This window comes from Ochrobactrum sp. BTU1, from assembly GCA_018798825.1.
Classification (GTDB): domain Bacteria; phylum Pseudomonadota; class Alphaproteobacteria; order Rhizobiales; family Rhizobiaceae; genus Brucella.
Genome location: CP076356.1, coordinates 1 through 115,343, shown reverse-complemented (window position 1 = coordinate 115,343; position 115,343 = coordinate 1). Strand labels below are relative to the sequence as shown.

Here is a 115,343-nt window from a genome sequence, read left to right as displayed (position 1 = left end):
GGAACGGCGCCCCGAGGCGATTGAACGCGTTCATCGCGGCGATCGTAATAGTGAGATCGACGAGGTCCTTCGGTTCGAAGGCGGCTGAGGCGGCGGCATAAGCCTCGTCGGAGGCATGGGTCTGGCTGACATTCGTAACTTCTTCGGCCCAAGCGAGTGCGGCCCGTTCCTGGTCGTCGAACAGATGGGGCACCTCGTCCCAGACCGGGAGTAGAGTGATCTTGTCTACTGACATCGTTTTGCGCAGATCGCGGCTGTGCATGTCGATACAGTGGGCGCAGCCATTAATCTGAGAGACACGCAGAAAGACGAGATGGATCAACTCTTCCGGTAGATTCGTCTTGGCTGTGACGTAGTGATGGATCCCGTAAAGCGCCTTTGCACCTTCGGGTGCGACTTGGGACCAGTTGATTCGGGACATGTTGCATTCCTTTCTTGAGGGCGCGACTCTGCGTCCGCCGGAGAGCCGCCATTACTTATTCAAAGATTAAGAAGGATCAGGAATCGTGTCGTCCGACTACGGCTTGCGCGGGGTCGTCAGGTCGGTATCGTCGGAATTGACGACAAAGACCGCGAGGAGTTTCGCTGGCTCTGTCTTGCTGGCATTGGCGGAGACGTCGTGCAGGTCGCCGGGAAGTTCCGTGAAGCTCTGGCCAGCAGTAAAGGTTTTCACCTCGCCACCGTTCACCGCACTCAAAATTGCCCCTTCGAGGATCGTTGCGTAGATCAGGGCAGACTTCGCATGTGTGTGCGCGGAGCTATAACCGCCGGGGCCATACTCCACTAATGCAGCTTTGATGCTTTTGCCTGGAACGTCTGGAAGAGGATGCTCGTAGACCAGGGTCACCTTGGCGTTCTTCGTATCATATGCGAGTGCAGTCTTAGTGACGTCATGAGCCTGAGCTGTGGCCAACGATGCTGCGAGCATAGCGGCAACATAGATGAACTTCTTCATGATTTTCTCCTGTTTTGCTGTTGGTTAAGCGGTAAGCCATTCAGCGATCGTCACCCGGCCTTCAATGTAAGCTCCGCTTGGGACGAGCGATCCGTTGATGACAGGGGCGCCGAAGTAGTCGACTTCCGCGTTCGCTTCGACGGCAGGAACGTCCCCCTTTGCCTCGAGATACGTCCGGATAAAAGATTCGAACGATGCCCGTTCCGGCCCAGCAAGATCGATAATTCCGTTCTTCGGTTCGCCTAGTGCAGTCTCCACCAGAATGGCGGCGACGTCGTCGGCCGCGAGTGGCTGGAAGTCGATGTCAGGCACCTTCACCCCGCCGTCGACTGTATAGGCGCCTGCCAGCGTCTCGATGAACTCATGGAATTGCGTCGCCCTAACGATGGTATAACCTTGGCCTGAGGTTGCAACGCTCTCCTCCTGCACCACTTTGCCCGCCATGTAGGGATTGGCGGCAAGACCATCCGCGTTGACGATCGAGAGGACGACGTGATGGCGCACGCCCGCGGCCTTTTCCGCGCTGGTCAGGTTCCTGCTTGACGTCCCGAAGAAATCGACGAGTGCTTCCTTGTCAAAGGACATTATGTTCGACACATCAATGACGGCGTCGGCGTCGGCGAAGGCTTCTACCAGTCCTTCTCCCGTATAGGCGTTGATGCCGTTGCGGGAGCTTGCGATGACGGCGTTTTGGCTGGCGTCCTGCAGCAGCTTCACTACCTTTGATCCGATTAGACCCGTGCCACCGATCACGACGACCTTCTTCATCTTGGTCATGATATTTTCTCCTATGACGAGGCGCGATTGCCCGTCTTGCGTTCGTGGAGTTCAAGGAAGGCGCATCCGCGAGCGGCGATACCGCCGTCGTCGTCAGCACCGAGACCCGCCAAAAGGTCCGCGACCGACACCTTGGCGAGCTCTGCACGATAGGCCCTCTCGGCCTTCAGCATCGCAGCGTTGATCTGGCAGGGCTTTGTGAAATAGCGCTGCGGCAGAGGGTTCGGCCCCCGCTGGCGGATCTCGGCGCACCGAAAGGCGGGGGCCGGCCCCTCGACCGCGAGGACGATGTCCAGGAGACTGATGTCACCAGGCGCCTTTGCCAGCCGATAGCCCCCTTTCGGCCCCGGTGTCGTCGCGACTATCCCGGCGCCAGAAAGCGCTTGCAAATGCTTCAGCAGATAGCTCGTCGACACGCCGTGGAGTTCGGCCAGTGCTGCCGCCGACAGGACGCCGTCGTCGGACAGCCCCGCCAGAAATGCCGCACAGTGGATGGCCTGCTCGACGCCTTCGCTCAGTTTCATGTTGCATCTCCTAATCGTAGATATAATTTATCTATGATTAGGCTCGTTGTCAATACCTGTTTAGATCGAACGTGTTGATCATTGAATTACCCGCCTTTCGGATAGTAGCGAGTATGATGATCGGTGCCCCCAACGTATATGCAACCTTCTCGAAATGAAGCTGGGCGCCGTATTTCCAGTAGGTACTGACGTTGTGGTGAAGGTTCCGGGAGATGCGTCGGTCATCCGAGTAGCCTTGACTGCATCTTGAAAAAACGCCCATACGCAAAACCTCCGCCCCTCCGATCATTCCACGCAAGACGAGAAGGGCAGCACGGGGTGAGATATCGAGCTTGCGGCGATCATGCTGGCTGAAACCAATGGCCTCGCCAGCACCAGTTCAATGAACCCGGCAGACTTGACGAGGCGCGACGGCCGGTAAGCCGCCGCCCTAACATCTGGCGCGCTAGCAACAACTGGTCATGTTCTTTGAAACCGAGGTCGATCCCGGCAATCAGCCCGTCAAGACTGGCGCGTAGCTGGGTTTCGAAATCGCGGTGCCCCCGCCGATCAACACGAAGAGTTTTCAGGCAGCCCATATTGAACGCCAGCAAATGTGTTTGGCTTGTCAACCCATCGCAGGCAATAGTCAGGGCGTGATCGGTTGAGCGGATATCGCGCGCACCTTCTGTAGTACCAAGTCCTCGATCTCAACCAACTCCTCATTGAACCACAGCGATGAAAAGGTCTCGACAAACCAGAACTCTTCGATGTTCCCTCTCTCCACTGGCGACTGCTCAAGTCCCTCATCGAGACGCGCGAGAGCAACACCGACGTCGAAAGACGGTCGCATAAGTAATTGGGCGGAATATTTGTTAGCGGCTCATTTGTTTTTGACGTGGATTCAGAAATGCGTGACATAGTGTGCAGCAATCGTGGGACTAATCTCCGATCAGTATACTTTGAACGGCTAATGAGCGCGGGCAATTGTAAATCCTAGGCGACTTTAACGACCGCTTCCGACCTCATTCCGGCCCTTTCGGTTGCGCCACCGCCTGCTCAATAGCGGACGAGCTAAATGGGCTAGCTGCTAAAGAATGCGTCCTCAGCCTCGTAATCGAATAATGGAACTGTATAGCCAGCCAGAACCGGAAACCGCTTTTGCCACTTTTCGTCTGCCGAGTTTCTAAGCCACTCGCAGGTGGCAAAAACTGAACGCGCATAGTCGGTCGCTGGCGTGTATCCAATCTGCCGTGCGGCTTCAGTGCTCAAAGTGAATGGGGCGGGCACCGACCATGGTGTCCAACCAATGGGGGAGCCGAGACGTGGATCGCCCATGTTAATCGGGACCAAAGTCCCATTCCATCCCATGGCTGTGGCTATATGAGAGCCAATTTCATTTACAGTCGGAGCGATAGGGTCCGCGATGTTGAGTGCTGCGGTCGTATGGAAACGACTTTGTCCATTGAAGCAAAGCGGTATGACTACGCGCCCATCCATCATGCGTTTCACAAACCACCATTCGCGGGGGTGGGTGGAATGGGTGCCGTGGATAGCAGCAGGACGCAGGATCGTGACAGGTTGCTGTGCAGCGTCGAGAAGTCGTCTTTCTAAAGCGACCTTTTTTGTCGAGTAGTTTTCGAGGCCTGGCTCGACTGTGGGCTGTTTCTCCGTCATTCCGTCTGGAAGATCGGGAAAGCCGTTTTCCCGGGCTTCATCAAGCGTCCTGCCCGCTCCATCGCGATAAACGCTGGAGGACGAGATCACCACGAATTGCCCAACCGACGCCTCAATGTCGAGCAGTTGGTTTGCGTGGGTCTCGTCGTATGCCACGGTATCGATCACGGCATCCGCACCTTGGCCAATGGACTGCGACAAGGCACCGGGTTGATCTCGGTCTAAAACGATTGCCTTGGCATTGCGGCCTAAAGCGACATCGGGAATATATCCACCTCGACTCGCAAAGGTGACCGCCCAGCCTTCCTCCAGGAGCTTCAGGCCAATCGCACGGCCAATCTGTCCGGTTCCCCCTATAATGAATGCCTGCTTTGCCACGTTGGTCTCCGCAAATTAGGTTGGTTTCGGATACAGTAACAACAGCAGCTTTGCACCGAAAGGTCTACAACCTGCCAGTCTGCAATCCACCCTCTGGCAGACATCCTACCAGGGACGCAAAATCTGATCAGACCGTTGAGTGCGCGCGAATTTTAGCCTCAACAGTTAACGGCGCAAATTTTTAGGGAGTGCTTTTGCTTTTGATTCCAAGTCAAGAATCCGGAGCGCGCGAAATTGGTGTCCGTCTGCCAGGTTACCAGTAAGGTCGTTAGCGATCGCACCCTGACTATGACAAAAATACTCTGTCATACGTTGAAGGGACCGAACCGTCGACTCTGCAATCAGAGCATAGCTATCGCACTGCATTTCCTCACAAAGGACCTAGGTTGGCTTTGTCGCAAAAATTCAGTTCTGCCGAGTTATGTCCCGATCGGTGCATGTAACTCAATGAGGTGGAAGCGGATGACGGTGAATTTCAAAGGTGCTCACTTTCCCAAAAGTGTCATACTTTACGCTGTTTTCTTCTATGTCCGTTATTCAGTTTCCTATCGTGATCTGCAGGAGATTTTGGCTGAACGTGGTGTAGACGTTGACCATGCAACCTTGAACCGCTGGGTTGTTCGTTACTCGCCACAGATCGCAGAACAAGCACAGAAGCGTAAACGTCGAACGCTTGGATCCTGGCGCGTTGACGAGACCTATATAAAAGTCAAAGGCACATGGACCTATCTATACCGGGCCGTTGATCGTGACGGACAAACTCTTGATTTCATGCTTTCCGAACGCCGAAATCTCGGCGCTGCGAGACGTTTCTTTAAAAAGGCCATTGCAAGCAACGGCGCTCCGCACAAAATAGTCATTGATAAAAGTGGAGCCAATCTGGCCGGAGCACAAGCTGTAAACACAATCCTGAAAATCACGGTCACGGGCAAGATGATCGAAATTCTGCAAGTCAAATATCTGAACAACATTGTTGAACAGGATCATCGTTTCATCAAGCGGATCACCAAACACACATTGGGCTTCAAGGCGTTTGACAGCGCATCAGCAACGATTGCTGGCATCGAAGTGGCTCATATGATCCGCAAGAAGCAATTCGCCAACAACAACCGCTCGCCATTCGAAGTGTTTGCCGAACTCGCAGCATAATTGCGCCCACAGATAAGGCCGTCGTTAATCAGCTAAAAAATTTGCGACAGAGCCCTCGCCGGTCGCCCGCCTGCCTGAAGCAAAACGGTCCTGGTTGCTGAGCGAGATCGGACGCATCGTGGACGAGGAATTCGGCGCGCACGTTCGCCGGAACTTTGTCACGGCGATTTACCTCGCCCGCAAACCTGAAGAAATGTCGCGGAAATTGTGACTTTTTACTGTAAATATCGTGAACTGAAGTCACTCTCAAATTGGTGTCGCAAATATCGGTCGCAAAAGCAAGACTGAAGGGGGTATTTTTGCGACAGCATTTTGACGGACATCACTTTTGGGTCTACGCTATAGAGACGGTGCAAAGTTACATCCAAACTCCTTCACAATAGGGTCGGATTTTATCTAAAGTGACGCAACCAAAGCACAGCCACCCTTTTGTTACACCGTGATGGCCATTTTCGCAGCTTCGGGCCGACTGGGCCAACCTGTTTCATTATTCCATTGGCAAGTTTAGCAGGTTGGCCCAGTCAGGGCCGGTTCTGTTTGTGAAACCCATTTTAATTAATTGATCCAGTGCTAGTCTTACTTCGTATGGCATGGTTTGTTCTATTTGGAAGCCCTTTGATGGATATTCTAAGATACGAATGGTATCCCCAACTAAACCATGAATGAACTTTTCAAATTTGATATCTTCGATATATTCTTCAAAACTTATCGACTGTCCACTAACTAGCCAGGACACTTCGTCCCATTGTCTCTGGGCTGTCGCTAGTGAGCGGCGTTGCATACTCGGTGTATGAACGAGTTGTCCTGAAACAATCACAATCCCAAGTTTATCAAGTAGTATTTTGCTTTCTAGTATATTTGCACCGGTGTTTCGTGCGCGATTTTCCACTAAGATTAAATTGTCTGGGCAGCCAAGTTCAATCATTATGCGACGAAAAACCTCGGCCTCAGTGCCACCAAATGGCTCTGCTCTATTAGAGACTTCATGGCTTACGCCGCCTGTTACGATAACCCATCGATACTTATACATCTGCACCAGTTTAGCAGCATACCTTGGAACTCCAAGATCATTGGTTCCCATAACAATGAGCGCATCTGCACTTTTCGGTTTTACGCTTATATTATTATAATCCCAAAGTATTTTAGCCAGATCGTAAATGTTATTGTTCATGGCAATTATCCAGGCGTAATAGTAATTAAACGATCATCAAGCCAATTTACACCAGAATAATCGCTTTGCTGTCTCAATAGTTTCGTAAAATTCATCTTCTGTTTTCGTCATAATAATTGCTACAATGCACCAGTTATTCCAAGAATTGTGTTCAAAGAATTGACCTAATTTACAATGAATATCAACATCAACAACCCCAGGTAGCATCAACAATTCTGCTTTGGAGATATGGTCTACAATAACGCCGGAATCAAAAGGCCTTAGATCGACATAACCAGTAAATGCCCCTTCGATTATTGTAATTACTGGTGCACCATCAAACTGATTAATCGCCGCTCGTAATTCAAGTTGTTTAGTCCCCTCGCCCAATACGGCCTTAATAGCGCTACTGCCCCCCCCACCTGGAGGGCGAGCGCCAACCTCACCTAAAATAAATTTATTATCATGGTGAAAATATGGTATTGTCACATTGATTTTTCGTCAATCGATTTGCGATAGTCGGGTAGGATGAACAGCTCGTCGCCGACCTACAAGAATCATCGCTTCCCTATTGAAATCGTCGCCCGCGCAATCTGGCTATATTTCCGGTTCAATGTGAGCCTGCGCGAAGTCGAGGAAATGATGCTGGAGCGCGGTGTGGCAGTTTCGTATGAAACAATCCGCCGATGGTGTAGGTCGCACGGTTCCATGTTCACAGCGCGGTTGCACCGCAAACCGCCTTCTTCCAGCGACGTGTGGCATCTCGACGAGGCCGTCGTTCGGATCGGAGGGAGAAAAGTGCTGGCTGTGGCGCGCCGTGGATAAAGGCGGGCGGATACGTCCTGGATGAAATCGTTCAGGTTAGCCGCAACGCCAAGGCAGCCAAACGATTGCTGGTCCGTTTGCTGAAGAAGCAAGGCTTGGCGCCCAAGCGCATCATCACCGACAAGCTGCGATCCTATGGCGCCGCCAGGCGTCAGGTCATGCCCGCCGTTGAGCATCGCTCTCATAAAGGCCTGAACAACAGGGCCGAAAATTCGCATCTGCCCTTTCGAAAGCGTGAACGAACCCGGCAAGGATTTAGGACGATCAGATCGCTGCAACAATCTGTCTCGATCTTCTCAGCCGTCCGAAACCATTTCGTTCCCGCCAAATCAAATCGCCCCGCTGCCCAGATCCGATCCTTCCGTCAAACTGCAACTGCCCAATGGAGGATGGCCGCGCTGCAACTCGCCTGAAATCCACCTTGCGGCTTCCACGCGCCCGCATGGCAAACAACGTGACAGCACCCCCGACGGGTATTCAGAGGTGAACCTTTGCCGCACCTATTCCATCTCCTGCCGAAGCATTTACCTTAACACGGAGTGCTATGAGCAATGCGGCAAGCAGCATCACCAGGCTGCCACCTATGAACACACCAACAATGCCGCTCAAGCCGAACATGAGGCCTCCGGTTGCAGCCCCGGCAGCGATCGCCCCTTGCACCGAGGCAACCACCATTCCACCGGCGCTTTCCGCCTGATCTGGAACAGAACGAGCAACCCAGGTCGACCAGGCGACGGGTACACCGCCGAACGTCAATCCCCAGAAAGCCACGAGAAGGGCCAGCCCAAGGCCCGAGACAGGCAGGAAGACAAGAGCGAGACCCGCGATGCCAACAAGCATTGGCATGAGCACAAGCGTCAGGTGCAAACTACGCTCCATCAACCAGCCTCCTAGAAGAGTACCAGCAAAATTTGCTATTCCAAAGCCGAGCAGCATCAACGCCAGCGCATCCGGACCAACGCCAGCGGTGCTTTCAAGAAATGGCCTTATATAAGTGAACAGCGCGTAATGCCCGGTGTGCGCGAGAATGCAGCCCAGCATGCCAATCGCAATGCCCGGACGCAGCACGACGTCGACCACCGTTCTGAGACGAGCCGTGGTTTTGCGAGGCGCAAGCCGCGGTAAGGTAAAAAGTTGAAACAACAGTGTTGCGACCCCAATAGCCGCTGCTGCATAAAATGCGCTACGCCACCCGAATAATTCTCCCAGATAGCTGCCCAGCGGCACCGACACAACGGTCCCCACAGCAATGCCGCTAAAGACGATAGAGAGAGCACGTGGAAGGAGTTCAGGAGGCACAAGCCGCATTGTGACAGCCGCGGCCATAGCCCAGAAACCACCAAGAGCAACGCCCAGAAAAACTCGCATGATCAATAGAATTGTTATGCTAGAGGAGACAGCCACCAGCAAGTTGGAAGCAATCATCAACGTGGAAAAGGCCAGGAGAACCATGCGCCGGTCGACCCCTCTTGTCAGAACCGGTACAAAAAGACCGGAAAATAGCGCCACCACTGCGGTGACCGTAACGGCTTGCCCTGCCAAAGCCTCAGACACACCAAGCTCGGCAGCCATGGGTGTCAGCAGGCTCGCAGGCAAATACTCTGCCGTAAGCAGACCGAATACGCCCATTGTCAGCGAAAACACTGCAAGCCACGAAGCAGATACCTGGTCTTCATGGGTTAGGCCATCAGGCCCTGTGCTTAATGCTGAGCAGCAAGTGATATCAGACATCTAGGATCTTTCCATTTTCAATCAGTTTGAACCGGAACCTAGACATCAATCATCGGACGATCTATGTCTAACAGACCTGAATATTTGATTGAAACTCCTGACATGACTTTCCAAGACTCCTTCGCGTTATCCTCCGACCTCGTAAGCGAGTTGCTGTCCGGGATGCGACTGCGCGGGGTTCAATATCGCCGCATCCAGACCGGGCCAGAGTTCGGCATGAGTTTTGATGCCAGACCCGGTTATGCCTATTTCCACTATCTCGCCATAGGAACAGCACTGCTAAGAGGCGCAGATGGACGGCTTCAAAGGCTATCGGCAGGTAACGCCGTTCTCATGCCTCAAGGCGGAGAGCACGCGTTGCTGTCCTATGATAGTGTCCCGGTGCAACCTATCGACAGCTTTACCACAGCCCCTCTTGGCGACACGGTTAGTGGGGTAGACACCTGCCCGAGTACCAGCACGATACCCAGCGCCATTCTATTTTATGGCTGTATGGAGTTCGATCTGGGCGGAATGCAGGGGCTTGGTCCGCTGATGCCGCCCTTCATGCTGGCGGATGCTCATAATGGCCGTTATCCCGGACTGGAACCCATTTTCACCAGTATGAAGAATGAAATCTGCTCAGGCCGGATCGGATTTGCGGGCGTACTCGCACGACTGGCCGAAGTTATGGCCGCCATGATCGTGCGAGGCTGGGTGGAATGCGGCTGTGAAAATGCCTCAGGTCTCGTGGCTGCCTTGCGTGATCCGCGTCTGGCGCGCGCTATTCTTGCACTGCACCGAAACCCTGGTCATGACTGGTCGGTAGAAGAGCTGGCGGCTGAATGCAACATTTCCCGATCTGTTTTTGCTGGGCGCTTTCAATCTACCATCGGTATTCCGCCGCTTCGCTACGCTTCCGAACTTCGGATGCGGCTTGCCAGCCAATGGCTGAACCGCGACAGGTTGTCGATCGACACTGTGGCGCACAAACTTGGTTATAATTCTCAAGCTGCTTTCAGCCGCGCATTTAAACGTATCACCGGCCATCCGCCAGGCGCGAGCCGACAGCTAATGGCGAGCTCTAGATAGATGCGTCCCAAACGTTTTTTACCAGTGGACACATGCACAATACGGCCAGAACCAACAAATACAAAATCAACTGGATCATGTCCCCTCCTCACTGTTAACGTCATGCCAAAGGGGTTCCATTCTCGCAACCGGAATGTCGCAGCTGATTAGCTCTTGCATACAGTTTGGGCATATTTCGACGAACTCATTTTTCCGTCAAAACTCGTAGCACATAACGAGGATTAGAAGACCCCATCAACTTAAAGGCAGACTTCGTGCGAATGCCAGGGCGCCCAATCAATACGGATGTTTACGCCTATTAAACCCGATGGATGAGCAATGGGGTTTTAAGAATTCATGTCCTAATTTTTTTCCGCCGTTGATTAATTGCCAGTCAATAATCATGGCTCTAACACACACGATACATATCTTAACGCGCCTAAAATTGAGCTACATATATTTTGCCTTGGGCTCCTCCCGCTTAATTTTCCCGTCGCGAAACTTTCTGTAAGTTTTTTTAACTATCGTTCGTGTGTCCCAAAGCCAGCGCTTAGTACGGTTTTAGCTCGGCATACTCGCCTGATGAATGGGAAGTATGGGCCTTCTGGGGTGGTGTTATTCGGAACCACACGGCGTACAGCGCAGGCAGGAAGAGTAGGATCATAACCGTTCCCGCTGCCGTTCCCCCAATCAATGTGTATGCCATAGACCCCCAGAACACTGAGTGGGTCAGTGGTATGAACGCCAGGATCGCTGCTAGCGCAGTCAGGATAACTGGTCGTGTCCGTTGCACTGTCGCCTCAATGACAGCGTGGTAGTCATCAAGCCCAGCCGCTTGGTTCTCCTTGATCTGCTCCGTCAGGATCAACGTGTTGCGCATCAGAATGCCAGCCAGCCCGATCAACCCGAGAATGGCGTTGAACCCGAAGGGTTGATTGAACAGAATCAATGTCGGAACCACCCCGGCAAGACCAAGCGGTGCCGTCAGCATAACCATTGTCATAGTCGACAGACTGCGAACCTGCATGATGATGACGATCAACATTGCAGCAATCATCAGCGGGAAAACCTGAGCGAGAGCGACGTTGGCTTTTAGTGATTCCTCGATGTTGCCACCCATCTCGATACGGTATCCAATGGGAAGCGATGCTATTAATGGCTGCAGTGCCTTCATCACCTGTTGCGAAACTTCTGGTGGCTGCGTTGCCTCGTTGATATCGGACCTGATGGTTATCACCGGGGTACGGTCACGACGCTTTAAGATCGGCTCCTCGAAGCGGATCTCGGAATGCCCGATCTGATCAAGCGGAACTTGTCGACCATCTCTGCTCATCAACGAAAAGTCAGCAAGTCGTGAAGGATCAAGGCGGTTCTCGCCAGCACTGCGTGCAACGACAGGCACGTTGCGGATGTTGTCGCGCACCTGGGTGACAGGAATGCCGCTCAGAAGCAACTGCATCTGTTGTGCCGCCTCCGATGGTGAGAGACCGATCAGACTGAGCCTTTCCTGGTCGGGGAAAAAGCGCAGCACAGGCGTGCGGTTGCCCCAATCCCTGTTGGCTTGGCGTACATTTGGAACAGTCTTCATGATTGCCAGAGCCTGCTCGGAAATCTTGTAGAGCTCAATTTGGTCGGGGCCAATGATGCGGAACTCGACCGGGAACGGCGTGTAGGGACCGAATACAAGCTGGGTCACACGCACGGATGCCTCGGGAACGAGGCCCTCTGATACGGCCCCCCTCAAGCGGTGCTTAAGTTCTTCTCTAGCGTGGGCATCGGGCGTGAGCACAACGATCTTGGCGAAGGCTGGATCGGGCAATTCCGGGGCCATGGCGAAGAAAAAGCGCGGGGCTCCCTGCCCTACATAACTCGTGACAATATCTGTCTCGGGCTGAGACTGTAACCAGCTTTCAATCTTCTTCACCGCGGATGTCGTCGCCTCGATGCTCGTGCCCTCTGGCATGCGCACTTCAACCAGCACCTCCGGGCGATCTGATGTCGGGAAGAACTGCTGCTTTACACCACCCATTCCCACGATCGAAACGGCCATGCAAATGCCTACCACCGCACAGACCACAAATTTGTGGCGAACTGCGAACTCGATGATAGAACGCAGACGACGGTAATTGGGCGTGTCATAGATAGCATGATGACCGCCCTCGACGGGCTTGATATCTGGCAGCATCTTGACGCCAAGATAGGGTGTAAATGTGACGGCGACGATCCAGGATACGATCAAGGCGAAACCGACGACCCAGAAAATATTACCAGCGTATTCGCCGGCGGTTGATTTTGCGAATCCCACCGGCATCAGTCCGATGATCGTAACCAGCGTGCCGGACAGCATAGGGGCTGCGGTATGGCTCCAGGCATAAGCGGCCGCCTTGATGCGGTCCATGCCCTCCTCCATCTTCACCACCATGACTTCGATAGCGATAATGGCGTCGTCAACAAGGAGGCCGAGGGCGAGGATCAAAGCGCCGAGCGTGATGCGGTCGAAGAAACGTCCGGTTTCCAACATGATCAGGAAAACAACCGCGAGGGTTAACGGCACAGCAAGCGCCACCACGATGCCGACACGCCAGCCCAAGGCGACCAAGCTGACGAACAGCACAACGCCGAGCGCCATGGCGAACTTGAGCATGAACTCGCCGACGGCCTCGTCAATATTGACAGCCTGATCACTTACCTTGGTGAGGGTCATGCCCAGTGGCAGTGTCTGTGCAATGGCGGCAGAGCGAGCCTCCAGTGCCTTGCCGAGATCAAGACCATTCCATCCCGCCTGCATGACCGCGCTTAGCATGATCGTCGGTTCGCCCTCGTGGCGGATGACGTAAGTGGCAGGGTCCTGATAACCGCGCCGAACCTCCGCAAGGTCGGAGATCTTCAATGTTCGTCCAGCAGCGACAATCGGCGTGTCGGCAATCGCCTGAACGCTGTTATATGCTCCGTCGAAACGGATAAAGACCTGTGGTCCTTTGGTGTCAATCGATCCCGCAGGCGTGACCGTATTTTGTCGCTGCAACGCAGAAGCAATATCCTGCGCAGATATCCCGAGAGTTGCGAGTTTCGAATAGGAAAACTCGACAAAAATCTGCTCGGGGCGCTCGCCGACGATGTTGATTTTCTTCACGCCTGGCACGTGCAGAAGATCCTGGCGAATGGTCTCCGCTTGTCGGACAAGATCGCGCATCGGCATGCCCTTTGCCTTCAGGGCGTAAAGGCCAAAACTCACGTCTGAATACTCGTCGTTGACGAACGGGCCCATGACACCTGGCGGCAGATTGCGCGCTTCGTCGCCAAGCTTTTTGCGCGCCTGATAAAACTCTTCTGCGACGGCACTTGCAGGCGTATTATCCTTGAGCGTGACTGTCAGAAAAGCGTAGCCGGGTCTGGTCGTCGTTTCGACGCGGTCATACCATGTGAGTTCCTGAATACGCTTTTCGAGAGGCTCCGCGACAAGGTCCTGCATTTCACGCGCAGTGGCACCTGGCCAAACGGACGTGACCGTCAATGTCTTGATAGTGAACGACGGATCTTCGGCTCGTCCCAGCTTGATAAAAGCGTAGGCGCCAGCGACTGCCAGCAGCACGATAAAGAAAAGAGTTATGGCGCGCTCACGCACTGCGATAGCGGAGAGATTAAAGCTCATTATTTTTTCACCTCGGGCTGCGAGGCAATCCTAACGCTCCCACCATCATCCAGAAGATGCGCGCCTAGAGCGACAATCTGTTCTCCAATGTCAATACCAGTGACAAATGCCGCCTCCTCACCAATTTGGCGGACCTTGACCGGTGTGAACTTCACCGTGGATGTGGAGCCGTTGACTACCCACACGCCTGTGCGATTTCCGTTGTCGAGGATTGCTCCGACTGGTACGGCGACTTCCTGCTCGCGGTCAGTATCCACAATTTTTATGGTAACGGTCGAGCCAAGCGGGGCTGACGCCGCATCGCCCTCAAGAATGTAGCGCGCCTCGTAAGTCCGGGTTTGTGGATCGGCTGAATCGGAAATCTGTCGCAGCGTGGCCTTGCCACTGAGACTTCCGCTGCCATAGATTCTCGCTTGAGCTTGGGAGCCGGGAGCCGGTCGCTGCGTCTCAGGAAGCCAGACGACGGCCTCGCGTGGCCCGGACTGCGCCAGTTGAACCACGCTCTGTCCGGCTGCCACGACTTGTCCCGGGTCTCCTAATGTCTGAACGATGGTTCCATCCGAACCCGCGAACAGGACCGCGTAAGCTACTTCGTTTTCCGCGACCTTTGCGGCAGCTTCAGCAGCTGCGAGCTGCGCCGTTGCCGTATCCAGAGCCGTCTTCGCCTGCTCATAACGCTGCGGAGTTGCCGCAAGACCATTTTTTACCAGCACTGCGTATCGTTTTTCGTCAGCCTGCGCCTGAATCACAATAGCGCGCGCTGCAGAAACCGTGTTTCGCTTGGCGGTTAGCGCTAGCTGGAGGTCAGTTTCGTCAATGCGCATCAGCGCCTGACCCCGCCGGACCTGCTGCCCCACGTCCACCATCCGCTCAACGATCTTGCCGGGAACGCGGAAACCAAGATTGCTCTGGACACGGGAAGCGACAGTGCCTGTGAAGGAGCGCTCGGCCATTCCGGTGGCCTTTACCTCAGCAACCCGAACCAAGGGGAAAGCCGTCCTTGGATCAGCGGCCTCCGCTTCCCGCTTTGGTACTTCCAAAACCACAAAAAAAGCCGCGGCAGTGGCTGCGGCCACAGTGAGACCCGCAATGGCCCAGACTTGTTTGCGTTTCATTTCTTGGTTTCTCTTCATAACCAGCAATCCAGACAAATTAGATTGCGACCTAACTCTATTTATGATATAGATGTCAAACGAAATCTAATAGGAGGCCGTTATGAGAGTGAGCCGCGTACAGGCCGAAGAGAATCGCGAAACAGTGATCAACGTGGCCAGTCGACTGTTTCGAGAACATGGTTTTGACGGGATCGGCCTGAAGGACCTCATGAAAGGTGCGGGCTTAACGCAAGGTGCCTTCTATAAGCAGTTTGCATCCAAGGATCACCTTGCTGCACTGGCATCTCGACGCGCTATGGAAAGCGCCACCCGCAGGTGGTCTACAGCTGCGGGTGAAAATTCAGACCCTCTGGAAGCTATTATTGAGTTCTATCTTTCGCGCGGACATCGTGGCGAAAAGGCTGACGGTTGTCCTTTGGTTGCATTGGGAGCAGACGCGGCGCGTCAAAGTAAAGATGTTCGGCAACCATTCGAGGACGGAATCAGGGCTCATTTTGAGGTTTTGGACGAATTGATGCACGAGACCGACACGTCAAATCCGAGCAGCAAGGCAATCGCTATTTTGTCCCTTATGGTCGGTGCTGTCACGATGTCCCGCCTCATTGAGGATGAGAACTTGTCGCAAAATGTTCTCGATACAGCCGCTAACGAAGTGAGGCGCCTTGCAGGTGGCAAAGGGGATGACGAAGCTTGCTCCCATAAATGAGAGAGGGCTCCATTATTCCGTTCAGCTCATGAGCCGCAGTAGCGCTGCAGATCGGATACCGCTCCAATAGCGCTCTTGCAGCCCGAACTAACGCTGCATGTTCTAGGGCACGCTCCCGGGCCGATCTTCCCCCGGCAGTAAGAAAAAATGCGAAAATCAAAGAAAACAAAGGCGGAAAACCTATGCGTAGGATCGTTGTAACAGGAATGGGAGCTGTCAGCCCCCTTGGAGCGACTGCTGATATTTCCTGGTCGCGTCTACTTGCAGGACAGAGCGGAATCCGGCGACTGGGAGATGATGTCGTCGCTGATCTTCCGTCTAAGATCGGCGGGATAGTCCCCTCAATCGCGGATGATGCTGAAGGAGGCTTTGACCCGGATACAGTCCTCTCTACCAAAGACCAACGCAAAGTCGACAGGTTTATCATCTTCGCACTCGCCGCAGCTGAAGAAGCGCTCGCTCAGGCGAGATGGAAGCCGACCTCAAATAAAGAGAAACTACGGACCGCGACTATCATTGCGTCCGGCATAGGTGGGTTTCCCGCGATAAGCGAGGCAGTCCGTACCGTCGATCAACGCGGTGTCCGCCGTCTTTCGCCCTTCACTATTCCGTCGTTTCTCGTCAACCTCGCAGCTGGGCAAGCGTCGATCCGTTTTGGCTTTAAGGGCCCCATTGGGGCACCTGTGACGGCGTGCGCTGCAGGCGTTCAGGCTATCGGCGATGCTGCCAGAATGATCAGGGCAAATGAAGCAGACATTGCGCTCTGCGGCGGAACTGAAGCCTGCATTAACACTGTTAGTCTCGGCGGTTTTGCCGCGGCACGCTCTCTTTCGACCAGCTTCAATGACACGCCGGGCAAGGCATCGCGGCCCTTTGATGCCTCTCGCGACGGATTTGTTATGGGCGAAGGAGCGGGCATGCTGGTTATTGAAGCACTCAGCCATGCACTTGCTCGCGGTGCGACGCCAATTGCAGAACTCATCGGGTACGGAACAACAGCCGACGCACACCATATCACCTCTGGCCCCGAGGACGGCAATGGTGCACGCAGAGCCATGGAGATCGCCATTGCACAGGCTGGAATAAAGCCCGGCGACATCGGCCATCTGAATGCGCATGCTACCTCGACATCAGTTGGCGATTTGGGCGAAATCAGAGCCATCAAGAGCGTTTTTGGCTCTAACAATGCCATAGCTGTCAGCGGGACGAAATCGGCGACAGGCCATCTCCTGGGCGCGGCCGGGGGGCTTGAGGCCATTTTTACAATTCTGGCGCTTAAGGATCAAATCGCACCACCTACCCTCAACTTAGTTAACCCGGATCCAGAAGCCAGTGGCTTAGATTTTGTGGCAAACCAATCACGCCAGATAGCCGCTGAATACGCGATATCCAACGGTTTCGGCTTTGGTGGAGTTAATGCCAGTGTAATTTTCAGACGTTGGGGAAGTAGCAGCCACTAGGTTCTCATATGACCTACCTTAATTAGAGAAGAGGTAGTCTATATGCTTTGATAACCAGTCGAGAACGCTGACTCTCGTGCAAATCTGTAGAAACAGGAAGCAGCGTAATCAGATACCGTCACCAATGGCATGATGCAGTTGGGATAGCTTCTCCACAAAATCTTCATAAAACAAAGTCGTCATTTCAAATGGCCTCGGCGTTTAGTATTTTGGCAAGTATGACAACTCGTCGTCTGCTTCCGTTTCCGCTTGTCGATTTTCTGTAAACGAATTGGCATCGACGAGATGAATTCCGACTTCGCGCGCAACCAATAGAGCCTTCCCCAGTTGGCATGTCGGCTTCCCGCTTTCCAGGTCGATAATAAAGCGATCTCCCGTGCCGGATCTCCCCGCGAGGTCTGTTTGCGTCCATCCGAGAGCCTTGCGCTTTTCGCGAACCAATGCTCCTAAGTCTGCAGCTGATTTAATCAATCGCATTCTCCTTTGCATATTTTCGTAAGGGATTATTCAGGCTACATCAAGGAAAATAATACCGATCGGTAAGATCCAATACATGCGGACGCGAACTTACCGCTCGGGAAGCCATAGGCCAAAGCTATAAGAATATCACCGCTCAGTAAGATTTCACCGGAGCGCAGCGATCATCAGATCACAAACCGGATTTCGAAAGCTGGCAACGTCAAATGTGCTTCATCAACTCGCTATGAGTTCAACATCGGTGGGTTACTTCCGATTTAGATTTTGCGTCAGGAATGCGTGACATAGTGTGCAGCAACCGCGGGACTAATCTCCGATCAGTATAGTTTGAACGGCTGATGAGCGGGGGCAATCGTAAATCCTAGGCGACTTTAACGGCCACTTTCGACCCCACTTCGGTCGTCTGTGGTCACATAAATATAGGCCGAAAGCCGCCCTAATTCTCATCGAGTTTCCAATCGGCAGACCTGTGCCCTGATCCGCAACTTTTAGGTCAGATCGCAGTGCAGTCTCAACGACGAGGCAGTGAAGCCGATTGTTTTGTAGAAGGCCTGGGCGTCAGTCCGGCGGAGTGCCGTCGTCAATTCCAGGACCTCACATCCAGCGTTCTTTGCCAGCGTAGCGCCTGCTTCTACAAGTTTCCGGCCAATACCTTTTCCTCGAGCTTGCTCGTTGACGACAAGCGTCGTGATTCTAGCGACCGGCGCTGGAGAAAAGAGCATTGGCGTCACATGGAGGGCGATCAGGCCAAGAACGCCTGCCTCATCTAACGCCAATAAAATCGGATCACGCGAACTTTTCGCGAGCAAAAACATCCGGTCGCGCAACTGCTTCGGCTCGACCTCGTACCCAAGCTGCATAAGCAAGATTTGTATTGCCGGATCATCACCCAGTTGCGGGGGGCGTATCTCTATCAATCTAGAACTCCGAAATTAATGCGACTGATCAGCAGCGGCTTGCCCAACGTAAAGAGGGACTAAGTTCTGATCATGAAGAGATTTTAGTCATAAGCCGCCATTCCGCAACCCACCCCATGGCAGACAGCCTGCCCGGGACGCAAAATCTGATCAGACGGCTGGGAGCGCGCGAATTCCAAACCTCGATAGTTAACGCGGCAAATTTGTAGGGGGTCCTTTTGCTTTGGGTTCAAAGTCAAGGACATGCGTGTCTTGTCTCCAGCAGTTATACCGGGCCGAGATTGCAGATTGCCAGTCTGAAATTAAGTAATGCAGATTTTCTAACGTCTTTCTGATTTTGACGTAGAGTCAAGAACAGTCGTGATTTAAACCAATAATTTCAAGATCTTCTGGTTCCACACCGCCAGTCAAAATCTCGTCAGTCTGAACGAAAATTTTTTCCGCAAGAACATGATCTGTAGAGAACATACTAAATAGTCGATCTTATTGTTTTGAGGTGTAAATATAAATTATGTAACCTTGGCTGTTGAGGGTCGCATTTCCGACTTAACCGCGCAAAGTTCATCAAGATATCTAGAGACGCCTATGTTAACGCTTTAATGCCGCATTCCGTGGTAGCTTCAGACGTCGACGCCCCCGGTTTATTTCGATAGTTGACAGGATGCGTTTTGAGCTTGTTATCGAGTTTGATCGTTATAGCAATAAAGTAGCCGATTCAAATAACTAGATGCTCACGCGCTTTTGTCCGAGCACTTTATTGAACCAAAAGACTACGGACCACTGCAAGCCAATAACTAACACCGAATGGGATAGCGTCGTCATTGAAATCATATTCTGAACTATGGAGCGGTGCGCTGTCTCCATTTCCAATAAACATGAACGCCCCTGAAACTTCCCGCAATATGAAGCCAAAGTCTTCAGCTGCCGTTGTGGGTTCGAGATCGACTGTCACATGCATTTTAGCCGATGCCAACTCAGCAGCTTTGATGGCAATTGCTGTTTCTATTGGATGATTGATCGTCGGTGGATAAGGAATACAACCTTCTGGACGCAACGCCTCAATCCGCAGATCGAAACTGTTGGCGACTTGATGACAAATGCTGTTGATTTCACGATGAATGGTTTCAGCCACGGCATCAGAAAACGTTCGGATATTGCAGCGCATCTGAACAGTGTCAGGAATAATGTTCCACGCCTCGCCGCCATTTATGGAAGTGATCGAAATAACAGCAGGTGTAAGAGGATCGAGCTTTCGGGAAACAATGGTCTGCAATAAAGTTATCAGGTAAGCGGCCGCTGTAATCGGATCCCGCCCACGGTGGGGTTGCGCTGCATGGGCGGCTTTGCCTTCAATTGTTATGAAAAGCGCGTCGGCCCCCGCCATCATGGCTCGCGGCGTGATACCGAACGACCCAATCGGCATTCCGGGCCAGTTATGCAAACCGAATGCTGATTTAACCGGATACCTTTCCAACAGACCTGCGTCGATCATGGCTTTCGCGCCGGCCCCGCCCTCCTCGGCTGGCTGAAAACAGAATATAATCGTTCCGTCAAAGTTACGACTTTCCGCGAGCAATTTTGCAGCTCCTAGAAGCATGACAGTATGGCCATCGTGCCCACAGGCGTGCATCTTTCCCGTCGCTTGAGATCGATGCGCCACATTCGTCTTTTCCAGAAGAGGAAGGGCGTCCATGTCCGCGCGAAGCAAAATAGACTTATCTTTACAGCTTGCCGGGCCCTTGTAACCGTGCAAAACACCGACAACTCCGCTCGGTGCGAGATCCCTCTCGATCCTGTCAAAACCAAAGCGATGTAACTTTTCCTCTACGAACCCAGCCGTTAAAGGAAGATCGTACATGAGTTCTGGATTGCGGTGCAGATGATGGCGCCATTGGGTCAACTCCTCAACCAAATCAGGATGATCCGCTATCACATTTATAAACATGAATAGATACTCCCGGTATCAACCGCCATATTGCTGTACCTGCGTATGTCTGAAGTTCCGTCCAGATCGCGAAACCCCACCGACACCACTATGCAGCGTTTCATTCAGCAATCTATGACGACATCGCCAAGCGGTGTTGCTTGGCAGAGCATGACGCGTCCACGCGCGAGGATCGGTTCCTCGCCTATAAGATAATCAACTTTGCCTTCGACGATACGCTGCACACAGGATTGGCATTCCCCAGTGCGACATGAGAACGGCACATCAATTTCATGCGCGAGAGCGAGGTCGAGCAGAGTTCCGCTTTCCGGTTTCCACGTGAGCTTCTGGCCCGAAAGGGCAAATGTCACTGAACAAGGAGCGCGTGTGGCGACAGTTTGCGACGCTAAAAGTGTGGGGCCGCCATTTTTTTGCTCAAACGCTTCTTTCTTGATGCTGGCAGGTAATGCGCCTAAAGCATTCAAACCTTCACTTAATTCAGACATGAAAGTATCAGGACCGCAAATATAAAAATCGGCTTTTGCGACAGGCGTCAATTGCTCAATGATACTGGCATTGAGCCGACCGTCATGATGACAAACGTCGCCTTCTTCCGGTTTGGAATACGCTGTGAACAGACGAAGCGATGGGTTAGCGTCTGCCAGACGCTCTATATCCTCTTTGAGGGAATGGTGTTTCCCGCTCCGCGCTGCATGCACAAACCATATCTCGCGACCCGACTGCTCCCTTGCAAGTTTTTCGGCCATTGGCAAAAGCGGCGTTATCCCAACCCCTGCACTAATCAAGACAACCGGACGCAAAGGCTCGCTCTCCAAAACGAAATGTCCCGCCGGCGGCCCCAGCAACAATTCGTCGCCAATGTCTATCTCGTCGTGAAGCATATCTGAGACACCATTATTTCCGATCCGGCGCACCGTAATACGCAGTGAGTGAGCTTCCGGTGTGCCCGAAATCGAATAGCAACGCTGGCGAGCTATCCTGTGATCACCGTCCCTGGGTAGCGAGACGGTTACATACTGGCCCGGCGCCACGTGACCGATTGGAGCGCTATCGACTGGTTTCAAGACGAAAGACTCCACATCTGCGCTTTCACGCTTGCGTTCGGCACACCAAAACTTTCGCTTGCCGGTCCATGCGGTGGGACGGGCATCCGCCCATATCCGAGATCTGGTAAAGGCAGCGGAACAATGAAAATAGATTTCCTCGGCAGATATGCTCAGCGCTCGTTGTTCATCGATATCATTGTTTGTTTGTCGATAAGCGCCATTCAGCCTTATATTCTCGCATCGACCCGGCTCCGCGGCCAGAACGGCATACTTGCCTGAATGGAGTATTGCTTTTCCTTGTGTACCATGACGGCCACTCATATCGAGCAGGAAAGATTGTCGATTGGTGGTGTAGTCGGCATGCAGAGGCGCGCCACCGACCAGTTCGATCACGATCTCACCGCTTTCGGTCTCATGAGCAAAGACGATGAAGGTCGCCTTGTCGATAAAGGACATAAAACCGGGGCCTGCTATATTATAGGCCTTGGTCTGCACAATTGGGCTCGGCGTCCCGTAAAACTCTCGTAACCCGGTTTGAGCAAGACGATGCTCGGATTCGGTGTCTCGAATTATTGGTCCGTTCCCGTTCTCCATCTGCCATTTGCTGTCACGTGTATAAATATCCAACACATCGAGCGGCGGCTTCCGTTCGGTTGGGTCAGTCCAGAATCCACTCTTGCGAAATGCATCGCTTTGAATGAACTCCATTCTGGACGGCTTCAGCACCATGATGCTCAAGGGGCGATTGTCGTCAGCAGGAAACGCTGCAATATCGTCCTCACTTTGCGAGAAAGTGGCGTGGGCAATGACGTGTAGGTAAACATCCGTTTGCTTGTTGAGCAGCACAAGCGCCACATTGGGATTGCTCAGTATGTTACCGATAGTATCAAGTCGTTTATTCCCGACGTAATCAGGAAGCAGAAGGCTTCCATCCGCACGTATCCTGACAACACAAGGCTGGCCGCCACGGGGAGAGACGTCCATCGCCCCCTCAGCACTGCGGGAAGCGATGAAAAGCAAAGTGGCTTTCTCGATAAAGGAGCGCTCAGTGTCGTTCATATTTGTGTTCTCCTTTTTTCGTCTTCGATCGGCCTGTTCCCGACCGCGAGTAGCCAGTGCTCGTGTCAATCAGGCTACAGAGCTGCTTCGCCCACACTGCGACGGTCGAAGAAATCTCGTCCGGGAACCGCATCCAGCAGACGCCGTGTATAATCGGCGCGCGGTCTTTCGAAGAGGTCCAATGCTTTAGCCTCTTCGACTACACTGCCTTTTTGCATGACCACGATGCGGTCAGCGATTTCCCTAGCAACCCTCAGATCATGCGTAATGAACAGCATTGTCAGCCCCATTTCCGCCTTCAGCTCGGACAAAAGCTTGAGGACTTGAGCCTGAACGGAAACGTCGAGCGCGGAGACCGCCTCGTCTGCAATCAAACAGACAGGATCAAGCGCCAGCGCGCGTGCAATACAGATTCTCTGCCGTTGCCCACCGGAGAACTCATGGGGATACCGATCCAGCGCATGCGCTCCCAATCCCACTTTTTCCAGCCAATGTGTAGCGGTAGACAACGCCTTTGAACGAGGGGCTCCGAACGCCATCGGGCCGCGTATAATGCTTTCGCCGACCTTCAATCTGGGGTCCAGTGACGCATACGGATCCTGAAACACGATCTGTACTTTGCGCCTGAACTGGCGCAGATCTTCTCCACGCATTCTCTGCACGGGTGCGCCGTCGAAAATAATCGAGCCATCATCCGGCTCGATCAAACGCAAGACCATTCGTGCGAGCGTGGACTTGCCTGAACCGCTTTCACCCACGACCGCCAGCGTATCACCTTTGTTCAAAACCAAATTGAGATTATCTGCAGCGACTACGCGTCGAGGTGGTGCAAACATATCCTGTTTGGTCACGAATACCTTTTGCAGGCCATTGACCTGCAATAGCGGCTGACTTTTGCCCTCTACTGAACGCACCGATCCACGCCCTGGAACAGCGTCCAGCAAATCTCTTGTATATGAGTCATTAGGCGCATTCAGAATCGTGGCTGCCGGTCCCTGCTCAACGACTTTGCCATGACGAAGCACAACAACACGATTGGCTATATCGGCGACCACGCCAATATCGTGCGTTATAAACAACACTCCCATGTCGCGCTTTTTTTGCAGGTCGACGATCAAATCCAGTATCTGTCGCTGCGTCGTCACATCCAATGCGGTTGTCGGTTCATCCGCGATCAGCAGCTTCGGGTCATTGGCGAGCGCCATAGCAATCATCACGCGTTGACGCTGCCCGCCGGATAACTGGAAGGGGTAAGCGGATAGAAGCTGTTGCGGATCGGGCAAACCAACCTGCCCAAACAGCTCCAAAACGCGCGTACGGGCTTTATTCGAGGGCATCGGCGTATGAACACAAACAGCTTCCGCGACCTGCGCCCCAACGCGTTGTAGAGGATTGAGCGCAGTCAGCGGTTCCTGAAACACCATAGCGATCCGGTTGCCTCGCAAGGTCCGCATTTCCTTCGGCCCAAGGTCAAGCAGATTGCGGCCCTCAAACCTGATCTCGCCTTGCAGAGCCTTTACCTTGGTCGGAAGCAAGCCCAAGATCGCGTGGGCGGTCATCGATTTACCGGAACCGCTCTCACCAACAAGACATACGATTTCGTTTTTGTTGAGGTTGAAACTAACGCCGTCGACAGCATGGCTGCGATCGGCGCCCGTAGGTAGACCGAGCACAAGGTTTTGAATGGATAGCAACGGTTCGCTCATGCTCTGGATATCCTCGGATTGAGTGTATCGTTCAGCGCTTCCCCGACGAGATTGATTGCAACCACGGTTAAAAGGATTGCAACACCGGGAAAGACGCTCATCCACCACGCCTGCCGAATGACGGTTCGACCGGCGCCAATCATATAGCCCCAGCTCATCAGATTGGGATCGCCTAACCCCATGAAGGATAATGCAGCCTCGATCAGGATCGCCGCCGCTACTGTTAGCGACGCGGCGACTATGATAGGCGAAACGGCATTTGGAAGAATATGCCGGACGACGACAGACAGCATGGACTGTCCCTGGCACCGGGCGGCTTGAACGAATTCACGTTGTGAGATTGTTTTCACCTGCGCTCTCGTCAGTCGCGCCAAAGGTGGCCAACTCACCAAGCCAATCGCAAAGATGATTGTGGAGATCGAAGGAGTTAGAATAGCGACAAACAAGATTGCAAGCACGAAGCTTGGTATGGTCTGAAATATCTCCGTGAACCGTACAATAGCCGTATCGAGCATACCGCCAGCATAACCCGCGACACAACCGAGTATCACTCCAATACCAAGTGCGGTTAGAGTGGAGGCCAATCCTATCAGAATGGAAACGCGTGCCCCATGTACGATGCCTGCCGCTACATCCCGCCCCAACGTGTCGGAGCCGAGGAGCATGCCGTTCTCTCCGGGCGCGCTGAAAGGCACACCAGCCATATCCCATGGCGAAGCCGGATAAAACCACGGTCCAACGACGGCGACCAGACAGATAAAGCCTAGAAGTATGAGGCCAACGAGGCCTGCCGGCCTGCTCATGAATGTTCGTATGAAATCCCTCATAGCGTTTCTCCTATCGGCCTTTCACACGAGGATCGATAACCCGATGCAGAAAATCGGTCAGTAGATTGGTCGCGATAACCAGCATCGACATGATCAGAAACAATCCTAGCAAAACGGGATAATCGCGCGCGGTCACCGCATCGTAGGTCAATCGCCCAAGACCTGGCCAAGAGAATACTGTTTCCACAACCACGGACCCACCGATCAGCGCGCCCGCCTGCAATCCTGCGAAAGTCACGACGGGAACGGCGGCGTTGCGCAACATATGGCGAGACAGGACTTGTGCTTCATTCAGACCTTTTGCACGTGCGGTTCGCACATGATCTTCGTGTGAAACTTCGATCAACGAGGAGCGCATCAGTCGGATGTAGACGGCCATATAGATTGCGGCCAAAGTAACCACGGGAAGAATGGCGTGGCGCGCCACATCAAACACATATTGACCCGTGGTGAAACTCGAAGCGCGAATATTCGCATAGCCAAATGCCGGTAGCCATTCGAGTTGAATCGAAAAGACCAGTACCAGCATCAGCCCGAGCCAAAAGACCGGCGTCGCATAAAGAAGCAATGAAACCAGCAAGATCGCAAGATCACCCCACGAACCATTCCGCTTTCCGGCGATTGCACCGAACAAGACCCCGCCAATCAACGAAAGGAAGAAAGCGGAAAGTGTAAGCAGCAAGGTTGGTCCCAACCGCTCGGCAATCAACTGACTGACGGCTGCCCGCTGCCGATATGAGTAACCCAGATCGAATTGCAGAACCTTACCGACATAGGTCACGAGCTGGTTAAAAAAGGGCTGATCGAGACCATAATCAGCTCGGATCTGCGCGATGAATTTAGCGTCCGCAGCGCCGGATTGACCGGCGATCACCGATGCGGGATCTCCCGGCGCTGAATGAATGACGGCGAAGTTTATTATCGCGATAACGAGGATCGTAAACACGATCCCCGCCAGTTTCGCCAATAATCGGGAAAGAACGAACATTAGCTTGTCTTTAGGGTTTCTGTTGGCTTTTGGTGCGTGGAACCAAGCAATTGGTCGAGAACACCGAGAAATATTCCCGCCCCCTGGGGGATCAATTCATCCGGAAAATCATAATCCGGATTGTGGACCATGGGATGATCCATTCCGGAGCCTATAAACAATAACGCCGATTTTGAACAAGATCCGAACAATCCGAAGTCTTCCGCGCCCCTGATAGGCAGGTAATCCGTCACCCGGGACAATGCCATGCGTTCGACCGCATTGTCGAAAATCGCTGCGGCGTCCTGATCATTCACACAGGCTCTAAAGAAATTGTGTGTCGAATAATCCAGCATCAGTCGCTCCTCGGCGGCAATCTTGCGCGCCATGTCGAGCGTTTCTTCCAGAAGCCCCATGATGGCGTCGCTTTCAGGCGTGCGAAGGGTGATGCGTATCTCTGCATTGCCCGGTGTAATGCCGAAAACGCGTTTACCCATTTCTACGCCAGTCACCGTCAGGCGCCGGAAGCCCGGCTCGACAGTCTCCCCGGCTTGAAGCCGTTGAAGAGCCGCGATGATACGCGACACCGCCATTGCTGGCGAAATGCCCGCTTCGGGCACGGAGGCATGAGAAACCTTACCCGTCAGCTTGATACACAGCCCCATCGACGCACAGGTGATTTGCCCCGGAGCTACTGCGATATGCCCCAGCGGCAAACCCGGCATGTTATGGATAGCGAAAGCATAGTCCGGCTTGATTGACGCAAACTTGGGATCGGCAATGACCGCCTCCGCGCCATGTGCGGTTTCCTCTGCCGGCTGGAAAAGCAAAATGGCCCGACCGTGTAATGGCTTCTTCCGGTGCAACTGACGGGCAACAGCTGCCATCATTGTCATATGGCCATCGTGCCCGCACATATGCGCCTTTCCATCGTTGCGGGATTTGTAGGGAAGATCGGAGATTTCCTGGATCTGCAATGCGTCAAGCTCGCAACGCAGTAACACCGCTGGCCCGCTTTGCTCACCCTCATAAACCAACGCCACACCGTGACCGCCCAAGTCAGTTATCACCTGATCCGGCTGGGTGTCGGACAGGAAGGATACCACCTCTCGTGCTGTTTCGACTTCCAAACCCGAAACTTCCGGGAACTGATGCAGCTTATGACGCCAGTCACGCAAAACAGCGATTTCTTTATCGTCAATAGGGGATAACATTGACAACAGCCTTTCATCTGGCGGCCGCTTACGACCACCCTCAATCTGGAATCATGTCGAGAACAACACTGGCGGTGTGTTCCGCTCAGGCTCTCAACGGGCGACTCTAACGGTTAGCTCGTGGCGAAACTGACCGTACCGAAATTGGAATTGACGCCAGTGGCTGAGGCCGCCACTTCTTTCAATCGATTATCATAAATCGTCGGGTATCTTTGTTCCGCCAGCCACAGGACGGGCATTTCTTCTACAAGAAGTTGTTGAACCTCGGTGTAATAGGCTTGGCGTTTTTCGGAATCCAGTTCACCTGCCGCAGCCTCGAACAATTCATCAACCTTCGGGTTGGAGTAACCCGATGTATTGGAGAACATGACGCCTTTGCGGATATTTGACGAGATGTAGGTGCGGGCTACTCCCAGTGCGGGATCGCCATTTTGATAAAGCTGGTTGCCGCTGATATCGAAATCACCATTGCTGACGCTCTCAACCCAACCCGCCAGATCGTTGCTCTGCAACTCGACCTTGATACCTGCCTTGGCGAAAGACTGTCGCACATATTCCGCGATGCGGGTCCACGTCTCACCAGCAGGCACCATTGTGAACCTGAGCGAAGCTCTCACGCCGTCCGAACCTGCCTTCAGACCCATTTCATCCAACAGTTGCGTCGCCTTCTCGACCGATGGTTCATAAGTCGGCACATCGGCGCTATAAAACCGCATCGAAGATGAAATTGGGCCCGTGGCCGCTTTCGCAAGCCCAAACAGGATGCGGTCGCGCACGAACTCCCGGTCGATCAGATGCATCAGCGCTTGCCTGAAACGCTTGTCGTTCATAGGTGGACGGCGACAATTCAGTTCGATCCACAACATCGGCGAGAAATACTCGTAGCCGTCAGTCGTCATCTCAAGATGCGGCAGCGCGGCCAGACGCGCCACATCGAAGGGTTCAATGTCCTGCCACTGCGCCAACTGAGCATCACCCTGCTCCATTGAGACGCCACGCGACGCGGCATCAGGAATCACACGGTAATAGATTTCGCGCAGTTTCGGTTCGCCTTGACGGTAATAGTCTTCCACCGCAGTCAGGTGAATATGTGAACCCCGCACCCATTCCGAGAAACGGAAAGGACCTGTGCCGATAGGAGGTTGTTCCGCGCCTACCTTGCGATAATCCGTTCCCTCAAGCTGATGACGCGGCAGCATTGGCGCTGAAGCTGTCTCGAATGCCATCAGAAACGCAGGAAAAGCCTTCTTGAGTGTGAAAATCACCGTGTAGTCGTCGGGTGCCTCAATGCTTGCGCAGCGGCTGAAAACATCGCGCGCGCGTGGATGAACCTCCGGCAGAAACGTCTTGCAGGAAAAGACAACGTCTGCAGATGTGAACAGCTGACCGTCGTGCCATTTCGCATTTTTTACGAGATGAAAGGTGTAGGTCAGACCATCCGGCGAAACATCCCATGAATCTGCCAGCAAAGGCTGCGGTGTCAAGTCCCTCGAATAAGAAAGCAAGCCTTCATAGAGTTTTCCAGCTACCACGCCGGTGGGGGTCTGCTGGTTCAATCCAAGGTTCAAAATAGGCGGCTCCGGATAAACAATGGAAGTAAGCGTTTCGCCGTTCGCCTGGGCATAGGCACTGCTGCCCGTCACCGCACAGGCGATCGTTGCAGCCAAAAACAGATTAAACTCTCGCCGGTTCATGTTCCCTGTCACTTTATTTCTCCTATTGAGCGGCTATTGAGATGTTGCGCCAAATCAGATGTCGGACGTGTTCTGCGCAACAGGTCCTATTTCGTCACCAACGGGCATTGCGAGTTGACCAAGGGCTGAAATGCCTTGTCAGCGGAAACTCTAGCCAGCAATTTGTAGTAGTCCCAAGGCTCTTTGGATTCGTCCGGCTTTTTGACCTCAAACAGATACATACCGTGCATCATGCGACCGTCCGCACGGATGGAACCATCGTGGTAGAAAACATCGTTGATCGGCAGTTCCCTCATTTTGGCAACCACCTGTTTGGTATCATCCGTACCGGCTTCTTTGACTGCCTTGAGATAGTGGAGCACGGATGAATAAACACCCGTCTGCAGCATGTTCGGCATTGCCTTTCTTTCCTCGAAAAAGCGCTGCGACCATGCACGTGTTTGTTCGTTCAAGTCCCAATAGCTGGCCTCGACAATCGTCAGACCTTGCGCTTCTTCAAGACCCATTCCATGAATATCGTTGATGAACCCACCAAGCGTGGCGAGCTTCTGTCCCGATTGGGTCAGCCCGAATTGCGCAGCCTGCTTGACCGAGTTGATCGTATCTGCACCGGCATTCGCCAGGGCTACCACGTTGGCGCCTGACCCTTGCGCCGTAAGAAGTGCTGACGCAAAATCCGCAGTCCCGATAGGCAGACGGATACTACCCACAACTTCACCGCCCCTCGCCTTGACGAGATCGCCTGTCTCCTTTTCCAGACCGTGACCGAAGGCGTAATCGGCAGTGATAAAATACCAATTCTTCAGCCCCTGATCGACGAGAGCCTGACCTGTTGTATGCGCAACCGCGTAAGTATCGTATGCCCAATGCACAACGTAAGGACCGCACGCATCATTCGTTATGCGCAACGAACCGGGAGAACTCAGGACAATAAGCTTTTCCTTCTGCTTCGCGACTTCCAAAGCCGCAAGCGCCGGTGACGATGACGCGACATCGAGAATTGCATCAACCCCATCTTCGTCGAACCACTTTCGAGCGATCGCACCACCGATGTCAGCCTTGTTCTGGTGATCTGCTGAAACAATCTCGATTGGCATTCCCAAGACGGAACCACCAAACTCCGCAACAGCCATTTTTGCAGCTGTGACAGCACCCATGCCGGTAATGTCGGCATAGACACCACTCATATCCTCAATGAGCCCGATACGCACGACCTGATCGCTGATCCGATCTTTAGCGAAGACGTTGGATGCCGCGAGTACTCCCGTCAGGAAGACTGCACCATTTGCAAGCTTCTTAAGTCTATCAACGCGCATACTGTTCCTCCCATATTCTAGTTATTAATCGGCAACACACATCGAAGTTTTTCGGATTTTCGTCGCAAGCTGCTCCGCCCGCTCCAAGGCCGCAATGTCAAGACCCGTCGAATCGCCCTTGTTCTCCAGATGATTGACCAACAGCAATGTGCTCAGATTTCCAGCTGCTCCCGGTGCGTATGGACATCCCCCAAGACCGCCAATAGCGCCGTCGAAAACACGAATACCGTGTTCAAGCGCAACATCGATGTTCTCAAGTGCCCGACCATACGTATCGTGAAAGTGGCAAGCGAGTTGTTGCGGTTGAAGTTTCTGGCCGACAACCGATAGCAGCTTATGAACGCTATCTGGCGAAGCTCGCCCAATCGTATCCGCCAGAGAGATTTCGGTGCAGCCCAAATCCGCAAGTTTGCTTGCGATATCCGCGACCGCGTGCGGCTCAACCGCGCCTTCAAAGGGGCATTCGACGGCGCAGGAAACGTATCCACGCAATCTCACGCCTCTGTCACGCGCCAGATCGGCAACCGGTTGAAACCTCTTGATACTCTCATCTATTGAGCAGTTTATGTTCTTTCTGGCGAAGCTCTCCGAGGCGCTCGTAAATACCGCAAGTTCCTCGACACCTATCTCCAACGCGGCATGGGCACCACGCTCATTTGGTGCCAACACCGACCGGACCAATCCTTCCGCTGGAGGCGTCCCGCGCAGTACAGCGTCATGATCCGCCATCTGCGGCACCCATTTCGGGGAAACGAAAGCCGTAACTTCCAGCCGCGTCAACCCGGTCGTACGCAGACAGGAAATAAGCTCCAGTTTCTCCTTCGTCGACACGATACGCTTTTCATTTTGCAAGCCATCGCGGGGGCCGACCTCAACTATCGTGACGTCAGCCATCAACTATCCTTTCCTCGCGCGGCAAAAGCCGCCAAGCTCTTCTTGGCTTCGTCACTGGTAAAGGTACGCTGCCCAATTCTGGCTTCCTCGCGGAAAGCATCGACGATAGGAAAATCCGGCAATGTTAGTGCCGCTTCCTTTATGGCCTGTACCGCAGTTGGACTGAAGCCGGCCAGTCGTCGGGCGATATCAAAAGCGGTTGCCTCAACCCTATCGGAAGGTTCGATACGATTGACGACGCCCCGTTCACGCATATCCAACGCAGAAAAGCGTTCCGCAGTGAGCATTATCTCCATTGCATGCGCGTATCCGATCTGACGCACCAGGCGGACCAGAGTGCCACCCGCCGGAACGAACCCGTGCCGGACCTCAGGAAGCTCAAACACGGCGTCCTGCGAAGCTATCCGTATGTCCGTAGCCAGCATGAGTTCGAAACCTGCACCCATGCAAACACCTTGGACCGCGCTTACTATCGGCTTATTAAACCCCGCATACTTGATATGTGCCGGGTCCCAGGCCGAAATATCGAACCGATCAGATGCTAGAGCGGGAATCGATTCCTTGAGGTCCGCGCCTGCACAAAAGGCGCGCGTTCCCTCGCCACACAGAACTACCGAATGAATTTCTGAATCTGTATTGGCGCGCTGAAAAGCGGCGCCTAGATCGTCATACATCGACAGCGTCAATGAGTTGAGTTTTTCGGGCCGGTTAATCCGGATGATCGCAACGTGATCGTCCTTCGTGAAGTCGATCGTCCCCATCAAATTGCACCTTGATCTTTCAATCGGGCCACCTCTTCGGGTGAAACGCCCAGAAGTTCTGTCAGAATACGGGCGCTGTGCTCTCCGGGAGACGGAGCCTCCTCATACCGGATACTATCCATGCCGGAGAGCTTGATTGGCAGCCCAAACATTTTGACCAGCTGGTCCCCCATGGGAACGTCAACAATCATCTCACGCGCTGCAATATGAGGATCTTCGACAACCTCTGCGATGGTCTTGATTGCACTTAGGGGAACCCGGTCTCCCGCCATCTCCTCAAGCTCGGATTTTGTATATTGACTAAACCATTCATTGAGGAGCGGCTTGACGACTTTCTCCGAAATCTTTGGATCGAACCGCTTCTCCATTGTGTCGATTTGCGGGTCCCTGGCTTTTTCAGGCTGGCCGAACAGCTCACACGTGATGGACCAGAATTTGTCTGTGTAGCCTCCAAAGAACACGTAACCGTCCTTGCAGGGAAACTGACCATAAGGGCTAACGAATGGATGATCATTACCCAGAGGCTCGGCCACTTCTTTTTGAGTCGTGTAGCGAACCACTGCATTTTCAGTCAGAGTCAGGATAGAATCCTGTTGCGACACATCCACGACCTGACCCTTTCCGGTTTTTTCAGCTTCTCGCAGAGCTGCTACTGTCCCGATAGCGGCGTAAAGCGATGCAGCCAGATCGCCGATGATAGTGCCAACTCGTACGGGTGGTCGATCAGGATAGCCATTCATCGACCACAAGCCACCCGCTGCCTGGCCGGTATTGTCATATGCAGGCTTCGATGAATTGGGACCCGACCGGCCGAAGCCGCTAATGGCGGTATAAACGAGCTTGGGGTTGATGGCGCCGAGCGTTTCGTACCCTAACCCCAACCTGTCCATGGTGCCGGGACGGAAGTTTTCGATCAATATGTCCGCCTGCTCAACCAATTGTTTGAGCAGGCGTTTACCGTCTTCGGATTTCAAATTGATCGACAAACCGAGTTTGTTGCGATTGTACTGTGAGAAGAAAGCGCTTAGCTGCGCCTCCCCAGAAGATACAAATGGTGGGAACGTCCGAGCATAATCCGGTTCGCTGGGATGCTCTATCTTGATAACGGTCGCACCCATGTCCGCCAGGAGCATCGCACAAAACGGCCCCGCGACGACCCGTGTTACATCGAGAACGATAACCCCCGACAAAGGGCCAGTCCTCTTAGCAAGAACAGGGCTGTTTTCTCGATCAGTACTCATTGGGGCCTCCATATCAGCCAGGCGCGTATCAAATTGGTCCCTGGCTCGTTGCACTTCGCACCATTTGCATGGATTCGTCTGTCCACGCCATCATGCGTTGCGCATGCTTTCGAGCAATTCTTTCGCACGGTCCACACGGACATCATGGTCAGCGGCGAGAGCGGCTGCGACCCTGTCAACTTCCTCGCCAATCGCTCCGGCAACAATTGCAATATTGCGGGCATGCAATGCCATATGCCCCTTCTGGATGCCTTCCGTGGCCAGAGCCCGAAGCGCGGCCATATTTTGTGCCAACCCGACTGCCACCGTGACTTCGGCAAGTTCCTGAGCGTTCTGCACGCCGAGAATTTTTAGCGCCGCGCGAGCGGCGGGATGCGTTTTGGTGGCGCCCCCTACCAAGCCCAACGCCATAGGCATTTCAAGTGTGCCTATAAGGTTCCCCGCTGCATCCATTTCCCATCGCGTCAGCGAAGTGTACCGGCCCGAGCGCGATGCCCATACATGAGCTCCAGCTTCAATCGCACGCCAATCGTTTCCGGTAGCGACAACGATTGGATCAATACCGTTCATTATCCCCTTATTGTGGGTGGCGGCGCGGTAGGGATCGACAACGGCAAAGGCACAAGCCTCAACAATACCTCGTGCGATTCTCTCGCCGCCATATTCGGGGGTTTTCAATGCTTCCGGCGTCAGGGACACCATTGCACGCGCTAGCCGTAGATCAGCGTAATTGGAAAGAATACGGAGTCGGACCTCACCGCCGGTTATTTTTTCGATCAGCGGCGCCACGGTTTCGGCCATTGTATTGACCGTGTTCGCACCCATTGCGTCGCGAACATCCACAATCAGATGAACGGCAACCATAGGGCCGACTTGCGTGTCCTCAAAGATATGAACTTCAATATCTTTGCAACCCCCACCGAGCGAAATCAACACCTTGTCCTTGGCGTTGGCCGCAGTAATGATCGCCTCACGCTCCTGCAGCACCCGGATTCGCGCGCTATACGGATCGCTCAGCTTCAGTACCTGCACCTGGGCTCGCATGAGTGGGCCAGTACTCGAGGTCTGGAACCCACCGCATTTGCGCGATATCCGCGCCATATAGGACGCAGCCGCGACAACCGATGGCTCTTCTACTGCCATCGGGATAAGATAATCTCGCCCGTTTATGGTAAAATTTGTGGCTATACCTATCGGCAGTTCAAATACGCCGATGACATTCTCGATCATCCCATTGGCGAGATCGACCGGCAGGCCAGCATGTAAGAAGACGTCCGCCTCCTCATTAGAGAGCGACACTGCATCCGCGACTTTGGCCAATCGTGCGGCGGGAGAGAGATTCCGCATATTCTCCAAACGAGAATTAATGTCCTGTCGCGATGCTTTCACGTTTAAATCAGCCAATGCTGCCTCCCGGAAGAAGTTCCTCTTGAAAGTTTTATGGGCAATTTGTTACCCTTATGAAAAGGTACAGTTTTTAATTATTGTCACCAACTGTACCAGCACGGAGATAGCATGCCCTTTACAAATGGCTCGAGCACCTCTGCGGTCACGCTTGTGGAAACAATCACCGCCCGTTTGAAGGAACAGATAGTTTCCGGCGCTTTGCCATATGGATGTCGGCTGCTTTCCGTTCGCAAGGCGGCGGACGAATTCAATGTGTCGAAAAATACGGTTGTGGAGGCTTACGACCGGCTTGTCGCCGGAGGGTTCATTGCCGCACGCAAGGGATCTGGATTTACGGTTGTTTTCGAGCCCGATACGGCAAATAACCAACGCCCGAAACATGTCGCGGAAGCAGTGGACATCGCTTCTCTTCTTAGCGCTCAGCTTGATCAGAGCTTTCAAATTCGGGTAGGAGACGGACGACCGCCGCCAGCATGGACAGAACAATCGGAAATCAAACGTCACCTCACCATCCATGACCGGTCATTGACCACCGATTCCGATGCCTACGGATCAGCGCTGGGTTTTCCGCTGTTAAGGCAAAAGATCGCCCATCGACTGAAAAACCAGCACATTCGCGCAGGCGAGGAAAATGTATTATTGAGTTTTGGCGCCAATCATGCGCTGGACCTTATCATTCGCGGACTTCTATCAGCTGGGGATACAGTCCTTGTTGACGATCCCGGTTATTACCCACTGTTTGCTAAACTTGCCTTGGCGCAGATACGTATGGTGGGTGTACGACGCACACCCGAAGGACCGGACGTCAATGACTTTAACGAGAAGCTCAAATCAGAGCGACCAAAGATGTTCTTCACCCAATCGCTGGGGCATAATCCAATGGGCGGTTCGATTACCTTACCGGTCGCCCATGCGGTACTTGCCGCGGCGAGTGCCCATGATATCCTGATAGTCGAAGACGATCCATTTTGTGACTTGCCGCTACCGGCACATCGCCTGGCCACTCTTGATCAAGTCAATCGCGTTATTTCGGTCGGGACATTTTCGAAGACATTGTCAGCAAGTTTGCGTTCAGGTTTTATCGTTGCGCGGGAGGATATCATCGCGGCGCTGACCGAATTGAAGATGCTGACCACAGTCAACAGTTCGGGCCATATCGAGCGATTGCTTCACCGAGTGATTGCGGACGGCCATTACGACCGGCATTTGAAACGCCTTTGGCAGAGGATTGAGACGGCTTCACACGCATTCCAGCATAGAATCGACCAAGCCGGCTGGCAATGTTTTGCAGATAGCGTTGGGGGGTATTACAGGTATCTACTTTTACCGGCAGGCGTCAGCGATATCGAATTGGCCCGAGCGGGCGCTAAGGAAAGCATTTTCATAGCACCCGGCAGCGTGTTTTGTATCGACAAACAAAACCCCCTGGGGAGAGGCATCCGAATTAACGTGTCCCGAGCACAGGACATGAGGTTTTACGATTTCCTGTTGCGAATGCTTTGATTCAGGGGAAAAACAAGACTGAGTATTTTAGATAAAAGATCGGTTTTGTTGCAAATTAGCCTTACAAGTACGCTTTATTTTCTTGATTAATGAAACACGCTATTGTTGAAAGCGCGGTAAAGCTGGCATTGGATGGCGGTGTCGACATCATCGAACACGGCTATGGTATTACGCCTGAAACGCGGCAGCGACTGATGGATGAGCGAAAGACCGTGGTGACGACATTGTCGCAGATTCACTTCCATTGGCAGACCTATGAAAAATTCCATTATCCCGATTGGGAGAGAGCCGTTTACGAACGCCACTGATGGTTTGGATACCCCTTCCCCGATCGTAGGCAGATAAGGCATACTGCGGGCGCGGGGCTAATCTGGCACAGGAGACGTGTTCATGGAAAGCGCCGCAATAATTGATATTGATCTCGCTAAGTCTGTATTCCAACTGCATGGAGCAGATACCACTGGCAAACCCTTGTTTCGGAAAAAACTGACGAGGGATCAGTTGAGTGTTTTTTTCAGGCCAGTCGCCGACAGTAGTAGCGATGGAGGCTTGTGCCTCCGCGCATTATTGGGAGCGCAAGATTGGTGCCCTTGGCCATGACGTCAGGCTCATTCCACCTATCTACGTTAAGCCCTTTGTTAAACGACACAAGAATGATGCCGCTGAAGCGGAAGCCATTAGTGAAGCCGCTATCCGGCCAAGGATGCGGTTCGTTCCGGTTAAGTCTGCTGAACAGCAGTCAAGGGCAATGGTCTTTAAGACACGAGATCTTCTGGTTCGTCAAAGGAACCAGATCGTCAATGCTTTGCGCGACACTCGATGGAATACGGGATTGTTGTACCTGCGGGCCTTACTTTTGTGCGCAGGCTTGAACGCGAGATAGAGGATCCCGATACCTCATTGCCTTTGCTGGTTGTAGAGCTCGGGCGTCTACTTATCAATCAGCTCGAAAGCTACAATACGAAGATTGCTGTTGTCGGGCGACAGACGAAGGAAGAAGCAAAGCGTGACCCAAAGGCGCTACGGCTTCAAACTGCACCAAGCATTGGCCCTGTCGCGCCATGGCTATCAAAGCTTTCGTGCCTGATATGAACAGCTTTCGCCGTGGCCGCGATTTTGCAGCGTGGCTTGGCCTTGTACCTTTGTAGAAATCGACTGGCGGCAAACAGAAGCTTGGCCGCACTTCGAAAATGGGGCAACGTGACATCCGGCGACTACTGAACATTGGAGCTATGACCCGCATTCGATGGGCCATCAAGAACGGAGCCCCTGAAGGCTCATGGCTTCAGAAAATGCAGCAACGTAAACCACGATTGCTCATCACTATCGCCTTGGCAAATAAGACCGCACGAGCGATCTGGGCGATGATGACAAAAGGCGAAGGATATCGGGGAGAGCATGTTTCGGCTTAATATCGAAACGTAAATCTCCGATTATGTGAGGAGGGCGCTGGAAAGTATGGGCAAACAGATCGGCAAGATCGAGATCAGGTAAACCAGGCATTCCAAAAGTGCTTCGCGCTTGCGCCACTGATATGGACCTGACCTTCGCATCGCCATACCGGCCCGCGGCATGAATGGCCGCTTCAGCGGAGGCCTGACACATGACCGTAACCGATCTCACGTTCGAGCAATCCCAAAATAATCCTTGCATTACCGGGGGTATCCACGCATGGGAATATATGCTCCGTGATTTTCAACTTGGCGTGCAGAGCGGTGTACGATTTGCGCTTGGTACGGATTTATAGGTTGCCCCACACATCCTCTTTGTGAAGCTGCGATGGAATTCGTGCTGGCTGCCGAATGTGGAATGACGGAAAGGCAAGCGATTTACGTTGGCACTGCCATTGCCTCAGAAGTATTGGGCACAAATATCGACACCGGAACGCTGGAGACTGGAAAATTAGCCGATATCATCGCTGTGGAAGGCGATCCTACAACTGATATAACGAGACTCTTTTCGACTTACTTCGTGATGAAAAACGGCAAGAATTTCGCCAGTAAATATAGTAACTTATTTGTTGGAACACAAAGTGCGACTAAGGCTTAATTCCAGACTTGCGGCATTGATTAGGTTCGACGTTTGATAATTTCTCGATCGAATATGGTCTCTTTTCCATTCCGGCTGTCACTATGCGATAGCTGGATTGACCATTGCCAATTGGGATGCTTATCACCAGATGAGCACCCCATATTGTCCGGATAACAACTCTATTCAATTTGCTCTAGGTAACCCGACAGCTTCGAACAATATATGGCGCGATTAGATCTTGGGAAATGTCTATACCCAGACCAGGCGTACTGGGCACTGGCAACGTGCCATCAGCCCCGACGCATGGACGCCCCACCAAATCCAGAAGAGGATTTGGACCGACATCGTATTCCATGAACGGAAACGCAGTTCTGCCTCCTCGGTAGGCCGGGAGTGTCGCGGTCAGATGCAAGGCTGCCTGGAAATTCACGATGCTACCCCAAACGTGAGGTATAAGCGGACGACCATAAACGTCCGCCAGAACTGCGACCTGCGCGACACCACTCAAACCACCACAAATGGCAATATCCGGCTGCAAGATATCCATTACGCCTTCCGCCAAGAAGGGCATAAAATCTCGTGCCGAAGCAAAAGTTTCTCCGCCCGCGATAGCACATTTGAGATGCGCCGCAGCCTGCTTGTACCCCGTAAGATCAACTGGCGCTGTCGGCTCCTCAATCCAGAGCGGTTGAGCCTCAGCAAGCTGTTCAAATGTCGAAATCGCATTGCGGACAGTGATTGACTGGTTGAAATCAATCATCAAGTCGCCGTCGCCGCCGATCATTTTTCGAACAGTCAGGGCTGCACTCGCGTCGTCTGCAGGACGATAGCCGCTCCGCAGTTTAATCGACTTGAAGCCATCGGCGAGGTAGCTTTCCACATCACGCTCGAAATCCCGATAAGGGTGCCCGCCGGGCTTAAAGAAAGGCCCGCTCGCGTAAGTCGGCACCCGATCCCGGCGCGCGCCACCCAACAAAACATGGAGAGGAATACCTTGCTGCTTGGCAGCAAGGTCGTGAATTGCCATATCGAGAGCCGATATCGCCATCATGGCGACACCGCTCCTCGTTTCGAATGCCCGGCACATATCCTGCCAGATACGACGATAGTGCTGCGCATCCTGTCCAAGTACATACGGGGCCAGATTGACTTCGATCAGACTTGCGACTGCGGTTGGCAATGCCCAGGTTTCGCCCCAGCCACTATCCGAGCCTGCTACCACTTCTACAAGCAGCGTTTCTCGCCGGTCGAAGAACACCTTGGCATTACCGATCGGTTCAGCGAGGGGTGCACTCAGATGGTAAAGTCGAATTTCGTTGATTTTCACGCTTTTTCTCTCGTACCGTGTTGAGCTTTCGACGCGTGCAGCATTTCACGCATGGACTTGCCGAGGATCAGAATAGTGCCTGCGGTCACGAGCATCGCAAATGCAAGGAACAGCAGTGAGCCTTGGAAGCCGCCCGTTGTATCCCTGACCCAGCCAATGATTGTCGGACCAAAGAAGCCACCGGTGCTCCCTACCGAATTGATCAATGCGATCCCGGCGGCGGCTGCACCTCCGGTCAGCAAGGTCGAGGGGAAAATCCAGATATTCGGCGATGCTCCACCGATACCCGCCGCGCCGATGGTAAGACCGATGAGGTTGACCACGGGCGATGTAGCAAAAGCGGCCAGCGCAAAGCCGAAAGCACTGACGATGAATGGCCCGGCTGCATGCCACACGCGTTCGCCGGTACGGTCAGCACTGCGACCGACAAGAATCATGGCTGCAGCCATAAAAATCGACGGGATAGCGACGACGAAGCTCGTTTGCAGATTGCTCAGACCGAATGATTTGACGAATTGCGGCATCCAGATCGCAATACCGGTTGTTCCCATGACCAGACCCACTGCGATAAGGCACATGAGAAGAACACGCGAATCGCGAAGGGCTTTGCCAATAGTGAATTTCTCGGTCGCTTCGCGTGCCTCGCGCTCTTTGGCGATGCGGGAACTCAGTATTTTCTTCTCGTCAGGTGACAGGAAAGTGGCTTTTTCAGGTGAATCCGGAAGCCAGAAGAAAACCACGAAGCCCATCACGATGGCAGGCATCGCCTCGATGACGAACATCCACTGCCAGCCGCTGAGGCCTGCAACGCCATTCATATATTCGAGAATAAAGCCCGACAGCGGCGCACCGATGACGGAGGAAAAAGGCACCGCAATATTGAATGTCGCGAACATGCGCGCGCGATATTCTGCCGGGAACCAGAGCGTCATGAAAAAGATGATGCCCGGAAAGAACCCGGCTTCTGCAGCACCCAACAGAACGCGGACGACATAGAAACTCGTCGGGTTCCAGACGAAGGCAGTTGCGGCGGAAAGTATTCCCCAGGTTATCAGAATTCTGGCAATCCAGCGCCGCGCCCCAACTTTCGCGAGAACCAGATTACTCGGCAGTTCAAATACGATGTAGCCGAGAAAAAATATACCAGCGCCGAAGCCAAACTGGGCTGCCGTGAACCCCAGATCCTGATTCATGGTCAGCGAAGCGAACCCGATATTCACCCGATCCAGGAACGCCGCAAAGTAACATATCATGATTATGGGCAGGATTCGCCACGCCGCTTTTCTAATGACCGCGTTTTCAGTTGTCATTGATGATCTCCTCCTGAGACAGAAGCAGTTCGATAGCAACTATTGCCATAACTGATCAAATCTGAATATCTGAGGGACCAATATCAGGATTTTAAATGACGCGACTGACATTCTCTCAGCTGGAAACATTCTATTGGGTTTCACAGCTTGGTTCCGTTCAGAAGGCAGCCAATCACCTGAACATTGCGCAGCCAACGGCTTCGTTACGGTTGAAGGAGTTACGCGACGCTTTACGGACAGAGCTATTCGAGCGGAGCGCCAATGGGCTGACGGTAACCCCCGACGGCAAGAGCTTGCTTCCCCATATCTCCGCTATCATGGGTGAAATTGCAGAAATCCGGCAGAAAAACACTGCATTGCCTCTTATAGGGCCTGTGCGCGTGGGTCTGGCGGAAGGTTTCGCGGTCAATTGCCTTCCCCTGCTACTGGATACGTTGCGGCGGGAACATCCGCAACTCATACCGGAATGGAGCATATCCATCAGCACCGGTCTGGAAGCTGCAATTTTGGAAGACAGGCTTGATCTGGCCGTTATTCTCAACCCGACAGGGCATGAGAAGATGACCCTGCAACCGCTGGGCGTGCAACCCACCACATGGGTCATTCCTTCGGCGTGGCATATGTCTCAGCCGGTGACGCCAAAGGATTTATGGTTGCGCCCTGTCGTCACCAATCCCGCACCTTCCGCGATGTATCGACAGGTGGCCGGATGGTTCGCCACCGAGGCGCTGTTTCCCGCACAAGTTAGCATTTGTACCAGCGTTGCCGTGATCGCAGAACTTGTCGCCGGAGGATTGGGCGCGGCGATACTCCCTGTTCGCATGGCGGAGCGATATGTGAAGGACGGCGGAATGCGCATGGTCGCAACCGATCCGCCCGTAGAGAACGGTCGCCTTTTCATCGCTTCCAGAACCGGCGTCGAGGACACAAAGGTGATCGCCGTAAGCCGGATCATCCGCAAGATCATTCAGGATCTCGATTATGTAGGCATCGGCACCAGAACCCACGTCTAAGATCGTGCTGCTTGGCTACCGATTCCTGAAATCAAGTCAGGATTCTAAATTGATAGCGAAGAAGCCTGGTTGATCTGATTGCCAGTCAAGAATGCGGTGTGCGGCGACGGATTGCATTAGCGTAATCTCGTCCGAACTTCTCAGTCCATTCGCGCACCGTCTTGTGGGTAAGGATGATGCCTCATGTGCCAGCCTGTCTCGACCATACGAAAACTGTGCGGAAACCGGTCAGCGATAATCTCAGGCGGGAAGCGATGGCGGTGATAAAGCGATGGGCGACTTTCGCGAATGCCTTCTTCCCGGTTCAGTTCAGAAAGGACTGAAGGTCACGCGCACCGTGCAGGATGCGCAGCACTTCGATGCGTTCTCATTGTGCGTGAAGAAGGCAAGATAGCGATGATGGCGCGCGGCAATGGCGCTAAAGATGAGCGCTTCGAATTCCGCGAAAAAGGATAGCGCCCGATCCGGGTTGTCTATCGCGATGTAATCGCCGATCTCGATAAGGTCCGCCTGTGCGGCTGGACGAATGAAGAGCGTCATTGTCAGGCCTTGGTGTAGCGGGCGCGCAGGGCTGCAAAGACTTCTTCAGCGGGAATAGCAGGACCGCTCTCCAGCCCTGCCCGAATAGCTTCCCGCAAGGTTTCAAGATCCCGACGTTCGGTGTCGTGCGCACGCACCCAGTCGCGCAATGCCTCGCGGATAACTTCGCTTGTGGAGGCGTATTCGCCGCCGGCAACGGCATCGCGCACTGTGGTTGCCATTTCTGTGGGCAGTGTAATGGTTAAACGTTCCACTGAGGACATGACTAAGCTCTCTTTACGCATATTTTATCATACTTAGTAATCAGATGAACCGCAAACAGCCGTCATAATAGCAGCAGTGGTCAGCTGGGCCTGGGCCGGCAAGCGGTTCCTGGGCCTTTGGCCCGCGCCGTGTAACTCTAAATTCGTTTTCAGTGCAGGCAGCGCGAAAACCGTAGAAATCGAAATGACATATAAATTCAGCTTCGGATTATTCGGGATCACAGAAGAGGACGGTGATATTATCGCAGTGCTATGATGCGCGGTCAAAAGGGCGTCTCAGGCCCGAGGGTTGAGTAAGTTTTCGTTATCCCGGAGGCAATGGCGATTTAGATAAACTACATCGTCGGGTTCTGCATAGCGCCGAGCACTGTGTGCGACCAAATGGTCGTCCACACAAATATGTCACCAGAGGCAATCATCATCGGCTTACGGCAGACCTGATCGAAGCGGTAAATGCTCCGGGGGTCCGAGGGAAATCTAATGTCAGGTTTCCGAACTAGGGTATGAGTCAAGAAAGCCCCCTCGCCCTAAACGGCAGCAAAGGGGCCGGAAGGAGAATGTCCGCTCATCTCGCAAGAGTCATGGAAGCGGATATCATGCTTTAGTGGAATTGAACTACTGCTGGCGAGACGGTCATTGCGAAACGGCAACAACAACCTTGCTCTTGGCCCGCCCGGTCTCGACATAACCCAAGGCTTCTGGCGTCTGCGCAAAGGGATACACCTTGTACACGATCGGACGAATGGGGCCAGCGTCGCTCAGCTAGGAGATCTCCCTCAGTTGCTGCCCTTCGGCGCGCATCTCTGCGCCTGCGTGTAGATCCCGGCGTGTCCTGATAGCCCTGCCACTGCTGAGAAATTTGGGTTGCTTCGGTAATGATCAGGCCAGCCGAGGCGCGCTGGGCATAATACTCGGGGGTCAGGGTACCGGGCACGAAGCCCGCGCCTGCACCGTTGCGTGTGAGCGGCGCAATGACGACCCGGTTTGAAAGGGGATGTTGCCGAGGGCGGCGGGTTCGAAAAGAGGGCTGCGGGTCATGATGTACCTTTGATGTTTCTTCTGCAGTGGGGGCTTGCTGACTGGAGATGCTCAGGCGGGAGTGCGATAGCGTTCGGCGGGAAGCGCGTTGACAAGGTTTCCGAGCATCGCTTTGCGGGCTCCATCGAAAGCGTCCCACTGTCCGCCGTCGTGCAGCGGCGGGATGGTGACCGGCTCGCGACTGTCGAAGCCGACCAGGGCGGCATCCACCAGATCGCCCACTTCCATGACATTGCTCATGGCGTTCACGTCTGCGCCGACATGATCCCAGATCTCGGTGCGGGTCGTGGCGGGAAGTACGGCCTGGATGTACACGCCCTTAGGCCCGAGTTCATGTGCCAGCCCCTGCGACAGGAAGAGCACGAAAGCCTTCGTCGCACCGTAGACGGTCATGCCGAACTCTGGCGCTAGACCGACGACCGAACCGATATTGATGATCGCGCCCTCGCCTGCCTTGGCAAGACGGGGAGCAATAGCGCTGGAAAGTCGGACGAGTGCGGTCGCATTGAGCGCAACGAGCTTGGTCATGTCATCGACATTCTGGTCGACGAAGCTTCCGCCGATCGCCGTTCCGGCATTGTTGACTAGGACGCCGATGCGCGCATCGTCGCGCAGCCTCGTCTCGACCTTGGCAAGATCAGTCGCCTGGGTGAGATCGGCTTGGAGGATATCTACCGTGACTCCCGTTTCCTGGCGCAGGCGGCCCGCAAGCGCTTCCATGCGCACCGCGTCTCGGGCGACCAGTACGAGATCATGGCCGCGGCGCGCGAACCGTTCGGCATAGGTGGCGCCGATGCCCGTGGAGGCGCCGGTAATGAGGACTGCGGAATCTTGGCTCATCGGATTGCTCTTTTCTGTCATTGATCTTATATACATGACGCTCATCATGAATATATTTAAATATGATGGTCATCATGTAAATGTCAACGGGTGTTGCGGAGAATTTTGAAAATGAAGGTCAGCCGAGAACAGATGGCAGAGAACCGTCGCCGGATCCTGGACGTCGCCAGCCGGTTGTTTAAGGACAAGGGGTTCGATGCGGTGAGCGTTGCAGAGGTCATGAAGGCAGCGGGCCTGACCCATGGCGGCTTCTATGGACACTTCACATCGAAGGACGACCTGGTTGCGCAGAGTCTGGCGCACGCGCTTGCAGCAGACAGCGTCGGCAATGGCGAGTTCAGCGATTTCATCCGGTCTTATCTAGCGCCTCGCCATCGGGATAATCCCGGCAATGGATGCCCGACGGCGGGCTTGGCCGCTGCCATTCGTCACCAGACGCCCGCAGCGAAAGGCGCCATGACCGAAGGTCTGCGGACACAGATTGCTCGTATCGAGCAAGCACTTCCGGACGACGGCGCGGTCGACAAGCGCCGGGCAGCGATCGGAAGCTGGGCGGCAATGATCGGAGCCGTCATCCTCGCGAGAGCGGTCGATGACCCCGAATTGTCTGATGAGGTTCTTGAGCAGACCCGCGATTGGATCGACACTCAGGTCGAATAAGAGCATGAGAGGCGAATTTCGAGTGCCTAATCTACGTCTGCTTGGTGGATACGCTCGAACTTCAATTGACGCCAGAAATGAAGGCGCGAAGCGGACATTAAGTGTACCTGAAATCTCCGCCGCGAAGGTCAGCGTCGGAAGCGGTGTAGAGTCCATAAAACTTGATATACGCACATTACAGGGCGGTTCATTCACTAAGCCGCCCCTGGTGGGGCTATCGCCTCCACGACCCTTCCGGAAGTTCCTTGTCCCGTTCGGCCGCAGCGATTGCCGAGATCAAGCGATCCTTATCGAGTGGGATACAGTAAGCGGGCTTGGCCCGCTCAAAACGCCAGCTATTGGCAAGGGGACCGATATCCGCGGTATCGAACCCGAAGTCGGCTTGTAGGGCGGTCGCAATCGCCTTGGCGGCTGCATCGTCACCCGCAATCGGCAAGGCTCGCTTGGCTCCGTCTGGAAGTGCGACAGGATCGAGAAGGTCTTTCGCCAGAATGGCGTTGAACACCTTGATGATCCCAGCGCCTCGGAAATGACTTGCGATCATTTGCGACGTTGTCGTTTCACGTCGGTCAAGCACATCAATCCTGCCATCCCGATCCGGGTAGTAGTTGTTCGCATCTATGACGATCTAGTCATTAAGGAGCTGTGGCGCAAGCTCAAACACTGCCGCAAACGCTGAAGCGTAAATCAGGTTCATCGTCATAGCCGTAACAATTCCATGGCGTCCATTGATTTTCGACTCACCAACGTAAAAGTCACCGCACCACTCGTCACTGCTTCTCAGATGTCAATTGCATGATAAGCAGAACGACCGCTTTAAACTACGTGACAATGCTTCGAAAACAGGAGACGAGACAACCAAAGCGGACCAAGTAGGTCTCTGTCATCTTGAATCATTTCTGCCACTTGTGTCAGGCAGGCGGTCCAAAAACTCGAGATGATTTCGGCAAGGTAGAATCTGATACCGAAAATCCGCATAGTCATGTTCGCACTGAGGGTGGCAAGCGAATAGACGGCGCCTTAGTATTACCCTCTACTCAAATTTTCCGAAGCCTCGTTTTGGAGGTCTGCAGGACTTTCGCGAATGCTGAAAGACGGCTGTCACGAGCGTGACTATTATCATTTTAGTCAGAATAAAGAGAAGATCATTATGCCGGCGAACACTATAAGCAGCACGATGTAAAACGGACGAAATAGATAGAAACGCTGCCAATTCGTGAGGCCGAGAGCATTGATGTAAACCCGCTCATCAAGCTTCAGATTGTCCGCGCCGCTATCGACGGAAAAATCACCGCCGTTACTCTTATAAAATCGGTACTCCTTGATCTGCGCGACAATTTGGTGAGCCGCCAGAAGAATGACCGCCACAAACGCGGCTGAAAAAATCAAGAATTCCAATAATAGCATAACTCGAAAACGCCTCTTTAATTCGCAGGGCAGGGATAAATAGCAGCCAGCGCCTCAATCACCAATGTAGATGCTCTCCTTTTAAGACGCTCCGTCGTGATGCTTCGAAGATGCATGTATACGGCATCTGTAAGCTCATGGGGGAGAACCGATCCGGCCCCACACCAGCCTGTCCCGCTGGTAGCATCAGCCACCCCAGCTATATAAGCACTACCACGAGCGCCCGACGTTATACGACCAGCCTCACTCTGCAGAGCGCCATCATCGAACTTTCCTTCGATCGCCTTGACCAACTCAGTCCCGTTGATGATCCAGTCGCGGGCCTGATCGTTGTCAGATTCTGCCGATGCAACATTGATGGCCAGCCCTATCGACAGTATAGCCGCCGGAAAAGTTGCCCGCAATCGGTACGCTGCTCTCATCTTCCGCTCCCTTGATCTGGCGGCACTGGCGCTGCTCGAACGCAGGCGGTTATCGGCGTGAATGACCCAATGCACGCTGGAACGGGCAACATCAGATCGTGTATCGCTCATAGGCTTCGAGCAGAAATTGCTTGCCTTTCTTGGTCAAGCGCGACGCGTCAACGAATAAGGAAAACGAGTCGGTCTGATCCCACATTTTGTCGATTTGGGCGATCATATTTTTGCTCCCGAACACGACGTGAAAGCGCTCGCCAGCGGGCAACCAAACAGATAGCGGGCTTGGGGAGAACTCCAGAATGACGTCCTCATGGAAAACTTGAAAAAGACTGTCCCATGCGCAAACCGGATCAATGCTGATGGTTTTCTCCGGCTGCTTGCCGAACTCGGCATGATGGATCAAGACGTACCCTCCGGGGATTCCAGCAATCCTTGCCAGGGCAAGAAACGCAGCCCTGTCGAGAACATCAGGGAACACCCGAGATTCGAGCCTGCGCGCCAGAAGGAATGCAGGGCGCAGAAGGCGCTTCTCATCGAGCGCGTCATCAAACAGCGTATCCACTATATTGCACCATACCTCTTTGACAGCGTTTACCGCAAGACTCCCCAAGACCGTCTCAAAACTCCGAGGGCCTGACAATCCGGTTTCGATCTTCACATGATCTATGGATCTGCTTAATCATTCTCGAAGCATTCAGCGCGATTGGCGCGGCTATAACTTCACCGCACCATTGAGATAGAGGTCTTCACCTCGCTGCAGCGACGTGAAAATGAAGTCGTCTTTTCTGAGAAAGCTGTTGAACCAGCCTAAAAGATCATCTTTGGTCGACGAGTTGCGATATCCGATCAGCTTGACGGTCAGGGGAGCACTAAAGGCTATGTCAAAGGCAGTTGCGAACTGGGTGGTGCCTGAAAGCTGAATCGAAAACATGCCACCACCATCGTGGCGGATGGAAATTTCCGCACGAGCGAAAAACTCATCGCTGTAGGTGGTGATAAGACCTGGGGCTTCCCACCAATCTTCACTCGTCAAAGCGTTTCGAGTTCCTTCTCCCTGGAAGTCGGCCCGGATTTCCTGGAGGCTGCGATAGTCACGGTTCTCGAAACGCCTCAAAGGTATTTTGAGCCACTGTGTATCCAGACCCGGGTTCAACCACTGGGAGACGTCATCCTCGGGGTCATTGTTGGGATCGAAGAAGAATTTCGGAGATTTCACTTCTAAATCCAGCACCACGTAGTCATCCAGCTCCTGACCATGCCAAGATCCACTTGAGGCCCGCAAGGTGATACGTGGCTCTTCAACTGGAAGGTCGAGCGGATAGCTCTGATAAACAAGCTTAAAATGTCCCATGCGGTTCCCGGTCTGAAAACTCATTGTGGATTCGTGAAGATAGCGGCTGTTGCTATACATTACTATGACACATCTTTCTGCAACAGACCGCTCGCAATTACTGCTTCTGCCGGAAGCCGCCGATGATTATATGGGACCGGATATCCCGGTCCGCTTCATCGAGGTTCGTTGACGGCCTCGATCTCAAGGCTGCCGGCTTCGTGCGGGTTGTCAGCCTGAAGCGGTTAGGCCCCTCTCCACCCCATTGCGAGACGCACTGACAATGTCGCCTCTCGAGGGCATTATGAAAGAATGTAGCTTCGCGATTTCGTTGCCGATGATTGGTCGTGGTTGCAGGAATGGTTCAAGGACAAGCTCCTAAATGTGCCGCAGCATCAGTGGCTTCGGCTTCCACCACCAGATAACCGCAAAACGGATTTTTGGCTCCGCTATGCACTGCCTCGTTACTCGCGTTGTCTTCCCCACCATGCCGCCCATTGGACTAATCTTTCGCATCGACCGCATCCAGTTCGGCTTTTGGCAACCGTCGAAAGGATGCGAGGTCTTCAGGCTTCATCGTGTACACAGCAAGAAGTTTCGGCACCGGTATTCCTCCCTAAACTTTAAACGCCGTCAGTCTAGCTTTGATGCGCGGGAAATAACACCGCATCAATACTAACGAAGCCATCCCGCACCGCGTGCCTTTGCGTGGGGACTTTGGCTTGATCGAGCGACGAACAACAAATTCCATTAGTGGTTCCCGGATCCGGCAAGGGCCGTGAGGACTCCAGCCAGGGAAGCAGCTGCCCCATTCGCCGTCGGAAATTCCCACCTCCCCTCACCGGGCGACCTTGGCGGTGCGATCATCTGTTGACAAGCTGACGCCGCCATTACGCACCACGCGCACCGTGCTATTCTTCTGGCGTGCCATTAGACAGGCCTGCATGAGATTCCGATCCCATCCACGAACGCAGCTCGGTTCTGTTTAGCAGAGCCTTTCGGTGGCTCCGATTGCATTTTCTATCGGCATAGGTAAACGGGGCAAATTTGGTGGCCAAGATCCTGTTTCTGATCGAAGTCAAGATTCTTGGCGACGACTCCTCCTCAGGAGCAATATCCGCCATCGTTCTCCAAATTGGCATTCAACGCCTAACTGGTAGAAATAATGTCTGGCCATTCCCGTGCACCATGGAGTACGCGGAGGATACGAACCGCCGATTGCGTTACAGCATAAGCTGCGACGTATGGGGTACCGTTTATCACCAGTTCCCGCGTCCCAGCAATTCTGCCAACCCGACCACTCGTCAGAAAATCAATTAGGCGACGAGCAGACGCGACTATCCGTTCGTCGACCATGATTGCAGATGAGGGGTTATCCGCCTCAATAAATGTGAAGATAGCGTTTCGATCTGATAACGCAATGCGGACCAGGTGAGCTTCACGACTTGAGCGCCACTGCTTTAAGGCGCGCTGCTGCGCGTCGTTTTTCGAAATGAACCGTGACTTCATCATCCGAGATGTCGGGTCGCGTGTCGTTAAGCGCTTCAAGAACTTTGCTGCGAAACCAAGCATCGTGCGCTTCGCTGCCTGATATAAGTTCGAGCGGTAATGCCCCTTCGTTCGCGGTCCGGGTGAGTAAGATACGAACTACGTCCGACACCGTAAGACCCATACTTTCAAGCACCGCGGCGGCACGATCTCTAACTTCGGCATCAATGCGGGTTTGAACGAGTGCGTTAGAAGCCAAAAGTTTCTCCAAGTTAAAGCTTGATTGTAATGCATATGAATTACACAGTCTATAGAAGATTTCTGTGAGCGCCAAGCTGCGGCGTTTTTTGCCTTGGAATGTTACGCCCCACTTTCCCTCGTTTCTGCCCGGTGTGCTGATTACCGGTCAGAAACATCGGTTCCTTTTAAGCGGGCATGAACTGGCGGATCTGAGAAAGGGGTAGATTTGGTGGCATGAACTGATCCGTTATATGCGCTGTCCGGAAAAATTGTGACGTAGAGTCAGGAATGCGTGACATAGTGTGCAGCAACCGCGGGACTAATCTCCGATCAGTATACTTTGAACGGCTGATGAGCGCGGCCAATCGTAAATCCTACGCGACTTTAACGACCGCTTCCGACCCCATGTCGGTCGCTCACTCCCAGCGCCGAAATGACTGCTTCGAGATTCCGTTTATTGCTTACCCCAAGATGTTCTCCTAAGGTTCCATACGAATCTGTCAGAGGGTGTCCGTCATGTCGAAAGCCAGCTCGCGGGGCGAACCCGCCGATCACATTTGCCTGGCGGTCAGCGTGATCATCCTGACCGTGCTTGCGCTTTCTTTAGGCGATGCGCTGATTAAAATAACAAGCGGCAGCTTTGTCATCTGGCAGATTTTCGTGATCCGTTCGCTGCTCGCGATTCCAGTCCTGCTTCTGCTCCTCATTGCCACATCGCCTGAAAGGCTTCAGTTCCAGGATGTTCTCGGTTGGGTGTTACTGCGTAGCCTGATGCTGGTTGGAATGTGGATCTGCTATTATCTTGCGCTTCCGAGGCTGACACTTTCGGTCGCAGCAGCATCCTACTACACGCTTCCCATCTTCATAACACTGTTCTCAGCCATTTTTATTGGCGAACGAATTTCCGGGCTTGGCTGGATTGCCGTGTTTGCGGGGTTTCTGGGTGTCCTGCTGATCTTTCGGCCCAGTGCGGGGGATTTCAACGAATATACAATCCTCCCGATTGTGGCTGCCATGCTTTACGCCGGAGCCATGATCCTCACGCGCACCAGATGTCGGAAACAGCACCCTATTGTCCTGGCGCTCGCGCTGAATATTTGCTTTGTTATAGTCGGCGCACTAGCCGCCGGGGGGGGGCAATCTACTGCCAGATGCCGCGCGGCATGGCTTTTTGTTGGCACCGTGGGCTGCGATGGGGCAGGCCGAATGGATTTCGATTGGACTACTGACAGCAGCTCTACTTATCGGCAGCATCGGGGCAGCTGTCGCCTATCAGAATGGACCGCCATCCGTGATCGGAACTTTCGATTTTGCGTATGTGGGGTTCGCCGTAATCTGGGGAATGATTTTCTTTGCCGAGGTGCCAGATGTAACCTCGACGCTCGGTATAACCCTTATCGTGGGAGCCGGCATTCTGTCTTTGAGGCAATGACCGCTTTGCCAGCATTGCCGTCGTTCTCATCCAGGAATACTAATGGCAGCTAACCACCCCATGTCAGACAGCCCACAAGGAACGCAAGATCTGATCAGACCCTTGGGTGCGCACGAATTTCAAGCCTCGATAGTTAACGGGACAAATTTGTAGGGTTGCTTTTGCTTTTGCTTTTGATTCGAAGTCGAGGACATGCGTGTCTTGTTTCCAGCAGTATACCGGGCCGAGTTTGCAGATTGCCAGTCAAGAAAATGAGGATAGGCATTAAGCTATGCGCGCCAAGACATCCTCGCATCCCGAGATCTATTAAGATCGGCCGTGACCGAATAAGTCACTATGCATCAATTCCCGCCGACAACCTTAATAGTATCCTTAGCGGCCTGCACAGCGCTTCAGTGCAATGCATGTTCTTTACGTATTAGTCCAACTGCAATGGCCATTTCTGAGCGCCATGGAAAACAGTAATAATTTCCACTACCCCGGACTGTAGCCGGTATACGATAATATACGGAATGTCTCCCAATGGATATTCGCGAGTGCCTTTTATACGCCCCACCCGTCCCATTGAAGGATAACTTGCTATATTATCGACGGCCAACACAATCCGCGTTACAATTTGAGCAGCAGCATCGGGATTGTCTTTTGCGACATAGTTACCTATCTGGTCGAGTCGACGAATGGCGCGGCGCGTCCAGCGTAACGTCGAAGCACTCATGCGCTGCGGCCGGTTTTTACGTACTTTTCTATTACGTTGCCTAGCTCTTCCGCAGTGGCGAATTCTTGGCGATCAGCTTCAGCCAGCCCTGCATGAATCTCCGCCAATTGCCACTCTTCCCGAGCCACATAGTCTTCAATGGCTTGTGCAGCCAGATATGCACGTGATCTATCAGACAGCGCAGCAATTTTATCAAGTTTTCTGACGATGTCATCCTGAACACGAACTGTGAACGCAGCAGTCATGATGCAACTCTCCTTGGTTCACTTAGATTATCTATGAACCATCACGGTTCGTCAAGACAAGCTCGTATTGATGCGCTTCTCGCAATCACTCGTATTTGTAATTTCCACATAAAAATCGAGAGCGTTCGAGGCTTGAGTGTCAGTCAAGATTCTCGGAGACTTCTCACGCCACCAGCAGTTTAGTCCCTCGCCTTGAAGTATGCTGCATATTGTCGGAATTTATCTATCAGCCTGAATTCTTCGTAATTCTTCACTCCGACAGTCAAATCGGCAAACTGAACGGGCGCGCTGTAGTTTAGATCAAATGCAATATCGCGTTCCAGGGTTTCTGAGAGTTTCTATGCGCTTAGTGAGAAATGATCCATTTGCTGCTAAATCTAATTTCGTTGGAAGGTAAATCAACGAAAGGCTGGATGGCACAAAGCTTCCTGCGGATCGAACGTCACTTGCGCCAGCCATGCATAACAATACCAGTATCATCGTCTTGGCATTACCCAAACAGCAATGACAAGCATCAGCAGCGTGGCAGAAATTATGCTCTCGATTGTATAGAACCAATGCATGCTGAACTCGTCCACTTCAGTATAATCTAAACTTCAGTGCTTCACGGAAGCTGTGTGGGGTGTTGGCCATTCGTCCTTCCCATCCCTCACTTACGTCTGTCTTTTAATGATAACAAATCGGACTGCGGCCACCAGGACGACTATACGCGCTTCGTCCACCACACAGACGACCATTACGCATCAGATCATACGGGCAGTCACAGGTCCCAACATAAGCAGAGCGGACAGGTTGCCCGGACCGCCTTACGAGAACACCGCGCGCCGGTGGCGTTGGCGCATTGGTCATTGGAGCGCGCGCGGTTCTTGTTTCGGTGGCAAGTTGCTTCTGAGATAAGTATTTTTCTGAAACCCAGCCCACATGATTGGCGTAGGAGACACTGAACCAGCCGCTTCTGTAATTCAGAACCTTCACAGTCGCACCCCGGCTCATTGTCGTAATAATCTGAGCCGAAGTCGATGGCTCAACCCGCATGTTCACACGGCTAATCGCATAAAGCCACGTCCCAACAAAAGGATTTTGATTGGTCGCCTTTGCTCGCTCATCTGAGTTTCGATGGGATGTTGTCTGCAAAAAGCCAAAAGCCGCTTCCTGTTGTTGTGAAGCCACGGGCTTTTGTGATTCACTGGAAGGAGAAACAGGAACAGGCGGCGACGCCGGCCTTGGCGTGTCGTCGCCAAACACCTTCACAATGATAAAAATGGCTGCAGCGCCAATGATCCAGTTTTTAGTTTTCGACACTGACAATTCCCCAATCCCCAACCGGATCAAAGCAAAATTGTCAGTGCCTGTCGAGTTTAAAGCTTTGGGGCTGCCTCACGCATCAATCCGCATCAGAGGTTCCGGGCTTAAGCTCGTTAAATTTCGCAGCCATTGTCGGATTACCACGCGTGAGGCACTTGACCGTCAGATCCTCAGCCTTGTCATATACGAGTCGAAGATTATTAGCTGACTTGTGAAGTGCCTCTTTCGTCTTTTCCAGATCTTTGATGGCTTCATCAATCCGTTTGGCTGCTTCTTCGAAACCATCTGAAGCCAGACGCCAGTTTCGCCCGAAAGCAGATTTGAAATCTTCAACTCGACATCTTCGGCAGAATGGTGGAATGGCGTGAAACCATGCGAAGTCCATCCTTCTTTATGTTGGATGGGTATTTCGCAGCTCCATCAGATGCCTGGCCAGATTCGCCTGACCGAAAGGCAGATACCATTGAAGCATAGTATCGCGACCAGCTATAATCTCCTCACGAGATCGCAGGAGTTCGAAGGCGGCTAATCTGATCCCGGTAATCGTGGCTCCCCTCTCGATGCTCGAACCATCGCGCATGGTAAGCAGAAACGCGGTTTCACGCAACGACCGCTTCTGACGCTTTCCAGCCGAGCGCGCCTCTTAACAAAGGGCGCAGTCCCTATCCTATCCTGCTCGTGTAGCATTTCATGTCTTTTCGCGACCCGCGCTTCTCTCCCGGATCGGCACTCAGCCCTCCCATGATGGGTACCTGTAGATGAAGTGATCCAATCTATGCTGCATCCTGATGACGGATCATCGGTATAAGCGACGCCGCGAACTCACATCACCACCGTCCGGGAAGGACGTTTTCCGCTGCTGCACGGAAATCTGCGCGGCGAAGGCCTTTTTGATTGCCAGTTCAACCGATCCGGATATCGCATCGTCCCGACGCTCGAAGGAAAGCAGTAACCCGTCAGTGCCGATGACTGCGGTCGAGCATGGAACATTCAACGCGTTGCCTTTGGATATTGATGTTTCAATCATCTGTCGGTGATGTGAAGCCGAAAGCGTTTGTTTTAGGCAGGTCATTTCACTATACATTTTCGGTGGCGACCGCCGTTTGTTGGCGGCCGTCCACAATGCTGAATGATTACGATGCCCTGATCCGCGTCTGGCTCAAGGCGGTGAGTAGTGCTTCGGCAGCCTCACCGGAAGACCCAGGGTTCTGCCCGGTGATGAGTTGGCCATCCACGACTGTGTGGACGCCCCAGTCCTTCACCTTGGAAAACACCGCACCTTGGGCGATGAGTACGTCCTCGACCAGGAAAGGGACCACCTTGGTCAGACCAACGCCTTCTTCTTCAGTGTTGGTGAAACCTGTGAGGTAGCGTCCCTGAGCGAACGGCGAACCATCGGCATTCTTGACATGGCGCAGTACACCAGGAGCATGGCAAACCAGAGCTATGGTCTTGCCGGCAGTGATGAAGGATTCGATTAACGCGATGGAATTCGTGTCTTCAGCCAGATCCCACATCGGGCCGTGACCGCCTGGATAGAAAACCGTGTCGAAGTCCTTCTGGTCGACGCTGTCGAGGCGCACCGTATGGGCGAGCTGCGCGTTCGCATCAACGTCTGCCTTGAAGCGGGCTGTCAGTTCCGTCTGAAACATCGGCTCGTCACTCTTCGGATCAAGCGGTGGCTGGCCGCCTTTTGGCGAGGCGAGCGTGATCTCGGCGCCAGCATCCTTGAAGACGTAATAGGGAGCGGCCAACTCCTCAAGCCAGAAACCGGTCTTGCGTCCGGTGTCGCCGAGCGTGTCGTGCGAAGTCAGTACCATGAGAACTTTCATCGTCTTATCCTTTGATGGTCGCGGCCAAATCGGCCTGCCTTGTCGATCAGCGCTGCTGGCCTTTCGATGAAGTGATCATGTCATCTGCAGAGATATTTTAGAAATTTACTTATTGGATTTTAGATATTCACACGGCATTATATCTAGATGAAATACGATCTGAACCTTCTCCCCGTGTTCCTGGCCCTCATGGAAGAGCGAAGCGTTACGCGTGCCGCCAGCCGTCTCGGCATCACACAGCCCGCGCTGTCGAATTCGCTCAACCGGCTGCGTGACATGCTGAAAGATCCACTGTTTATCCGGGAACGGTACGGAATAAGGCCAACACAGCTTGCCGAAGAGATCGTGCCAACCCTCGAGGCAGCCCTGGCACAGATCGACAATCTTGTCGTCCATCAGCAGGGTTTCGATCCGGCAAGTGCGGAGCGGTTGTTCCTGATCGCGCCGAACAGTTACGTAGAATTGGTCCTGATGCCGGCGCTTGTAGCGAGGCTGCGGGAACATGCTCCAGGGATCAAGCTTCGCATGACCCCATACGGCAACGATCTGGCCGAGACCGGCGTCATCTCAGGGACGACCGCCATGGTGCTGGGACGGGTCATCGAGCCGCCGGACAACCTCGTCGTCCAGCATCTGATGGACGATGGGCTTGCCTGCATTGTGCGCCGTGACCATCCGGACGTTGGTGATAGACTAACCCGAGAACGCTATGAGAGCTTTAAGCACGTTAACGTCCTTCCGCCGGGTCGCATTAAGGCTGGTGTTTTCCAAGCCCTCGGGCAACAAAACCTCAAACGTGAGGTCGCCGTTTCCGTGACGCATTTCCTCGCAGTTCCCGAGATGGTCGCTGTGACCGACTACTGTGCTACGCTTCCACGGCTGATCTGCCGCAGCCTCGAGCGTGACCCTCGTCTGAAGATCATTGAAGCGCCTGTCGATCTCGGAACATTCCCGGTCGAAATGGCCTGGCATGTGAGATATCGCCACGATCCCGCACACAGGTGGCTCAGAGGCGTGTTGAGTGAACTCGCCAAAGACTTGGTCCCCTCCTAGAAACAGGCGCTGCGTTTCACAAAAAGCGATACAGCATTCGCATTGAACCAAATTACACCACCGCCCCGTGGTAGAAGCGGAGATCTCAATCCTGGCTCTTAAAAAGAAGTTTATCAGCTGTAAGGCGAGTACGCCGACGGCGCTATAGCGCGCCGAGGGTCGGTGGCTCCTTTGTGTCAGTGGCCGATGACCTGCCCAGTCGAGAGCCGAGGGCCCGGTGTGAAGCCGCGATACTTGGCTGACCATGCGGTGAAAAATCCGACAGTCAGGAATGCGGTCAGTGCCCATGGAAGCGACGAAGCACCCCATGTATCGAGAAGCAGGCCGCCGATCACTCCGCCTCCTGCGATCGCTCCGTTCCAAGCAACAACATTCATTGACAATGCTACGTCCGCTCCGTCACCGGCGGTGTCAGCCAACGCAGTTTGAAGGAGTGTCGCGGCCCCTCCAAAAGTGACGCCCCATATCACGACACCTATGAAAAGAACCACTGGAGAATCTACCCATACTCCGAATGCGATTGATGTAGCAGCAAAGGCGAGCAGGCTCGTGAGGACCGCCTTTCGCAGATAGCGGTCTACGAGTTTGCCAGCAATCCAGATACCCATTAATGCAGCCACGCCGAATGCAAGCAGTACAAGGTCAACGCGATCTGACAGTCCCGCTTGCACGACGAAGGGTGCCACGTACGTATAGAGAATGTTGTGAGCGAGCATCCATGCGATGACAACGCTCAACACCGGACGGACCCCAGTTGTGGTGAATACACTTGCAAGCGAGAGCCCTTCGCCTCGTAACTGACCAGGATAGTCAGGGACCTTAGCGACAACCCAGACGATTAGTATGAGCGTCAGGAGTGACATGATTGCGAAAGCGGTGCGCCAGTCGGTGAGTGTTCCGAGCCATGTTCCAAGCGGCACACCTAACGAAAGTGCAACAGGAACTCCCACCATCGCAATCGCCATGGCCTTGCCTTGACGGTCTGGCGAGACCATGCGACGCGCATAGCCTGCAAGCAGGCTCCACGCCAAACCTGCGGCAACGCCGGCAAAGAACCGTGCCACCATTGTCAGGCAATAATTCGTTGAGAGCGCTGTGATGGTGTTGAAGATCAGAAAGCCGATGATTGTCAGGAGGAGAACGTTGCGTCGGCGCCAGCCACTCGTAGCTATCGTTAGCGGAATAGCAGCGACCAGAGAGCCGATGGCATAGGCTGTTATGGTCTGCCCCGCAAGCGACTCCGATACACCCAGGCCCTCACTGATCTGAGGCAAAAGGCCGGCGGGTAAAGCCTCTGTGACGATACAAACAAAGCCTGTCATAGCAAGGGCCAGCAGGGCCGCGACCGGCAATCGTTCAGTTTCGGTTGTAGCCTTCGCGGCCATTGGGAACCTCTTTATATATATGGATCGATCGATCCATATATCGCAAACATCTATCCCTTGGCAACAACTTATGGATCGAATAGTCTATAAAAAGACAAGGAGACTTTGATGGTTCGAACAGGACGTCCGAGAGAATTCGATAGAGACAAGGCACTCGACGCCGCATTAGCGTTGTTTTGGGAACATGGGTACGAACCAACGTCGCTTGCGCAGCTCAAGACGAGTATGGGAAACCTTTCCTCCGCCAGCTTCTATGCGGCGTTCGGTTCAAAAGAGGGTTTGTTTCGAGAGGTCGTCGAACGGTACCAGTCCACTTACGGCCAAGTTACAGCGACCCTGAAAGATGAGACGTTGCCTCCCCGGGAAGCGATAAGACTTGCCCTGATACGGTCTGCTGAGATGCAGACTGATCAGAGCCACCCGCCCGGCTGCCTGATGATCCTCGGCGCCAACAATTGCGCTTCGGAAAACCAACATATCGATGATCTTCTTGCTGCTGATCGAGCCAGAAACCGCAAAGATATCGAAGATTGTATTCGCCGCGGTGTTGCCGGCGCAGAGTTGGCGACAACCGTCAACGTCGAGGCGTTGGCCACAACCTTCCACACGTTTTTACTCGGCATGGCCATGGAAGCGAGAGATCAGATTGATCCAAAAAAGCTCCGCTCCTCCGTCGAGGCCATCATGCTCCTATGGGATGCAAACCGCGCTCGTTAGATTTTGGGCTCCATGTTTCTTGCGAACAAAGAAGCTGCTTGAATTTCTTTGGTACCATGCGCGCCTTGAAGGGACATGAGCCCGAGACCCGCCGTCCATTGACACCAAGACCATGATTATATGCGATGATCTCCTTTATTATATATAGAAAGGGCACTGCACGCGTCGCGACATGGATCTGATACGAGAGTTGATGTTAAGGCTTGAGGCCGTGCCCCTGCGCACCCGTGTGACCCTTCATGTAAAACCGGATGAGCCGGAAGTTGCGGTGCCTGGCTACGACACCGATGCGATCGCCTATCACCTCACGCTTATCCGCGGCGCCCGGTTTATCAAAGAAGCCAATTTCCGCGCTATGCACGGTATCGGTTTCAGTGGCTTTACGTCGGAGGGTCACGACTTCATCGATAGTGTCCGAGACCCCGAGAGCTGGCAAAAGACCGAAGGCGCACTTAAAGAGGCCGGCGGACTTTCCCTCGATCTCGCCAAGGCTTCAGCCAAAGGGTTTATCAAAAAGAAGATCGAGCAGCACACGGGGGCACCACTTGAACTCTGAAATCGCTCTCGGGGGTGGGCAATATCGATCCGAAGGTCGAGTGAAGGTCCGGTCTCAGGTTTGGCAAGGAATATGTGGCGGCAAAATTTCAGTTTTACGCTTTCCGCATTCTGACAGGCACCGTAACGTTAACCTGCTTACGGACATATCCCGGACTTTGAAGCTGCTTTTATGCAGATTACAGGCCAGCGATATCGCGCCAGATAGTATTGGCGGTTTGGCGCAGCTCGCGGTGAATGGCAGAGGTGAAGCGGTCACGGGGGAAATGGTGAAGGTTGTAGATCGGGTCGTGAATGGATGCGAAACGCTGCAAGTGTCGTACTGACTTGAAACGCTTCATGACCCGTTCTCGTCGTCTTATGGGTTGATGAGAATTCTCAGCCCGATTGTTCAAGCCCTTATGCTGGCGATGATCACAGAGCGTGAGGCCGATCTCCCGATTGGCAGCACCATAAGATCCCAGTTTATCCGTGACCATGACGCGGGGAACTGCGCCCTGACCTGACAGCAACTTCCGAATGAAACGCCTCGCAGCCCTGGTATCGCGACGCTTCTGGACCAGCACTTCCAGCACAAAGCCATCCTGATCAACGGCGCGCCACAGAAAGTGCCGTTCGCCGTTGATCGTCACGACAGCCTCATCAAGGTGCCATTTGTCGCCAAAGCGCGGTGTGCGGCGACGGATTGTATTGGCATAGTCTCGTCCGAACTTTTCAGCCCATTCGCGCACGGTCTTATGGGTGACGATGATCCCTCGGTATGCCAGCATGTCCTCGACCATGCGAAAGCTCAGCGGAAACCGGAAATACAGCCACACTGCTTCAGCGATAATCTCAGGCGCAAAGCGGTGGCGGTGGTAAAGCGAGGAGCGACGGTCGTGCATGCCCTCTTATCCACTGCTGAGATTTACATCAAAGTTAACGTTACGGTGCCCGTAGAGGTAATAGGCCTGCGCGGTATTTCGCGCAGGTTCGATTAAATTCCGGTTTAGAAGGGCAAGTTTACAAGAGCCCTCTTCATCTGCCTTATTTTTTGGGCTTACTAGGTTTGAGGGACGGTGTATTCCCCGGTGTGCTTTTATTGTCACGTCGGCGCTGATCTGGTTTTCCCGTTGATTTTGCTATCGGCTTTGGCCCTGGTTTAAGTGCCATGAGTACTCTCCTTTTTTGTCTACCAATTATGCGTGCGCGACCTTCTGTAATGGGTCTTAGGGCGCAGCAATACTATGGAATAGTCCGCACTATTTCTGGTTGAAGTCAAGGCCAAATGGATATTCATAAAACAGTAACACCCCCAAAAATCGCTAGGCCTAGCCGGAGGCACTTTGCCTAACGGTCCCTATGGACCGCGGTCTGGGCGATCGGGTTATTACGTCTGAACGAAGATTCTGGGCTCTTGCTGTCGGCCTTGATTCCCGTCAGTCTCAGACGGTCGCATTGATTGAGTGCTACCGACGGTTTCAGGCGTATAGTCTGCTCCCTGCGCTATCCTTCACTAACTGGGCGGCATACCTTCCGGCAGCTTCCGACCGCAATGCGGCCATTCAGGGAGCTTTGGGGTTTCCCGAAAGCTGCCATTTATAGTCGCAGTGAACTTAATTGAGACATACCTTATACGTGTAAACTCTGGCTCAGGTAGTCTCGTATCTCAAACAAGTTCACGCCAAAGCGTTCCGCGTCACCCGGATGAACGACAATTGTTAGTTTGTTAGAAAAAACTTTATCCTGTGAGGCGTCCGCAAATGACTGAGCAATCCTTTCCACAACCTTTTTGCGGGGTAGCCCGACCCGACCCCGTCCTGTCCCAAGAATTGCGATTGAAATGTCTCCTAGCTCGCCTCTCTCAGCAATAAAGGTCCATAACGCCTCAAGGGATGTGTCAATCATCCGCGGCGTCGATTTGGCCGTACCTTCGTTATTCAGTTCAGACATGGCCATTAGATAAAATGTTTTGCCGTGCGCGTTGACTTTGGCAACAGTTCCAATCGGATAGCGCCGAGTTTTTCCGCGGCCACCGGGGTGTTCCTCGAATTCGACTCCTTTCAGTGAGACTGAAATTTGCTTGTCCAATTCGGCCGTATTCCCCTGAAAAAACTTGTTGGTGAACTTGCCTTGCAAGCTGTCGGGGCTGATCAACCCGCTAGAGATGTCAGTATCGAAGGTCGTGTTGGTGCTAATCACAATGTTGGGATTGGGGGATTCCAACAGATCGCCAACTAGAACCTCGAAGCTGAAATCTTTCTTCGGAATTCTATAAGTCACACGCGAGACTGGTCGGCGCGATGCAAGAGCAGCTACGACGGAGAATCCAATGATGACAAAAAAAGCAAAGCCGCTGTACTTGTCACGGGTGTACATACCGAAAAAATCCAGCATCTCGAGCAGCAGATAAATGCTTCCCGTAATTGCTAGAGTTCTGCCAATACCGGCCATCGAAAACAGGGCATAACGCCAATATGAAAAAGTTCGGATGGAACTGAATAGGTACTTCACAGACTATAGACCCAAGCTCTTGTAAGTTGTCTCTGTGTACTGAAATGCGCCAGTCTTTTTTTGTTTGCGGTACGAGAGATGATCGGCTGGCCAATTTTTCATTGCATACTCGATGATCTTCGCTCCGAACGGCACATAAACGGCCAGTTCTGGCTTCATCGCTGGGGGACAGCGGTCATCGATAACTCGGCTGCTATTGAGATTGACGCCAACGATGGGCAGGTCGAGCCTAACTGCAACCTCAATTTCCCATTTCACGAACTTGGTGAGCAGTTTGGTCTTTTCCCCAATGAGGACAACCAAGAGTTTGGAATTAGCGAAGCGTTCACGCAGTTGCCGCTTGATGCTTTCCTCCTGACTGCTGTCACGAGCAGAATTTAGGTCGTGAGCGTTGTAAAAAGTAAAATTGAAATTCTCATTTTCTGCCCATGCGGTCATAAGCCGATAGTATTTCATGTCTGTATCGCCATCGAAACAGATATAGGTCTTATTTCTATAAGCCATTTGCGCCCCCGCGTTTGTGGTAAAGGCATAATGGCATGACTGAAGTTAAACGCCAATACTTCTTGTTTCCGCGTGGATTATACCAGCTAGTCTAGGTACATCCGCCTTCTGCAAGAGCTTTCTCAGAGCCGCCAGTCGCCACCTATCCTTTCACGAACATTGAAAGCATGATCTCTGGAACGAATGCTCTTGGGTAGCGCAGGTAGGCTACGTGAATCTCTACATTGAAGGCGCAAAGCTGTCGTTACAAACTGGATAATTGCCACTCCGCTCCCAAACCATAGCCGACCAAACCGAATTTGCAGTGAGCGGCAGCTTCACTGATGATTGCGAGCTTCATTTTAGTGATTGAGACTGCTTACATGCAGTTAGCCCCTTCGTGAAACGGTAGCCCTCCCCCGCATGATATTGTCAACGCACACGACTGCCTGTCGGAGAAGATAACCTCGACTACCGGCTGGATGCGCCGGATTTCCGGGTAACCGGGGCAGATTGTTTGGCGGTTATATGAGTTTGATTTAGAGTCAAGAGACCCACTCGCCGTGAACGGCAGCAAAGGGGCCGATGGCCGACTGTGCGCTGCTAGGACATCCAACACCGAAAGCGGACGTCAGAGTTTTTGCCGCCAAGGTCTGGGATTGGCCCGAAGCGGTCATCTACGACGTAAATCCGACTCGTCACTAACATCACTGGTCATGTCTTCGACAATTCTTGATATCAATCAGGAGCAAATTGCCCAACAGACGCTTTACCGACAACAATACCGCTAAGTTCTCTCGTCATAACATTCTCAAAGATTTCGACGACTTTGGCAGGCGTATCAGGTGAATGGTGTTCAAATAGAAGCGCGTCGTGCATGGGCAATGTTATTTTGACGTCAGACAGATGACTGACCTCTAAAAGCGCCTTCTTAAAGATGAGTGAAGCCGTTCCCTGCACTACTTGGCTCACGGCTGAGCGCTGTTCCTTAGCGGTTAACTGACCAGTTTTGGTTCGCTCGTAATGATTTCCTAAAACTGTCGTGATGCTGCTGCTCTTCAGGAACCTCGTCCACACGGATTTCTTCCAATTCTCAAATACTGGAAAGAGACTGAAAGCAGCTTTGGCGTTCGCCCGTTCCGCGCCGAGAGAGACAGCGGCGTCGACGAGTGCTCTACGGCTCATCCCATAGGCATATGAAAGAAACAGCTGTTTCGCAGCTTTCCTATTTTCCGGGAGCTTCAGATGATCGGTAGCGAACAGGGCGTACATGTCACCTGTGCTGTATAGTAATTTAAGCTGAGGGTCCTCCGATAAAGCCGCCATTATTCCGACTTCATATTGGTCGTAGTCCACGTACGACAACGTAGCCCCCTTAGGTGCAATGATAATCGATCTATATTTCTTAGAAATGTTTTGTAGGGCTGGACTGCGTAGTTGAATGCGAGACGTGCGTGATCCGAAAACGTCTATGATGGGCCGTGTACGCCCGTTGAACACCGCAAGCGAAGAAAGAACTTTTTTGGTGTCGTCAAACTCTCGGAGGTTCAGCGTGTCTTCACCGAAGTTTCCTTCATGTGGCAGGAATTCCAAGACATATTCAGGTGAAACGCCTGCTAGATCAAATCCGGTTCCAAGAAGCCGATCTTCAATGTCTGAGATTGAAGGCGTTTCGAGCGGCATGTCGTGCTTCGCGGAGTATTTTTTCAATGAAAGGAAGTAGTCAAAATCCGCTTCTCGCCGCTTTCTTGACAAATCAGTTGGATCGATCGTTATGCCAGCCGCCATTGATTTCTGAAGTACCCGGTATATGGGAACTTCTACGCTACTAAATCGCTCCCATTCGCCATTTGCTTTTGCCTGTTCGCAAAGCGACACGAACATTTTAGCCATAGACTTGGCTGCCGGCTCAGCAACAATCGTGTCGAATTCAACCCCCTTGTTAAACATCTTCCGGTACGCCGAACACATCTCGGTACTCGCGCCAAATTTTGCAAGCTCGACGCTGATATCCATCTTTTCGCGGGCCACCCGGTCCTCAGGGTTTCCACTTATTGTAATCCGGAATTCGTCAAGATCGACAATTGAACGAGGCAGGTCGCCAGCCGCGTCGTAGATGACGTCACGAATGATCCAGAAGTCATGACAGACCGTCGTTCCGACGTAGCTGACAATTTCCTTCGGTGTCGTCGCAACCAAGTTCTCTTTTAACCAATAGAACTGGTCCGCACCTCTTCCGGTAAAATCTTTGATGAATAGTAGTATGGCCCAGTCGGTATCAATCATATTCGCTGACCTCGTCCACGAGGTTTAAAAGATCAGGCTGCTCCCGAACGGCGAACGGCAGACCTTCTTCATTATGATGCTTCGCTGCCCGTCCCGCGGTGCCCAAAAGTGACGTGGGTACTTCGCCATATAGCGATTTTAGAGTTGTATCTGGTAAATTCGACGATGCAATAAGCAGATACCGTGAGTTCTGATATGGAAGTAATGCGGAGAACGCCCCTACGGATCGCTCGATCAAAGTGGTCTCGTTCACGCACCGAAGCCAAATGAGAATAGCAGCGGCCTCGCCAGACTTCATGTCTTCTTGAAGCTTTCGATCGGCCAGTTGAACTAGGGCATCGGATCGATGCCGCTTAGATGCTAGAAGCAGCCAGATGTTGTAGTTCTGCCAGTCATGAATAGCACCTTCGCCCGATGTCAGAAAAGACTCCAACGCAGGAAGGCAGCGTCCATCCTTGTCAAGAACAGATATGAGACGGCAATACTGATCTGTTGAAACTGCATGTGATGAAAGCGTCTCCGACAGAGTCGCGAGCAGCGCGGTTGATAGTGGGTCACTTACATCGAACAAGCCGGATTCCACAATCTGAGCCACTCGGTTAACAGCGAACCGGAACTGGCGAGATTGGGAATCGTTGTTGACGATACAGGACGACAAAATCTCAAAAATATAAGTCACTGATTTCGTAACGAGCCTGCGGCTACGGGATTGCCACATGTGGTTGATCGCAGTCGTTGAACTGTCTTGCGAAGGAAAATACTCAGCTATCTTCTCAACGGAGGCGTCGGGCGAGAGTATCTCCGTCTTGCTCGCGTTAATGTTCATCCCGATCGCACGTAATTCCCTTATCAACGCTTGAAGCCCCCGACGGCACTCCAATTCAGAATCTGCGATGATTCTGATATCGTCGACATAGCGGTAATAGTCATAGCCCTTGCTGGCCATTGCGCGGTCAACGTTGGATAAAAGAATGTTTGAAAGGAAGGACGAGGCGTCGCGGTTCTGCGGAAGGCCGTGAGAGCCGCTATAAGTCCATTGCCCGAGCAGTCGCTCCAGTGTTCCGATCGCATTTCTAATTTGAAGCTTTTCCGGGCCTGTCGCTTGCAGACTAACAATCGCTTTCTCAAGTTCTTTGATTAGTTCCGCGCGCGATATATTTTCGAAAAAGTTGCTGAGATCGGTGACGAGAAGAAATTTCCCTGAGCCCACAAAGGTATGAGTTACCCCTTCAAAGGTGAACCAGCGGCTTATTTTTGGCTTGAAAAGATACTTCTTTTTTAGAGGCTTCGGATCGTAACGGTAACTTAAAACCCTGTGGCTGATCAGCTTATCGTAATAGGGGATAAGAAATGTGCAAATCGCCTGATACACGAAGCGGTCGAAAAAATCTGTTTCGAGACCGTAACGCTCACCGTAGCCTTTTTTGGGAATGTTTCGGACAATGCTTTTCGTGCCACGGTAGACACCGTTCCAATCCTGAAGAAGCGAAATGATGATCCGTTTCGCATCGTCCTTGTTGCTGAAAATATCCTCGTATTGAAGGCAGTCAGAGTACCAATCGTCGCGCATGTCCTGCCGAAGATGGCCTAGAACAAGATCAAACTGTATCGGAAATCCTAAGGCCTGACCTGTCTCCCAAAAAGACGCGCTAAGCACGTACTCTTCGCCTGTTGCTGCTTCATTATCTCGCAATGTTATAATCCCCGCTCTACCTAGGGCTGTTTAATCATAATGTTGCCTTAGAAGCTAGTAACTTAGGTAAGGCCGATGTTTGACATCGTTTGGAGTTCGCCCGCCAATGCTTCATGGCTGCTATTGGCGGGAAGCGGAAGACGGCAGTTGGCCCAGGGCGGACGTTACAAAGTCGATTTCCAGATGGTACATTCTATTTTAAACTGCAACATGCCAATTAATTCATGTGGTTAGCCATGGAGGAAATTGGATGCCGAATTGCTATTCGCAAATCACTTTGCGTGAACGTCGTCGTCTTTTCGAACTTAAACAGCTTAAAGTCCCTCTCGGCGATATTGCGCGGCTGATGGGTCGTCATCGCTCGACAATCTATCGCGAGATCAAGCGCAACAGCTTTCGGGATACTGAGATACCAGACTATAATGGCTATCATAGTGTTGTTGCCGACAACATCAGCAAAGACCGCAGAACACGGTCGCGTAAGCTCAAACGTTACCCGGAACTGCGCAAGTTCGTCATAGAACAATTGGAAGCCCATTGATCGCCAGAACAGATCTGCGGCAGACTGGTTAGCCCTGGTCTAAGCGCGATACGGAAACTGATCGCTTTCATCGCAGTTCTCGCAGTGTTTCGTATTTCGCGTTTAACCAAATGTTGGAATCTTCTCTATGGACGGCTCTGCCATATGTGACTATTGACAGCTACGCTTTGTGACATTGCGATGCTGGGATCTGAGGCCATTCACCACATCAGCCCAGTGTTGCGCAAGCACAGGTGGACATAGTTGCCCATACCCTTCATGGCGTCCGCAACCCTGCTCCACTAATTGCCGCCCGGTGCGATTACCTTGACCTGCATTTGATCCAGCTCCGCAAGAGGAAAAGGCCGCCCATCTCATTTATGACCGGAAGATTACGCCGATCAGTAAAATGGTAAAGTAGCTGCAGAGTGCAACGCGCCCCGCGCCCGCTTCGAGAACTGAACCGGTTCGTGGTATCAGCGCTCGCCTATACCGAACTTGGCGGTGGCTGAAGATCTGGTGCTGGCGGCTGGCCGCTAGGCGTTTCTAGTCTAGGAAGTAGGAAAGTTCCTTTAATGAACTGACGACCACTGGTGTCTTTGAGCGAGTCAGGTAGCCGCACATTCCCGACCTAATGCTGAAATTTCAGGCGGAGTAGAATGTTATCAAGTTCATCCGGCGCCGCCAAAAAGCTTTGAAACCCGTTGTCCCAAATTGCTGACGTTCCATCCGGTGAGAGCGTCCAGTGATCGCCGACACGCTCACCACCAAAAGGCCCCCTAGCATGAACACGCAGCTCGTGAAACAGAAGGCTCTCCTTACGATGATAATCGAAAGCTGTTGCCGTTAGGAAGTGACCGGTCCAGTAATCGACGAACAGCAACGGTACAACTGGGTTGAGCGATCGGGCTTCGCGAAGCCAACTGTTCAGGTGGAGGTCGGTAAGGCCTGAGCCGACTACGTATATGACATCTGCCTGCATGAGATCGGTCGCCAACGAAGCATAAAAGTGGGACATCGGGCGCTGCTGCAGCCGCGAGAGCTTGTCGAGCCCGGTTACTACCGAAGTCCGCATGACTTGAGTGCCATCCATGCGTGAAACGTCACTGCCGTCGAAACGCGCATGCTTGCGAGCCTCAGCCCGCGAATGAAACCAGTAGAGGTCGCCGATCTCGCTCTTCTCGGGCATTGGATGCGGGAAGCCAAAGTGGACGGAGCCATGCAGGTAGAAGACGCTAGCGTCATCGCGCCTGTCCCAGAATTTTCGGAGCTCAAATGGCTGCGGGCCAGGCACGGCGAGGTTGGGAAAGCCGGTGTAAAGATCCGGCACCGCCTGCAGAATGAAGTCATCGTAATTGGTGGTGTAAATCCGCGTCACATGCGTCCGGCGAATTTTCTCGAGAAATTTCGATAGGGGGGCTAACGAGAGAGGATTATCGTCACAAGCGGCGGAGAACTGGTGGTAAATGACTTCGGTGATCTTTCCGCAGAGCGCGCGAAGAGCCCATTCATCCAGTGGCTCCTTCAGCGCCGTAAAGGCGGGAAGGAGCGGGCGAAACTCGTTCATCGCGCCGTCAGAGTGGGAGAACATGTAGCTAAGTTCATGTGCGCAGTGGTAGATATGTTCAAAATTTACATCGTCCGGACTTTGCAGATAGGTTTGCAGACAGCCCTTGATAATCTGGTATGCTTTGTCTCCTCCGCACGCCTTCATCCACTCGTCCGCCACAACCTGCGCTTCTATTTCGGCAGTGATAGCCGCCGTAGACGGCGCCTTGTACTCCACCGACGCTCCTGCTCCGAACAGTAGAACGGCCCTCTTCGTCATCGTTTTCTCCTCATAGTTACTAACTCCAGTTCCCGCCGAGAAATCGTGCCGCTCATCCGGCTGCCCGATCATTCTACGTACCTGTCGTTCACGCAATCCGAAGGGCATGCGCGAAACCGCCTAACGCTCGAATCTGGTCAATTATTTGCAGGGGCAGATCTCCCTTCAGCATCCAAACCCGTCCGACCTCCACTGCCGCAGAAACCAGCAGAGCTGGAAACACGTTGATCGTGGCGTCTTCTCCGTGCGTCGCTTTTATCCGGTCGAACAGTTTGCGAAGCTCTCACCTGAAACGGGCGAGGTCTGCTTGGCTACGCATAATGTCATTGTGCGGCGACGAAGTCGCTATTGACCATACAGCCGTCTCCTGGCCAAGGACAGAAAAGTTTCTCTCCTCCCCGATTGACGTGCTGATCCCAAGACTGAGTGCCACCGTCAGATAGATCGCCATCGGTACCGTCGTTCGATATTCGATCGGCGGCGTGTCGTTCTGCCATTTCCAGATTGACGGTTCTCGATCCCACCCTTGATTCTGTCAACGAATTGACGCAGGAGATTGGTTTGTTGTATCTGCCAAAATGCCTGCGCCTCGGGGAGATTTGGACAACGAAAGCCAGCAATGGGTCGACTTCTTGCGGCAACCTGCAAAACCGCTCATTAGTTGCCGGCTGCGCTTGGAGCAGAGATGATGAAGTTGGACTGGCGTGTCCGTCCGTTCTACAGCACTCGCCATGCCCGAAACCGCCCCCTGCCGGTCATTTCGCGCAGATTAAGTTCTTCGACGAGACGCAGGGCGGCACGGGGCGTGATGTCGAGTTCTTTGGCGATGAGGCCAGTCGAAACCAACGGCCTGGCCAGCACCAGTTCAATGAGTCCCGGCAAATTGGACGTGGCGCGCCGTCCCGCAAGGCGCCGTTCCAGCATCTGCCGCGCCAGCAGCAGCCGGTCATGTTCTTTGAAGCCGAGCTCAATACCGGCCATCAGCCCTTCAAGACTGGCAAGAAGCCGGGTTTCGAGACTGCGATGACGCCGCCGTTCAACACGGATGGTTTTCAGGCTGGCATTGATGGACAGAAGATGCGCCTGGGTGGTCAGCCCGTCGCGCCGCAGCAGTGAGGCTGCCAACAAACGACCCAACCAAGGCGCGCGCTGCAAAACTGCGAGTTCGTTCCAGGCATCGAGCGCTAGGATGGCCCGCAGCACCGGCGGCAGATCGCTGATAGACCGCAACACGGTTCGCCATTGCTCTAACCGTTCCTCTTCATCCCAATCGGGATCGCGGATCAGCGGGTCAGCCTCCGGCTTCTGCGACCACTCTGGCTCCTTCACCTTGGCCAGAACCGTTTCGGACCGTGCAAGCACCGCGTCAATGGCGTCGAGATCAATGCCAGGCAGGACGAACTCGTCATCCAAGTGATCTTTTATCCCCTCCCCGTTCCGATCCTGCCGATCGACTGCCTCATCGTAATCTGCAGTACGCTTCCTCTCCGCGACGATGCCATCATCCCCAAGAGATGCTGCTGGCCCCGCCTGCCGCAAACTGCGCAAGCCATTCGCACTCAGCGCCCAGTCTGGCGACTGCGCGACAATGCGCCGTCGGGTCTGCAACACGTCCCGGGCAATGGTCAGTTGGTGGCTCGGCGAGCGGATATCGCGGGCCGCCTCGTGCAGGACGAGATCTTCCACCTCGACCAGTTCACCATCCAGCCACAGCGAGGCGCAGGCATCGGCAAAATGAAACCGTTCGATCAGCCCCGCGCCGACTGGCGAATGGGCAAGGCGCTCATCGAGAGGTGCCAAGGCTTCACTGGCCCGGGCCATTGGCTGTAGCAAGGTCTGAAGAGGCAAAGTGTCGAGGTCGTAACGCATTGAATTTATAGTAAATGAACTGTTAAACGGACACCAGTGCTTATTTAATGTCCGTCACTGGGTAAGCCGTTTGGATGTGCCAATACCATCCGATAAGTACCTCTTATCGGATGTTAGCCATCTGATGTAAAACAATTGCCATCTAAGCCGCTAATTGCTATATAATCTGCAAAAGCAATGAGGAATGGCAATGTCTGAACCACAGCTGTCTGTGCGCAGCTCCAAAGCACGTGATCTCGCCCATGCTCTGGCCAAACGCACTGGCCAGCCGATTAATAAGCTCGTCGAGCGGGCGCTGGAGCGCTACGATCAGGAATTGCGCCAGCAGCAGGCACTCACCCCTATGGATGCGCTTCTGGATCTCATGGCAGAAGGCCGCCGGGATGTGCCAAAGGGTACGACCTCTGCACATGATGATCTCTACGATGAGCACGGATTGCCACGATGATCGCCATCGATACGTCGATTATCCTGGCGATGGCGCTGGGGGAGCCGGAAGCTATATCCTTTGAACGTCTGGTGCGGCGTGAGGCTGTGATTATCGGTTGGCCGACGCTGTTGGAAACCCGGATGGTTCTAACAGGCAAGGGATTTCAGAATGCCGCTGCAATTATCCACCAGCTCGTGGATTTGCCAAACATCACTGCAATAGCTTTCGATCAAGCGCATTATCGCGCCGCTGAACAAGCATTTGATCGATTTGGCAAAGGACGCCATCCGGCTGCGCTGAACATGGGCGACTGCTATTCCTATGCTGTGGCCAGTGTTGCTAAAGCACCGCTGCTGTTTAAAGGACAGGATTTCGGGAAAACCGACCTTAAACTGCACCCTGAATCTTCCACATTGTAGCGATGGCCAAAGAAAAGCCGATCGAATGGCGTTCCCAGCAACTTGATACGTTTGCAGCTGTCTTGCCGATGAACCGGCGCGACATGCTGGCCGGGATATTGACGGATGAGGATGTCGAGACGCTCCGGCATCTCGTCAATGAAGGCATGGGCGAAAACACCCTGCGCGCGCTGACTTCGGATCTGGCCTATCTCGAAGCCTGGTCGATGGCTGCAACCGACAGCCCCCTGCCCTTCCCCGCGCCCGAAGCCCTGTTGCTGAAATTCGTTGCCCATCATCTCTGGCGGCCGCAGCAGCGCGAGATCGAACCCGATCACGGCATGCCGGCCGACGTGGAAGAGGAATTGCGCCAACAAGGCTTTCTGCGCGTGTCGGGGCCACATGCACCGGCTACCGTCCGCCGCCGCCTGGCCAACTGGTCGACGCTGACCCGCTGGCGCGGGCTGGAAGGCGCGTTCTCGTCACCGTCCATCAAATCGGCAATCCGGCTTGCGGTCCGTGCCATCAACCGGCCGCGCAGCCGCAAGAGTGCCAATGCGATTACCAGCGATATTCTGGGCAAGCTGCTGGCGACGTGTTCCGGCGAGGATCTAACCGCATTGCGGGATCGCGCTATCCTGATGGTGGCCTTTGCCTCGGGCGGGCGCAGGCGCAGCGAAATCGCCGGTTTGCGCGTAGAACAGCTCGTCAAACAGTCGCCCGTCACTGATGAGGACGGCGCTCCCCTGCCCTCTCTTGGCATCCATCTCGGCCGCACCAAAACCAGTGGCGCTGATTACGATGAAATCGTCTATCTGACCGGCGGACCCGTCGAAGCCCTGACCCGCTGGCTGGAAGCAGCCAAGATCGACAAGGCCAGTGTGTTTCGCAAAATCGATCGCTGGGGCAATGTTTCCGTACGAGCGCTCGAACCCAGCGCCGTTAACCGGATCGTCAAGCAACGCGCGCAAATGGCAGGGCTTAAGCCGGAGGAGTTTTCAGCGCACGGCCTGCGCTCCGGCTATCTCACCGAAGCGGCCAATCGCGGCATCCCCCTGCCGGAAGCCATGGAACAATCGCGCCATCGTTCCGTGCAGCAGGCCTCCGACTATTACAACAACGTCAAACGGCGCAGCGGGCGGGCATCCAGATTGCTATAGGCCCGAGCCTCCATTGCGGAACTGATCCGCTCATGTCGAAAATGGCGTGGGATGCCGTCAGTCGGTTTGCGAGCAGCGAGAGGGTAGACGCAGCCTGTAGTGCCGCAAAAATCTGTCATGTAAGTCGGATATTCTTGCTCGACTATTGCGACAGAAATTCGCGTGAGAATGCAAAGTTCGGGATTTCCGAGACAAACTCGCTGCATACCGAACGGAGTTAGGCGATCGTGCCGGAAAATCCATTAAATTGCCGGGGATCAAACGTTTAGTTTTGCGGTGAACGGAGTAGGCAGAACTCTTCGCCCCGGAAACGAAGCGCAACATAGCTACATTGGTTCATATGATCGATCAAACAGATCTGTTCGGGTGCTGACATTTCTTCCATCGTACAACGCTCTTTCGCACATGTCTGACTATAAATCTGACCGGTGGGAACATGCGCGACGTACAGCGAGGTCTTCTGTCCCTTCAGGTTGAGCTTTTCATATGCTGCTTTCAACCTTTCAAAAGCCGCACGATCTTGTCCCACAGGGTTAAGGGCGATTCCCATCTCGCCAACCTCGCCGACCATCCTCATGTAGCGCAGATGCTCCGATTCAGAACAAACAAGTCGATCAGCCTTCGCGGGGATCGAATACGTCAAGGCAATGGCACTTAGGATAACCGCCATCTTCCGCATAATTTCTCTTTCCGTTAGTGCTTAAGGGCCATGTAAATTTTGGTTTTGCTGTCAATTTTCTATCTTTTTTGCCGCGGAAATCTCCAACATCGGCGCCAACTCTACCATCTTAGCGTTCACTTCATGGAAAGTCATTCATAACGACAAACGGTCGCAAGGGGGGCGGAAGCTCTTCGGCAGCTTTGGGGTGTGAAGAGGCTAGTAAGCTTTCAAACAGACTAAACAAGAAAGCAGCCGTTGGGCACCGCGGGATCCTCATGATGCCCACTAAGTCCTACAGCCGCCTTTTGCACCAAAACATTTTTGATTTCAGACCACCAACTTGTCCTGAAAATCGGGATATATGCGGTATCAGGCCGTCAGGAAACATGGTCAGGCCCGGAACCGTTGGCGATATTCTCCTGGCGACAGTCCAACAATGCGAACGAAGATTTTGCTGAACGCACCGGGATCAGAATAGCCGACCTCCCAAGCGATGCGTTCAATGGGAGATTGGCCGAACTGCAAAAGCTCCTGGGCCTTGGCGACTCGTAAGCGTTGAGCGTAGTCGGTGGCGGTCATACCAGTGGCTTTCTGGAAACGACGCAGGAAGGTGCGTTGTTCCAATCCTGCCTGTTCGGCCAAGATCGCAAGTCGTGCTTCTTTGCCACCATTCGCCTGAAGAAAATGCTGGGCCTTAAGGATCGCTGCGTCCCCATGGGTCAGCCGTGGAGCGAACCCGCTATAATAGCGCTGCTCTCGTCCCGGTGGATCAATCAGCAGCATTCGTGCGGTCTGTGCCATTACCACAGGACCAAGAAAACGCTCCACAAGCTTCAGGCCAAGATCGGTCCATGCCATCAGTCCACCCACCGAGATGATATCACCACCGTCGATGATCAGCCGATCTGTATCGAGCGACACATCAGGGAAGCGATTGCGGAAGGCATCGGCAGAACCCCAGTGGGTTGTGATCGTTCGTCCGCCGAGAAGCCCGGTTTCCGCCAGAAGAAAGGCTCCGGCGCAGAGGGAAGCCAATACCGAACCCTCACCATGACGTGTGCGCAGCCAGCGCGCAAGCGGCGTGGCAACTTCTGCCGATATTGGTGGCTCCAGCGAAGGCGGCAGGATCAGCACGTCGCAAGGACCTGCGACCTCCCCGCTTGCGTCGGGCTCGCTTTGGAAAACAATATCGGGCTCTTCATCGCCCTCGAGCTGCAAATGCAGCACTAACAGACGCGGGGTAGCGGAAACGACATTATCAGCCAACCGGCAAGCGACCTTGAACAGGTCGGTCAATCCTAGCACAGCCGACGTCTGCGCACCTGGGTAAAGCAGGATCCCTATCCGCACATGTGCCATTGTCGATATCGCCCTTCATTATGTCGTTTTCGCCAATTGCGACAACACTCACCTGAAACGATCTTTGGCGCAAGCAACAACTAACTCTGAAAGGATTTTTCGACATGTCGAAGCGCGCTATTCTGGTCGTTGACCTTCAAAATGAATATTGGCCATCGGGCAACCTCCCGCTTCATGGCATCGACGCCGCAGCCACCAATGCCGCAAGCGTCATGGCTCATGCCCGCGCAAAAGGTGATCTGGTCATTAACATTCGCCACGAGATGCCCGGAGCACAACTCTTCGTGCCCGACAGCGACGGTGCCAAGATCAATCAAGCCGTGCTGCCGAAGGATGATGAGCCCGTCATCACCAAGCACTTCCCTAACTCCTTCCGCGAAACCGGGTTGAGCGATCTGCTCAAGGAAAACGGCATTGAGGACGTCGTGGTCGTCGGCGCGATGAGCCATATGTGCGTCGATGCGACGGTGCGCGCAGCCAACGATCTGGGCTACAAAACCATAACGATTCACGATGCCTGCGCAACGCTTGATCTGAACTTCGACGGTGTCACCACTCCGGCGGCACAGGTGCACGCGGCGCTGATGGCAGCGCTTTCCTTTGGCTATGGCGAAGTGATCTCCACCGACGCCTTCCTCGCTCGCTAACGGCCTGTTCGGGAGAAGACTATCATGACCACACGCAGAGAGCTTTTTGCCCTATCGGGTGCTGCGCTTGTCGCCAGTGCCTTTCCGACAAGCGCGCAGGTTACCGCCACGCCGCAGGGCAGTGTGAAAATCACGCAGATACGCAACGCAACGCTCCATATCGCCTATGGCGGCGTTCGCTTTCTTGTCGATCCGATGCTTTCGGACCGTCACGCCTGGCCGGGTTTTGAAGGCTCGGTGAACAGCGAGGAGCGCAATCCCCTTGTGCATCTTCCGATAACGAAGGAAGAAATCATCGACGTGGACGCGGTGATCGTCACCCATCTGCACGAAGACCATTGGGATGAAGAAGCGGGCAAGGTTCTGCCGAGGGCGCTGCCGATTTTCGCGCAGAACGATGCGGATGCTGCAACCATCCGGGGACAGGGGTTCTCCGATGTGCGCGTGCTTTCGGACACGTCCAGCTTCAAGGGTGTACAGCTCATCAAGACGGACGGCCGTCACGGGACCGAGGCGCACTACGCCAAGATCGGCAACCTTCTCGGTGAGGCGTGCGGTGTCGTGTTCAAGAAAGCCGGACTAAAGACCGTCTATCTGGCTGGCGACACGATCTGGCACGAACGGGTAGCGACAGCTCTGAAAACGCATCGTCCAGATGTGGCGATCCTGAACACCGGGTATGCGATGGTCGTAGGGATCGAGGGCGGCATCATCATGGGAACGCAAGATGTGCTTTCGGTCCACAAAGCCGTCCCAGAAACCCTCCTGATCGGCAGCCATATGGAAGCAGTGAACCACTGCACTGTGAGCCGGGCTGACCTACGGGCGTTTGCCCGGATCAACGGTTTCGCCGACAAGCTGCGCACTCCCGGTGATGGGGAAACCATTATCCTTTGAACGGATTAATCGACAACGCAGTGTTCTAGCTGCATTGCCGATCACGCGAAGCGGGCTATCCAGGCTGCTGCCTCGAAAGAGGAGGTTGCGGAAACAATCATGGTGTGCATAGCGCTTCGCGCCGGAGGAGGTATCACACATGGTTGACAGGCGATAAGGAGCATTTCTGACAGGAAATGACTGTCATCAAGTGCTTCAAAGCTGTGGCATCGGGAGATCCCTTTAATCTACGAAAGAGCGAGGCTTCGATTACGAACACGGTAAGCACCGGCACCAAAGCGAGTTTCCCGCTTGCGGAGGGTGTGCAAGCCGTATTTGGCGTATAGTGGCTCTGACTTACTGCTACCGCGAAAATGCCCGAAACTTGCGACGGATGCCATTCAACAAGGTGGCAAGGTCAGCTAAGCGGACCGCCTTAACAAGGCAACGGCGAGAATCTCGGATAGTCAATGTAACCCTCTGGACCTTCGCCGTAGAACGTATCCTTGTTCGGTATGTTCAGGGGTAGGCCCTGCTGAAGGCGTTCTGCAAGGTCGGGAGTGGCGATGTAGTCGCGCCCAAATGCCAGCGCGTCGGCAATGCTGGCTTCGATAAACCGCTCGCCGTCTTCCTGGGACATAAGTTCGTTGGCAATGACCGGGCCACCAAATCGGCGCTTGATCTCGCCGAGCAAACTGTCTTCGGCTTCGATCTCACGGACAAAAATGAACGCGAGCTTCCGCTTCGCTAGTTCGTCGGCGACGTGACCGAAGATCGCGCCGGGATTGCTGTCGCCCATGTCGTGTTCCTCGCCACGAGGCCGGAGATGCACTCCCACACGATCAGCACCCCACACCTCGATCACTGCATCCACGATTTCGAGCAGGAACCTGGCGCGGTTCGCCACCGAGCCGCCATATCGATCGGTTCGCTTGTTGGTTTTGTCCTGCAAAAACTGGTCGATGAGATAGCCATTGGCCGCATGCAGTTCGACCCCGTCGAAGCCAGCCGCCTTCGCCCGCTCGGCGCCCCGGCGAAAATCCTCGACGATCCCAGGAATTTCTTGGGTTTCCAGCGCACGTGGCACCGGATATGACCGCTTCGGCCGTAGCGACGAGACATGCCCAGCCGCGGGGATCGCACTGGGTGCTACCGGAAGTTCGCCATCGAGGAGTTCCGGGTCGGAGATGCGGCCAACGTGCCACAGCTGCAGAAACATGCGGCCACCAGCTTCGTGAACCGCTTGGGTGACGTGTTTCCACCCCTCCACCTGTGCATCATTCCAAATGCCGGGTGTGCCCCAATAGCCGACACCTTGAGGAGACACGGAGGTCGCTTCACTCAGGATCAAACCAGCTCCAGCCCGTTGCCGATAGTATTCCGCCATCATGGCGTTCGGAACGCGCTCGACGCCAGCGCGCTTGCGGGTGAGCGGTGCCATGATGATGCGGTTGGGCAAATCGAGAGCGCCAATCTTCAACGGAACGAACAAACGGGACATCTATAACTCCTTTGGACTGAGAGCAGATATAACCGCGCGCAGACATGGCGACAATTGCGCAATTGTTCGCCAAATCGTATACTTGAGGATGTCAATCGAGGCGCGTAGGATGGCTATCACAAACACTTTCGCTGGCGTCGAAGTCTTCATCAGCGCGGTAAGATCCGGGTCGTTCACTGCGGCTGCCGCTCGGTTTGGTATTACCAAGTCAGCCGCCGCCAAATCGGTGGTGCAACTCGAAAACCGGCTTGGCGTCAAGCTGCTGCATAGGACGACACGGCGGCTGTCACTGACACCGGAGGGCGCGGCTTATCTCGAGCAAGCCGAGGCCGCACTTGATCAGCTACGTTCGGCGGAGGACGCTGCCCGCTCGAAGGCAAGTACGGTGCGGGGTATACTCCGTGTAGATATGCCGGCGGCATTTGGTCGTCTGGTCGCCATGCCGGTCCTACTGGATATTCTCAGGGCACACCCCGATCTACGCCTGGCAGCGAGCTTTTCGGATCGGATCATCGATCCCGTGGAGGAAGGAGTGGATCTGTGCCTTCGGTTCGGCGAGCTGCCGGATCGCGCCGACATCGCTGCCCGCCCCCTAGGATCACAACGCCTGCTTCTTTGTGCAGCGCCCAGCTATCTAGAAGCGCACGGTGTGCCGGTGAACCAGAATGACCTGCATCGTCACGCCTGTATTTTGGGAAGCCAGCCTGAGCGACCAACTTCCTGGCGCTTTCTCGACGAGGAGAACCGTATCCTGTCTTTTGACCCGCCGGCAACCTACCAAGCCAGCGATGGCGAGGTTATCATCGCAATGGCAACAGCAGGCTTTGGCTTGTGTCAAATGCCGCAGTCACTTGTTCAGTCTTGCATCGATAGGGGTGAGCTGGTCGTGGTGCTACCGGATCGTTGCCGTGTGCGGTCTCCGTTCAATGCGGTTTGGCCAGCGACCCGCACCATGCTGCCGAGGGTCCGTGTTGTAGTGGACGAACTCGTTCGTCGAGCTGGCGCGGGAACTCTGTAGGGCCGGCGCCATCGCCAATTGGATTCTGCTTCAAAAGCAACTGACAGCGAGCCCGAACGTCTCGAATTAAGATCGAAGGCTACTGTCCGGCCGACGCGAAGCAACCACCGCAATTTTTTATGCGGGAACCGCCTGTAATCGCCTTCAGCAGGACAATACCAGAGAAGGAATTCTCGCAGATCATCCGCCAGTCGGATAAATAGCTGACGGCCTACCTCCGGCCTGCCCGAACACTTGCCCGGCGCCCACTTTATTGTCGCGGTGCAAAGACCAGCACAACAGCAATCAGAACTAACAGCGGGCCCATCCACTTAAATTGCCGAACAAGGTGATTGAACCGTTCCTGATGGCTGTCGAATTTGATGTGGCGAAAGCCGACCAGACTCATCCATATGCCCGCAGCAAACATTATCACCTGATCAATGTATTGCACACCACGTCCTCCTCCCAGCGCGTTGAAGGTATCCATCACCGACCACCTTAAACGAGGCGAGAGCGATTTACATCGTCAGGTTAAACAGCAGATGGGCGGAGCAGTTCTTGACTATCCGTCAGAGCTCACAGACGGCCGCCGTCTGGAACCCATGCGCGTTGTTGGCAACCTTAGTTCGGAAAGTACATGATTATATTGGTTATCGGAGGCGATGTGTACGCGGAACTTGTACGTGCTGTAAAACAATGGTATCAATGGCGTACGACCAATTTCGGAGGCCCTGATGCCCCAGACAAGCTACAAGATCAGCGAAGCCCGCAAGAATTTCGCCGAAGTCCTTGATCGCGCCAACCAGGGCGAAGAGATCATCATCATGCGTGGCAACGAAGTTTACGCCCGCATCGGTCCAGCAGCGGACGGTGGCAAGCGCCCTTTTGGCCTGTTGCGCCATCGTCGCCTGCCCGACGACCTGTTCGATACAGTTGATGCAGAGCAGGCGGCGATCGATGCCGGAGACTGGAATGATGATACCGGCGTCTGGCAAGGCAAATCCAACAATAGCGAAAACACGCAATGAAAATCCTGCTCGACAGCCACGCCGTCTACTGGTGGACAATCGGTAGTGATCGCCTGTCCACAAAGGCACGATCGCTGATCGAGGACAAGGCAAATGCTATCCTCGTCAGTGCGGTCACGTTCTATGAGCTGGAGAACAAGATGCGCCTGAACAAGCTTGATCTCAAGCCCCAGGAACTGCGGGCAGCCGTCACGGGAAGCGGCCTGCAAACACTAGCCATCACCGATCTGCATGCCGAACTGGCAGCAAATTTTGATTGGGAACATCGCGATCCGTGGGACCGGATTCTTGCCGCTCAGGCGCGGCTTGAGCACTGCACTTTCATCTCGGCGGATCTGGCGTTCGACGCGATTCTGCATGAGCGCGTCTGGTAAGGGTAGTGGCGGTGAAGGTATTCGTGGACATTGCCGAGGCAGCGGAGCGATTTGACGAACTAATTGACTTCGTTTTGCGCGATGACGAGGTTGTCATCTGTCGAGCTGGCGATCCTATCGCCGCGATCGTGCCAATTTCGCAGAACGGCCAAGGTACATGGGATGAAGTCTGGGCGCTGGCGCTTATGGGAAGGCCTGCGTACACGCACCAGGCTTCGAACCATGATGAACTATATGACGAGAACGGACTGCCGAAATGAGCAGCTCGTCGTCAAGTTCGATTGAAAAACGCACCGAGACTTTAGATACGATTGCCGCTGTCTTGCCGATGAACCGCCGCGACATGCTGGCCGGCATTTTGACCGATGAAGATGTCGAGACGCTGCGCCATCTGGTCAATGAAGGCATGGGCGAAAACACCCTGCGCGCGCTGACTTCGGATCTGGCCTATCTCGAAGCCTGGTCGATGGCTGCAACCGGCAGCCCACTCCCCTTTCCGGCACCTGAAGCCCTGGTGCTGAAATTTGTCGGCCATCATTTGTGGCGGCCAGAGCAACGCGCGGTCGATCCCGGTCACGGCATGCCGGCTGACGTGGAAGAAGGATTGCGCCAACAAGGCTTTCTGCGTGTATCCGGGCCGCATGCACCGGCAACGGTCCGTCGTCGTCTCGTCAACTGGTCGACGCTGACCCGCTGGCGAGGTCTGGAAGGATCGTTTTCATCGCCGTCCGTCAAATCGGCAATCCGCCTCGCGGTGCGCGCCATCAACCGGCCGCGCAACCGCAAGAGCGCCAATGCCATTACCGGCGATATTCTGAGCAAGTTGCTCGCGACCTGTTCCGGCGAGGATCTGACCGCTTTGCGCGACCGAGCTATCCTGATGGTGGCCTTTGCCTCAGGCGGGCGCAGGCGCAGCGAAGTCGCCGGCTTGCGCGTAGAACAGCTTGTCAAACAGGTGCCTGTCGCTGACGAAGATGGTTCCTCCCTCCCCTCTCTTGGCATCCATCTCGGTCGCACCAAAACCAGTGGTGCCGATCACGATGAAACCGTCTATCTGACCGGCCGGCCCGTCGAAGCCCTTAACCGCTGGCTGGAAGCGGCAAAGATCGAAAATGGCAGTGTGTTTCGCAAAATCGATCGTTGGGGCAATGTTTCTCTACGAGCGCTCGAACCCAGCGCCATCAACCGGATCGTCAAGCAGCGTGCGCAAATGGCAGGGCTTAAGCCGGAGGAGTTTTCCGCTCATGGTTTGCGCTCCGGCTATCTCACGGAAGCGGCCAATCGCGGTATTCCTCTTCCGGAAGCCATGGAACAATCGCGCCATCGCTCCGTGCAGCAAGCGTCCGACTATTACAACAACGCCAAACGGCGCAGCGGACGCGCGTCAAGGTTGATTTGAAAGTCCAGCCCAGATGTCTGACATCGGGGTTGAGAGGCGACCATCCGCACGTGGCCCGACCACGTGATAGCTTTCAATGAACAATTTGGAGCCATCGTCATTGGTTTTTGAACGAATAGTTCGGGCCTTGCTCAGCCAGGTGAGACCGATCCAGGCAGACGCTCAGTCCTTGGATTTGCCGTCTGAGTGCATGGATGCCGCGTTCTCAGATGGTGCCCCTGAAAAACCGGTGCCTCGACCATGCGCACAAACCTCATTCAAGAATCCGTTTAAAGGGGTCCTTCTTAGATATCGGCTACATCGCGCAGCCGTACGCCGGAGTAGTTGGCCGCACTCAATGCATCAAACATGGCGCGGTCGCAGATGGGAGGTGCTCCCATGCGATCCTGGCGGAAGATATGGGCATCTCCCACAACATCCGGTTTGAACACCAAGCTGGCTCCGCCGACGAGGCTATAAAGTTTCTCGTCCTCGCCGGTCTGATAATTGTGGTCGAGCTTGATCCTTACGCGAGAGGAGGCTTCATCCAGGGCATCGAGTCTGCGCAGCACATTGCCTAGGTAGTACTGAGGACCGAGGCTCCCGTCAGCAAGGCTGAAGTCGCATGCCATAAATGCAAACGCCTCGGCGTCCATCTGCTCAAACAGTTGCTTCAAAGGCTCCGACACAATCCATATGCCAGCGAATTCTTCCAGATCGCGTGGCATTCCGCCCTTCTCCGGTACATGAACCAGGTGGGGACGCTCCGGATACTGATCTGGCATTCCGTTAGGACGCGAGACGACATTCATCCCCGGCTGGACCAGCTTCTCTTCGTTGGCGATTTCTATGCCGGGGACCCTGCCGTTGCCCAAGAAGCCGGCATCGACTAGGAAAAATTCGCCCTTATGAGATGCGGCTGCGACTGAAATTTCAATGGCGGTCGGTTCGTTCACGGTGGCTTCCATCATAGATTCGGGGGGCAGAACGGGAAAGCAGTTGAGCCGATGCTAGCCCGGCTTTAGTGCAGCCACAAGTTCTGTCGAAACGGTGCTCACGATACTTGATCCACGTGAGTCTCGGGGGAGTTCGGAACAATGGTCGACAAGATGCTGGCTACACTGTCCAATAGAGACATTGACCCATGCCATCGTTCTCAATGACTGCGGCCACTCACTTTCCGATGAAGCCGATATTGTGGAGCATATCACCAGGATGGTTGCAGGATATCTTGGTACAGCACAACTGCCTATCCGCACTATTCTGCAAGAAGCAGGATAATCTCAAAGTTTGGAGGCCGGCGCTTTGGCAATCTCACACAAGCCGCCCGCAACGGCATTCCCTGTCCGAGTTTATGCAGCAGTCGCAGCATAAATCCGTCAATCACGCAGCGCACTACTACAATTATGCTGAATGCAAATCAGGAAAAGCGGCAAGGCTGATCGTATGAGTTGATCGGTAGTCGACGCAGTTCAGAAATCCCGTTTTCCTTTCGCTGGAATTTGAGGATGTGCCTCAGTTTCTGCTGGCCGTCCACGTTTGCCAATTGTCGAGCTTAGACTTAAACAGCTTAAACAATAGCTGGAGCGCAACTTGAAAATTATTGCCGTTGATTTTGAAACCGCAAATGAACAGCGGGGAAGCGCCTGCTCAGTGGGCTTGGCATGGATTGAAAACGGCCGCGTTATGCGTGTCGTCGAACGATTGATCCGCCCCAAAGAGATGCGCTTTTCTTCTTTTAACATCGCCATTCATGGCATTAGACCGGAATATGTCGAAGATGCGGCTGAATTTCCTGAAGTTATGAGTGAGTTTGCCGATGATTTCTGCGGCGCAACAATGATTGCGCATAACGCTTCATTTGATTTCAGTGTCTGGCGTGCGTGTCTTGATCAATACCGACAGAGCTATCCCGCGCTTCAATATCTTTGCTCGGTCAAAATGGCGCAAAAGGTCTGGCCCGATCTGTCGTCACATAAATTAAATGTACTGGCCAGTTATTTGGGATTGAGCTTCAAACATCATAATGCTGCCGAAGATGCCACCATTTGTGCAGAGGCTTCAATTGCCATGGCCAAGGCGCTGCGTGTTACAACTTTGCTCGACGTTCCTGCTCACATCGGTATGAAACCTGGCCGACTATTTGCCGGAGGCTATGAGGCATGCACATGCCGAAAACGGTAAAATCGCTTACGAAACTACTGACTAGTTACGTCACAAATACCCATTTTCGGTCGTTTCGAGCGCTCCTGTAATGAAAACAAGAAGACTAATCAGGCAGATAATTTCAGGTGATGTGGTATGAAAGCCGCATGAATTTCTGGACACCAGCCGATGTCCCTAGACTGGTGAGATGCAATGGTAATCGGGCTATCTGCTGTGCCTATTCTCTCCGCTAGAAACAATGGGTACGACTGGAGCGTCGCCGACGCGAAACGACAATTCTCCGAGCACGACTGCGGCGGCACCCAAGCCTATGGCGAAAAGGCGTGGCGACGAGGCTCAATCCTGAAGCTATTAGGGATGCACCTAGCCCTGCAACCTGACCCAGCGGGCGCCTCGCCATGGCGTTGAGATTACCGATCAGGATATCGAAACCCTGTGCCATCTGGTCAATGAAGGCATGGGCGAAAACACCCTGCGCGCGCTGACTTCGGATCTGGCCTATCTCGAAGCCTGGTCGATGGCTGCAACCGGCAGCCCACTCCCCTTTCCGGCACCTGAAGCCCTGGTGCTGAAATTTGTCGCCCATCATCTGTGGCGGCCAGAGCAACGCGCGGTCGAACCCAGTCACGGCATGCCGGCCGACGTGGAAGAGGAATTGCGCCAACAAGGCTTTCTGCGCGTATCGGGGCCACATGCACCGGCAACGGTCCGTCGTCGTCTTGCCAACTGGTCGACGCTGACCCGCTGGCGCGGGCTGGAAGGATCGTTTTCATCGCCGTCCGTCAAATCGGCAATCCGCCTCGCGGTGCGCGCCATCAACCGGCCGCGCAACCGCAAAAGCGCCAATGCCATCACCGCTGATATTCTGGGCAAATTGCTGGCGACCCTGTTCTGGTGAGGATCTGACAGCGCTGCGCGATCGGGCCATCCTGATGGTGGCCTTTGCTTCCGGTGGCCGCCGCCGCAGCGAAGTAGCCAGCTTGCGGACGGTACAGCTTGTCAAACAGGTCCCTGTCACCGATGCGGAGGGCTCCCCCCTCCTTCGCTCGGCATCCATCTCGGACGCACCAAAACCAGTGGTACCGATCACGATGAAACAGTCTATCTGACCGGCCGTCCTGTCGAAGCCCTCACTCGCTGGCTAGAAGTGGCAAAGATCGAAAATGGCAGTGTGTTTCGCAAAATCGATCGTTGGGGCAATGTTTCTCTACGAGCGCTCGAACCCAGCGCCATCAACCGGATCGTCAAGCAGCGTGCGCAAATGGCAGGGCTTAAGCCGGAGGAGTTTTCCGCTCATGGTTTGCGCTCCGGCTATCTCACGGAAGCGGCCAATCGCGGTATTCCTCTTCCGGAAGCCATGGAACAATCGCGCCATCGCTCCGTGCAGCAGGCATCCGATTACTATAACGATGCCAAGCGGCGCAGCGGACGGGCATCGCGACTGCTTTGAGGCCCTTAGCGAACGGTTGGAAGTTTGATTTCGTTCAATCTGGAAAGCCCCGAATTGACCATCAGATATTCATCTAGCTGCGGATCTTCCATATATCGCATTTGTTCGTCCAAAATGTCGTAGTCCCCTCCAATTTCTTCTCGCAAAAGCGCTGGTAATCTGTCCACATTCGCATGGAAACGATCACAAAGGGTATGAGACCACAGGCTTGGATCAAGCGGATACATTGGGTTGAGATAACCGGAGTGTTCGAAATCCAGTTGATCGCGCAAAGTTTGAGCCGTTTCAGAAAGTTCTACGCGGGCAGGTTTTCGCACTCGACTGTCAAGATCAAAGGATGCCCCATCGACAGTCCCCACGTCGAGCCTATCACGTGTTGCAGCATTACCTGTCCATAGACAGCCTCCTGCACCATAATCAAAGAAGAACCTGAGTACACTTTTCGCCATGACATGGTCATAGCAGCTTCGGGAACGTCGGGAAATGGAAGCTTCCCTGACTGTCGCTGAGGAAGCCCCAAGTGATCAGTCTGGTTTCAGTTACCGCCCAAAAGATCGCCAGCGTGGCGCATGATTGGCATCGAGGGTTGTTTCCGACCCCCGTTTCGGCCGTTAGTGAGGCCGGGCCTCCTCCTTGGAAGCGGACGTTGAATCCATAATCGTTTCAATCCAAGCACCGTGTGGGTCGGTCCACGCCGTGGGTTGATTATTCACTGAAAGCAGGAAGGCACCTTTCGATGGAGCATCTGCGGAGGCGAAGCCAAAATGCGATATGACGCTCGGTGCCTCGTTGCAGATCCAGATGTCTGACAGCGCGGAGACTAGGTTGGCAAACCTCATGCGGTCTTCGTTGCTTGGGACGTAGGCGAGAACGGCGGTATGGAAGACGACCAGCGTGGCGTCTTGCGGTGCTTGACTGCACAGAGCTTCGAACTCTGGTCCCAGGAGATCACCCTGTACGATCGTCGGCCTCTCCTCTGCCACGATACCTAGTGCCAAACGAAGCCGGTTGCGGCGCTCTTCCTGTTCGGGCCAGATAAGCGTCTCGAGCCATGCGGCCTCCTCTGGGTCACCAGCGTCCAGGGGATTTAGATCGAGACCAGCCCGCCAAACGATCTGCGGAAGCGTGTCAGGCATCTGGATATTTGCGGCAGCCGTGCATGGGAACACGGGATGAGGTTTAGCCTCCGCCAAGGGCTTGAGGCTCCGTGAGGGGTACTCGTATCCGTATCGATCCGGAAAGAGGCAAAGCCCAGCGGACGCTCCGACCTCCAAAAGCGCTAGAGGCTGAGGCAGACTGGCCAACACTGGCAGGAGCACAGCGCACCGTCCCGGTTCGTTTGTTTGCGTCGAGCGCTCCAGCATGATGGAGCGAACCGCATCGAAGCGATCCACTAAAACTTGCCTGAACTCGCTGTAGTTCGCCGGGACACCAAAAAGGTGGCGGTAGGCGGCGAGAAGTAGGTTGGGCTGCTGCTTTGGTTGAGGCAGGGTTGCAATCAAGCTGAGAACTTCTGCGTCGTTCGATACGCTCATTGTGAGGTGCTCATATAACGGAGACCGCCCGCTCGCCTCACGGACTGCAAATCGATGGTAGCGGGCGGACAACTCACCCCGATCCATGTCGATAGTCATGCTAAACTCCTCCGTGCCGCTGGCTGCCAACGAAGGGCAGCTGTATAGCAGCCAATTTTGCAAAACGGACAGTCAACCTTCCACACCTACGCGGAGGTTGAAAGCATAATCTCTGGAACTACTGCTCTTGGGTAGCGCGGGTATGCTACGTGAATGTCTGCAATTGGGCGAAAGCAGCCCCTCAGAGTTCTACAAAATTCACGCTCCGTTCTTGACTACGCGTCAGATCTCTCAGAGGGCCGCCGTCTGGAACAGCATGCGTGTTGTTGGCGATCGTGGTCTGGAAAGTACAGTATTATTGGTTATCGGATGTTAGATGACCAAGGCGTTGACCAATCCCGAGAATACCGCTACAACAGCCCTGAAAGAACCGATAATTGGTGCCACACCGCCACCTGATCAACAGCCGGAGATCTGGCCATGACTGTAACTGTGAAAGTCGCTGAAGCCAAAACCCATCTTTCAGACTTGCTAGCACGGGTCGAAGCCGGCGAAGAGGTGATCATTTCGCGTGGCAACACACCCATCGCGCGCTTGGTGGCGCTTGATGAACGGCGTCAGCGGCTGGCCGCGATTGAAGCTGTACGTGCGTTTCGGGCCCAGGCGCAACCTGTCACGCAGGAAGAAATTCGCTCGTGGATTGAAGAAGGGCGCCGTTACTGATGGCCTTTATTGTCGACGCATCAGTAGCCGGTGCGTGGCTGCTGCCTGATGAAGATCATCCGTTCGCCGCACAGATGATGAACCAACTGGCCGATGAAGACGCGGTTGCCCCGGAACTTCTACAGCATGAAATCCGCAGTATTCTACTGATCGCCGAAAAGCGCGGTCGGATTGCTGAGGACATGGTGTACACAGCTCTGACGCGTTTTCGTGCCTTGCCATTGCGTCTGATAACGCGCAGCGAGGATTCTGAGGTCATTCGGGTCGCCCGACGCCATCAGCTCAGCGCTTACGATGCTGCTTATCTGGCGCTCGCACTGACCGAAACCCTGCCGCTGGCCACGCTGGATCGCAAACTGGCCGCCGCTGCCCGCGCGGAAAAGGCAATTGTTCTGGGCCCGCTCGCCCATGGCCACTAACAGCGTTCAATCCAGAACACTATTGCGCGCCGAAACACTCGACACGATTGCCGCTGTCTTGCCGCTGAACCGCCGCGACAGGCTCGCCAGGCTATTGACCGATCAGGATATCGAAACCCTGCGCCATCTGGTCAATGAAGGCATGGGCGAAAACACGCTGCGCGCACTGACTTCGGATCTGGCCTATCTCGAAGCCTGGTCGATGGCTGCAACTGGCAGCCCCCTCCCCTTTCCGGCACCTGAAGCCCTGGTGCTGAAGTTTGTCGCCCATCATCTGTGGCGGCCAGAGCAACGCGAGATCGAACCCAGTCACGGCATGCCGGCCGACGTGGAAGATGAACTACGCCAACAAGGCTTTCTGCGCGTGTCGGGGCCACATGCACCGGCAACGGTTCGTCGTCTTGCCAACTGGTCAACGCTGACACGCTGGCGCGGTCTGGAAGGATCGTTTTCATCGCCGTCCGTCAAATCGGCAATCCGCCTCGCGGTGCGCGCCATCAACCGGCCGCGCAACCGCAAGAGCGCCAATGCCATTACCGGCGATATTCTGAGCAAGTTGCTCGCGTCCTGTTCCGGCAAGGATCTGACCGCTTTGCGCGACCGAGCTATCCTGATGGTGGCCTTTGCCTCAGGCGGGCGCAGGCGCAGCGAAGTTGCCAGCTTGCGAACGGAACAGCTTGTCAAACAGGTCCCTGTCACCGATGAGAACGGCTCCCCCCTCCCCTCGCTCGGCATCCATCTCGGACGCACCAAAACCAGTGGTACCGATCACGATGAAACCGTCTATCTGACCGGCCGACCCATCGAAGCCCTCACTCGCTGGCTAGAAGTGGCAAAATCGACAAGGGCAGCGTGTTTCGAAAAGTCGATCGCTGCGGTAATGTTTCGGCGCGTGCGCTTGAACCCAGCGCCGTCAACCGGATCGTCAAACAGCGGGCGCAATTGGCCGGGCTTGATGGCAAGGAATTCTCGGCCCACGGCCTCCGTTCCGGTTATCTCACCGAAGCGGCCAATCGTGGCATTCCACTCCCTGAAGCCGTGGAACAATCGCGCCATCGCTCTGTGCAACAGGCGTCCGAGTATTACAACAATGCCAAACGGCGTAGTGGACGGGCGTCGCGGCTCTTGTAATGAGAAACTAATCATCATTCACGCCTCAACAGCTTCTCATCTACTTAATAGAAGACACTCCTCTGTGAGATTATATTGCAAATGCCATGTAGTCTGCTGGCAATATAGCTGTTCCTGATTTATAAAGCTGCAACGTAGTGACTGACTGCGCATCAGGGGGCAGTAATGGGGCAGAATTTTTCGAAAACCGGTTCTTCGCACGCGGAGTTTTCTCGACAGAAAAGGCATTTGTTATGGCTTTCTTCCGTCGCCCTCACAGCTTCAATCAGTTTGCCGCTTGCAAGCCAGGCGGAAACTTGGGTCACAGGTCCTGGACTCTGGTCAGAGTCGACTCGATGGCAGGAAACCACTGTGCCCAACGCGCCGGGGGCAGTCGCAACCTTCAACGCAATGGAAGGTGTCAGTTTCAGTGTTAATCTTGGCGGACAGCAAGCCACCGTTGGGGAGCTCAATATTCTGGGAGACGTGTATGGCGGATATTTTTTCAATAATGGTACACTGACATTTTCGGACGCCGACGGGCGTGCGTTCGTGAATGTCGTCGCCCACAATCAAACGCATGTACCGGATTTCGGTTACGGCAACTCCGTCAGCGTCGAACTGGCATCAGATACCGTTTTTGATACGATAGGCACGTCTGCAACGCTGCATTTCGGCTCCGGAGCTGCAATTTCAGGACCCGGGGCCTTGATAAAGCAGGGTTTGGGAACACTGACATTGTCGGGGAGCAATATTTACACCGGCGGAACGACGATTTCAGCTGGTACTTTGATTGCCGATCATCAAGATGGCGGTAATGTCATTGACGCGATGGGTACTGGACTGATCACGCTCAACGGTGGCCGTCTGCATTCTTCCGCCAGCAGCTCTACGCTCAACGATTACCTAATTGTTGCTCGCACAACGAGCACAATCAGCACGGCAACTGACACTGCGCTCTGGTTGAATGGTGGCGGTGGCCAGTATTTTTCCCTTCAAGGCGACGTGGTAATTGGAGCCTCCGACGGTGCTGGAACCGTCGTCATGGACGTCATCGGCACGCCTACAAGCTCCGATGCGACCATAACGGTTTCATATGGACGCCTTGTAAACGGCAACAGTTCGCTGGGAAATATTACGGCCGTCGCCGGTGCAACACGCGTGGCGTCAGGCGCAACGCTGGATATGTCCACTTATGGTGGCACAATTCGCAACTTGCAGGATGCGACGCCAGGCATTGGCGGCACGGTGTCGTGGGCGAGCAGTTCTCTGTACGTGTATGGTGGTAGTTTCTCAGGCCAGTTCGACATTTCGCAAGGCGGCAATCTCGTCAAAAGAAGTACAGACACTCTTCTTCTCAACGGCGACAACTATAATTTCAGTGGCACGACGACAGTTGCGGAAGGCAAACTGATTGTCGGCGACGCGAACAACAGCAGCGCTGCACTTGGCGGGTCCATCAATGTTCTATCCGGGGCTACTCTTGGCGGTTACGGCTCCGTCGGGGAAACGACAGTTCAGTCAGGTGGTATCTTGTCTCCGGGCAATTCCATCGGCATCCTGACTGTCGATGGCAATCTGACGCTCGCACCCGGTTCAACGCTTGAAGTCGAAATTTCTGCAAGTGGTCCCTCAAATCGCCGTTCTGATATCGTGGGTGTCACAGGCATGACCACGATTTCTGGCGGCATGCTTTCCGTTTCTGCCATCGATCCCAAAACGAGTTATCAAAGCGGGCAAAGCTATACCATTCTGCACGCTGACGGCGGTCTCAGCGGGACTTTTGATACTGTTGTCTCAAAATCAGCCTTTCTCAATCTGTCCGTAAATTATATGGCGAACGATATTCTTCTGAATATCGCGATCAAAGAAGATCCAGCGGTACCGGTCGATCCTGAAACGCCAACGCCCGGTACACCTGTTGACCCGGAAACCCCTAAACCTGAAAAGCCCTCCCCTGCCCTCTTCACGACTGTGGCCCAGACCCGCAATCAATATGCGACGGCCGGAGGACTGGATAGTCTGCAGCAGACGGGTTCGTCGCTTGCGCTCTATAACAGCGTGCTGATGCTGTCGGCCGATGAGGCGCGTGCAGCCTTCGACAGCCTTTCCGGCGAGGCTTACGCTTCCGCGAAAGGCGTACTGATCAACGACAGCCAGTTTATTCGCAATGCAGCCCTTGGTCGTCTGCAGCAGGCGTTTGGCGGCGCTCCGGCAACGCCGATTAATGCGCTGTCCTATGCCGGCTCGCAAAGGCATGTATCGGCGTCCGCCTCGGCCATCGATGCCGCAGCTCCGGCCAGCATTGCTCCTGCTCAAAATCTCTATACCGCCTGGGGCTATGCATATGGCGCATGGACGAGACAGGATAGCAATAGCAAGGCAGGATCGGTAGAATCCTCTGTTGGCGGGTTTGTCACCGGTATCGACGGTACTGTCCTCGACACATGGCGTCTCGGACTTCTGGCCGGCTACAGCCATTCCAGCTTCGATGCGGATGATCGCGCCTCGTCGGGCAGCAGCGATAATCATACACTCGGCGCCTATGCAGGAAAGGAATGGAGGCTCAATAATGGACATGCCTTGGCATTCCGGTCCGGTCTTGCCTATACATGGCATAATATCGACATGAACCGTTCTGTCGCCTTCACCGGCTTGGCCGATAATCTGAGCGGCGATTATGATGCGGGAACTTTCCAGGTCTTTGGCGAACTTGGCTATAAGCTCCACTATGGCAAAGCCCTGTTCGAGCCTTATGCGGGTCTTGCCTATGTTCGCCTAAAGACCGACGGACTTGATGAAAAGGGCCAGACAGCCGCCGCCCTTTCGGTTCAGTCCGACACGACGGACACGAGCTTCTCGACGCTCGGGCTTCTCGCATCGACAGAGTTTGCTCTGGGCAGCATCACGGCAACAGCGCGGACCGATCTTGGCTGGCGACATGCCTATGGTGATATCACACCGGTTTCCACCGCAAGCTTTATCGGTTCGGATGCCTTCACGGTCTTCGGGCTTCCAATCGCTGAAGATGCAGCTCTCATCGGCGCAGGACTTGATTTCAAGCTCGCAGAAGATGCCACACTCGGCATCTCCTATGACGGTCAGTTTGCATCCGGCTCCAAACAAAACGGGTTCAACGCCAAGCTCAGTGTCAGCTTCTAGGTTCTGCTTGCGAAGGTGCTTGCTGTCAATCGACATTGCCTTCTTGCATGACACCGCATGCGGTGTCATGCTGCCCAAACACTTAAGCTTATCGTTTTGGTATGGAATTTTGAGCGTTTCCCTGACTGATTGAATCGGATGGGTTTGCAAATCAGTTACTTTCTGATTCAAGCTATCTGCCGATGGAGGTCAGCAGATATGTCGCGAGCCCTTTCCATTGATCTTCGCATACGTGTAGTTGCCGCCGTTGACGGCGGCGCATCGCATCGCCAGGCTGCTGAGCGTTTCGGTGTAAGCGCAGCCAGCGTTAGCCGTTGGCGTAACCTTCAACTCCAGCAGGGAAATGTTAGACCCGGCCCACTGGGCGGCGACCGCAATTCCCACAAGACAGAAGCTCATGCTGATCAGATCATGACCTGGCTCGGCGAACACAGGGACAGCACTCTCTTCGAACTTCGCAATGATTTGGCTGCCCAAGACATCGTAATCAGCAAGTCGGCACTGCATCGCTTTCTTGTCCGGCAAGAACAAACGCGCAAAAAAGACTTGCCATGCTGTAGAGCAAAGCCGTCCGGACGTTCTGGAAAAGCGGCAATGCTGGTTTGAGGAGCAACTCGATCTCGATCCAGAGCGGCTCGTGTTTATCGATGAGGCCTGGACGGCGACCAATATGGCCCGTAGTCATGGGCGATGCCGCAAAGGCGAGCGGTTGCGGATGGGTTTTCCTCACGGTCATCGCAAGACGACCACATTGGTTGCGGGGCTGCGCAACACGGGAATGGTCGCGCCACTTGTCATCGACGGCCCAATCAACGGTGATTGGTTCGAGGCGTATGTCGCTCAGGTTTTGGTTCCAATGTTGAAACCGGGTGACGTTGTTATCCTCGATAATCTGTCTAGCCACAAACGACCCCCAGCAAGGGAGTTAATCGAGGCGGTCGGCGCGACAATGATGTTCCTTCCTCCCTACAGCCCAGACTTCAACCCCATAGAGAAGGCCTTCTCCAAGCTGAAGGCGCTCTTACGAAAGGCTGCCGAGAGAACAGTAACTGGGCTTTGGGATCGCATCGGTAAGCTGGTTGATCTCATCAAACCGCAAGAGGCGCTGAATTACTTCAACTCGTGCGGATACGATCCAATATGAAAGGGAAACGCTCTAATGGCATCGCATCATCTTAAACCGGTTGTCAGTTACTGTTTCTCATCCAATATCGGAAGAAGTAAGCTTATGCTTAGATTGCCGTCCCTTCGCGGGACTTTGGGGCGTCTTGGCGGAGACCCAATTGATGAACTCGCTGAAGCCCTACGACGCAGCAACAAACATGCTGGAGAATCTCAGAAAAAATACTTCAGAAAACGTTTTGCTTTTGAACGAATATCAGGCGCCTTGTGACGACACCGAGCTAGACGTTGTGACATATTGCCATTCGACAAAGCGTTAACTTTGCGGCCGCCCCGTTTCGTTTGATACTTTGGCAACATTCAAAAGGGACTTTTATAAGACTGAATGTCCGTTATGAGGCCAAAACGGTCGATCCGGTTTCGGTTGTCGCCCATGAGATTGCTGACACTGCGACCCTGCCATCTATGACCGCATCCGACCCCATTCCGGCCCTTTCGGTTGCGCCACCGCCTGCTCAATAGCGGACGAGCTAAATGGGCTAGCTGCTAAAGAATGCGTCCTCAGCCTCGTAATCGAATAATGGAACTGTATAGCCAGCCAGAACCGGAAACCGCTTTTGCCACTTTTCGTCTGCCGAGTTTCTAAGCCACTCGCAGGTGGCAAAAACTGAACGCGCATAGTCGGTTGCTGGCGTGTATCCAATCTGCCGTGCGGCTTCAGTGCTCAAAGTGAATGGGGCGGGCACCGACCATGGTGTCCAACCAATGGGGGAGCCGAGACGTGGATCGCCCATGTTAATCGGGACCAAAGTCCCATTCCATCCCATGGCTGTGGCTATATGAGAGCCAATTTCATTTACAGTCGGAGCGATAGGGTCCGCGATGTTGAGAATGAGCTTCCGCCGTTCGGCAAGGGTATGTTTTGTAACCTCGGCGATGTTGAGTGCTGCGGTCGTATGGAAACGACTTTGTCCATTGAAGCAAAGCGGTATGACTACGCGCCCATCCATCATGCGTTTCACAAACCACCATTCGCGGGGGTGGGTGGAATGGGTGCCGTGGATAGCAGCAGGACGCAGGATCGTGACAGGTTGCTGTGCAGCGTCGAGAAGTCGTCTTTCTAAAGCGACCTTTTTTGTCGAGTAGTTTTCGAGGCCTGGCTCGACCGTGGGCTGTTTCTCCGTCATTCCGTCTGGAAGATCGGGAAAGCCGTTCTCCCGGGCTTCATCAAGCGTCCTGCCCGCTCCGTCGCGATAAACGCTGGAGGACGAGATCACCACGAATTGCCCAACCGACGCCTCAATGTCGAGCAGTTGGTTTGCGTGGGTCTCGTCGTATGCCACGGTATCGATCACGGCATCCGCACCTTGGCCAATGGCCTGCGACAAGGCACCGGGTTGATCTCGGTCTAAAAGGGGTCGGTTCCGGTAGGGGGCGAAATGACACCCTAAGGATTTAACTCCGTGGGCCAGTGATATTCACCGATCAGCAGGATGTGCGCCCAGCTCAAAGGAGAGATGTGGGCTAGAAGGTCTCGCGGGACATCAAAACCGGCGTTCGTCGTTCGGTGACGGCACGGCCGAGATGAACGGTATCTTCGGACGCGCAAGGCAGAAAGATTATTTCGGTCTAATAGATGACGTGGTAATCAAGGGCCAGATGATGAGTTTTCACATACAGGCAAGATCGAAATTGAATCGTACCTTTCGCTCACTTGTTGTTTTCAAATTACCCAGATTGTTTCTAGCGCTGATCTTTTTCGCTATCGACTCTGGTGATCTAGGCTATGCAGCAGGGCAGAAAATCCCTGATACCAAAGTCAGCGGTTCCAAGCCTCCTTTGCGCAAACTCAATCCGAACCCTAAACGCGCTTATGAAATCCGCATGAAACTTGAAAATGTTTCCGATATCTCGCCTGCGGACCAAGGCGGCGCGCGGTTTGCAACGGTAGAAGGTACCGTGCAGTTCGATGTCAGCAATGCGGCCCGCTGTGGTAAGAGTCGCTGGCTGGCAGGCAACGTACCCGTTATCTCGAGCCACGAACCATTCCGCCTTTCGGCTGTTTCGGCGACCGAATATGTCGGCATAGTGTATACCGATATGATTCTGGACGAGGATTATTATGGGCGTGGCGTGTGTCACTGGCAATTGACCGATGCTCGCCTCGCGCTCAAGGCACGCGACCGCGAAGACGACACCCGCTTTGTCGCGGGCTTGTCTGGGCAAAAGATGCGTGCCGATGATATGCAGCAGCGCTATTTCTGGAAAGGGTATTATCCGAACTTTGAGCAGGGGCCGTTCGCCGATTACGGTATAGCCCAATTGTCAACCGTTGAGAAAAGCAAGCGCGATCAGTACTTCGCGATCACCATGTCGGCCAGGGGGGTCGGCCCGTAATCGGATTTTTTGTAAGACTGGTACCTAAGCAAAAATGGCGACTGTCCATGCGACAGCCGCCATTGTCCTTTTTTAACCTCTAAAGTTCTGGTTTGTGGCCGATTTGTAGGCCTCGGCTAAATTCCGCTCGCTTCATGCACGACGGTGCCATTAAAATCGCAGCTGGCGCCATGGTAGTAAGAGCAACCGGAAACTTCTTCCAGCTTCAACGTGTATTGATCCATGAACTTAAAATTCACCTTGCAAAAACGGCTATTCTGCAGGGATTCTTTTTTGCTTTCAATGAACCCTTCATTGGGTATCGACATGGTTGCGCTAGCACCTGTAATGGTGACATCGCCTTTCAGACTTCCACCACAACCCGGTAACGTATCGGTCATTTTGTCCGCCGTCGCAATAGCGGCAGAATACTCATTGCCTGACTTATGCGTCAGGTCCACAATGAGAGACGCTCCACCTTCGCTTTCGTAACGACCTGCGCGATTGTTTTCGTCACCCTGAGCCAGGGCTGGTACAGTAAGGACCGCAAGCGATGCAGCCAATATCAATGTTCTGATCATGTAATCTCCAAAACCAATTATATTCGGGGCAGAAGTGGTATTTATCCGATTTGTCGGCTTTCCAAATGACGCCGTTCAGCCAAACATTCAAGTCTGAACTTCGTGTTTACAGCCCTGCGCAGTTTGGTTCGCGGATATCCGCCTCTTCCACAATTATGCCATTGCTTGCGGCACAACAAGGACTTGGCGTATACAACTGGCCAGTAGGTGCAGTGCTGCCGAACCGCAACGCTTCGCCCTATAGAACCGAGAACCCGTCGACCGGACTTTTCCATCATCGGTGAAGCTATCGCTCTGATCGTCTTCGATCCGGCTCAGTCGCCCGATGTCGTTGCACAACATTCGCGACAGTATTCTTGCTGATGCCGAGGTCACGGGCGATCCAGCGGTAGCTCCTTCCTTCGGAAATTAGAGCGAGGACCTTTGGAGCAAGGCGATCCGACTTGGGACGCTGCCCCATCCGGCGGCCCAGCTGCTTTCCCCGCGCTCTTGCCGCGGCGAGGCCGGACTTTACGCGCTCGCTCATGAGGTCGCGTTCGAATTCAGCAATCCCGGACAGGAAGGTTGCGAGCATTCGGCCGTGCGGTGGGTTGTGTCGCATATTTTTTACATCTGATGGGTTATCACATGACACTATGTAGGACTTGAGTGAGGTGGAAGCGGATGGCGGTCGATTTCAAAGCCGCACATTTTCCTAAAAGCGTCATTGTGCACGCGGTGTTCTTTTATGTGCGCTACCCCGTTTCCTATCGTGAACTGCAGGAGATCCTTGATGAACGAGGCATCTCGGTTGACCATGCAACCCTAAACCGATGGGTGGTTCGCTACTCACCGCAGATCGCTGAGCAAGCTCAGATACGAAAACGCCGCACGGCCAGTTCCTGGCGAGTTGACGAGACCTATCTCAAGGTTCGGGATAAATGGACCTATCTGTATCGAGCTGTCGATCGCGATGGCCAAACACTTGATTTCATGCTGTCTGAACGTCGGGATCTGGCTGCGGCGCGGCGTTTTTTCAAGAAAGCCATTGCAACTATCGGCGTTCCCGAGAAGGTTGTCATTGACAAAAGCGGCGCCAATCAGGCTGGCCTTCAGGCTGTTAGTTAACGCCATCCTGAAATTCACCGGAACAGGTGATATTATCGAAATCAGTCAGATAAAATACCTCAATAATATCCTTGAGCAAGACCACCGCTTTATCAAACGGATTACCAAACCAATGATGGGCTTCAAAGCATTCCATTCCGCCTCGGCCACCATCGCAGGAATGGAAGTAGCCCACATGAGCCGCAGAACCAATTCGCCAACGACAACCGTTCGCCATTTCAGGTCTTTGCGGACCTCGCAGCATAAGTGTGCCCAAGGATAAGCGCGCTTCTAACTGACTGAAAATTTTGCGACACAACCAGATCTAGTTACCCCTTTCGCAGGCCGCCGCGCTTCAAAAAGGTAGAACAGCGCCTCCTGCATCACTGTGCGTTCGCCTATCATCGAACCGTTCCGCGAAGATTGAATCAGCCCTCCAAAACAACTGCAAGAGCGCGTTTTTCAAGACAATCGACGCCATTCCGGGATAGAAGACACAAGAAGGAACATAGAGGCCCGATGCGTACATTGCTGCCGGCCACTTGATCTGCCTAAAGCCGCCCGTTATAACTCTTCCATTGTTCGGGAGTAGATATGGCTGACCAGATTCGCATCTAGTCGACGCTAAGAGCGTCTCTCTAGCTGGACCGCTGAGTCGCAACGCGCGAGGCGGTCATCGCGGTACATCTATCTGGAAGCATTCGATGAAACTCCATTTCGGCCTGACAGGCAGAAACTATCTCGTTACTGGCGCAAATTCGGGTATTGGGCGAGCGATTGCGATTGCGCTCGCGGGGCAAGGCTCCAACGTTGCCATTCATTATCTTCGTTCCCCGTCCGTAGCATCCCAGGCGGCACATACCATCCTTGGTGAGGATGCGGCCTCTGAAGTTGCGGACGATATACGTCGGCGTGGAGGCAAGGCCGCTATCATCGCAGCCGATCTTTCCATTGAAAGTGAGATCACCACGCTTATATCCGAGGCTGAGGGTGAAGTCGGCATGCTCGACGGGCTGATAAACAATGCTGCTGCCTGTGACCTCCCCGACAGTCTGATCGACGCAGATTTCGGGCGCTATCGTCGCCACTATGACGTCAATCTCGCCGCCCCCACGCTTCTTATGGCGGACTTCGCTCGCCAAGTAATGTCCAGGCAGGGATCGGGAGGACGCATCGTCAACATCAGCACCGATGCTGCCCGCGCCTTTCCTGGCCAGGTCTTTTACGGAACCAGTAAGGCTGCTTTAGAAGCGATGACCAGGGCGGCGGCGATTGAACTGGGGCCAGCGGGCATTACCGTGAATGCAGTGGCTCCGGGCCCAGTGCAGACAGGCTACATCGATGATGCGCTTGAAAAGCAGGTTCTGCCCTCGATCCCCTTACGTCGACTAGGCAACCCCGAAGACATAGCAGATGCGGTGTTGTTCCTCCTCAGTGACGCATCGTCATGGATCACAGGACAGGTCATTCAGGTAGCCGGGGGTCACGCGCTTTAACGGACACGCCTATTCGACTGCTTTCGCCCCCTATAGCGACTTCTGAGGATAGCGACCTAGCGCCGGGCGCCGCCTTTCTCACTCGCCAAAAGAAGTGCTACTCCCCGGTAGTCGATGCGCGGAGCGATCGTCACGTATGGGAGTCCATAATGTGATATCGCGATCTTTCGTGAGAAGCATCGGCAGCGCATCATGCCACTCCTCCCGATAGGCACGCCGTAACTGCACATTCACGACATCGTCAAAATCTTCCCACGTCTCGTAGAGCATAAAGCGATGCGCGGACTCTGGATCACAATGCAAGATCGCTTCATGGAACATGGGGTCGTCGCGCATGGCATCGAGTACGCCTTCGAGCAGCGAGAGAAAGCGTTCTCGCTGACCTAGCACCACATCGAATTTGATCAGGAAGGTAACAGCCATGGTTACACCGATCACGCGTGCACGGAAAGTGGCTCGACGAACTGGTGCTCGGAAACGATGCGATCGTTTTCGTCCAGACGCAGCACGGTAGATCCGAGCGCGATGATGGCGCTTGATCTAGGATCGACCATTTCCCAGACATATTTGACGATGCCATGGTGGCCAGATGGGTCGCCATGGAGGCGGAAGGTAAATCCCCTGTCGCGGACGAGCTCTTGGTAGGCCTCCTCGACACGCTCCTTCAGCTTGTCGTGACCGGTGAATGCGCGCGTCGGCATAAAATGGCTACCGTCCACGGCCCAGAATGTCTCGATCCCACTGCGCCGCCTGTCAGCATCCGCCTCGTTCCATACGGCCACGTATCGGTTCGTGAAGTCTTGCAGGTTCGCTTTCATATCGACTTTCTCTCGGGTTGCATCGCTATCCAAGGATGTCTCGCTCACAGTGGTGGTGTCACCTACCTCTGAGGTAGTTGTTTCGTCGCGGGCCGACATGGTATAGGTAGGCGCGATGCTGTCGGCCTTCCATCCAATGTCGGCGAGAATCGCAACGATTTGGAACGAGATGGATCAGAAAGTCGAAACCTTCGGACGACATTTGCGCGCGTGGCGGCAGCGGCGACGACTGTCTCAACTCGAACTGGCGCTCCGCTCGGATGTGTCGGCGCGTCATCTCGGTTTCGTTGAAACGGGCCGGGCGTCTCCCGGTCGCGCACTTGTGCTCCGCCTTGCAGACGAACTCGATGTTCCGCTTCGCGAGCGCAACGTGTGGCTGGTCGCGGCTGGTATGGCACCAATATTCGGCGAAACGTCTATTAATGACGCATCGTTCGAGGGCATCCGTGCAGCGGTCGAATTGACGCTCGAGGCACACAAACCGTTCCCGGCGTTTGCCATCGACCGGCATTGGAACGTGGTTCTTTCGAACGCCGCGGTGCCCGAACTCTATGAAGGCATAAGCGCCGAGCTTCTGGAAATACCTATTAACGTTATGCATCTGACTTTTCGACCGGGCGGTCTTGGGCAACGCATCCTTAATTTTGACGAATGGGCACAACACCTTTTGCACCGGCTGCGCCGTGAGGTCTATCTAACTGGCGATCCCGGACTACGCGATCTCCTGGAGGAAGCCGAGACGCTCTACCGGCCTTCGAAACGACCACGTGGTGGACATGCTGTCGCTCATTCCCTCGCAATCCCGCTCCGGATCCAGACGAAGCTCGGGCCACTCTCCTTCTTCAGCACGGTCACCGTGTTTGGCACGCCGGTCGACGTGACTGTCTCCGAGATTGCACTAGAAATGCTCTATCCCGCAGACGAAGAAACCATTCATGCCGTCAGAGGCTCTTCATCATGAGCCCATTGTATGACCGATACCTCATGGCGGCTATCCACCCCTACGCGGACGTTGAAAGCATAATCTCTAGAACGGCTGCTCTTGGGTAGCGCGGGTATGCTAGGTGAATGTCTGCAATTCGTGGGCGAAAGCAGCCGATGGGCTTCCGCCTTAGAGTTCTAAAAAATTTACGCTCCGTTCTTGACTATTCGTCAGAACTCACAGACGGCCGCCATCTCGAACCGCTTACGCGTTGTTGGCGATCGTGGTCTGGAAGGTACACTATCTTACTGGTTATCGGAGGTTAACCATGATCGAAGATTTTCTTACCGGAAGCGCCCAGTTTTCCGGCCTTTTGAGCAAATTTCGACGAGGTCCGGTGAACCGTGGTCGTGTTGATCGCGTGTACGTTTCCAAATTCTGACTGAACGGTTCTTACAGGATGCTGCGCCGCTTGCACTCCCGGACCTATGCTCCCTCCCCCGTGGTCTACAGTATTTATGGCCATTTCTATCGAAATAGCCAGCTGTGGCTTGCAGATGTGTTCTTATGCTCCAATGTCGCCATCTTGATTGTTAAACAAGTCGCTGCCGCCGGGGCTGTAATCGGCATAAATTCTACGCTTTCATTTGATCATTCATCCATATCTTCGGTATTTGCAAAAGCAGCTTGCGATCACAGAACGTGTCGATATAATCCGATTATATCGACACGATTTTGTCACACGTCGATAGCGACGACATATCCAATACGTCATGTCGTCTAAATCAGGATTAATCGACATGACGTTTCGTCCAGACCACCCCTATAACGACCTTCCGTCGCTGCCTCCGAGAGAGGACATAGAGAAAAAGGCTGTCCTAAAAGCTTGCATCGCGGCAAGGGCCTCGCTCGCCGAACTTCGCGTGTCGGGCCAGCTCATCCCCAATCAATCGGTCCTCATCAACTCGATCCCGCTGCTTGAGGCGCAGGCGAGCTCGGAAATCGAGAATATAGTCACCACGACCGATCGACTGTTCCGCTTCGCCAATGAGACTGGAGGTCAAGCCGACCCCGCAACGAAAGAGGCACTGCGATATCGTACGGCGTTAAATGAAGGGTTCCATTCACTTAGAGAGCGTCCAGTTTCAACATCTACTGCGGTAGCCGTCTGCCGTAGGATCAAGGGCGTTGAACTCGACATCCGCTCGACACCGGGCACGGCGCTGATGAACGAAGCGACGGGCTTGGTGATTTACACTCCACCAGAAGGACAGGAATTGCTCCGAAACAAGCTGGCCAACTGGGAGCATTACATTCATGAAGCCGAGGATATCGATCCACTGGTCCGTCTCGCGGTAATGCACTACCAATTTGAAGCGATCCATCCCTTCATCGATGGCAACGGCCGCACTGGTCGTGTCCTCAACCTTCTCTACCTTGTAGACAAAGGCCTTCTGGATATTCCAGTCCTTTACCTAAGCCGATACATTATCGGCAACAAACGTGCCTATTACGATCGGCTTCTAGCCGTAACAACAAAAGGGTCGTGGGAGGACTGGATCCTTTACATGCTCGAAGCTATCCGTGAGACCTCTGAATGGTCGACGACTCGGATTCGGGCTATTCGTGATTTACTTGATCAGACTGCAGAACGCATCCGCCGCGATCTCCCGAAGATCTACACACGTGAACTGGCCGAACTGATCTTCGTCAATCCGTACTGCCGGATCAGCGATCTCGTGGATGTCGGCATTGCAAAGCGTCAGTCCGCATCGGTCTACCTGAAGGCGCTTGTTGAGATCGGCTTGCTTGAAGAGGCAAAAACTGGACGGGAAAATCTATACATCAATTCAGCCCTGCTCTCGCTTCTTCGCGATCGGACTCCTTCTCGGTTTAAGTAGTTCCACTCGAAAATGCTAGGCTGGTCCTGATCAATACACGCGCGTTTCCAACTTCTGACTGAACATTTCCTTCAGCGGGCTGCGCCAGTTGCACTCCGGACCTATGCTTGTCCCCTTCGATCCCCTGAACTGCAACGCTTCCGGCGATTTCAACCAAAATGGCCTGCTGAGGCGCGGAATGCCTTTCTTATGCTCCCTGTCCCTGTCTCGCTTGTTAAAACGTCGTTGGCGGGGCGGTAATCCACCTCTATTCCACGCATGCATCTTAAAATTTTCTCACGCATTCCTTATCTGTACAGAGCACCTGAAAATCGGGCGAAGGAACCATGGCAAAACGGCAGTCTGCCAATCCGGCGCCGCCGCGCAAACATCTTATCGACTATGCCCGCGTTTCGACCGACGATCGGGTCCACGATGCGCAAGTGACGGTATCTTCCTGTTCCGATTACAAAAGCCGTCCCCCTCTCTAGGCCGGGCGTGTCATCCAGCAATGAACTGATAACCGGTTTTCGCCGGAATTGACCGAGCAACTCATAGAACCTCGTTGGCTTGAGACCCAGTTGCCTGCACGGGGCAAATCTCTCCGGGCCGATCAGCCTCTTGACGAACGCGAGGGGCCGAATGACGGCTTCGCGAGCCACAGTCTTTTGCCAAGCTGTCTCGCTGGTGAGCATCCTGTCAGGTTTCTGCACCATCGAGACCTACTGGCCGAGCTACCAGCTTGGCCACGTCAATTGCTGCAGGCCCAGCGAAATAGCAGGATTGCGCATAGAACAGCTTGTCAAACATCCCCTCTGACCGATGAGGACGGTTCTTCCCTCCCCTCTCTCGGCATCTTGATCGCACCAAAACCAGTGGTGCCGATCACGATGAAATCGTCTATCTGACCGGCCGGCCCGTCGAAGCCCTTAACCGCTGGCTGAAAGCAGCCAAGATCGACAAAGGCAGCGTGTTTCGCAAAATCGTTCGCTGGGGCAATGTTTCTCTACGAGCGCTCGAACCCAGCGCCTTCAACCGGATCGTCAAGCAGCGTGCGCGAATGGCAGGGCTTAAGCCGGAGGAGTGTTCCGCACATGGTTTGCGCTCCGGTTATCTCACCGAAGCGGCCAATCGCGGTATTCCTTTGCCCGAAGCCATGGAACAATCGCGCCATCGCTCTATGCAACAGGCGTCTGAGTATCACATGATGCAGAACGCAGATCAGGAAAAGTCGCACGGCTGATTTTATGATGTGCTCCTTCGATGCAGATGAACTATCCCACCTTGTCTTGGCTCTGTCGAAAAATATCAACCGAAAGAGGTTGGCATCTACTGAGGCATCGCAGCTCGCTGCCCAATGTTCGAGCAACGAAGAAAGCTCTGAACCCAGCCCCTTCGACATGCGGACAGAAGCAAATCTGACAGCTCCTGCAGATAACAAGCCTCCCGTTTACAGTACTATTTTTGCTCAGAAATAAGCAAAAATACCAAGTTTCAGTGATTGTTAGTTTTGATGCCTATGGTCCATTCATTCTTCAGGTAATTGCATCACTTGAAGGGCGGGGGCAAAATTGGGACGCCGTATCTGTATTTCCGTGGTTACCCGCGACAGACCGAAGATGCTCGCGAATTTGTTTGCGTCTTTTAGTGAGTTAATCCACCCGTCTTCCGATAATGTTTCTTTCCTGATCGTTGAGAATAACGACCAACGTTCATTAGACGACGTTATTGATACATTCCGCAGAGACGTTTCAGGTACCGAAGTTGCATACTTCCACGAAGGAACACCCGGCATTTCCGCAGTGAGGAATGCCGCGCTGAACTACGCTGTCGATAAAGGCTATGACTTTCTAGTCTTTGTCGATGATGATGAATGGGTTGCAGAAGACTGGCTGGTCAAATTACTGGCGGAACGGGACCGATTGGATCTGGATATTATTGGTTCACCTGTCCGACCTGTCCCATTTGAACCCGACCTCACACTTATGCAAAAAGTGGTGTGGTCGGGATTAAAACAGAGCAGTTTGAAGTCGGAGCGGAAATGCAAGTTGAGGTCCAATTCGGGACAAGGGCATACGATCAAGATTGCGACAGGAAGCTGGATGGGGCGCCTGAGTTTCTTCAGAGAAACAGGCCTTAGTTTCGATCAAAGATATAATCTGTCGGGCGGAGAAGATTGGCACTTATGGGCAAAGGCCAAGAGCCTTGGTGCTAAAACCGGCTGGGCCAGCGATGCGATCGTTTACGAAGCAGTTCCGACAACCCGACTTACACTGTCTTATCATTTCCGCCGCAACCGTGACCATAACATTACTGAGTTCTCGGCGCGTTACAGAGAGAACCCACAGAAAGCCCTGAGAGGTTTTCCCTTGAAATTGGCCAGTCGTGGGCTCAAATTTTTCGGAGCAGTGTGCGCCATCCCCTTCTCGGGTGGACGGGGCCTTGTTTCATCTGCAACGGCTTTGGGTGGTCTAATTGGTCTGCTACAGGGATCTGTCGGAACAACCGCTAACCATTACGCCAAAACAACCGGATGTTGAAATAGTGCAGTGAGTTCATGCTGATCCGCTACGATGCTGCAGATACTCTGAATTCTTGTTTGATTGGAAGCGATGCAGATGATCCGAAGTTGCCTTCCAGCTTTTTCATCAGTTTTTCTTGTCCGATTTTTGATATTATTGAAGCAGAATACAAAATCACTGAAATTGGTGATAATCGCGTCTGGAAAAGATCGAAGACCTGAAGAGCCGATCTCGTGCTTCACCCAGGATAATCGACGGCACGACCATAATCCTGGATGTGTCCACCGAGCGGCGCGCTGAAACAATTAACACAATTTCCGTAGCCCTGCCGATGAACAAATGCGATATGCTGGCAAGGATATTGACAGACCAAGATGTCGAGACACTCCGTCATCTGGTCAATCAAGACATGGGTTAAGGCACGCTGCGCGCACTGACCTCGGATTTGGCCAATCTCGAAGCCTGGGCTTTATCCGCGACCAGCAGTCCCCGCCCTTTCCTCCGCTCGAAGTACTCTTGCTGAAATTCTTGGCGCATCATCTCTAGCGGTCAGAACAGCGCGCTCAATTTGCAGGGTCGGTACCAAGGCAGTTTCCTTCGCATGGCTACCGCTAACACTTGGGTTTCACGCAAGGTTGTCACTGATGAAAGCGTAGCCTGTATGGCTTGATAGTAGCCATAAAGCACGACCCAAAAAGCGCTCACGAACCTACTTCACTTGACCTAATCTTTCGTGATATTTTTTCCAGCTGCTTGTCTGTCACTGAAATAGACTAATTAATCCGTCAGAAAGCGCCCCTCGCCATATGATGTAGTCATGGCCACCTGAATATTCTTGATAGCGCGTCGGAACTCCCTTTGCCTGCAAAACATCGCGCAGATGCCTGTTTGTGTCCAGTATCGACATCGTACCTCCGCTATGGCCTGTTTCAAACAGACCAGCAGAGATATATACCCGTAGGGGCAGCCTCTTGGCATTTGCAGTTTGGTAAGCGACATACTCATTCCGGTCACGCGGCGTGCCTTCAGGACTCCACCAGAACGAACCAGACATGCTAAGAACATTGCCAAAAATATTAGGATGGGCAAGCGCAACTGTCATGGATGCCAATCCACCATAACTTGAACCTGCCAGAACAGTTCGCTCTGCGCGATGTTTTATTTGTGTCCTTCTGAGCACCTCCGTCAAAAGGTCTTCGGCCATGAAATCCGCGAAATCGCTATTTCCCGGCAGCTCCTTTGCACGCGTATTGCTATCGGGATTAGCTACAAAAACTGCAACCACGTGCGGGATAAGTTTCTCAGCAATCATATTGTCGAGAATAAGCGGCGTCGGCACTTTAGTTTGATACTCAGCGCCGTCGAAAACGAATAGCAAAATTGTGTCATCGCGACTGGCATCAAAATTAGCCGGACGATAGATTGTAACTCTGCGGCGATTTCCAAGCCGCGCGCTTTCAAAGTCAAAGTTTTCCAACGTGCCCTTAGGATTACTCTGCCGCTTGATGAAATGTTGTTGCGGGCTGCTTTCCGTTTCAAATACCGAATCCTGATTAAATGCATCGGGTGCATCGGCGGGAGTTGGATGAAGGTTAAACGGATCTGCCTTTGCTGTCGCAAGGATTGCAACACGTTTCTCACGCGTTGTTCCAGGTATTACCGGCACATCAACCGCGATTTGATAAGACAGTCGCGTATCAGCCGGAACCATGAAGCTTTTGAACCAGACATCAGAAACACCCAGTCGCTCCATTTCTTCATGTTCGCCGGTTGGTGCGCCAAAGATCCGCGCATTGTTGTGCGCGCCTCGAACCAGAAATGTCATAATTTTCTGACCATCATCTCCATCTTCAAACAGCGGTGTACCGCTGTTCTTGATGTCCCGCCAGAACGTCTCAGTTGAGCCGCCCTCTGACAAGTCACCAGCAAGTTTTTTCAATGCCGGGCTGATCAGAACTTGGGTCTCATTGCGTACTTGCTGTCCAATTTCATGAGCAGGAAACTTCTTCTCCATAGACAGGCGGAAATCACCCGCCGTCAAAACAGACAATTTGAAACGAACTCCCTCCTCCGCAACAAACCGAAAAACACGTTCGCCGGTCGCTTGCGACGCGAGGCGCCTTACATGATGCCCCTTTTGATCCAGCAGGCTGAGATCATAAATCCCCTTCTCGGAATTCATGCTTACGACAACATAATCTCCAACCTTTGCGTCGATTGGCAGCTCTTTCGCTATCCCAGCCTCGAGGTGTGTCTTCGCTAACAATACATTCTGTGAAGCTTTCGCGGTTGTTATGACCGAAGTGATGACCATAATCATCGCCAAGATAGAGATAAAAGGCTGTTGCGATATCAAGACTACCAAGCCTTCTTTAGAGTTGCTGTGAGACTGCGACCTTCACCGTAGAAACACGCATAGGCATTCGCACAGGAAGCCACATAGTTTTTGTCGCCAAGGTTCTTCGCGTTTATTTGCAAGGAGAGGCCATCAAACTCAGGTTTCAGAGCTCCAAAATCGTAGCTAACCATGGCATCGACCAGCGCCACAGATGGCACTTCAAAGCTATTGGCATTGTTACCCCAACTCTTGCCGATATAACGGACACCAGCACCGAGCTTCAGACCTTCAAGTTGCGTACCGACAAAGTCATAGGTTCCCCACAAAGCGGCCTGATGCTCCGGGATACGTGCAGGCGTCATATTCACTTCACTCGCCGTAACTGACTCTTCGATTTTTGACCGCGTGTACGCATAGCTTGCAATCAGTGACAGGTTAGCCATGACATTGCCGCGCGCCGAGAGCTCGATACCGTGATTGTGTATCTTGCCAATTTGCGAATAGACAGTTTGACCAAGCGTACTATCCCAGGCACCACTCACAACATCATTTTGCTTGAGATCATAATACGCCGCGGTCAGCAAAATGCTGCTACCTTCGGGTGCATATTTGACGCCAACTTCCAGCTGACTAGCCGTCGTCGGATCAAAAGCTGGCTGCCCTGCCAATGGAGAGTAAAGAGCCGGATCAAAAGACGTTGAATAGCTGACGTAAGGCGCAAACCCATTATCGAATGCATAAAGAGCGCCAAGACGCCAGGTAAGTGCCTTATCATCATACGACTGGTCATTGCCATTCAGCCGGTCGTCAATTTCAGTGTTCGCCCAATCGTAACGTAACCCAGCCAGAATATTAAGTCCGCCGATTTGCAACTGATCCTGAAGGTAAATGCCTGTCTGGCGCGCCGTGAGATGTTCTAGACTATTTGTAACAAGCTCAACAGAATCGTAATCGAACCCACCATATTGGGGATCCGTGAGCGAGATCGATGGTACGGATGCTCTGCCCCAACGATAGTCACGGACACGATATCTAACATCTACACCGGCGAGCATAGTATGTTCGAATTCCCCAGTATCAAATTCCGCCTGAAACTGGCTATCAGATGTAAACTGTTTCCATTTGTCCGTTCCACCCGAGGCTGCTCGCGTGATCGTTGTCGCGTATCCAGTCACGCGATCAGCACTAGCTGAGCCCCAGATAAGCGAACGATGAGACATGTTCATCTCATAATATCTGGCCTTTTGGCGGAAGGTGAACGTGTCATTCAATGTCTGTTCCAGCTCTGCCCCAATCCATGCCTGCTCGCGGCTGAAGTGTTCGTAATTTGGATCAGACACGAAGAAATCACGTGGCACATAGCCATAGCCTTCGATCGGCGTCAAAGTGCCGGCAGCGTCTAGGAAGTTGCGGAATCCTGCGTGCGGCTCGTTCTGATAGCCGCCCAAAACCGTAAGTTTTGTATCTGCATCCGGCGACCACGTAAGCGAAGGGGCAATCGCATATCCACGTTTCTTGGCATAGTCTTCTTGCAGGTCCGTCCTTAGCCCTGTAGCTACGATACGATAAGATAAAGTATCACTTCCGGGGACTTTATCGCTGATATCAATCGAGGCGCTGACATTTTTATTCGTTCCAGCAGAAACTTCGATCTCGCGCAATGGTCCGTCTGTTGGCTTCTTCGAAACCATATTGAGAATTCCGCCGGGATTGGCCTGGCCATAGAGAACGGAAGACGGGCCGGAAATCAATTCAACGCGTTCGAGCAAATACGGGTTGATCTGCGCATAAGAAAGCTCACCCGAAAGGAACATGCCATCGAGGTAGCGCGGAATATAATAGAATCCACGCGCAAAGACTTCGTCTCTTAAATTAGAAGCACCGCGGTATTCGGTGAATACACCCGGTGTATAACGCAAGGCCTCGGCAACCGATTGCACGCTCTGGTCCTGCATCTGATCCTTTGTCACCACCGCAATAGACTGCGGTGTGCGCTGGATGGGAGTGTCTGTTTTTGTCGCCGTCAGACTTTGGCGCGCCACATATCCCTGAACCGGGCCGTCCCCCCTTTCCCCGCCTCGACCACTCACTTCAATGACGTTTAACTTGATCGCCTCAGCATTTTCCTGTGCGTAAGCTTTTCCAAGCTCTCCTGGCTGCAAAGTCGCGAAAATTGCCGTACTTGCGGCTGTCAGCAAGATAAGCCGAACTTGACGAAGAGGAAGAATGTAAGGGCGCAAAACGAGCAACATCGACAACTCCTGCTGCGATGCCAATTGTACGCAGCTTAAACTTGATTGACGTACTCATCTATATGACTAGAATTAAGCGTGTCGATGAAAATCACTTCGTCAAAAACGGCAAAAACCTACGCTAAAAAGGCGGCGTTGAGAGCGCATCGCCAAAAGTGTGAACCGGTTTTGAGACCAAGATGCGCGTTAAAACAGCGACTTAGTGCGCCGAGACCAGAACGCTATGAACACAAGACCGAATATACCACAGCAAATTTTCGTTGGAGCAACACAGGGGACGCCTAGTTGCACGCCAGATTCCAATAGTTACGAGGTTTGGCCGAAGCTCCTGGTAATGGTCCTCCTGAACGGCTCACAACATTTCGAGATGGATGGCGTACGGTTTGATATATCAGCGGGAGATGGTGAAACTGCGACGCCCATCGTCTTTATGCTCAATGTAGCTGACTTCTGCTCGTTGCGGTTTTTCAATGAAAGCTCTGTTCCATTAAACAAGGTCCAGATATCAGTTCCGCGCCCCTGGATCGAAACACTCCTCAACACAAACCCAGAAGAGATGCCAAAGCTAAAGCATTTCTTGGATGGACATCTGAATACGTTTGAATTCACACCGGGTGAAAAAATCACTCAGGCAGTTGCACAAATGCTCAATCCTCCGCCGTCAGTCGAGAGAGAGTTACAGAGCCTGCACCGCCGGTCACTGGGAATGGATATACTTTATACGGCCTGTGCAAACTTAATTGCTGAGACGGGCCGCGGTTTTGAAGAAAAGCCCTCACAGAATATCGGAAAAAGGCGCCAAGCAGAGAATATTCGCCATCATATCCTCGGTAGTATCAGTCAAGAATTGACCATCGCCGGCATTGCTCGTGCATTGCATTCAAATGCCTCTACTATTCAACGCACGTTCAAAGACCACTATGGCATGACGGTGTTTCACTTCATCCGCAATGAAAGATTAGAACGCGCGCGCTCCGCGCTTGAAACGCAAGGCATGTCCGTTTCTCAAGCCGCCTATATGTGCGGATATGAAAATCCCGCTAGTTTTGCGACCGCGTTCAGGAAATTATACGGGATCACACCGAAACAGTTGAAGTCCGGCTTTGTCGGATGAAACAAAGTGCATCGTAGACTCAATTCTTTGATGCTGGATCATGTCGACATGTGCATCGGTCGTTGAAAAAGATGAGCGATGGGCAATGTTTCCGTCTGATGACCGAGTCTCGGCGGACGGCATGCGCTCTGAATCTCACCGAAGATATTCCACCTTTTCTTGCGATTTATCCCGGCTCGGTGAACTAACCGTCTTCCCTTCATGCGCCGCGTTCATCTCTTTCATATCGGTGTCTATTCGCCTAAGTTCGACGCAGCTGAGGTCAATGCTACGCCACTCTAAAGAACGACGGAACGGCAGGGACTCACTAAAACTTCACGCTGAAATTTGCGTTTACGCCATTTTGTGTAAGCCGTGAGCCAAACTGACCGTGATAGGCAACCCCAAGCGTAGCATTCTGTGAGACCGCAAAATCAAGGCCCGCTTCAAGCAATGCCGTATCCTTGCCGATCGAGTTACCAACTGCAGTGAACATATCTGATCCTACTGCAAAGCTTGCCGGCGATGACGGGATCACATCGCCGAAGCCATGCCGCCAGCCAAGATCAGAACGCGCTGTTGTTACGATATTGCCAAGTTCAAAGCTGGTGGCCGCACGAAAGCCAAGGGTCGACAGGGTGGTGTCCATGCCATCGGACTGCACGGAAAGTGCGGCACCGTTGCTTCCTTTTTCCGTAAATCCGTCTGTTTTAAGATGCACATAGGCCAGATTGGCATATGGCTCGATTGTCGCGCGCGAAGTCACATTGAGCTTATATCCTAGTTCACCAAAGATCTGGAATGTGCCCGCATTGTAGTCAGCAGACAGGCTATCCGAAAAGCCGTTGAAGGCGACAGAGCGGCCCATTTCCAGATTATGCCATGAATAGGCAAGACCGGCGCGCAGACCGACCGAACCTGCTGCTGCCGCCCATTCTGTGCCGCCATAGGCTCCCAGCGTATAATTATCGCTTGAACCCGATGAATTACGTGATGCGGTTTTGAACGTCGAGCGGCTGTAGCCAGCCATCGCGCCCAAACGCCAGTTGTCATAAACTGCGGCATCAATACCGGTGCTGAAACCTCCAAGCGTGGATTTGGTCTGACCTGCATTGCCATTGGCGGACTGGCTCGACCAGCGGCCATAAGCGGCACTCCATGCGGCATAGCGGGACATATCATTGCTGAGCGTTGGCTGTGGTGCTGCGGCATTGATCGCATTGCCAGCTGCATGGGTTTGCGGAGCAGACGCATAAGCCACAACCGATACCGGCGCTGCAGGTGTTCCACCAAACGCTTGTTGCAAGCGATTATTGATGGCCGAGCGTGTTGCACCACTTGCATTTACAAGCACACCGCTGGCGGATGCATAGGCTTCGGACGACAGAACCGGCAGTGCAGAGCGAATGGTCGATCCATCTGCAGCAGAAAAATCCAGGGCAGTAATAAGCGACTGCAATTCCGGCACTGCATCGTTACCCATCTTATCAATGGCAGAGCCAACATTGCGGCCATTGCTGCTATCAGCATATCGCGAATAAGCATTGACTGAACGGCTCAGGGACACCGTGTAGATATTGTCGCCATCATGCGTTGCCGTTGCATTCAGTGTTGGCGAAGCAAGTGAAGTCGAGACCGTGTTGAAATCTCCCTCAAAAGCTTGTGCCTTCAGCCAGTCGTTCGATGTGATCGTGAAACCATTGGCATACCAGCCGCGTTCGGGTGCAAATGAAATTGTACCGTCAAGACCAGCCGTTCCATTGACGATCAAGCTGCTCATGGCTTGCTGATTGTTAAAAGAAAGGGCCAGAGTGCCTGTCTTCGACTGGAGATAATCACCGTAAATCTCAACGGCCTGGCCGGTTACTGAAGGATTGAGTATGCCATCATTGCGGAATAACTGCTCAGAATAGATCTGATAAGAGCCGCTGCCCGAAAGCGAGCCAGCCTGCGCGATTGTCGCGTTGTAAAGCAGATGATCACCGGTCAATGTGGTGTTACCACCATTGATTTGCAGCGACAGATTTTTGCCTGTGATATTGCCATCATAAGTAAGGGCAAAATCGGAATCCGCAGACGCGGTCGAGTTGCCGCGTTCATCGGCTCGATTGCCAAATGTCAGATTGGTCAGACGCAGATCGCCGTCTTCATTCAATTCCTGATAGTTAGAGATTATATCGCCGGAAATCTGAGCGCCCCGCATGACATTAATACGGTCAACCAGCGCATTATCCGACATGTAGATCGCAGCTTTACTGCCTGCCACGCGCCCCGTCAGATCAAATGAGGACACAAGTGAGCCATTGAGCTCATTCCATGTGGCTTCCAAAACTTCCTGAGTGTAGCGACTGAGAGATTGTTCTCCACGCAGAATGTAGGAGCCTCGATATTCACCGAGTTGACCGTCGTCCCCCATAGCATTATGGCCAAAGTCAAAGCTGACTGCGATACCATCCTGGCCGAGCGCCTGGATATCACCACGATGCGTTAGCCCATGGTTCTTGCCATAGGTAAACATCACGCCACGGCCATTCACACCGTCGGCATAAACGCGTGTTCCACGCAAAATGGTCAGATTATTGCTCTGGCCATCAACACGAATACCAGCACCGCCTGCGCCAGCAGACAACAGATCAGCACGCTGGGTTATAGTGTTGTCGCTGCCATAGACATGCAATCCAAGACCGAGGGTCGCTGTATTATATGTATTCTGAACATAAGCTGTGCCTTCAGCATTACGACCAAAGAACGGATTGTCATTTATAAAGCTCTGATTGTCTCCGTACACGGAATAACCAAAAAAATTCCGACGGTCGATCTTGTAACCAAGGTCCTGCAATATCGCCAGTTCTGCTTCCATGAAATTTGTATAGTTGCGATAAGCCTGATGGCTCATCAAACTGTTTTTAAGCTCGATATGTGCGAGAAAAGGTGCATCTGGTACGCTAGGGTCCCGTTCAGAGACCATGCTTAGAGGGACACCTGCCATTCCCCCCACAAGAACTTCATCGACATGCGCACCACCAAAATACGGCTTGTTTTCACGAACGTCGAATATGTCTTCAGGAGTGAGAGGCTCATCATCATCACTCGTATCTATGTTGTCACAGAATGCGCACCAGACGATCTGATCGGGTCTGAGTTGCTGCCCATTGTCATCAAAAAGATGGCTTGTCCAAGCATTTGGGTTTTCACCTGTGGCAACAAGAGCCAAGCCATTCTCCTGCATATCCCCCTCAAAATTGCTTAAAACGCCCAAAGCATGCGCAATTTCATGGACCATTGTGGTGGTAAGCGAAATCTCAGAGCTCGAAGGGAGTTGTGAAGGGATGTATCCCTCCCCTGACCAGGGAAGAGTTCCGATCTGGATAAACCCATGCGCACCATTGATCGGCTCTCCCGGGTTCTGGTTCATGAGTACTGCTCCAACTTTTGTTGGCGCACCCACTTCGTCAAAGGCTATCGGACTGTAAGCATAGGCATTGTAGTCTTCCATTGTGCCTATATTGAAAATTGCGGGTGACGTTCCCGGAATAACCTGAATAATTTCCGCCCAATGCTTGATCGCAAGATTGAGCTGATCAACATCAAACTGCTTGAAATTCCACGTCGATGACTGATCACTGGCGCTGTAAGGCCCGTCATCAACACCATAATATTTAGCGGTTATGAATGACTGCCCTTTCGCGTCCTGGAAATCATAGACTTCCTGCGCCCAGGCAGACGACGATAAACATGTTCCCGATGTCAGTATAATCGCCGCTGCAATTGTACACTTCATTACGCATTAGCCCCTTTAGGAAGCGGTTTGCCAGACTTTGACATTCACCGGGTGTGAGATTTAAGCAAAGGGCGAAAAGATCGCTTCTTTCAAGTCGCAGGGTTCAAAGGGCTTAGAGTGGGCAACCCTAGCCGAATAAGCTTTGTGCCAAGTCGGCACTGAACACAGATATTAATCACTATTCTAAATATCCCATAAGAATTCGTCTCCAAGCGACGCGTCATTAGAAAGGCAACCCATTCAAAAGCAATCCCTGAAATTGGGTAGCAACCAAGAATGGACCAGCGGTAAATTCATGAATGGCGCCACATTGTTTGAAGCATAGGTGTAGATTTCGCTGGTTGAATTTCTGGCAAGCATGAGCGAAGCATCTCCCCTTTGATCGATAGAGTCTTGATTACGTACTCGTATCCGGTCAGCGCAGAGATTTTGGGTTTCTGAAAGAATCGATAAAAATATTTGCATCAGCAAAGCGAGCGACACCAATGCCGTGTTCGCCATTTGCATTCTAACGCCGTGTTGAGGTCTTAAATCCGGCCGCTCAACCCGTAAATTTTATCCCCGCTTAGTCCATCAATATCGATCTCAAACATAACAGGCCTCCGAAGACTTCTATCCATTCTGTTATGAAACCGTAGAAGAAAATGCGAACCAAGCCGTAACGTTTAAAACTGTGCTCAGCGAATTGGCTCCGCCTCTAATTCAGCCGCGATTACCCCTGAAACAGGGATTACGCCTTGTTCAATTTCGATTGACTTTATTAGCGAATTTTACGTTAAATAAAGCAAAACCTCAATTAGGTTTCGCTACCCTGACAAACATCTTGGGAGCTAAAATATATCGAGAGGGAGGGGATTTTCTCTTCCTAAGTGGAACGGACCATCAGTCTTTCGCCCACGAGGAATCATGTAGATTTGCACTCTTATTTTGCCGCAGATCCGCCAAATGGTCAAGGTGGCACCGAGTTATTGGTCCACTTCGGTGCTCTCATTCATCCTGCAAGACGACGACCAATCCAAGACACCTCGCAGCTAGTGATCGGAAGGATTGCCAGATCTGTTCAGCCCGTGACTACGGCAGTTGTCCAGGCCCAAGCCCAGCGGATCTTCCGCGGAGCGTCGATACAAACGTCTGAAAAACACGCCCCCTCCCCTATCGTGCGGTCTGGTCGAACAACGGTCATGTGCCGTTCTGACACGGCTGATCGAATATGTCGTAGGATAGGCTGTTCCGAGCCGTTC

The 115,343-nt window shown here is 53.4% G+C and carries 100 protein-coding genes and 16 pseudogenes (1 of these 116 running past the window's edge); 44 read left to right on the top strand and 72 right to left on the bottom strand.

Features of this window, described 5'->3' with window-relative positions; translation table 11 throughout:
* From KMS41_19650 to KMS41_19620, 7 genes and pseudogenes are all read right to left on the bottom strand, one after another.
* Nucleotides 1-421, bottom strand: the 5' portion of a protein-coding gene (locus tag KMS41_19650; protein QWK80797.1) for a carboxymuconolactone decarboxylase family protein. 26 nt of this gene lie to the left of the window's left edge; the window shows 421 of its 447 coding nt (coding positions 1-421); it begins with the start codon at nt 419-421; its stop codon lies beyond the left edge, outside the window.
* Nucleotides 422-517: 96 nt separating this feature from the next.
* Nucleotides 518-955, bottom strand: a complete 438-nt coding sequence (locus KMS41_19645) for a cupin domain-containing protein (protein ID QWK80796.1) — start codon at nt 953-955, stop codon at nt 518-520.
* Between the two features lie 24 nt (nt 956-979).
* Nucleotides 980-1,732: an NAD(P)H-binding protein gene (locus tag KMS41_19640; protein ID QWK80795.1), complete on the bottom strand. Its 753-nt coding sequence runs from the start codon at nt 1,730-1,732 to the stop codon at nt 980-982.
* Nucleotides 1,733-1,743: 11 nt separating this feature from the next.
* A complete protein-coding gene (locus KMS41_19635; protein QWK80794.1) occupies nt 1,744-2,256 on the bottom strand; it encodes an Rrf2 family transcriptional regulator in 513 nt (170 codons plus the stop codon).
* Between the two features lie 49 nt (nt 2,257-2,305).
* A pseudogene (locus tag KMS41_19630) lies at nt 2,306-2,834 on the bottom strand (DUF1612 and helix-turn-helix domain-containing protein).
* A gap of 50 nt (nt 2,835-2,884) precedes the next feature.
* On the bottom strand, nt 2,885-3,088 hold the full coding sequence (locus KMS41_19625; GenBank protein QWK80793.1) for a hypothetical protein: 204 nt from the start codon (nt 3,086-3,088) through the stop codon (nt 2,885-2,887).
* 230 nt (nt 3,089-3,318) lie between these two features.
* Nucleotides 3,319-4,290, bottom strand: a complete 972-nt coding sequence (locus tag KMS41_19620) for an NAD(P)H-binding protein (GenBank protein QWK80792.1) — start codon at nt 4,288-4,290, stop codon at nt 3,319-3,321.
* Nucleotides 4,291-4,752: 462 nt separating this feature from the next.
* Between KMS41_19620 and KMS41_19615 the strand changes: the two genes are divergently transcribed.
* On the top strand, nt 4,753-5,439 hold the full coding sequence (locus KMS41_19615) for an IS6 family transposase (protein QWK80791.1): 687 nt from the start codon (nt 4,753-4,755) through the stop codon (nt 5,437-5,439).
* A gap of 487 nt (nt 5,440-5,926) precedes the next feature.
* Here KMS41_19615 and KMS41_19610 read toward each other — a convergent pair whose 3' ends face one another.
* Together KMS41_19610 and KMS41_19605 are read right to left on the bottom strand one after the other, a co-directional pair.
* The gene (locus KMS41_19610; protein ID QWK80790.1) at nt 5,927-6,610 is read right to left on the bottom strand and encodes a YdcF family protein; all 684 of its coding nucleotides are present in this window, start codon (nt 6,608-6,610) and stop codon (nt 5,927-5,929) included.
* A 36-nt stretch (nt 6,611-6,646) separates the two neighbouring features.
* Nucleotides 6,647-7,078: a hypothetical protein gene (locus KMS41_19605; protein QWK80789.1), complete on the bottom strand. Its 432-nt coding sequence runs from the start codon at nt 7,076-7,078 to the stop codon at nt 6,647-6,649.
* A gap of 39 nt (nt 7,079-7,117) precedes the next feature.
* Between KMS41_19605 and KMS41_19600 the strand changes: the two are divergent.
* Nucleotides 7,118-7,827: pseudogene (locus tag KMS41_19600) on the top strand (IS6 family transposase).
* Between the two features lie 64 nt (nt 7,828-7,891).
* Here KMS41_19600 and KMS41_19595 read toward each other — a convergent pair.
* Nucleotides 7,892-9,145, bottom strand: a complete 1,254-nt coding sequence (locus KMS41_19595; GenBank protein ID QWK80788.1) for an MFS transporter — start codon at nt 9,143-9,145, stop codon at nt 7,892-7,894.
* A 102-nt stretch (nt 9,146-9,247) separates the two neighbouring features.
* Between KMS41_19595 and KMS41_19590 the strand changes: the two genes are divergently transcribed.
* Nucleotides 9,248-10,216, top strand: coding sequence for an AraC family transcriptional regulator (locus KMS41_19590; protein QWK80787.1), 969 nt, complete (start codon nt 9,248-9,250; stop codon nt 10,214-10,216).
* A 529-nt stretch (nt 10,217-10,745) separates the two neighbouring features.
* On the opposite strand, the gene KMS41_19585 is transcribed toward KMS41_19590, so the two are convergent.
* Nucleotides 10,746-13,847, bottom strand: coding sequence for an efflux RND transporter permease subunit (locus KMS41_19585; protein QWK80786.1), 3,102 nt, complete (start codon nt 13,845-13,847; stop codon nt 10,746-10,748).
* The gene (locus KMS41_19580) at nt 13,847-14,962 is read right to left on the bottom strand and encodes an efflux RND transporter periplasmic adaptor subunit (protein ID QWK80785.1); all 1,116 of its coding nucleotides are present in this window, start codon (nt 14,960-14,962) and stop codon (nt 13,847-13,849) included. The genes KMS41_19585 and KMS41_19580 overlap by 1 nt, the downstream gene beginning before the upstream one ends.
* A gap of 100 nt (nt 14,963-15,062) precedes the next feature.
* On the opposite strand from KMS41_19580, the gene KMS41_19575 reads away from it, so the two are divergent.
* Both KMS41_19575 and fabF read left to right on the top strand, forming a co-directional pair.
* Nucleotides 15,063-15,668, top strand: coding sequence for a TetR/AcrR family transcriptional regulator (locus KMS41_19575; GenBank protein QWK80784.1), 606 nt, complete (start codon nt 15,063-15,065; stop codon nt 15,666-15,668).
* Between the two features lie 182 nt (nt 15,669-15,850).
* Nucleotides 15,851-17,128 (top strand): beta-ketoacyl-ACP synthase II, encoded by a 1,278-nt coding sequence (gene fabF / locus KMS41_19570; protein ID QWK80783.1) that lies wholly within the window; start codon nt 15,851-15,853, stop codon nt 17,126-17,128.
* A 201-nt stretch (nt 17,129-17,329) separates the two neighbouring features.
* On the opposite strand, the gene KMS41_19565 is transcribed toward fabF, so the two are convergent.
* The 14 genes from KMS41_19565 to KMS41_19500 form a co-directional block, all read right to left on the bottom strand.
* Complete coding sequence (locus KMS41_19565) at nt 17,330-17,599, bottom strand: helix-turn-helix domain-containing protein (protein QWK80782.1); 270 nt, start codon at nt 17,597-17,599, stop codon at nt 17,330-17,332.
* Between the two features lie 494 nt (nt 17,600-18,093).
* A complete protein-coding gene (locus tag KMS41_19560; GenBank protein QWK80781.1) occupies nt 18,094-18,522 on the bottom strand; it encodes a GNAT family N-acetyltransferase in 429 nt (142 codons plus the stop codon).
* A 754-nt stretch (nt 18,523-19,276) separates the two neighbouring features.
* Nucleotides 19,277-20,467 carry an amidohydrolase gene (locus KMS41_19555; GenBank protein QWK80780.1) on the bottom strand — a complete coding sequence of 397 codons (1,191 nt, stop codon included), beginning with the start codon at nt 20,465-20,467 and terminating at the stop codon, nt 19,277-19,279.
* A 104-nt stretch (nt 20,468-20,571) separates the two neighbouring features.
* Nucleotides 20,572-22,572 (bottom strand): 2Fe-2S iron-sulfur cluster binding domain-containing protein, encoded by a 2,001-nt coding sequence (locus KMS41_19550; protein QWK80779.1) that lies wholly within the window; start codon nt 22,570-22,572, stop codon nt 20,572-20,574.
* Nucleotides 22,573-22,646: 74 nt separating this feature from the next.
* On the bottom strand, nt 22,647-24,278 hold the full coding sequence (locus tag KMS41_19545; protein QWK80778.1) for an ABC transporter ATP-binding protein: 1,632 nt from the start codon (nt 24,276-24,278) through the stop codon (nt 22,647-22,649).
* Entirely contained in the window at nt 24,275-25,105 is an 831-nt protein-coding gene (locus tag KMS41_19540) for an ABC transporter permease (GenBank protein ID QWK80777.1), read from the bottom strand. Before KMS41_19540 ends, KMS41_19545 begins: the two co-directional genes overlap by 4 nt.
* A gap of 10 nt (nt 25,106-25,115) precedes the next feature.
* Entirely contained in the window at nt 25,116-26,093 is a 978-nt protein-coding gene (locus tag KMS41_19535; protein ID QWK80776.1) for an ABC transporter permease, read from the bottom strand.
* Nucleotides 26,093-27,286, bottom strand: coding sequence for an amidohydrolase (locus KMS41_19530; GenBank protein ID QWK80775.1), 1,194 nt, complete (start codon nt 27,284-27,286; stop codon nt 26,093-26,095). The genes KMS41_19535 and KMS41_19530 overlap by 1 nt, the downstream gene beginning before the upstream one ends.
* A 113-nt stretch (nt 27,287-27,399) precedes the next feature.
* On the bottom strand, nt 27,400-28,980 hold the full coding sequence (locus tag KMS41_19525) for an ABC transporter substrate-binding protein (GenBank protein ID QWK81126.1): 1,581 nt from the start codon (nt 28,978-28,980) through the stop codon (nt 27,400-27,402).
* Nucleotides 28,981-29,066: 86 nt separating this feature from the next.
* Nucleotides 29,067-30,296 carry an ABC transporter substrate-binding protein gene (locus KMS41_19520; GenBank protein QWK80774.1) on the bottom strand — a complete coding sequence of 410 codons (1,230 nt, stop codon included), beginning with the start codon at nt 30,294-30,296 and terminating at the stop codon, nt 29,067-29,069.
* Nucleotides 30,297-30,320: 24 nt separating this feature from the next.
* On the bottom strand, nt 30,321-31,190 hold the full coding sequence (locus KMS41_19515; GenBank protein ID QWK80773.1) for a hydroxymethylglutaryl-CoA lyase: 870 nt from the start codon (nt 31,188-31,190) through the stop codon (nt 30,321-30,323).
* Nucleotides 31,190-31,951, bottom strand: a complete 762-nt coding sequence (locus tag KMS41_19510; protein ID QWK80772.1) for an enoyl-CoA hydratase/isomerase family protein — start codon at nt 31,949-31,951, stop codon at nt 31,190-31,192. Before KMS41_19510 ends, KMS41_19515 begins: the two co-directional genes overlap by 1 nt.
* Entirely contained in the window at nt 31,951-33,192 is a 1,242-nt protein-coding gene (locus KMS41_19505; GenBank protein QWK80771.1) for a CoA transferase, read from the bottom strand. The genes KMS41_19510 and KMS41_19505 overlap by 1 nt, the downstream gene beginning before the upstream one ends.
* Nucleotides 33,193-33,282: 90 nt before the next feature.
* Entirely contained in the window at nt 33,283-34,539 is a 1,257-nt protein-coding gene (locus KMS41_19500; protein QWK81125.1) for a hydroxymethylglutaryl-CoA reductase, degradative, read from the bottom strand.
* 168 nt (nt 34,540-34,707) lie between these two features.
* Here KMS41_19500 and KMS41_19495 point away from each other — a divergent pair, with 168 nt between their 5' ends.
* From KMS41_19495 to KMS41_19480, 4 genes and pseudogenes are all read left to right on the top strand, one after another.
* Entirely contained in the window at nt 34,708-36,102 is a 1,395-nt protein-coding gene (locus KMS41_19495; protein QWK80770.1) for a PLP-dependent aminotransferase family protein, read from the top strand.
* A gap of 89 nt (nt 36,103-36,191) precedes the next feature.
* Nucleotides 36,192-36,410 carry a hypothetical protein gene (locus tag KMS41_19490; GenBank protein QWK80769.1) on the top strand — a complete coding sequence of 73 codons (219 nt, stop codon included), beginning with the start codon at nt 36,192-36,194 and terminating at the stop codon, nt 36,408-36,410.
* A gap of 82 nt (nt 36,411-36,492) precedes the next feature.
* Nucleotides 36,493-37,514: pseudogene (locus KMS41_19485) on the top strand (IS110 family transposase).
* 367 nt (nt 37,515-37,881) lie between these two features.
* Nucleotides 37,882-38,151, top strand: a complete 270-nt coding sequence (locus KMS41_19480; protein QWK80768.1) for an amidohydrolase family protein — start codon at nt 37,882-37,884, stop codon at nt 38,149-38,151.
* Nucleotides 38,152-38,326: 175 nt separating this feature from the next.
* Here KMS41_19480 and KMS41_19475 read toward each other — a convergent pair whose 3' ends face one another.
* Together KMS41_19475 and KMS41_19470 are read right to left on the bottom strand one after the other, a co-directional pair.
* Entirely contained in the window at nt 38,327-39,460 is a 1,134-nt protein-coding gene (locus tag KMS41_19475; protein QWK80767.1) for a mandelate racemase/muconate lactonizing enzyme family protein, read from the bottom strand.
* On the bottom strand, nt 39,457-40,770 hold the full coding sequence (locus tag KMS41_19470; protein ID QWK80766.1) for an MFS transporter: 1,314 nt from the start codon (nt 40,768-40,770) through the stop codon (nt 39,457-39,459). The genes KMS41_19475 and KMS41_19470 overlap by 4 nt, the downstream gene beginning before the upstream one ends.
* A 95-nt stretch (nt 40,771-40,865) precedes the next feature.
* Here KMS41_19470 and KMS41_19465 point away from each other — a divergent pair, with 95 nt between their 5' ends.
* Nucleotides 40,866-41,783 (top strand): LysR family transcriptional regulator, encoded by a 918-nt coding sequence (locus tag KMS41_19465; protein ID QWK80765.1) that lies wholly within the window; start codon nt 40,866-40,868, stop codon nt 41,781-41,783.
* A gap of 304 nt (nt 41,784-42,087) precedes the next feature.
* Here KMS41_19465 and KMS41_19460 read toward each other — a convergent pair.
* The 5 genes and pseudogenes from KMS41_19460 to KMS41_19440 all read right to left on the bottom strand — a co-directional run bounded on the left by KMS41_19460 (nt 42,088) and on the right by KMS41_19440 (nt 44,464).
* Nucleotides 42,088-42,323 (bottom strand): annotated as a pseudogene (locus KMS41_19460) (type II toxin-antitoxin system RelE/ParE family toxin).
* Between the two features lie 2 nt (nt 42,324-42,325).
* On the bottom strand, nt 42,326-42,586 hold the full coding sequence (locus KMS41_19455) for a type II toxin-antitoxin system ParD family antitoxin (GenBank protein QWK80764.1): 261 nt from the start codon (nt 42,584-42,586) through the stop codon (nt 42,326-42,328).
* Between the two features lie 633 nt (nt 42,587-43,219).
* Nucleotides 43,220-43,387 (bottom strand): annotated as a pseudogene (locus KMS41_19450) (zinc-binding dehydrogenase).
* A gap of 19 nt (nt 43,388-43,406) precedes the next feature.
* A pseudogene (locus KMS41_19445) lies at nt 43,407-43,624 on the bottom strand (alkene reductase).
* Nucleotides 43,625-43,675: 51 nt separating this feature from the next.
* Nucleotides 43,676-44,464 carry an SDR family oxidoreductase gene (locus KMS41_19440; protein ID QWK80763.1) on the bottom strand — a complete coding sequence of 263 codons (789 nt, stop codon included), beginning with the start codon at nt 44,462-44,464 and terminating at the stop codon, nt 43,676-43,678.
* A gap of 111 nt (nt 44,465-44,575) precedes the next feature.
* On the opposite strand from KMS41_19440, the gene KMS41_19435 reads away from it, so the two are divergent.
* Nucleotides 44,576-45,124 (top strand): TetR/AcrR family transcriptional regulator, encoded by a 549-nt coding sequence (locus KMS41_19435; GenBank protein QWK80762.1) that lies wholly within the window; start codon nt 44,576-44,578, stop codon nt 45,122-45,124.
* A 214-nt stretch (nt 45,125-45,338) separates the two neighbouring features.
* Here the strand turns inward: KMS41_19435 and KMS41_19430 are convergent, their stop codons facing one another.
* The 5 genes from KMS41_19430 to KMS41_19410 form a co-directional block, all read right to left on the bottom strand.
* The gene (locus tag KMS41_19430; GenBank protein ID QWK80761.1) at nt 45,339-45,701 is read right to left on the bottom strand and encodes a hypothetical protein; all 363 of its coding nucleotides are present in this window, start codon (nt 45,699-45,701) and stop codon (nt 45,339-45,341) included.
* Between the two features lie 551 nt (nt 45,702-46,252).
* The gene (locus KMS41_19425) at nt 46,253-46,531 is read right to left on the bottom strand and encodes a hypothetical protein (GenBank protein QWK80760.1); all 279 of its coding nucleotides are present in this window, start codon (nt 46,529-46,531) and stop codon (nt 46,253-46,255) included.
* A gap of 17 nt (nt 46,532-46,548) precedes the next feature.
* Nucleotides 46,549-46,953, bottom strand: coding sequence for a hypothetical protein (locus KMS41_19420; GenBank protein ID QWK80759.1), 405 nt, complete (start codon nt 46,951-46,953; stop codon nt 46,549-46,551).
* A gap of 91 nt (nt 46,954-47,044) precedes the next feature.
* Nucleotides 47,045-47,512: a hypothetical protein gene (locus KMS41_19415; protein ID QWK81124.1), complete on the bottom strand. Its 468-nt coding sequence runs from the start codon at nt 47,510-47,512 to the stop codon at nt 47,045-47,047.
* Nucleotides 47,513-47,662: 150 nt separating this feature from the next.
* Complete coding sequence (locus KMS41_19410) at nt 47,663-48,301, bottom strand: hypothetical protein (protein ID QWK81123.1); 639 nt, start codon at nt 48,299-48,301, stop codon at nt 47,663-47,665.
* A gap of 64 nt (nt 48,302-48,365) precedes the next feature.
* On the opposite strand from KMS41_19410, the pseudogene KMS41_19405 reads away from it, so the two are divergent.
* Nucleotides 48,366-48,510 (top strand): annotated as a pseudogene (locus KMS41_19405) (IS1182 family transposase).
* Between the two features lie 134 nt (nt 48,511-48,644).
* On the opposite strand, the pseudogene KMS41_19400 reads toward KMS41_19405, so the two are convergent.
* The 3 genes and pseudogenes from KMS41_19400 to KMS41_19390 form a co-directional block, all read right to left on the bottom strand.
* A pseudogene (locus tag KMS41_19400) lies at nt 48,645-48,884 on the bottom strand (hypothetical protein).
* 545 nt (nt 48,885-49,429) lie between these two features.
* Entirely contained in the window at nt 49,430-49,789 is a 360-nt protein-coding gene (locus KMS41_19395) for a type II toxin-antitoxin system RelE/ParE family toxin (GenBank protein ID QWK81122.1), read from the bottom strand.
* Entirely contained in the window at nt 49,719-50,027 is a 309-nt protein-coding gene (locus KMS41_19390; GenBank protein ID QWK80758.1) for a type II toxin-antitoxin system RelB/DinJ family antitoxin, read from the bottom strand. Before KMS41_19390 ends, KMS41_19395 begins: the two co-directional genes overlap by 71 nt.
* Before the next feature lie 497 nt (nt 50,028-50,524).
* Between KMS41_19390 and KMS41_19385 the strand changes: the two are divergent.
* Nucleotides 50,525-51,440: pseudogene (locus tag KMS41_19385) on the top strand (DMT family transporter).
* A gap of 418 nt (nt 51,441-51,858) precedes the next feature.
* Here the strand turns inward: KMS41_19385 and KMS41_19380 are convergent.
* The 6 genes and pseudogenes from KMS41_19380 to KMS41_19355 all read right to left on the bottom strand — a co-directional run bounded on the left by KMS41_19380 (nt 51,859) and on the right by KMS41_19355 (nt 55,537).
* Complete coding sequence (locus tag KMS41_19380; GenBank protein ID QWK80757.1) at nt 51,859-52,155, bottom strand: type II toxin-antitoxin system RelE/ParE family toxin; 297 nt, start codon at nt 52,153-52,155, stop codon at nt 51,859-51,861.
* Nucleotides 52,152-52,400: a CopG family ribbon-helix-helix protein gene (locus tag KMS41_19375; protein QWK80756.1), complete on the bottom strand. Its 249-nt coding sequence runs from the start codon at nt 52,398-52,400 to the stop codon at nt 52,152-52,154. The genes KMS41_19380 and KMS41_19375 overlap by 4 nt, the downstream gene beginning before the upstream one ends.
* Nucleotides 52,401-53,066: 666 nt before the next feature.
* Complete coding sequence (locus tag KMS41_19370; protein QWK81121.1) at nt 53,067-53,435, bottom strand: SH3 domain-containing protein; 369 nt, start codon at nt 53,433-53,435, stop codon at nt 53,067-53,069.
* A 349-nt stretch (nt 53,436-53,784) separates the two neighbouring features.
* A pseudogene (locus KMS41_19365) lies at nt 53,785-54,042 on the bottom strand (DUF2130 domain-containing protein).
* A 459-nt stretch (nt 54,043-54,501) separates the two neighbouring features.
* The gene (locus tag KMS41_19360) at nt 54,502-54,777 is read right to left on the bottom strand and encodes a heme-binding protein (GenBank protein ID QWK80755.1); all 276 of its coding nucleotides are present in this window, start codon (nt 54,775-54,777) and stop codon (nt 54,502-54,504) included.
* Between the two features lie 61 nt (nt 54,778-54,838).
* The gene (locus tag KMS41_19355; protein QWK80754.1) at nt 54,839-55,537 is read right to left on the bottom strand and encodes a type 1 glutamine amidotransferase domain-containing protein; all 699 of its coding nucleotides are present in this window, start codon (nt 55,535-55,537) and stop codon (nt 54,839-54,841) included.
* 147 nt (nt 55,538-55,684) lie between these two features.
* Here KMS41_19355 and KMS41_19350 point away from each other — a divergent pair, with 147 nt between their 5' ends.
* Nucleotides 55,685-56,590 (top strand): LysR family transcriptional regulator, encoded by a 906-nt coding sequence (locus KMS41_19350; GenBank protein QWK80753.1) that lies wholly within the window; start codon nt 55,685-55,687, stop codon nt 56,588-56,590.
* Between the two features lie 176 nt (nt 56,591-56,766).
* Here KMS41_19350 and KMS41_19345 read toward each other — a convergent pair whose 3' ends face one another.
* Complete coding sequence (locus tag KMS41_19345; protein QWK80752.1) at nt 56,767-57,975, bottom strand: MFS transporter; 1,209 nt, start codon at nt 57,973-57,975, stop codon at nt 56,767-56,769.
* A gap of 108 nt (nt 57,976-58,083) precedes the next feature.
* Between KMS41_19345 and KMS41_19340 the strand changes: the two genes are divergently transcribed.
* Nucleotides 58,084-58,692 carry a TetR/AcrR family transcriptional regulator gene (locus tag KMS41_19340; GenBank protein QWK80751.1) on the top strand — a complete coding sequence of 203 codons (609 nt, stop codon included), beginning with the start codon at nt 58,084-58,086 and terminating at the stop codon, nt 58,690-58,692.
* A gap of 193 nt (nt 58,693-58,885) precedes the next feature.
* Entirely contained in the window at nt 58,886-59,248 is a 363-nt protein-coding gene (locus KMS41_19335; protein QWK80750.1) for a DUF2513 domain-containing protein, read from the top strand.
* A gap of 178 nt (nt 59,249-59,426) precedes the next feature.
* On the opposite strand, the gene KMS41_19330 is transcribed toward KMS41_19335, so the two are convergent.
* The 5 genes from KMS41_19330 to KMS41_19310 all read right to left on the bottom strand — a co-directional run bounded on the left by KMS41_19330 (nt 59,427) and on the right by KMS41_19310 (nt 66,166).
* Nucleotides 59,427-60,131, bottom strand: coding sequence for an IS6 family transposase (locus tag KMS41_19330; GenBank protein ID QWK80749.1), 705 nt, complete (start codon nt 60,129-60,131; stop codon nt 59,427-59,429).
* Between the two features lie 727 nt (nt 60,132-60,858).
* Nucleotides 60,859-61,740 carry a hypothetical protein gene (locus KMS41_19325; GenBank protein QWK80748.1) on the bottom strand — a complete coding sequence of 294 codons (882 nt, stop codon included), beginning with the start codon at nt 61,738-61,740 and terminating at the stop codon, nt 60,859-60,861.
* 3 nt (nt 61,741-61,743) lie between these two features.
* The gene (locus KMS41_19320; GenBank protein ID QWK80747.1) at nt 61,744-62,244 is read right to left on the bottom strand and encodes a TIR domain-containing protein; all 501 of its coding nucleotides are present in this window, start codon (nt 62,242-62,244) and stop codon (nt 61,744-61,746) included.
* A gap of 717 nt (nt 62,245-62,961) precedes the next feature.
* The gene (locus KMS41_19315; protein ID QWK80746.1) at nt 62,962-64,509 is read right to left on the bottom strand and encodes a DNA polymerase I; all 1,548 of its coding nucleotides are present in this window, start codon (nt 64,507-64,509) and stop codon (nt 62,962-62,964) included.
* On the bottom strand, nt 64,502-66,166 hold the full coding sequence (locus KMS41_19310) for an RNA-directed DNA polymerase (protein ID QWK81120.1): 1,665 nt from the start codon (nt 66,164-66,166) through the stop codon (nt 64,502-64,504). The genes KMS41_19315 and KMS41_19310 overlap by 8 nt, the downstream gene beginning before the upstream one ends.
* 286 nt (nt 66,167-66,452) lie before the next feature.
* Here KMS41_19310 and KMS41_19305 point away from each other — a divergent pair, with 286 nt between their 5' ends.
* Nucleotides 66,453-66,743, top strand: a complete 291-nt coding sequence (locus KMS41_19305) for a helix-turn-helix domain-containing protein (protein ID QWK80745.1) — start codon at nt 66,453-66,455, stop codon at nt 66,741-66,743.
* Nucleotides 66,744-67,353: 610 nt separating this feature from the next.
* On the opposite strand, the gene KMS41_19300 is transcribed toward KMS41_19305, so the two are convergent.
* The 3 genes and pseudogenes from KMS41_19300 to KMS41_19290 all read right to left on the bottom strand — a co-directional run bounded on the left by KMS41_19300 (nt 67,354) and on the right by KMS41_19290 (nt 70,428).
* Nucleotides 67,354-68,550, bottom strand: coding sequence for an SIR2 family protein (locus KMS41_19300; GenBank protein ID QWK81119.1), 1,197 nt, complete (start codon nt 68,548-68,550; stop codon nt 67,354-67,356).
* Nucleotides 68,551-68,638: 88 nt separating this feature from the next.
* Nucleotides 68,639-69,198 (bottom strand): annotated as a pseudogene (locus KMS41_19295) (SAVED domain-containing protein).
* Between the two features lie 69 nt (nt 69,199-69,267).
* Nucleotides 69,268-70,428, bottom strand: coding sequence for a DUF1612 and helix-turn-helix domain-containing protein (locus KMS41_19290; protein QWK81118.1), 1,161 nt, complete (start codon nt 70,426-70,428; stop codon nt 69,268-69,270).
* A 181-nt stretch (nt 70,429-70,609) separates the two neighbouring features.
* On the opposite strand from KMS41_19290, the gene KMS41_19285 reads away from it, so the two are divergent.
* From KMS41_19285 to KMS41_19275, 3 genes are read left to right on the top strand one after another with little or no spacing between them, the layout of a single operon-like run.
* A complete protein-coding gene (locus KMS41_19285; GenBank protein QWK80744.1) occupies nt 70,610-70,867 on the top strand; it encodes a type II toxin-antitoxin system VapB family antitoxin in 258 nt (85 codons plus the stop codon).
* Complete coding sequence (locus tag KMS41_19280) at nt 70,864-71,268, top strand: type II toxin-antitoxin system VapC family toxin (GenBank protein QWK80743.1); 405 nt, start codon at nt 70,864-70,866, stop codon at nt 71,266-71,268. Before KMS41_19285 ends, KMS41_19280 begins: the two co-directional genes overlap by 4 nt.
* Before the next feature lie 2 nt (nt 71,269-71,270).
* Complete coding sequence (locus KMS41_19275; GenBank protein QWK80742.1) at nt 71,271-72,407, top strand: site-specific integrase; 1,137 nt, start codon at nt 71,271-71,273, stop codon at nt 72,405-72,407.
* A 265-nt stretch (nt 72,408-72,672) separates the two neighbouring features.
* On the opposite strand, the gene KMS41_19270 is transcribed toward KMS41_19275, so the two are convergent.
* Entirely contained in the window at nt 72,673-73,086 is a 414-nt protein-coding gene (locus KMS41_19270) for a hypothetical protein (GenBank protein QWK80741.1), read from the bottom strand.
* A 372-nt stretch (nt 73,087-73,458) separates the two neighbouring features.
* On the bottom strand, nt 73,459-74,427 hold the full coding sequence (locus KMS41_19265) for a GlxA family transcriptional regulator (protein QWK80740.1): 969 nt from the start codon (nt 74,425-74,427) through the stop codon (nt 73,459-73,461).
* 104 nt (nt 74,428-74,531) lie between these two features.
* On the opposite strand from KMS41_19265, the gene KMS41_19260 reads away from it, so the two are divergent.
* The 3 genes from KMS41_19260 to KMS41_19250 are packed head-to-tail and all read left to right on the top strand — an operon-like array spanning nt 74,532 to nt 76,118.
* Nucleotides 74,532-75,074 (top strand): cysteine hydrolase, encoded by a 543-nt coding sequence (locus tag KMS41_19260; protein QWK80739.1) that lies wholly within the window; start codon nt 74,532-74,534, stop codon nt 75,072-75,074.
* Between the two features lie 24 nt (nt 75,075-75,098).
* Nucleotides 75,099-75,971 carry an MBL fold metallo-hydrolase gene (locus tag KMS41_19255; GenBank protein QWK80738.1) on the top strand — a complete coding sequence of 291 codons (873 nt, stop codon included), beginning with the start codon at nt 75,099-75,101 and terminating at the stop codon, nt 75,969-75,971.
* A 33-nt stretch (nt 75,972-76,004) separates the two neighbouring features.
* Nucleotides 76,005-76,118: a hypothetical protein gene (locus KMS41_19250; GenBank protein ID QWK81117.1), complete on the top strand. Its 114-nt coding sequence runs from the start codon at nt 76,005-76,007 to the stop codon at nt 76,116-76,118.
* 268 nt (nt 76,119-76,386) lie between these two features.
* Here the strand turns inward: KMS41_19250 and KMS41_19245 are convergent, their stop codons facing one another.
* On the bottom strand, nt 76,387-77,451 hold the full coding sequence (locus KMS41_19245; GenBank protein ID QWK80737.1) for an alkene reductase: 1,065 nt from the start codon (nt 77,449-77,451) through the stop codon (nt 76,387-76,389).
* A gap of 109 nt (nt 77,452-77,560) precedes the next feature.
* Between KMS41_19245 and KMS41_19240 the strand changes: the two genes are divergently transcribed.
* Entirely contained in the window at nt 77,561-78,469 is a 909-nt protein-coding gene (locus KMS41_19240) for a LysR family transcriptional regulator (GenBank protein QWK80736.1), read from the top strand.
* A 250-nt stretch (nt 78,470-78,719) separates the two neighbouring features.
* On the opposite strand, the gene KMS41_19235 is transcribed toward KMS41_19240, so the two are convergent.
* Complete coding sequence (locus tag KMS41_19235; GenBank protein QWK80735.1) at nt 78,720-78,938, bottom strand: hypothetical protein; 219 nt, start codon at nt 78,936-78,938, stop codon at nt 78,720-78,722.
* A gap of 247 nt (nt 78,939-79,185) precedes the next feature.
* Here KMS41_19235 and KMS41_19230 point away from each other — a divergent pair, with 247 nt between their 5' ends.
* Genes KMS41_19230 through KMS41_19215 form a run of 4 tightly spaced genes read left to right on the top strand, consistent with a single transcriptional unit; the run spans nt 79,186 to nt 81,252 of the window.
* Complete coding sequence (locus tag KMS41_19230) at nt 79,186-79,479, top strand: type II toxin-antitoxin system prevent-host-death family antitoxin (GenBank protein ID QWK80734.1); 294 nt, start codon at nt 79,186-79,188, stop codon at nt 79,477-79,479.
* Nucleotides 79,476-79,853, top strand: a complete 378-nt coding sequence (locus KMS41_19225) for a type II toxin-antitoxin system VapC family toxin (protein QWK80733.1) — start codon at nt 79,476-79,478, stop codon at nt 79,851-79,853. Before KMS41_19230 ends, KMS41_19225 begins: the two co-directional genes overlap by 4 nt.
* A 23-nt stretch (nt 79,854-79,876) precedes the next feature.
* Complete coding sequence (locus tag KMS41_19220; GenBank protein QWK81116.1) at nt 79,877-80,113, top strand: prevent-host-death family protein; 237 nt, start codon at nt 79,877-79,879, stop codon at nt 80,111-80,113.
* Nucleotides 80,110-81,252, top strand: a complete 1,143-nt coding sequence (locus KMS41_19215) for a site-specific integrase (protein QWK80732.1) — start codon at nt 80,110-80,112, stop codon at nt 81,250-81,252. The genes KMS41_19220 and KMS41_19215 overlap by 4 nt, the downstream gene beginning before the upstream one ends.
* A gap of 284 nt (nt 81,253-81,536) precedes the next feature.
* Here KMS41_19215 and KMS41_19210 read toward each other — a convergent pair.
* A pseudogene (locus KMS41_19210) lies at nt 81,537-82,230 on the bottom strand (DUF1629 domain-containing protein).
* Between the two features lie 594 nt (nt 82,231-82,824).
* On the opposite strand from KMS41_19210, the gene KMS41_19205 reads away from it, so the two are divergent.
* Entirely contained in the window at nt 82,825-83,415 is a 591-nt protein-coding gene (locus tag KMS41_19205; protein QWK80731.1) for a 3'-5' exonuclease, read from the top strand.
* 439 nt (nt 83,416-83,854) lie between these two features.
* A pseudogene (locus KMS41_19200) lies at nt 83,855-84,847 on the top strand (site-specific integrase).
* A gap of 5 nt (nt 84,848-84,852) precedes the next feature.
* On the opposite strand, the gene KMS41_19195 reads toward KMS41_19200, so the two are convergent.
* Entirely contained in the window at nt 84,853-85,296 is a 444-nt protein-coding gene (locus tag KMS41_19195) for a hypothetical protein (protein QWK80730.1), read from the bottom strand.
* Nucleotides 85,297-85,458: 162 nt separating this feature from the next.
* Nucleotides 85,459-86,469: a DUF2332 domain-containing protein gene (locus KMS41_19190; GenBank protein QWK81115.1), complete on the bottom strand. Its 1,011-nt coding sequence runs from the start codon at nt 86,467-86,469 to the stop codon at nt 85,459-85,461.
* A gap of 432 nt (nt 86,470-86,901) precedes the next feature.
* On the opposite strand from KMS41_19190, the gene KMS41_19185 reads away from it, so the two are divergent.
* The 5 genes and pseudogenes from KMS41_19185 (at nt 86,902) to KMS41_19165 (ending at nt 92,979) form a co-directional block, all read left to right on the top strand.
* Nucleotides 86,902-87,144: a type II toxin-antitoxin system prevent-host-death family antitoxin gene (locus KMS41_19185; GenBank protein QWK80729.1), complete on the top strand. Its 243-nt coding sequence runs from the start codon at nt 86,902-86,904 to the stop codon at nt 87,142-87,144.
* Nucleotides 87,144-87,563 carry a type II toxin-antitoxin system VapC family toxin gene (locus KMS41_19180; GenBank protein QWK80728.1) on the top strand — a complete coding sequence of 140 codons (420 nt, stop codon included), beginning with the start codon at nt 87,144-87,146 and terminating at the stop codon, nt 87,561-87,563. Before KMS41_19185 ends, KMS41_19180 begins: the two co-directional genes overlap by 1 nt.
* A pseudogene (locus KMS41_19175) lies at nt 87,553-88,694 on the top strand (tyrosine-type recombinase/integrase). The gene KMS41_19180 and the pseudogene KMS41_19175 overlap by 11 nt, the downstream one beginning before the upstream one ends.
* A 351-nt stretch (nt 88,695-89,045) precedes the next feature.
* Nucleotides 89,046-91,835, top strand: a complete 2,790-nt coding sequence (locus KMS41_19170) for an autotransporter domain-containing protein (protein QWK80727.1) — start codon at nt 89,046-89,048, stop codon at nt 91,833-91,835.
* Between the two features lie 198 nt (nt 91,836-92,033).
* Nucleotides 92,034-92,979, top strand: a protein-coding gene (locus tag KMS41_19165; GenBank protein QWK80726.1) for an IS630 family transposase whose coding sequence is annotated in 2 segments (ribosomal slippage) — nt 92,034-92,374 and nt 92,373-92,979 — 948 coding nt in all. Because the reading frame shifts where the segments join, the coding sequence is not laid out codon by codon here.
* Nucleotides 92,980-93,496: 517 nt separating this feature from the next.
* Here the strand turns inward: KMS41_19165 and KMS41_19160 are convergent.
* Nucleotides 93,497-94,312, bottom strand: coding sequence for a reductase (locus tag KMS41_19160; GenBank protein ID QWK80725.1), 816 nt, complete (start codon nt 94,310-94,312; stop codon nt 93,497-93,499).
* Between the two features lie 229 nt (nt 94,313-94,541).
* Between KMS41_19160 and KMS41_19155 the strand changes: the two genes are divergently transcribed.
* Nucleotides 94,542-95,354, top strand: coding sequence for a hypothetical protein (locus KMS41_19155; protein ID QWK80724.1), 813 nt, complete (start codon nt 94,542-94,544; stop codon nt 95,352-95,354).
* Nucleotides 95,355-95,470: 116 nt separating this feature from the next.
* On the opposite strand, the gene KMS41_19150 is transcribed toward KMS41_19155, so the two are convergent.
* Both KMS41_19150 and KMS41_19145 read right to left on the bottom strand, forming a co-directional pair.
* Entirely contained in the window at nt 95,471-95,914 is a 444-nt protein-coding gene (locus tag KMS41_19150) for a hypothetical protein (GenBank protein QWK80723.1), read from the bottom strand.
* 286 nt (nt 95,915-96,200) lie between these two features.
* Complete coding sequence (locus KMS41_19145; GenBank protein QWK80722.1) at nt 96,201-96,515, bottom strand: recombinase family protein; 315 nt, start codon at nt 96,513-96,515, stop codon at nt 96,201-96,203.
* A gap of 62 nt (nt 96,516-96,577) precedes the next feature.
* Between KMS41_19145 and KMS41_19140 the strand changes: the two are divergent.
* Together KMS41_19140 and KMS41_19135 are read left to right on the top strand one after the other, a co-directional pair.
* Nucleotides 96,578-97,267 (top strand): annotated as a pseudogene (locus KMS41_19140) (IS6 family transposase).
* Nucleotides 97,268-97,704: 437 nt separating this feature from the next.
* On the top strand, nt 97,705-98,496 hold the full coding sequence (locus KMS41_19135) for an SDR family oxidoreductase (GenBank protein QWK80721.1): 792 nt from the start codon (nt 97,705-97,707) through the stop codon (nt 98,494-98,496).
* A 78-nt stretch (nt 98,497-98,574) separates the two neighbouring features.
* Here the strand turns inward: KMS41_19135 and KMS41_19130 are convergent, their stop codons facing one another.
* Nucleotides 98,575-98,919, bottom strand: coding sequence for an antibiotic biosynthesis monooxygenase (locus KMS41_19130; protein QWK80720.1), 345 nt, complete (start codon nt 98,917-98,919; stop codon nt 98,575-98,577).
* Nucleotides 98,920-98,930: 11 nt separating this feature from the next.
* On the bottom strand, nt 98,931-99,314 hold the full coding sequence (locus KMS41_19125) for a hypothetical protein (GenBank protein QWK80719.1): 384 nt from the start codon (nt 99,312-99,314) through the stop codon (nt 98,931-98,933).
* Between the two features lie 115 nt (nt 99,315-99,429).
* On the opposite strand from KMS41_19125, the gene KMS41_19120 reads away from it, so the two are divergent.
* The 5 genes and pseudogenes from KMS41_19120 (at nt 99,430) to KMS41_19100 (ending at nt 104,859) form a co-directional block, all read left to right on the top strand.
* Entirely contained in the window at nt 99,430-100,275 is an 846-nt protein-coding gene (locus tag KMS41_19120; GenBank protein ID QWK80718.1) for a helix-turn-helix transcriptional regulator, read from the top strand.
* Nucleotides 100,276-101,036: 761 nt separating this feature from the next.
* Complete coding sequence (locus KMS41_19115) at nt 101,037-102,137, top strand: Fic family protein (GenBank protein QWK80717.1); 1,101 nt, start codon at nt 101,037-101,039, stop codon at nt 102,135-102,137.
* 741 nt (nt 102,138-102,878) lie between these two features.
* Nucleotides 102,879-103,367: pseudogene (locus KMS41_19110) on the top strand (tyrosine-type recombinase/integrase).
* Nucleotides 103,368-103,735: 368 nt separating this feature from the next.
* On the top strand, nt 103,736-104,656 hold the full coding sequence (locus KMS41_19105) for a glycosyltransferase (protein QWK81114.1): 921 nt from the start codon (nt 103,736-103,738) through the stop codon (nt 104,654-104,656).
* Between the two features lie 17 nt (nt 104,657-104,673).
* On the top strand, nt 104,674-104,859 hold the full coding sequence (locus tag KMS41_19100; GenBank protein ID QWK80716.1) for a hypothetical protein: 186 nt from the start codon (nt 104,674-104,676) through the stop codon (nt 104,857-104,859).
* Between the two features lie 539 nt (nt 104,860-105,398).
* On the opposite strand, the gene KMS41_19095 is transcribed toward KMS41_19100, so the two are convergent.
* Both KMS41_19095 and KMS41_19090 read right to left on the bottom strand, forming a co-directional pair.
* A complete protein-coding gene (locus tag KMS41_19095) occupies nt 105,399-106,952 on the bottom strand; it encodes a DUF3327 domain-containing protein (GenBank protein ID QWK80715.1) in 1,554 nt (517 codons plus the stop codon).
* Nucleotides 106,953-106,996: 44 nt separating this feature from the next.
* Nucleotides 106,997-109,228, bottom strand: a complete 2,232-nt coding sequence (locus KMS41_19090) for a TonB-dependent siderophore receptor (GenBank protein ID QWK80714.1) — start codon at nt 109,226-109,228, stop codon at nt 106,997-106,999.
* Nucleotides 109,229-109,562: 334 nt separating this feature from the next.
* On the opposite strand from KMS41_19090, the gene KMS41_19085 reads away from it, so the two are divergent.
* Nucleotides 109,563-110,342 (top strand): helix-turn-helix transcriptional regulator, encoded by a 780-nt coding sequence (locus KMS41_19085; protein ID QWK80713.1) that lies wholly within the window; start codon nt 109,563-109,565, stop codon nt 110,340-110,342.
* 307 nt (nt 110,343-110,649) lie between these two features.
* On the opposite strand, the gene KMS41_19080 is transcribed toward KMS41_19085, so the two are convergent.
* Together KMS41_19080 and KMS41_19075 are read right to left on the bottom strand one after the other, a co-directional pair.
* Nucleotides 110,650-113,550 carry an autotransporter domain-containing protein gene (locus KMS41_19080; GenBank protein ID QWK81113.1) on the bottom strand — a complete coding sequence of 967 codons (2,901 nt, stop codon included), beginning with the start codon at nt 113,548-113,550 and terminating at the stop codon, nt 110,650-110,652.
* A 792-nt stretch (nt 113,551-114,342) separates the two neighbouring features.
* Complete coding sequence (locus tag KMS41_19075) at nt 114,343-114,603, bottom strand: hypothetical protein (protein QWK80712.1); 261 nt, start codon at nt 114,601-114,603, stop codon at nt 114,343-114,345.
* Nucleotides 114,604-115,343 lie beyond the last annotated feature (740 nt).

Bases quoted from the DNA above. Each gene is read 5' to 3' on its own strand.
- KMS41_19645 (QWK80796.1), bottom strand. From the start codon at position 955: ATGAAGAAGTTCATCTATGTTGCCGCTATGCTCGCAGCATCGTTGGCC.
- KMS41_19640 (QWK80795.1), bottom strand. From the start codon at position 1,732: ATGACCAAGATGAAGAAGGTCGTCGTGATCGGTGGCACGGGTCTAATC.
- KMS41_19635 (QWK80794.1), bottom strand. From the start codon at position 2,256: ATGAAACTGAGCGAAGGCGTCGAGCAGGCCATCCACTGTGCGGCATTT.
- KMS41_19625 (QWK80793.1), bottom strand. From the start codon at position 3,088: ATGCGACCGTCTTTCGACGTCGGTGTTGCTCTCGCGCGTCTCGATGAG.
- KMS41_19615 (QWK80791.1), top strand. From the start codon at position 4,753: ATGACGGTGAATTTCAAAGGTGCTCACTTTCCCAAAAGTGTCATACTT.
- KMS41_19610 (QWK80790.1), bottom strand. From the start codon at position 6,610: ATGAACAATAACATTTACGATCTGGCTAAAATACTTTGGGATTATAAT.
- KMS41_19595 (QWK80788.1), bottom strand. From the start codon at position 9,145: ATGTCTGATATCACTTGCTGCTCAGCATTAAGCACAGGGCCTGATGGC.
- KMS41_19590 (QWK80787.1), top strand. From the start codon at position 9,248: ATGACTTTCCAAGACTCCTTCGCGTTATCCTCCGACCTCGTAAGCGAG.
- KMS41_19585 (QWK80786.1), bottom strand. From the start codon at position 13,847: ATGAGCTTTAATCTCTCCGCTATCGCAGTGCGTGAGCGCGCCATAACT.
- KMS41_19580 (QWK80785.1), bottom strand. From the start codon at position 14,962: ATGAAACGCAAACAAGTCTGGGCCATTGCGGGTCTCACTGTGGCCGCA.
- KMS41_19575 (QWK80784.1), top strand. From the start codon at position 15,063: ATGAGAGTGAGCCGCGTACAGGCCGAAGAGAATCGCGAAACAGTGATC.
- fabF (QWK80783.1), top strand. From the start codon at position 15,851: ATGCGTAGGATCGTTGTAACAGGAATGGGAGCTGTCAGCCCCCTTGGA.
- KMS41_19555 (QWK80780.1), bottom strand. From the start codon at position 20,467: ATGTTTATAAATGTGATAGCGGATCATCCTGATTTGGTTGAGGAGTTG.
- KMS41_19550 (QWK80779.1), bottom strand. From the start codon at position 22,572: ATGAACGACACTGAGCGCTCCTTTATCGAGAAAGCCACTTTGCTTTTC.
- KMS41_19545 (QWK80778.1), bottom strand. From the start codon at position 24,278: ATGAGCGAACCGTTGCTATCCATTCAAAACCTTGTGCTCGGTCTACCT.
- KMS41_19540 (QWK80777.1), bottom strand. From the start codon at position 25,105: ATGAGGGATTTCATACGAACATTCATGAGCAGGCCGGCAGGCCTCGTT.
- KMS41_19535 (QWK80776.1), bottom strand. From the start codon at position 26,093: ATGTTCGTTCTTTCCCGATTATTGGCGAAACTGGCGGGGATCGTGTTT.
- KMS41_19530 (QWK80775.1), bottom strand. From the start codon at position 27,286: ATGTTATCCCCTATTGACGATAAAGAAATCGCTGTTTTGCGTGACTGG.
- KMS41_19525 (QWK81126.1), bottom strand. From the start codon at position 28,980: ATGAACCGGCGAGAGTTTAATCTGTTTTTGGCTGCAACGATCGCCTGT.
- KMS41_19520 (QWK80774.1), bottom strand. From the start codon at position 30,296: ATGCGCGTTGATAGACTTAAGAAGCTTGCAAATGGTGCAGTCTTCCTG.
- KMS41_19515 (QWK80773.1), bottom strand. From the start codon at position 31,190: ATGGCTGACGTCACGATAGTTGAGGTCGGCCCCCGCGATGGCTTGCAA.
- KMS41_19510 (QWK80772.1), bottom strand. From the start codon at position 31,951: ATGGGGACGATCGACTTCACGAAGGACGATCACGTTGCGATCATCCGG.
- KMS41_19505 (QWK80771.1), bottom strand. From the start codon at position 33,192: ATGAGTACTGATCGAGAAAACAGCCCTGTTCTTGCTAAGAGGACTGGC.
- KMS41_19500 (QWK81125.1), bottom strand. From the start codon at position 34,539: ATGCGGAATCTCTCTCCCGCCGCACGATTGGCCAAAGTCGCGGATGCA.
- KMS41_19495 (QWK80770.1), top strand. From the start codon at position 34,708: ATGCCCTTTACAAATGGCTCGAGCACCTCTGCGGTCACGCTTGTGGAA.
- KMS41_19490 (QWK80769.1), top strand. From the start codon at position 36,192: ATGAAACACGCTATTGTTGAAAGCGCGGTAAAGCTGGCATTGGATGGC.
- KMS41_19480 (QWK80768.1), top strand. From the start codon at position 37,882: ATGGAATTCGTGCTGGCTGCCGAATGTGGAATGACGGAAAGGCAAGCG.
- KMS41_19470 (QWK80766.1), bottom strand. From the start codon at position 40,770: ATGACAACTGAAAACGCGGTCATTAGAAAAGCGGCGTGGCGAATCCTG.
- KMS41_19465 (QWK80765.1), top strand. From the start codon at position 40,866: ATGACGCGACTGACATTCTCTCAGCTGGAAACATTCTATTGGGTTTCA.
- KMS41_19455 (QWK80764.1), bottom strand. From the start codon at position 42,586: ATGTCCTCAGTGGAACGTTTAACCATTACACTGCCCACAGAAATGGCA.
- KMS41_19440 (QWK80763.1), bottom strand. From the start codon at position 44,464: ATGAGCCAAGATTCCGCAGTCCTCATTACCGGCGCCTCCACGGGCATC.
- KMS41_19435 (QWK80762.1), top strand. From the start codon at position 44,576: ATGAAGGTCAGCCGAGAACAGATGGCAGAGAACCGTCGCCGGATCCTG.
- KMS41_19425 (QWK80760.1), bottom strand. From the start codon at position 46,531: ATGCTATTATTGGAATTCTTGATTTTTTCAGCCGCGTTTGTGGCGGTC.
- KMS41_19420 (QWK80759.1), bottom strand. From the start codon at position 46,953: ATGAGAGCAGCGTACCGATTGCGGGCAACTTTTCCGGCGGCTATACTG.
- KMS41_19410 (QWK81123.1), bottom strand. From the start codon at position 48,301: ATGGGACATTTTAAGCTTGTTTATCAGAGCTATCCGCTCGACCTTCCA.
- KMS41_19395 (QWK81122.1), bottom strand. From the start codon at position 49,789: ATGAAGTCACGGTTCATTTCGAAAAACGACGCGCAGCAGCGCGCCTTA.
- KMS41_19380 (QWK80757.1), bottom strand. From the start codon at position 52,155: ATGAGTGCTTCGACGTTACGCTGGACGCGCCGCGCCATTCGTCGACTC.
- KMS41_19375 (QWK80756.1), bottom strand. From the start codon at position 52,400: ATGACTGCTGCGTTCACAGTTCGTGTTCAGGATGACATCGTCAGAAAA.
- KMS41_19370 (QWK81121.1), bottom strand. From the start codon at position 53,435: ATGCGGGTTGAGCCATCGACTTCGGCTCAGATTATTACGACAATGAGC.
- KMS41_19360 (QWK80755.1), bottom strand. From the start codon at position 54,777: ATGACCTGCCTAAAACAAACGCTTTCGGCTTCACATCACCGACAGATG.
- KMS41_19355 (QWK80754.1), bottom strand. From the start codon at position 55,537: ATGAAAGTTCTCATGGTACTGACTTCGCACGACACGCTCGGCGACACC.
- KMS41_19350 (QWK80753.1), top strand. From the start codon at position 55,685: ATGAAATACGATCTGAACCTTCTCCCCGTGTTCCTGGCCCTCATGGAA.
- KMS41_19345 (QWK80752.1), bottom strand. From the start codon at position 57,975: ATGGCCGCGAAGGCTACAACCGAAACTGAACGATTGCCGGTCGCGGCC.
- KMS41_19340 (QWK80751.1), top strand. From the start codon at position 58,084: ATGGTTCGAACAGGACGTCCGAGAGAATTCGATAGAGACAAGGCACTC.
- KMS41_19335 (QWK80750.1), top strand. From the start codon at position 58,886: ATGTTAAGGCTTGAGGCCGTGCCCCTGCGCACCCGTGTGACCCTTCAT.
- KMS41_19330 (QWK80749.1), bottom strand. From the start codon at position 60,131: ATGCACGACCGTCGCTCCTCGCTTTACCACCGCCACCGCTTTGCGCCT.
- KMS41_19320 (QWK80747.1), bottom strand. From the start codon at position 62,244: ATGGCTTATAGAAATAAGACCTATATCTGTTTCGATGGCGATACAGAC.
- KMS41_19315 (QWK80746.1), bottom strand. From the start codon at position 64,509: ATGATTGATACCGACTGGGCCATACTACTATTCATCAAAGATTTTACC.
- KMS41_19305 (QWK80745.1), top strand. From the start codon at position 66,453: ATGCCGAATTGCTATTCGCAAATCACTTTGCGTGAACGTCGTCGTCTT.
- KMS41_19300 (QWK81119.1), bottom strand. From the start codon at position 68,550: ATGACGAAGAGGGCCGTTCTACTGTTCGGAGCAGGAGCGTCGGTGGAG.
- KMS41_19285 (QWK80744.1), top strand. From the start codon at position 70,610: ATGTCTGAACCACAGCTGTCTGTGCGCAGCTCCAAAGCACGTGATCTC.
- KMS41_19280 (QWK80743.1), top strand. From the start codon at position 70,864: ATGATCGCCATCGATACGTCGATTATCCTGGCGATGGCGCTGGGGGAG.
- KMS41_19275 (QWK80742.1), top strand. From the start codon at position 71,271: ATGGCCAAAGAAAAGCCGATCGAATGGCGTTCCCAGCAACTTGATACG.
- KMS41_19270 (QWK80741.1), bottom strand. From the start codon at position 73,086: ATGCGGAAGATGGCGGTTATCCTAAGTGCCATTGCCTTGACGTATTCG.
- KMS41_19265 (QWK80740.1), bottom strand. From the start codon at position 74,427: ATGGCACATGTGCGGATAGGGATCCTGCTTTACCCAGGTGCGCAGACG.
- KMS41_19260 (QWK80739.1), top strand. From the start codon at position 74,532: ATGTCGAAGCGCGCTATTCTGGTCGTTGACCTTCAAAATGAATATTGG.
- KMS41_19255 (QWK80738.1), top strand. From the start codon at position 75,099: ATGACCACACGCAGAGAGCTTTTTGCCCTATCGGGTGCTGCGCTTGTC.
- KMS41_19245 (QWK80737.1), bottom strand. From the start codon at position 77,451: ATGTCCCGTTTGTTCGTTCCGTTGAAGATTGGCGCTCTCGATTTGCCC.
- KMS41_19240 (QWK80736.1), top strand. From the start codon at position 77,561: ATGGCTATCACAAACACTTTCGCTGGCGTCGAAGTCTTCATCAGCGCG.
- KMS41_19235 (QWK80735.1), bottom strand. From the start codon at position 78,938: ATGGATACCTTCAACGCGCTGGGAGGAGGACGTGGTGTGCAATACATT.
- KMS41_19230 (QWK80734.1), top strand. From the start codon at position 79,186: ATGCCCCAGACAAGCTACAAGATCAGCGAAGCCCGCAAGAATTTCGCC.
- KMS41_19225 (QWK80733.1), top strand. From the start codon at position 79,476: ATGAAAATCCTGCTCGACAGCCACGCCGTCTACTGGTGGACAATCGGT.
- KMS41_19215 (QWK80732.1), top strand. From the start codon at position 80,110: ATGAGCAGCTCGTCGTCAAGTTCGATTGAAAAACGCACCGAGACTTTA.
- KMS41_19195 (QWK80730.1), bottom strand. From the start codon at position 85,296: ATGGCGAAAAGTGTACTCAGGTTCTTCTTTGATTATGGTGCAGGAGGC.
- KMS41_19190 (QWK81115.1), bottom strand. From the start codon at position 86,469: ATGGATCGGGGTGAGTTGTCCGCCCGCTACCATCGATTTGCAGTCCGT.
- KMS41_19185 (QWK80729.1), top strand. From the start codon at position 86,902: ATGACTGTAACTGTGAAAGTCGCTGAAGCCAAAACCCATCTTTCAGAC.
- KMS41_19180 (QWK80728.1), top strand. From the start codon at position 87,144: ATGGCCTTTATTGTCGACGCATCAGTAGCCGGTGCGTGGCTGCTGCCT.
- KMS41_19155 (QWK80724.1), top strand. From the start codon at position 94,542: ATGAACGGTATCTTCGGACGCGCAAGGCAGAAAGATTATTTCGGTCTA.
- KMS41_19150 (QWK80723.1), bottom strand. From the start codon at position 95,914: ATGATCAGAACATTGATATTGGCTGCATCGCTTGCGGTCCTTACTGTA.
- KMS41_19145 (QWK80722.1), bottom strand. From the start codon at position 96,515: ATGCGACACAACCCACCGCACGGCCGAATGCTCGCAACCTTCCTGTCC.
- KMS41_19135 (QWK80721.1), top strand. From the start codon at position 97,705: ATGAAACTCCATTTCGGCCTGACAGGCAGAAACTATCTCGTTACTGGC.
- KMS41_19130 (QWK80720.1), bottom strand. From the start codon at position 98,919: ATGGCTGTTACCTTCCTGATCAAATTCGATGTGGTGCTAGGTCAGCGA.
- KMS41_19125 (QWK80719.1), bottom strand. From the start codon at position 99,314: ATGAAAGCGAACCTGCAAGACTTCACGAACCGATACGTGGCCGTATGG.
- KMS41_19120 (QWK80718.1), top strand. From the start codon at position 99,430: ATGCTGTCGGCCTTCCATCCAATGTCGGCGAGAATCGCAACGATTTGG.
- KMS41_19115 (QWK80717.1), top strand. From the start codon at position 101,037: ATGACGTTTCGTCCAGACCACCCCTATAACGACCTTCCGTCGCTGCCT.
- KMS41_19105 (QWK81114.1), top strand. From the start codon at position 103,736: ATGCTCGCGAATTTGTTTGCGTCTTTTAGTGAGTTAATCCACCCGTCT.
- KMS41_19100 (QWK80716.1), top strand. From the start codon at position 104,674: ATGCTGATCCGCTACGATGCTGCAGATACTCTGAATTCTTGTTTGATT.
- KMS41_19095 (QWK80715.1), bottom strand. From the start codon at position 106,952: ATGGTCATCACTTCGGTCATAACAACCGCGAAAGCTTCACAGAATGTA.
- KMS41_19090 (QWK80714.1), bottom strand. From the start codon at position 109,228: ATGTTGCTCGTTTTGCGCCCTTACATTCTTCCTCTTCGTCAAGTTCGG.
- KMS41_19085 (QWK80713.1), top strand. From the start codon at position 109,563: ATGGTCCTCCTGAACGGCTCACAACATTTCGAGATGGATGGCGTACGG.
- KMS41_19080 (QWK81113.1), bottom strand. From the start codon at position 113,550: ATGCAGGAGAATGGCTTGGCTCTTGTTGCCACAGGTGAAAACCCAAAT.
- KMS41_19075 (QWK80712.1), bottom strand. From the start codon at position 114,603: ATGGCGAACACGGCATTGGTGTCGCTCGCTTTGCTGATGCAAATATTT.